This window comes from Lawsonibacter sp. JLR.KK007 (assembly GCF_036941135.1).
GTDB lineage: Bacteria > Bacillota > Clostridia > Oscillospirales > Oscillospiraceae > Lawsonibacter.
Map to the genome: position 1 here is coordinate 279,603 of NZ_JAYWSY010000003.1, position 113,449 is coordinate 393,051.

Genomic DNA, 113,449 nt, shown 5'->3' on the forward strand with positions numbered 1-113,449 from the left:
CTCTGGCCAGCAGCATGCCGAAGGCACGAGCGGCATTGCCGCAGAATTCCCCGCCGGCCATCTCCACCCGGCCTGCACCTCCGAAGAGGGGAGGACAGCGGAAGCCTACCTGCTCCGCCTCCATCCCTGGCAGGGCCATGAGGCGGACGGCGGCGGCGATCCGATCCGCCCTGGGGACCGGGTCCAGAACAAAGAGGGTGATGTTGCCCGCCGGGTCGGCGCGCAGAATACTCCGCCTCACGGTCTCACTGGAAGTCGGGGATGTATTCCTTGACGATGTCCAGCAGCTCGCCGCTGCGGATCATCTTCTCCACCTCCAGAATGTCGGGCCAGATCTCCCGGTCAATCTCGTAGAAATCCACCTTCTCTCGGACGTGCTTCAAAATGGCCTCGTGGACGGGGGCGATGCCCTGGCCGTGGGTGCCCAGGCGGCGGCGGACGTCAATGGCCTGGCAGGCGGTGAGCAGCTCGTCCGCCAGCACCGAGAAGGTGTTTTGGACGATCATGCCCGCCTTCCGGCCGGCGGTGGTGCCCATGGACACAATATCCTCCTGGTTGGCGGAGGAGGGGATGGAGTCCACGCTGGCGGGGTGGGCCAGCACCTTGTTCTCTGACACCATGGAGGCGGCGGAGTACTGGACGATCATAAAGCCGGAGTTGACCCCGGGCTTGGTGGTGAGGAAGGGGGTCAGGCCGTTGGACAGAGCGGCATTGACCATCCGCTCGGTGCGGCGCTCGGAGATGTTGGCGATCTCGGAACAGGCGATGCCCAGGGTGTCAAAGGGGATGGCCATGGGCTCGCCGTGGAAGTTGCCGCCGGAGATGACCGCCTCGTCCTCCAGGAAGATGAGGGGGTTGTCGGTGACGGCGTTCAGCTCGATCTCCACCTTGTCCCGGACATAGTCCAGCGCGTCCCGGACGGCGCCGTGGATCTGGGGGATACAGCGCAGGGCGTAGGCGTCCTGTACCCGGTCGGTCTGGCAGTTGTCCAAGATCTCGGAGCCCGCCAGCAGCTTGCGCATGTTCTCCGCCACCAGCATCTGCCCCCTCTGGCCCCGGACCTGATGGATGCGGGGGTCAAAGGCGTTGCGCAGGCCGGTAAGGCCCTCAAAGTCCATGGAGCCGATGACGTCGCCCAGCTGGGCGGCGCAGATGGTGTCGTACAGGGCCAGGGAGCCTACGCTGGTCATGGCGCAGGTACCGTTGGTCATGCCCAGGCCCTCCTTGCACACCAGGGTGTCCAGGGTCTGGATGCCCGCGCGGGACATGGCCTCGCCGCCATCCATCAGCTGGCCCTGGTAGTAGGCCTGGCCCTTGCCCAGCAGGGGGAGGGTCATGTGGGCCAGAGGGGCCAGGTCGCCGGAGGAACCCAGAGAGCCCTTCTGGGGCACCCAGGGGTGGACCCCCTTGTTGAGCATCTCGATCATCATCTCCACCAGCAGGGGGCGGACGCCGGACACGCCGACGCACAGGGCGTTGGCCCGCAGGAGGAGCATGCCTCGGACTACCTCCTCGGTGTAGGGGTCGCCCGCGCCGGTGCAGTGGCTGAGGATCAGGTTGGTGGACAGCTGGTTGCTCATCTCCTCGGGAACGGCCACCTTCTGGAAGTCGCCAAAGCCGGTGGTGATGCCGTAGGCCACCCGGCCCTCCCCGGCGATCTTCTCGGCCAGGGCGCGGGACTTTTGCATGGCCTCCAGGGCGGAGCCGGCCAGCTCCACGGTGGCGTTGTACCGGGCAACGGCGACAAAGCTCTCCAGATTCAGGCTGTGGCCGTCCAGAACAATGTGATGGATCGAAGAAGGATTCATGATCATAAGAGCTTACCTCACTTTATCTATCAGGTTCGGCATATGCCGGGAAATTCCATAGCAGCGGCGGCCCCCAAAAGGGAGGGGGTCCCTCTGGGGGCCGCGGACGTCAGATCCCCTTGCTCCCGCGGGAAAAACTGCCGGAGTTGGGGGGCGTGTTCAGTTGGCGTATCGGCACGCCGGGGTTCTTTTCGCGGGCCAGGATCAGGATATCCTGGGTGTCCTGGCGGGTGAAGAAAAATCGCTTGCTGGCATTGCCCCGTCCGAAGTGGAGGGCGATCAGTTCGGGATGGCTGCGGTCCTCAATCACAATCGCGTTGATCTCAGACCAGGGCCAGAAGTTGTAGTTGGTGGTGATTCTCATCTGGTAGAAGATCTCCAGGCCCCGCCGGGTTATGGCCACATCCTTTATGGTCAGCAGGGTGAGGGCGTAGAGTGCGCCGAACATCAGGGCGATCTTGAAGCGGGTGACGATGCCGCCCACCAGCAGAAGGACCACCATGGCCCAGCAGGTGTAGATGACATAGGGCTTCCGGGGCTTCAGCTCCCGGGGGGTGTAGATGGGGCCGTCCAGACCGGCCCAGGGGAGGGATGGCTTGCTCACAGGATAAGTCCTTTCTTGGCCGGGAGATCAGGCGCTGATCTTGGGGGCCTGGCCGGCGGCCCGGCGGGCCTCCAGAGCCTTCAGAGCCTTTTCGTGGGCCTCGGCGGGAGCCTTGGCAGGCTTGCCGGCCTTGGTCTTGCCCAGAATGTTGGTGTAGGAGCCGTCAGCCCAGAAGATGTTGCGGCCCATAAAGGCGGTGACGGCGGCGTAGATGGGGTTGAGCAGGTTCACAAAGGCGAAGGGGAAGTAGACAAAGGGGGACATACCCAGGGTAGTCTGCTGGTAAGCGCCGCAGCCCGTCCAGGGGAACATGACGGCCCACAGAGTGCCGCAGTCCTCCAGGGTGCGGGACATCATGTTCCGGCCCAGGCCCAGCTCGTCATATTTCTCCACATACAGGGGGGCGGGGACGCCGATGCCCAGGAACTGGTCGCACATGGTGGCATCACAGAACAGGGAGGTGAGCATGGTGGCCAGGACCAGGCTGCCCACCGAGTTCAGCTTCGCCTTCAGCTTGCCGAACAGGGCCTCGGTGCAGCCGCAGCGCTCCAGCGCGCCGCCGTAGGCTACGGCCAGCAGAATCAGGTTAATGGTCCACATGGTGTGGTCCATGCCGCCCCGGGTAAGCAGCGTCGCGGCCAGCTCGTTGCTGGACTCGAAGGTGTAGCCGTAGTGCAGCATGTCGAACAGGTCGCTCAGGCTGCCAACGCCCTGGAAGACGACGGCGAAGAGAACGCCGGTGCCCACCGAAATGGCGATGCCCACCAGACCGGGGAGACGCAGGACGCAGGCGCCGATGACCACCAGAATGGGCAGCAGGAGGATGGGGCTCATGTTGAAGCCCTCGGCCAGGGCGGTCTGAAGGTCGGTAGCGACCTTGGGGTCATAGCTGCCGCCGCCGGTAGTGAAGCCGATGATGGCGTACAGGACGATGGCGATGACGAAGGTGGGGGCGGTGGAGGACACCATGGCGGTGACGTGGTCGAACAGGCCGGTCTCAGAGACGGCGGCGGCCAGGTTGGTGGTGTCGGACAGGGGGGAGAACTTGTCGCCCACATAGGCGCCGGAGATGACCATACCGGCGGTGATGGCGGGGTTGATGCCAAGGCCAGCGCCGATGCCCAGCATAGCGATACCCATAGTGGCGGTAGCGGTCCAGGAGGAGCCGCAGGCCAGGCCCACGATGGCGCACAGGACACAGCCGATGGGCAGGAACAGCTGGGGCGTGAGCAGGTTCAGGCCGTAGTAGATCAGGGCGGGGATGGTGCCCGACATGATGAAGGAGGCGACCAGCAGGCCCACTGTACACAGGATCAGGATGGCCTCCATGGTGGCGTTCAGCCGGTCAATCATGCCGGCCAGCATGTCGGAGAAGCTGTGGCCGCACAGGCAGCCGATGATGCAGGCTACCACAATGGCAACGGCCAGGGGCATGTGGGCGTCCTCGTAGTCGGTCTTGCCAATGAAGTGATAGAGCATCAGCCCGATCATCACCACGATGGGGATGAGTGCCTCAACTACATTGGGCAGCCGCACGGCGCGGGTTTTGGATTCCTTTGTTGGCATAATGTACCCCTCTTTCTTAAATATGTTTCCTCTTCCAATTGCTGCGGTCCGGCCGAATCTCCTGTTCCGGGAGGATGGTTTTCCTGGAACGGGAGCCCCTCTCCGGCAGGACCCTGATACAACGGTATCATACCATAAATAACTGTTAAAATCAACAAAAAGGTTGACGAAAAATAAAATTTGGTTGTATACTATTACAGTCTAACGCTAGCGGGCTGATACAGCAGTGCGCTAATATAAAAATGGAACTGCGGGAGAGACGGTTTGGAGGGCGGCGGAGCCGCCCGGTTTGGAAAACGGGCGTAAAGGTGGGATTTTCTTTCCGAAATAAAGTGTTTCTCCTGGAACAGGAAAAAAATATGGTTTACTGGATTTGATTTGTACGCTATAATGGGGACAGTCAAAGCGCCGGGGGACAGCCCCGGGGAACATACAAAAATCTACTGAAAGCAGGAGGTCCACCAAGATGAGCATCAAATCCGACATTGAAATCGCCCAGGAGCATACGCCCCAGCGCATCACTGAGATCGCCGCTGCCGCCGGCATCGACGAGAAGTATCTGGAGCTGTACGGCAGCTACAAGGCCAAGATCGACTACAAGCTGCTCAGCGAGACCAGCGCCCCCGACGGCAAGCTGATCCTGGTTACCGCCATCACTCCCACTCCCGCCGGAGAGGGGAAGACCACCACCTCGGTGGGCCTGGCCGACGGCCTGCGCAAGATTGGTAAGAAGGCCGCTGTGGCCCTGCGGGAGCCCTCTCTGGGACCGGTGTTCGGCGTGAAGGGGGGCGCGGCCGGCGGCGGTTACGCTCAGGTCGTCCCCATGGAGGACATCAACCTCCACTTCACCGGCGACTTCCACGCCATCGGCGCGGCCAATAACCTGATGGCCGCCATGCTGGACAACCACATTCAGCAGGGTAACGCTCTGGGCATCGACGTGAAGCAGATTACCTGGAAGCGGGCGGTGGATATGAACGACCGCCAGCTGCGCCACATCATCAACGGCTTGGGCGGCAAGATGCAGGGCGTCCCCCGGGAGGACGGCTTTGAGATCACCGTGGCCAGCGAGATCATGGCGGTGCTGTGCCTTGCCTCCTCCATCACCGACCTGAAGGAGCGGCTGGGCAAAATGATCGTGGCCTACACCTATGATGGCAAGCCCGTCACTGCCCACGATCTGAAGGCGGAGGGGGCCATGGCCGCCCTGCTGAAGGACGCCATGAAGCCCAACCTGGTCCAGACCCTGGAGGGCACCCCCGCCTTTATCCACGGCGGTCCCTTCGCCAACATTGCCCACGGCTGCAACTCGCTGATGGCTACCCGCATGGCCCTGAAGATGGGAGACTACGCCGTGACCGAGGCCGGCTTCGCCGCCGACCTGGGGGCGGAGAAGTTCATCGACATCAAGTGCCGCAAGGCCGGGCTGAAGCCCTCCGCTGTGGTCATCGTGGCCACCGTCCGGGCGCTGAAGTACCACGGCGGCGTGCCCAAGCCCGAGCTGAACAACGAGAACCTGGAGGCCCTGGAGAAGGGGCTGCCCAACCTGCTCCAGCATGTGGACAACGTGAAGAACGTCTATGGCCTGCCCTGCGTAGTGGCCATCAACGCCTTCCCCACCGACACCAAGGCCGAGCTGGATCTGGTCGAGAAGAAGTGCAATGAGCTGGGGGTCAACGTGGCGCTGTCTGAGGTGTGGGCCAAGGGCGGCGAAGGCGGCAGAGCTCTGGCGGAAGAGGTGGTCCGCCTGTGCGAGGAGCCCAACCAGTTCTCCTTCGTCTACGACGAGCAGGCCGCTATCGAGGAAAAGCTGAACGCTATCGTCAAGCGGGTGTACCACGGTGACAAGGCGGTACTTACCGCCAACGCTAAAAAGCAGGCCCAGCAGCTCACCGAGCTTGGCTTCGGCAGTCTGCCCATCTGCATGGCCAAGACCCAGTACTCCTTCTCCGACAACGCCGCCCTGCTGGGCGCGCCCAAGGGCTTTGAGGTTACCGTCCGCAACCTGAAGGTGTGCGCCGGAGCTGGCTTCATCGTCGCCCTCACCGGCGATATCATGACCATGCCCGGCCTGCCCAAAGTGCCCGCCGCCGAGAAGATCGACGTGGACGAGGATGGGAAGATCACCGGACTGTTCTAAGCTTCCAGACATAAAAAACCTTCCCGGCCAGCTGGGCCGGGAAGGTTTTGCGTTATTTTGGCAGAGGTACGTCCTTCTGCTCAAAGTAGGCGCCCAGCTCCACCGAGGTCTGAGAGTCGCCATACTGCTTGATGGAGGCCAGGAGGGCGTCCAGCTCTCGGGTGTCCTTCACCGCGAAGCGGAGCAGGGCGTTGAGCTTGCCCACCAAATGGTGGTGGGCGGTGATGGAGATGGTGTGTTCGCAGAATTCACAGAATGCGCTGTATTTTTCCGGAAAGACCGCCACCAGGATGAAGCCGGTCAGGCTGCTGTCCAGCAGGGTGCGGTCGATGTGGATGGAGAACCGTTTGATGACCTCCTTGTCCTCCATGCGGCGGATGCGCTCGGAGACGGCGGGGGCGGTGAGGCCCACCTGGTCTCCGATGTGCTTCAGGGTGGTGCGGCTGTCTGTCTGCAGCAGATTCAGGATCTGATAGTCGGTACGGTCCATCAGCCTACCACCACTGCGCCTTTTTTGATGACCGTTTTGGCCAGATTGCTCCCCATGCGGTAGCAGATGTAGTCCAGGTCGGGGGCGTCCCAGATCACCAGGTCGCCCTGCTTGCCCGGCTCCACCGAGCCAACCTGGCTTGACCGGTCGATGGCGGCGGCGGCGTTGAGGGTGACGGCGGTGAGGACCTCCTCCGGGGTGAGCTTGTACTTGAGGCAGCCCAGGTTGATGACGAACTGCAGGTTCAGGCAGGGACAGGAGCCGGGATTGAAGTCGGTGGCCATGGCCACGGGGACTCCGGCGGTGACCATGTCCCGGGCGGGGGCGAAGACGGCGCCCAGGTAGAAGCTGGTGGCGGGGAGGAGGCAGGCGATCACGCCGCCCTTGGCCAGACTGGCGATGCCCTCGGGGGGGCAGACAATGAGGTGCTCAGCGGAGATGGCCCCAATCTCTCCGGCCAGCTGGGAGCCGCCGATGGCCTCGATCTCGTCGGCGTGGATCTTGGGCCGCAGGCCGTATTTCAGGCCGGCCTCCAGCACCTGCCGGGATTCCTCCGCCGTGAAGGTGTCCGCCTCACAGAAAACATCACAGTATTGGGCGATGCCCTGCTCCTTCACCTTGGGCATCATCTCCTCGCAGACCAGACGGATGTACTCTGCCCGGTTGGACTTGTACTCAGCGGGGACCAGATGGGCCCCCATGAAGGTGGCGACCAGGTCAATGGGGTGGCGGCTGTTCAGGTTTTGAATGACTTGCAGGGCCTTCAGCTCGTGCTCGGTGGTCAGGCCGTAGCCGCTCTTGGCCTCGCAGGTGGTTACGCCGAAGTGGAGCATCTCGTCCAGGGCCTGGGCGGCCTTTTGGGTCAGCTCTTCCTCGGTGGACTGGCGGGTGGCGTTGGTGGTGGACTGGATGCCGCCCCCGGCGTTCTGGATCTCCAGATAGGTCTTGCCGTGGAGCTTCAGGCCCAGCTCGTTCTGCCGCCAGCCGCCGAAGATCAAGTGGGTATGGGCATCCACCAGGCCGGGGGTGACCAGACGGCCCCCCGCGTCGATGACCTCGTCCGCCGCCGGGGCGGGGCCGGTCCCCACCTGGGCGATGATACCGTCCTCCATGAGGACCCAGGCGTCCGAAAGGATCTGGATATTCCCCTGCTCAGGGCCCTTTTTGGGGCTGCTTCCCTGGGGGGTGGCCAGCATGCCGATGTTGGTGACAATTACCTTGCTCATGTTGTCATTCCTTTCCAAAAGAGGGAGCGTCACGGGACGCCCCCTCTGGCCGGTTTTTGATTCAAATGTCAGCCCTGGATGCTCTTCAGGGCCTCGGCGACTACTGCGTCGTCGGCAATGTAGGGCATGGTGATGTGGTCCTGACCGGCGTACATCTCGTTGTACTCGGCCACGGTGGTCATGGAGTTGGGGTTGCCCGCCCAGTTGCGGCGGGAGACGCCCACCATGGTGTCCCAGGGCATGGACATGCGCAGGATGGTGTCCACCCGCTCGGAGCCGTCCAGCACCATGCCGAAGCCGCCGTTGATGGCCTTGCCGATGCCGGTGCCGCCGCCGTTGTGGAGGGCGATGAGGCTCATGCCCCGGGCCGCGTTGCCCGCATAGCACTGGGTGGCCATCTCGGCCATGATGTTGGAGCCGTCCTTGATGTTGGAGGTCTCACGGAAGGGGGAGTCGGTTCCGCCGGTGTCGTGGTGGTCGCGGCCCAGCATAACGGGGCCGATCTCGCCGCTGCGGACCATCTCGTTGAACTTCAGGGCGATGTTCATGCGGCCCATGGCGTCCTGATACAGGATGCGGCACTGGGTGCCCACCACCAGCTTGTTCTTCTTGGCGTCCCGGCACCAGACATAGTTGTCGTAGTCCTGGTAGCGGCGGTTGTGGGCCTTGATGTACTCGGCGGCGGCGGCATCCGTTTTGTCCAGGTCCTCGGGGCGGCGGCTCAGGCAGCACCAGCGGAAGGGACCGTAGCCGAAATCGAACAGGCAGGGTCCCAGGATGTCCTCCACGTAGGAGGGGAAGACAAAGCCGTCCAGGTCGTTCTCACCGTTCTTGCAGATGGAGGTCACGCCGGTGTCGTACACGGCCTTCAGGAAGCTGTTGCCGTAGTCGAAGAAGTAGGTGCCCTTGTCATGGAGCTTGCAGATCATCTCGTAGTGGTGCTGGAGGGTCTTGTCCACCAGCTTGGCGAAGCCGTCGGGGTCCTTGTCCAGCATCTCGGTGCGCTGCTGGAAGGTCAGGCCCTGGGGGCAGTAGCCGCCATCGTAGGGCACATGGCAGGAGGTCTGGTCGGACAGCAGATCCACATGGATGTTGTTGTTGTAGACGTACTCCAGCAGGTCCACGATGTTGCCGTGGTAGGCTACGGCGCAGGGCTCCCTGCTGGCTTGATGCTCCTGGGCGATCTTGACGGCCTCGGCCAGGTCGCCGGTGCGGTGGCTCACCCAGCCCTGGGTGTAGCGGGTCTCAATGCGGGAGTCGTCCACCTCAGCGATGATGGAAGCGGCTCCGGCGATCTCAGCAGCCTTGCCCTGAGCGCCCGACATGCCGCCCAGACCGGCGGAGATGAACAGCCGGCCGGCCAGGTTGCCGTCCTCGGGGATGCCCAGCTTCAGGCGGCCGGCATTCAGCAGGGTGTTGAAGGTGCCGTGGACGATGCCCTGGGGGCCGATGTACATCCAGCCGCCGGCGGTCATCTGGCCGTAGTTGGCCACGCCGATGGCGGCGGCCCGGTTGAAGTCCTTCTGGTTGTCGTACATGCCCACCATCAAGCCGTTGGAGATGATGCAGCGGGGAGCCATCTTGTGGCTGTGGAACAGGCCCAGAGGGTGGCCCGACATGACCACCAGGGTCTGCTCGTCGGTCATGACCTCCAGGTACTTCTTGATGAGGCGGTACTGCATCCAGTTCTGGCAGACCTGACCGGTCTCACCGTAGGTGACCAGCTCGTAGGGGTACAGGGCGATGTCAAAGTCCAGGTTGTTGTCGATCATCACCTGAAAAGCCTTGGCCTCGGTGCAGTTGCCCTTGTACTCGTCGATGGGCTTGCCGTAGAGCTTGCCGGCGGGGCGGAAGCGGTAGCCGTAGATGCGGCCGTGCTCCTCCAGCTCCTGGGCGAACTCCTTGGCCATCTGGGCGTGATGGTCGGGGTGAATGTACCGCAGGGCGTTCTTGATGGCCAGAGCCTTGTCGGCCTGGGACAGGTGGGACTCCCGGCGGGGGGCCCGGCGGCAGCCCTCCTCAAAGGCGGGGTACTCGGGCAGATCATAGTCCAGCTTGATGGTCATGGCGTCTGCGAGATTCATAGAAAGTCCTCCGTTTCTCAAAATTTTTGTGAAATGCTTCCGGATGGCACCCGGAATCAGCTCCTAATATATTGTATTTTAACGGAAATGTGCTAGAATGAAAAGCACTACTATTGTATATTTGCCATATAAAAAAAGTATGGAGGATTTGCCGTGAACTTTAAGCAGCTGGAATATTTTTCTGCAGTAGCCGAGGCGGGGAGCATCTCCGGGGCCTCCCGGGAACTCCATGTGGCTCAGCCCCCCATCAGCCGGCAGCTGGCCCTGCTGGAAGATGAGCTGGGGGTGACCCTCTTCCTGCGCAACAATAAGGGGATCGTGCTCACCGAGGCGGGCCGGTGCATCTACCAGCAGAGCCAGCAGATGTTTCAGAGCCTGCGGGCGATGGCGGACAGCGTCCGGGATATCAGCGCGGGGGTGCGGGGGTATTTAAAGGTGGGGATCATCTACTCCAACGTCCAGATCGCCACCAGTCTTTTAAAGGAGTACCACAAGCGGTTCCCCCAGGTGGAGCTGTACGTCCGCATGGGCTCCCCCGGCGACCTGCTGGAGGACCTGGAGCAGGGAGAGCTGCATGTGCTGTTCCTCCGCAGCCGGTCGGAGCGGACCTATGGCCTGCAGGAGCTGGTGCTGGGGGAGGACCCCCTGGAACTGGTAATGTGCCCTGAGAACGATCCGGCGCCGGGGCAGGGGCAGGTCCCCATTCAGGCCCTGCGGGACGTGCCCATGTGCCTGCTGCGCAGCGACGACCTGTGGGGCTACAGCCAGGACCTGCTGAAGGAGTGCCGCCGGGCGGGCTTTTCCCCCAACGTGGCCTGCCACTGCTACGACACGCCGATGGAGATGCAGATGGTTCAGGCGGGCTTTGGGGTGGGCTTTCTGCCCAAATCCATTGCGGCAGCCCATCCGGGATCGCCGGTGTATACCAAGCCGGTGCTGGAGTTTTCCGCCAAATCCTGCCCCATCCTGGTTTGGAAGGACAGTCCCTATCAGGAGGGATGCGTCAGCCGCTTTTTGGAGCTGGCGGAAACAGAACCGGACAAAGAGCGGGACAGAGCTTAATATTTTTAAGCAAACAATCAAAAACACCTTTGTCCAAATCTTGCATTGCCGGGCGGGATTCTATATAATGAATGTACCAAACGAAAAACAAGCCCCCAAACTCAAATCATTTTTTAGGAGGAAATCACCAATGGCCAGACTTGTCGAGTGTATCCCCAATTTCAGCTGCAGCAAGGAGAAGGACGAGGCCGCATACAACGCCCTGGTGGAGGTGGCTAAGAGCGTGCCCGGCTGCACCCTCTTCGACGCCCAGACCGATGGCAACCACAACCGCTGCGTGTTCACCATGATCGGCTCCCCCGAGGCCGTGGAGGAGGTGGCCTTCCGGCTGGCCCAAAAGGCCGCCGAGGTCATTGACATGACCAAGCACGTGGGCGAGCACTCCCGCATGGGAGCCACCGACGTGATCCCCTTCGTCCCCACCATGGGCGTGACCGTGGAAGAGTGCGTGGAGATTTCCAAGCGGCTGGGCCAGCGCATCTGGGATGAGCTGAAGATCCCCTCCTTCCTCTATGAGGATTCCGCCTCCGCCCCCCACCGCCGCAATCTGGCCGCCTGCCGCAAGGGCCAGTTTGAGGGGATGCCCGAAAAGCTGCTCCAGGAGGAGTGGGCTCCCGACTTTGGCGAGCGGAAGATCCACCCTACCGCCGGGATCACCGCCATCGGCGCCCGGATGCCCCTGGTGGCCTTCAACGTGAATCTGGCCACCTCTGACGTGGAGGTCGCCAAGAAGATCGCGAAGGTCATCCGCGGCTCCTCCGGCGGCTTCCGCAGCTGCAAGGCCATGGGCTTCATGCTGGAGGACCGGGGCATCGCTCAGGTGTCCATGAACATGGTCAACTACGAGGACACCTCCCTGTGTACCGTCTACGAGATGATCAAGGCCCTGGCCGAGCGGTACGGCACCTACATCGTGGGCAGCGAGGTGGTGGGCCTTACCCCCGCCAAGGCCCTGATCGACTGCGCCGAGCACTATCTTAAGCTGGAAAACTTTGACTGCCACAATCAGGTGATGGAGTATCATCTGGTGGGGATGGAATAAGGAGGAGGACCAATGAAGCTTGCTGAACTGACGACCGCCGGCTTTACCGATCTGCTGGCCTCCGACGCTCCCGCCCCCGGCGGCGGGTCCGCCGCCGCCCTGGAGGGCGCTCTGGGCGCCGCCCTCACCGCCATGGTGTGCTCCCTGACGGTGGGCAAGAAGAAGTACGCTGAGCACGAGGAGCTGGCCCGGTCCGTCCAGGCCAAGGCCAATGAGCTGAGGACCCGGTTTGTGGACGTGATGGACCGGGACACCGAGGCGTTCAACGTGGTCAGCGCCGCCTTCGGCATGCCCAAGGCCACCGACGAGGAGAAGGCCGCCCGCTCCGCAGCCATTCAGGAGGGGCTGAAGGGCTGCACCAAGACCCCCTTCGAGATGATGGAGCTGGCGGCGGAGACCCTGGAACTCACCGCCTCGGTGCTGGGCAAGTCGAACGACAGCGCCGCCAGCGACCTGGGGGTGTCCGCCCTGTCCCTGCGGGCCGCCATTCAGGGGGCCTGGCTCAATGTGCTCATCAATATCGGCAGCCTGAAGGATCAGGCGCTGGCGGAGGACTACCGCGCCAAGGGCGAGGCCCTGCTGGCCAAAGCCCTGCCCCTGGCCGATGAGATCTACAGCACGGTAGTCAAGGCAATGTAAAAAGCCTCCCTGCAAAAGGGAGGAGAACCGCTGCCGGTGACGGCGGCAGAGGAGGCGCTGCAAAGCCTCCCCAGTCAGCTTCGCTGACAGCCCCCTTGTGAAGGGGGCCTGTAGAAACCTGGTCAGAGTAGGTCCAGTGCGTCAAGTGCCGTCGGACGGGAAGTTGCCGGCGGACGAAGGGCTTTTTCAGTCCCGCGATGCTGTGCCGCATTCCGCTGCCATGGGGGAGTATGCTCCTTTCGTGGCAACACGCCATGAAAGGAGCATATTTATTATGACAATCAACAAAAACCGCTTTAGTATCTACAAGATCTGCATGCTCGCCCTGCTCACTGCTATGATGGTGCTGCTGAAACGGACCATCGCCATCGAGACGCCCTACTTCAAGTTTTCCTTCGCCTCCCTGCCCATCGTGCTGGGGGCGATGGTATTCGGTCCCATCGAGGGTGCGGTGGTCGGTTTGCTGGGAGAGTTTGTGGCCCAGATCACCGGACCCTACGGGCTGGCCCCCACCACGGTGCTCTATGTGGCTCCTGCCGCCATCCGGGGCCTGGTGGTGGGCTGCGGGGCGCTGGCCTGCCGCCGCTCGGGCAGACGGCTGGAGAGCCGACCGGTGCTGTGCTACGCGGTGTGCATCGCCGGGGCCATCCTGACCACGGTGGGGAATACCTTCAGCATCTGGCTGGAATGCCTGATGTACCGCACCTCCTTTGCGGTCAATCTGCCCTTTCTGCCCGGCCGCTTTTTGACCGGGATCGCTACCGCCGTGGGCATCACGACGGCCTGCATCCCCCTGGTGCACGCCCTGCGCCGCAGCGGTGTGCTGAAATATATGGATTGAGGGAGAGAACGGTATGATAACATGGGAACGGCTGACCCAGGCGGATTTTGTGACCACTGAATGGTCCGGCGGCACCACCACCCAGCTGGCGATCTCACCGGAGAGGGCGGCGTACGGGGACCGGGAGTTCCTCTGGCGGCTCAGCTCGGCCACCGTGGAGCTGGACCACTCCGACTTTACCCCTTTGCCCGATTATGACCGGCTTTTATCCGTGCTGAAGGGGAGCATTCAGCTGAAAATCGGCGGCGCTGAACCTATGGAACTGGAGCCTGGACGGGTGGCCGCCTTTGACGGCGGCGTGCCGGTGGAGAGCTGGGGGCGGTGCGTAGACTTCAACCTGATGGTGCGCAAGGGGACAGGCAGGGGCTTTCTGACGGAGCTGCGCTATGAGGAGCCCTGCGAGCAGACCATTCAGCCAGGGGTGAAGACCCGCGTCCATGGGCTGTACTGTGTGTCCGGACGGGTGCGGCTGCCGGAATTCGGCCTGGAGGCCGGGGCGGGCGAACTGCTGCTGTGCCGGGACGCTCAGGGCCAGGCGGTCCGGCTGGAGAGCGGGCCGGGCGTGGTGATCGCAGCGGCCATCCGGGAGGCGTGAGCGATGACGGATATGGAGGCGGTGGAGTTGATCCACCAGCGGGCCTGGGTGGGCCAGAAGCCAGGGCTGGAGCGTATCCGACGGCTGCTGGGCCGTCTGGGTAACCCCCAGGAGAAGCTGAAATTTGTCCACATCGCTGGGTCCAACGGGAAGGGGTCCACCGCCGCCATGCTGGCTTCGGTGTTGACGGCGGCGGGACTGAAAACCGGGCTGTACACCTCTCCCCACCTGTGGCGGTTCCACGAGCGCTTCCAGGTGGATGGGGTCCCCATCCCTGGGGAGGAGCTGGTGGAGATCGCCGTTCAGGTGCTGGCGGCGGCGGAGGATGAGACCGAGTTCGAGCTGATGACGGCCATCGGGATGGTCCACTTTCTGCGGTCCAAGTGTGATATTGTGGTACTGGAGACCGGGCTGGGGGGACGGCTGGACTCCACCAACATTATTCCCCCCCCAGAGGCGGCGGTTATCACCCACATCGGCCTGGAGCACACTGAGCTGCTGGGGGATACGCTGGACAAGATCGCTGCGGAAAAGGCGGGGATCATCAAGGAGGGCTGCAGTGTGGTCCTCTATGAGCAGGGCTTTGATCTCTACGGCCTGTTTGAGGAGATCTGTCAGTTCCGGTACAGCCGTCTGGCGCTGGCCGGTTCCCCGGTCGTGTTGTCTTCCGGACTGGAAGGCCAGACCTTTACTTATCGGGGCAGCGGGCCCTACCACATCGCCCTTCTGGGGGAGCATCAGATCAGCAACGCCGCCGTGGTGTTGGAGACGGTGAAGGTCCTCCGGCAGCGGGGCTGGGAGATTTCAGAGGCGGCTCTGGTCCGGGGGCTGGAAGAGGCGAGATGGCCTGGACGGCTGGAGCTGGCATGGAACTCCCCCAACGTGATCCTGGACGGAGGCCACAACCCCCAGTGCATGGAGGCGCTGGCCCGGTCCCTGCGGGGGCTGTATCCGGAAAAAAAGCTCCTGTTCCTCACCGGTGTGCTGGCGGACAAGGATTATCCTGCGATGATGGGGGAGCTGCTGCCGCTGGCCAAGGAGTTTTTTACCATTACGCCGGACAGCCCAAGGGCCATGTCCGCCCAGGAGTTGGCGGACTATCTGAGAGGCCGGGGCGGCAGGGCGGCGCCCTGCGGGACGGTCCGGGAGGCCCTGGACCAGGCACTGGCGGCGGCGGAGCCACAGGACGTGGTGTGCGTCACTGGGTCGCTGTACATGATCGGAGAGGTGCGGCACCTGCTGAGGCTGTGTTGAGAGAGAAAGGCGGGAAAATATGCTGAGTCCAGCGGAATTTGTACCCTTTTATGCCCAGCTTGGGGTGAAAAAATGTGCTGCTCCCTTGGTGAAACTGTTTTTGGCGGCGGTTCTGGCCGGATTTTTCATCGCCTCCGGAGCGGTGGCGGCCAGTACCGCCTCCTATGGGCTGGCGAATGCCTCCGTGGCCCGGGTGGTCAGCGGACTGCTGTTCCCCTTTGGGCTGATCATGGTCATTCTCACCGGGGCGGAGCTGTTTACCGGAAACTGCATGATCACCATTTCTCTGCTGGAGAAACAAGCTGGCCTGGCGGGGATGGTGCGGAATCTGGCTGTCGTCTATGGGGGCAACTTTGTGGGGGCGGCGCTGCTGGCAGCGGCAGTGGCCTATGGAGGCGCTTTCTCCAATACGGACTTGGCGGTGTACGCCCTTCGCACCGCCGCAAACAAGTGCGCCCTGCCCTTCGGACGGGCGGTGGTGCTGGGGATTTTGTGCAACGTTCTGGTGTGCGCTGGGGTAATGTGTTCCCTGTGCGGCAAGAGTCTGCCGGGCCGGGCCATCGGAGCCTTTGTGCCGGTGAGCTTCTTTGTCATTGGAGGCTTTGAGCACTGTGTGGCCAATATGTACTATATCCCCGCCGGACTGCTGGCGGCAGGGGTACCCCGCTGCGCTCAGCTGGCCCAGGAGGCGGGGGTGGATCTGTCCGCCTTGAGTTGGATGGGCTTTTTGCAGAATATGATCCCGGTGACTGTCGGAAATATCATCGGGGGCTGCGGATTCGGCGCGTTGATTTGGGCCACCCAGCGGACAACCAAATAAAAAATTCCCGGCCCCTTGATTGGGCCGGGAATTTTTTATGCTTACTTCCGGGTGGGCACGTGCCAGATGTCGCGGGCGTAGTCCTGGATGGAGCGGTCGGCGGCGAAGATGCCCGACCGGGCGATGTTGATGAGGGACATCTGGTTCCAGCGCTGGCGGTCGGCGTAGGCGGCCAGGGCGCGGCGGTGGGCGTCGCAGTAGCTGTCGAAGTCAGCCAGCAGCATATACTCATCGGCCTGGCTGCCGCCCGCACCGAAGAGCAGGCGGTTGGACAGGTCGGGGTAGGCGACCTTATCATCAAAACCGGCAGTGATCTGGTCGAGAATCCGCTTCAGATCCTGGTTGTGGAGATAGATCTCGTGGGGGCGGTAGCCGTCCCGCTTGCGCTGGTTCACCTGCTCGGTGGTCAGGCCGAAGAGGAAGATGTTTTCGTCACCCAGCTGCTGGTGCATCTCCACGTTAGCGCCGTCCAGGGTGCCGATGGTGAGAGCGCCGTTCATCATGAACTTCATGTTGCCGGTGCCGCTGGCCTCCTTGCCGGCGGTGGAGATCTGCTCGGAGATCTCAGAGGCGGGCATCAGCTTTTCCGCCAGAGAGACCCGGTAGTTCTCCAGGAACACCACCTGGAGCTTATCCTTGCAGACAGGGTCCTTGGCGATCTGGCCGGCCAGGGAGTTAATCAGCTGGATGATCTGCTTGGCCACATGGTAGCCAGGGGCCGCCTTGGCTCCGAAGAGGTAGGTCTGGGGAGTGAACTCCATATTGGGGTTGTCCCGCAGCTGGTTGTACAGGTGGATAATGTGCAGCACGTTGAGCAGCTGGCGCTTATACTCGTGAAGGCGCTTGACCTGGACGTCGAAGATGGCGTCGGTGTTCAGGGTGACGCCGGATTCCCGGGCGACCCAGGCGGCAAAGCGGCGCTTGTTCTCAATCTTGATGTCCTCCAGCTGTTTGAGCACGGTCTTGTCGTCCACCGACTTCTCAAAGTCTTTCAGAGCCTCGGGGTGGAGCAGGTACTGATCCCCGCCGGTGCAGTCCCGGATGAGGGCGTCCAGCTTGGGGTTGATCTGGGACAGCCAGCGGCGGTGGTCGATGCCGTTGGTCACGTTTTTGAACTTGCCGGGCTGGGCCTGATAGGCGTCCCGGAAGACGTCCCGCTTCAGAATGTCGGAGTGGAGGGCGGACACGCCGTTGATGCACTGGCAGGCGCAGACGCAGAGGTTGGCCATGCGGACCTCGCCGCCCCAGATGATGGCCATGTGGGCGATCTTGCCGGTGTCCCCACCGTAGCGGCGCTCCAGCTCCTGCTGGTAGCGGCTGGCGATCTCCTTCAGGATCTGCCAGATGCGGGGAAGCAGGGTCTCGATCAGAGACTGAGGCCAACGCTCCAGCGCCTCGGCCAGGACGGTGTGGTTGGTGTAGCACACCGCGTCGGTGACAATGTGCCAGGCCTCGTCCCAGCCATAGCCCTCCTGGTCCAGGAGGATGCGCATCAGCTCGGGGATGACCAGGGTGGGGTGGGTGTCGTTGATCTGGATGACATGCTTCCGGGCAAAGTTGCGCAGGGTGCCGTACTGGGCCTTGTGCTGGCGGACAATGGACTGGATGGTGGCGGAGACGAAGAAATACTGCTGCTTCAGTCGCAGGGATTTCCCTTCGTAGTGGTTGTCGTCGGGGTAGAGGACCTTGGCGATGACCTCGGCCATAGCCTGCTGCTCCACCGCCTTCAGATACTCGCCCCGGGAGTAGAGAGACATGTCTACGGGGACAGGACTCTTGGCATCCCACAGGCGCAGGGTGTTGGTGTGGTGTGTATTATAGCCGGCGATCTTCATGTCCCGGGGGATGGCCAGCACGGCGGTGTAGCCCACGTGCTCGGGGTGGTTGCCCCCGTTCTCGTCCCAGCGGTCTTCGATCCTGCCGCCAAAGCGGACCTCCTCGGCCTCCTCCATCTTGGGGAGCAGCCAGGCGTCGCCCAGGCCCAGCCAGTTGTCGGCCAGCTCCTCCTGCTTGCCGTCGATGATCTTCTGCTTGAAAATGCCCAGCTCGTAGCAGATGGAGTAGCCGGTGGCGGGGATCTCCAGGGTGGTCATGGAGTCCAGATAGCAGGCGGCCAGACGGCCCAGACCGCCGTTGCCCAGGCCGGCGTCCGGCTCAGACTCGAAAAGGTCGGCGGCGGAAAAGCCCATGCCCTCCAGAACGTCCTTCAGAGTGTCCAGAAGGCCCAGGTTGTAGGCGTTCTTCTCCAGAGAGCGGCCCATAAGAAACTCCAGGGACAGGTAGTGGACCTGGCGCTGCTGCTTTTCCCAGACCTGGTTGCTGGTTTCCATGCGGTGGCGGGACATGATGTCCCGCAGGACCAGGGCGCAGGCCTTGAACATGTGCGTGTTGTTGGCGGTCTCCACCGTGCAGCCAAAGTTGCGCTGGAGCTTGCCGGTGATCATTTCGGTCAGTTGTTCCTTGGTGTATTCAGATGCATATTGGTTCATAACAGTGCCTCCTGTTTGAATGTCGGGTTCAGTGGGAGGGAATGCCTCCCACAAATAGCCATTTTAACAGATTTTTAGGGGAGCGTCAACGGCGAGGCTGTGAAAACATCGTGGCCGCTTATTTTTTGTGCGCTCCCTTGCAAAGGCCGGCGGGGAGTGAGGCTGCTGCACGCTTCAAGGACTATCTGGACCAGCTGGCCCAGGGGATGGCCCCCATCTTACCGTTCGTGTTGATTATATCATCCGAATGAATTTCCCTGTTTTTATCCGCCACTTCTTCAACGATCTGGAAATACATAAATTCCTCGCAGCTGTTTGCCCACAAATCGACATCCCCGGTGTCATGTCCATCTTGAAATAACAAATTCCCGCCCACTAGGGCGGGAATTTGTTATTGTTTGGACGGTCAGCCGAGAATGCGCTCGTAGATGCTGACATACTGCTGAGCAGAATTTTTCCAGGAGAAGTCGGCGGCCATGCCCTCCTTCTGGAGGCCCTTCCAAGCCTTCTTGTCGTCGTTGTACAGATCTACCGCCTCGCGGAGGACCCACACCATGTCGCCCGCGCTGATGTTGGAGAAGGTGAAGCCCCGGCCGGTGCCCTCGTACTTGTTGTAGGGGGTGACGCTGTCCTTCAGGCCGCCGGTCTCCCGGACTACGGGGATGGTGCCGAAGCGCATGGCGATCATCTGGCTCAGACCGCAGGGTTCGGATACGGAGGGCATCAGGAAAATGTCCGCGCCAGCGTAGATCATGTTGGACAGGGGGGCGGAGTAGGTCAGCTGAGCGGCGAAGCGGCCAGGATACTGGTTCTGGGCGTTGCGGAACGCCTCCTCATACTGCCAGTCGCCGGTGCCCAGCACCACCATCTGAACGCCCTTGGTGCCCAGGCCCATGATCTCGTGGATGGCGTCGGTGACCATGGAGAAGCCCTTGTGGCCGACCAGACGGGAGACGCAGGCGATGAGGGGCACATTCGGGTCCTCCTGGAGGCCAACAGCCTGCTGCAGGGCGGCCTTGCAGGCGGCCTTGCCCTTGGCGATGTTCTTTAGGGTATAGTTGGCTGCCAGACCGGTCATGGCGGCGGGATCGTACAGCTCTGTGTCGATGCCGTTGAGGATGCCCTCCAGCTTGCTGCTCTGCTGGTTAATGACGCCGTCCAGCCCGTGGGCGTAGAAGGGGGTGCGCAGCTCCTGGGCGTAGGTGGGGGAGACGGTGGTGACGAAGTTGGATGCCATGATCGCGCCCTTCATCAGGTTCACGTCCCGGTGGTAGGCCAGCATGCCCTCGTTGAAGTAGCTGCGGTCCAGGCCGATGACATCCTGGAGCACCTGATCGCCGTAACGGCCCTGGTACTCGATGTTGTGGATGGTGTACACCGTCTTGGCACCGGCCAGCTCGGGGATGCGGTACTTCTCCTCCAGCAGGTAGACGGGGACCAGGGCGGTCTGCCAGTCGTTGCAGTGGATGATGTCGGGGGACCAGCCCAGCTGGCCGGGGGTCTCCACAACGGCGCGGGAAAAATAGGCGAAGCGCTCACAGTCGTCAAAGTGCCCGTAGAGCTGCCAGCGCTTGAAGTAATACTCGTTGTCCACAAACCAGAAGGTGACACCCTGGTATTCCGCCTCAAAAATGCCGCAGTACACCTGACGCCAGGCCAGGGTGACGTTAAAATACTTCAGGAAGGTCATCTTGGCGCGCCAATCCTCGTCGATCCCCTCGTACAGAGGGAGGATCACCTTGACCTCATGGCCCTCGGCCGCCAGAGCCTGGGGAAGAGAGCCGGCTACGTCGGCCAGACCGCCGGTTTTGATGAATGGGGCTGCCTCGGAGGTTGCGAAAAGAATTTTCATAACAAGTCCTCTTTTCAGATGATTCTTGGTAGGTGCGGACGCTTTCCGCCAAGGAAAGCGTCCGCACCTGTTTTATACAAGCTTATACCACCGAACCTTTGGCGATGGCCAGGGGGTACGTGAAATGGCCCATGAGCATGCGGCCCTCGTTTACCTTCACGTCCTTGTCCGCGATGACGTAGGACAGAGAGGCTCCAGCCTTGACCACCGTGCCCTGCATGAGCACGCTGTTGGAAACCTTGGCGCCCTTCTCCACCACCACGCCGCGGGCCAGAATGGAGTTCTCCACCTCGCCCTCGATCTGACAGCCGTCGGCTACCAGAGAGCAGACGGATTTGGACTCGGGGCCGTAGTAGGTGGACGGATTGGACTGGTCCTTGGTGCGGATGGGACGGGCGGGGTTGAACAGATCGGCCCGGACCGCAGGGACCAGCAGATCCTGGGAACGCTGGAAGTAGTCGCTTACCGACTGGAAGCGGCCTACATAGCCCTTGTGGATATAGGGCATCATCTTCAGAGACTTCATCCGGGGCTGAAGGACGCCGCGGCTGAAGTTGGTCACGTCGTGGGCGGCGCAGTAGTCCACCATGTCCATCAGCAGGCGCTTGGACAGAATGTAGATCTCCAGGGATTCCAGCGCCTTGTCGGCGGAGGTGGGGTGGACGGACAGGTCGGTGATCCGGCCCTCCTCGCTGACCTCTACGTACTCGGAGAACTGGGGCGCGCCCTTCAGAGTGGGGGTACAGACGATGGTGATATCCGCGCCGGAGTTCTTGTGCTGCTCAAAGACCTCGTTGACGGGCAGGTTGATGGCGATGTCGCCCCAGGCCAGCAGGACGTAGTCCTGGCGGATGTCCTCCAGGTAGTCGGCTACGCCGGCCAGAGCCTCCATGCTGCCGCGGTACTCGCCCTGGCCCTGCTCGGTGTAGCTGAAGGGGGGCAGGATGCGCAGGCCGCCGTGCTTGCGGCTCAGGTCCCAGTCCTTGCCGGAGCCCAGGTGGTCCAGCAGGGACTGGTAGCTTTGGTGGACCACCACGCCCACGTCGGTGATACCGGCGTTGACGCAGTTGGACAGCATGAAGTCGATCAGGCGGTACCGGCCGCCGAAGGGCAGAGAGCAGGTGTTGCGGGGACGGGTCAGCTCGCCCAGGTTGGCATCCGAGCGGTAAGCGAACAGAATGCTGTGCAGATCATTCATGCCTGCTCACCTCCTTTCACATCTTCGCGGATCATGGCTTTTGGCGGGACGGTGGCGTTCTTGCCCACAGTGATCCCGCCGGCCACTACGGCGATGCCCCAGTTTTCGCTGCCGTCCGGGGCGGCGCCCACGGTGGCGCCGGCCTCCACCGTGGCGTTCTCCGCAACGATGGAGTAGTACACCTTGGCACCCTCCTTGACGGTGGCGCCGGGCATGAGGATGGAATATTGGATATCGGCTCCCTTTTCTACGGTGACCGAGTTGAAGAGCACCGAGTTGGCCACGGCGCCGTCTACCGTGCTGCCGCCGGTGACCATGGAGTGGGTGATCATGGCGTCAGGGCCGGTGCAGTGGGGCGGCTTGATGGGGGTGCGGGCGTAGATGGGCCAGCTGTCGTCGTACATATCCAGGCCGCTGCTGCTGCCGGCCAGAAGGTCCATGTTGGCGTCCCACAGGGAGTCGATGGTGCCCACGTCCTTCCAGTAGCCCGCGAAGCGGTAGGCCATCAGCTTTTCGCCGGCGTTCAGCATATTGGGGATGATATTTTTGCCGAAGTCGTTGGAGGAGTTGGGGTCGGCCTCATCGTCGATGAGGTATTTTCTCAGCTTGGACCAGGTGAACACATAAATGCCCATGGAGGCCAGGTTGCTCTTGGGCTGGGGGGGCTTTTCCTCAAACTCGTATACCTTGTCGTCCGCCTCCACGTTCAGAATGCCGAAGCGCTTGGCCTCCTCCATGGTGACCTCCAGTACGGAGATGGTGCAGGCCGCCTCGGACTTCTTGTGGAAATCCACCATTTCGGAGTAGTCCATTTTATAGATGTGGTCGCCGGACAGGACTACCACATACTCCGGATCGTACAGGTCCAGGAAGCCGATGTTCTGATAGATCGCGTTGGCAGTGCCCTTGTACCAGCTGCCCTTCTCCCCTTCGCCCAGGTAGGGGGGGAGGATATGGACGCCGCCGTCAGACCGGTCCAGGTCCCAAGGCTGGCCGTTGCCCAGATAGCTGTTCAGCTCCAGGGGGCGGTATTGAGTGAGAACGCCTACCGTGTCGATGCCGGAGTTGACACAGTTGGACAGGGGAAAATCGATGATGCGGTACTTGCCGCCGAAGGGGACGGCGGGTTTTGCCACGTTGCTGGTCAGGGCGTAAAGACGGCTGCCCTGGCCGCCGGCCAGCAGCATGGCGACAACTTCTTTCTTCATGTTGTTCACCTCTTACTTTGTTTGGGGTCTAGCATATTCAAGTCGGGGCTTTTGGCCCTGAGAATGCCCGTCATTCACCGGCCTTTTTGGGCCGGGCCGTCTTTTTTGGTTTGTCCGAGGCGGGCTTCTCTGCCTTGGACTTAGAGGCGGTCTTTTTGGCGGGGGCCTTTTCCGCCTTTGGGGCGGGTTTGGCTGCCTTTTTGGCGGCGGACGCTTGTTCGGCTTTCTCCGCCTTGGGCTTGCGGACGGGGTTCTTGCGCACGCAGCGCAGAATCACGGCGGACATGGGAGGCAGGTCCACGATCAGGGACTGCTGCTGGTCGTGGCAGGGGATCTTCTCCGTCTTGATGGGGGCCTTGTCACCCAGACCCTCGCCGCCATAAGCCGGGTCATCGGTGTTGAAGGCGACGCCCCAGCTGCCGGCGAAGGGAGCGCCCACCCGGTAGCCGTCCCGGTGCTCGGGGGAGAAGTTGCACAGCACGATGAGGGGATTGCCCTTCCGGTCCCAGCGGAGGAAGGCCACGGTGTTGGCGTTGTTGTCGTCGGCGCACAGCCACTGGAAGCCCTGCCAGGAGTCGTCCTGGTCCCACAGAGGGGCGTTTTCCAGGTAGAAGGCGTTCATGGCCTTGAAGAAGTCCTGGGTCTGGCGGTGGGGGGCGTACTGGAGCAGGTGCCAGTCCAGAGAATACTCGTAGTGCCACTCGTTCCACTGGCCCAGCTCAGCCCCCATGAAGGTGAGCTTTTTGCCGGGGTGGGTCATCATATAGGTGTAGAAGGCCCGGACTCCGGCGAATTTCAGCGGGTTGTCCCCAGGCATTTTTCCAAAGAAGGAGCCCTTCATGTGGACCACCTCGTCGTGGGACAGAGGCAGAATATAGTTTTCGGAAAAAGCGTACATCAGGGAGAAGGTGATGTCCCGGTGGTTGAACTGGCGGAAGTAGGGGTCCAGCTTGATATAGTGGCAGATGTCGTTCATCCAGCCCATGTTCCACTTGAAGTTGAAGCCCAGGCCGCCGTCGTCCACCGGCTTGGTCACCTTGGGCCAGGCGGTGGACTCTTCGGCCACCATCAGCACGTCGGGGTGGGCGGCGAAGACGGCGGTGTTCAGATCCTGGAAGAACTTGATGGCCTCCAGATTCTCGTGGCCGCCGTTCACGTTAGGCAGCCACTCTCCGTCCTTCCGGTTGTAGTCCAGGTAGAGCATGGAGGAGACAGCATCCACCCGCAGGCCGTCCATGTGGTACTCCTCCAGCCAGAACATGGCCGAGGAGAACAGGAAGGAGCGCACCTCATTGCGGCCGAAGTCGAAGACGTCGGTGCCCCACTCCTTGTGCTCCCCCTTCCGGGGGTCGGCGTACTCGTAGGTGGGGGTGCTGTCGAAGTTGTACAGGCCGAAGGCGTCCCGGGGGAAGTGGGCGGGCACCCAGTCCATGATGACCCCGATGCCGGCCTGGTGGAGCTGGTCGATGAGGTACTTCAGATCGTCCGGGGTGCCGAAGCGGCTGGTGGCGGCGAAGTAGCCGGTGCACTGGTAGCCCCAGGAGGCGTCCAGGGGGTGCTCGGTGACGGGAAGCAGCTCTACGTGGGTGAAGCCCATCTCCTTCACGTAGGGGACCAGATAGGAGGTGATGTCCCGGTAGCTGAGGAACTCCCCCTCGCCGGTGCGCCGCCAGGAGCCCAGGTGGCACTCATAGATGTTCATGGGCCGGCGGTAGGGCGGGTTCTTGGAGCGGAAGGTCAGCCAGTCCTGATCCCCCCACTGGTAGCCGGTGTCCAGGTCGTAGAGCTTGCTGGATACGTCGGGCCGGGTGGCGGCGTGGAAGCCATAGGGGTCGGCTTTGCCTACAAAGCCGCTGCCGTCCGCCTTATGTATGGCGTACTGGTAGGTGTCGTAGCGGTTCAGGCCGGGGACGAAGGCCTCCCAGATGCCGCCCTCCACCCTGGTCATGGGGGTGGCTTCCAGATCCCAGCCGTTGAAGTCGCCAATGACGGTGACCTTGGGCGCGTTGGGCGCCCAGACCCGGAACAGGTAGCCCTCAGCGCCGGTTTCGTCCTTGGCGGGGTGGGCGCCAAAGCACTTCCAGGCGTGGGTGGAGCGGCCTTCGGAAAAGGCTTCAAGCTCCAGAAAAAGGTCGTTGGAAGAGAGTTTTTCTTGGTATTTGGACATATTTATCACCTCGTGGAATCTTTTGGAAGCCTCTTGTCGGCTAAAACCAACAAGGGAATGTGACGCGTGGTTGGGTATATTTATCAAAATTATACAACAATAGAAAAGGGCCGTCAAGTAAAATAGTGGAAAAGCAGGGGGAAATCAGAAAGAAAATTCCCAGGGTGAACATGCGGCCGGGTCATGTAGGGCAAGGGCTGCGCCCTTGCCGGAGACGGACAGTGCTCAGTCCGCCATGAGCAGCTTGCGAAGCATGCGGGAGAAAATGCCGGGAACGGACAGGCGGTCCACCTGCTGGGAGGACAGGATGGGGATGGCATCCCGCAGCTCGTCCCCCACATAGACCTCCAGCTGGCCCAGAGTTTGGCCCTTTTCCACCGGCGCTTCCACGTCCTGGGCCATGGACAGACGGGTGGTCACCTGGCCCTCCTCGCCCTTGCGGACCAGCAGCCGGCAGTCCCGCTCCAGCTGGGGCTGGACCTGGGCCTGGACGCCCAGCAATACGTCTACCGGGGCCAGAGGGACCTCCGGATAGACGGGGACCATGGCGTAGTTGGCAAAGCCGTAATCCAGAAGGGCCTTGGCGTCGTCAAAACGCTGGTTGCTGGTGGGAGACTTCATCACCACCGCGATCAGCTCCATGCCGTCCCGCTCGGCGGTGGCCGACATGCAGTAGTGGGCGGAGCTGGTATAGCCCGTCTTCAGGCCGGTGGCCCCCTCGTAGAAGCGGACCAGCCGGTTGGTGTTGGTCAGGCCGAATTCGCCGTTGCGGATGGAGTCCATCCAGATGGTGGTGTACTCCCGGATGGAGGGGTGGTTCCGGATCAGCTCGCGGGACATGAGAGCGATGTCGTGGGCGCTGGTTACGTGGCCCTGGGCGGGCAGGCCGGTGCAGTTCAAAAAGTTGGTGTCCGCCATGCCCAGCTCCTGGGCCCGCTGGTTCATCCGGGTGACGAAGGCCCCCTCGCTGCCCGCCAAGTGCTCGGCCAAGGCCACGGCGCAGTCGTTGCCCGAGACTACGGTAACGCATTTAATCATCTCGGACACGGGCATCTGTTCCCCCTCCTCCAGGTAGACCTGGGAGCCGCCCATGCCGGCGGCGTAGGCGGAGACGGTGACCGGGTCGTCTTTGGACAGCTGGCCGGAGTCCACCGCCTCCATCACCAGCAGAAGGGTCATGATCTTGGTGACGCTGGCTGGTTCCAGCTTTTCATGGGCGTTTTCCTCCAGGAGGAAAGCGCCCGTCTCCTTTTCCATCAGAACGGCGGAGGTGCAGGAGAGATTCAGGCCGGCCTCCGCCGCGGGCGCGGCTCCGGCCTGGGGAACGGCGGCGGAAAGCATGAGTACGGACAGCAATAACGACAGGGATTTTTTCATAAAGGATTCCTCCTGATCCATCAATTTGCGGGTATGGTCAGGATGTGGAGCGGGAGTTTTTTCTATACGCCGGGAGCAAAAGGTATTTTTTTCAATTGTGGGACAGTGTACCTTAGCGGAACGGCAAAAACAGGCGAATCGGGGAGAGAAAAAATTTTTTGTTGGATGCACCCAAACGTACAACTTTTCCCCGCGAAGGCCTATGGGTGTAAGGAGGGATGAGGTGGCTAAGACAAAGGGGCTCCCAAACCGGGAGCAGATCATTAAGCGCATGTGGAAGCTGGCCAACGCGGGGGCGGGGGACGCCGTCAAGCTGGCCTGCTTCCCGCCCGAGGAGTGGTGCGGGACCGACGGGCTGGACCTGGACGCCCTCACCGAGTTCAAGCGGGGGAGCAACGGCGTGGTAGAGCTGAAGTTTGTGGACCGGGGGCGGCTGCTGGAGCGGCTGCTGGACGCGGTGGACCACAGCGGCGAGGAGCAGGTGGACCGCTTCCTCCAGGCCATGGAGGAACAGGGGGGATAGCGCATGGGAGCAATGGTGTTTTCCCCAAAACAGCGGCAGGTGCTTACCTGGTGGCGGCCGGATTCTCCAGAGCGGGACCGGCAGGCCATCATCTGCGACGGCGCGGTGCGCAGCGGCAAGACCCTGTGCACCGGCCTGTCCTTCTTCTGCTGGGCGATGTGCTCCTTCCAGAATCGGAACTTTGCCCTGTGCGGGCGGACCATTCAGTCGGTGCGGAGAAATCTGCTGTCCGAGCTGATCCCGCTGCTGGAGGGGATGGGGTTCCGGTGTGTGCAGAAGGTGTCCAGAAATGTCATCCAGGTGAGGCTGGGCGGACGGCGGAATTCCTTCTACCTCTTTGGCGGGAAGGACGAGAGCTCCGCCGCCCTGATCCAGGGCATTACCCTGGCGGGAGCTCTGCTGGATGAGGCGGCGCTGATGCCCCGGTCCTTTGTGGAGCAGACCGCCGCCCGGTGTTCCGTCTCCGGGAGCAGGCTGTGGTTTTCCTGCAATCCGGAGTCCCCCGCCCACTGGTTTTATCAGGAGTGGGTGCTCAAGGCGGAGGAGAAAAACGCTCTGCGCCTCCAGTTCACCATGGAGGACAATCCAGGACTCTCGCCCCAGGTGCGGGAGCGGTACGCCAATACCTTTCAGGGGACCTTCTACCGCCGGTTTGTGCTGGGGGAGTGGGTGGCCGCCGAGGGGCTGGTGTATGACTTTTTTGACGAGAGCTTTGTTCAGAGTCCTCCGGAGGAGCCCTTGGAGGAGTGGTACATCTCCTGCGACTACGGGACCTCCAATCCCACGTCCATGGGGCTTTGGGGGCGGAAGAACGGGGTGTGGTACCGGGTGGCCGAGTATTTTTATGACGGCCGGGCCATGCGGCGGCAGAAGACCGACGAGGAGTACGCCGACGATCTGGCCAGGCTGGCGGGAGGAAGGAGCATCCGGGCGGTCATTGCCGACCCCTCGGCGGCCAGCTTCTGCGAGACCTTGCGGCGCCGGGGCTGGCGGGTGCGGAAGGCGGACAACCAGGTGCTGTCCGGTATCCGGCTCACCGCTCAGCTGCTGAAGAGCGGCAGGCTGGTCATCTGCAGAAACTGCAAGGACGCCATCCGGGAATTTTCCCTGTACCGCTGGGACGACCGGACCCAGGGACAGGATCAGGTGCGCAAGGAGCACGACCACGCGATGGACGAGATCCGGTACTTTGCCGCTACGGTGGCGGGGAAGGCCGGTCCAGGCGGCTGGTGTGCCGGGAGCGTGGAGCGAAAAGCCTTTTGAGAAAGGAGCAGACTACTATGAAATGGTGGAAGCAAAAGCGGCGCGAACCCCCCGCGCCGGTGGTTCAGGTGCGGCGGGAGGAGGGGCACCCCTTTGGGGCGCTGGACCGGTACGTCCCCCTGCACACCGGGGAGATCGCCCTGTACCGGGCCATTCGGGAGGCGGTGCCCATTGTGGACGCCGCCATCTGGAAGCTGGCCCGGCTGTGCGGCGGGGTGGGCGTCCGGTGCGGGGACAGGAAGGCCCAGGCGGGGCTGGAGGAGTTTTTCCGGACGGTGGATACTGGCTGGGGACAGCGGGGCGTGCAGTCCTTTCTGGACCGGTATCTGGACGACCTGTTTACCTGCGGCCGCGCCCTGGGGGAGATTGTGCTGACCGGGGACGGAAGGGAGATCGCCGCCCTGCTGTGCGCCAGTCCGGAGCAGGTGGAGGTGAAGATCGGGGACAGCCCCTTGGACTTCCGGCTGTGCCGGGCAGGGCTGGGGGAGCGCCAGGAGCTGCCCTGGCAGGAGCTGCTGCTGTTTACCCCCTTCCAGCCCACGGGGGACGCCCCCTGCGGGGTGTCGCTGCTGCGGTCTATGCCCTTTATGGCCGGGATCCTGCTGAAAATTTTTCAGGCCACTGGTCAGAATTGGGAGCGGGCGGGCAGCCTCCGCTTCGCCGTGGTGTGTAAGCCCGGGGAGGGCGAGGAGGCCTTTGCCCAGGAGCGGTGCGGGCAGATCGCTCAGGAATGGTCCGCCGCCATGCAGGCGGGACGGGAGGGTTCCGTCCGGGACTTTGTGGCAGTGGGCGACGTGGACATCAAGGTCATCGGGGCGGACAGCCCGGTTCTGGACAGCGAGGTCCCGGTGCGGCAGATTCTGGAGCAGCTGGTGGCCCGGACGGGTATCCCGCCGTTTATGCTGGGGCTGTCCTGGTCGTCCACCGAGCGGATGAGCGCCCAGCAGGCCGACCTGCTCACCAGTGAGGTGACCGCCATCCGGCGGACGGTGGAGCCGGCCCTGTGCCGGGTGGCCGAGCTGTGGCTGCGGCTCCACGGGTTTGGCGGGGAGGCGGAGATCCTCTGGGAGGACATCAACCTGCAGGACATCGTGGAGGAGGCCAAGGCGGAGCTCTATCGGGCTCAGGCGGAAAAATTGAGGAGGGAGATTCCGTGAAAATTATGAAAGAGACGGAGGGCGGCGAAGGCGCAGCCCTGGCGGCTGGCGATCTGGAGCTGATCGGGGCGCTGGCCCGGCGGCCCCTGGCGGCGGAGGAGGTGTATACCTTTTCAGTACGGCTGTGCGACAACGAGATCGACCGGGATTTTGAGCGGTTCGCGTCCCAGACCCTGGAGGAGCTGGCCCCCCTGTTTGTGGGGAAAAGCGGCATCTTTGACCACCAGTGGTCGGCAAAGGGCCAGGCGGCCCGGATCTACAAGACCGAGGTGATCCAGGAGCCGGAGCGGCTGACCAGGGCCGGAGACGGCTACTGCTGGCTGAAGGGATACGCCTATATGGTGCGTACCAGCAGCAACGGGGACCTGATTGCCGAAATCGAGGGCGGCATCAAAAAGGAGGTCAGCGTGGGCTGTTCGGTGGAGCGCTCCATCTGCTCCATCTGCGGCTGTGACCGGACCGTGACCGACTGCGGACACGAGAAGGGGCAGGAGTACGGCGGACAGCTGTGCTGGGCTACCCTGGAAGGGGCCGGAGACGCCTACGAGTTCTCCTTTGTGGCGGTGCCCGCTCAGCCCGGGGCCGGGGTGGTGAAGTCCGTCCGGCGGGACGGCGGTCCTGGGCTGGAGCGGCTGAAGGAGGAGGCCGCCCTGGGGCGGAAGTATCTGGAGCACCTCCGGGGAGAGGTGGTGCGGCTGGCCCTGCTGGCCGACCGGGAGCTGGACGGCCGGGCTATGAAGTCGCTGGCGGACAAGCTGTCCCACCGGGAGCTGGAGGAGCTGAAACAGTCCTTTGCCCGCCGGGCGGAGGAGCGGCTGCCGGTAAAGCCTCAGCTCGCCTATGGAGAGAGAGAGGCCGTCCTGGAGGAGCAGGACCGGGCATTTATGGTTTGATGGTAAAAAGGAGGTAAAACACATGGCTTATTACTACGACAATCTCAAGCTGGACAAGGGCATGTATCAGGAGGCGGGCCGATCCTTCAGCCAGGTGCTGGAGCGTCTGGACCCCAGCGAACGCTACAAGGGCACCGCCTTGGAGGGGCTGGATGCCTTTCAGCGGCAGCTCAAACGCTTCGATATTAAGGTGAGAGGCGCGGGCAGCGACGTGGTGGAGAAGTTCTTCCGCACGTCTGACGCTGCGGTGCTGTTCCCGGAGTACATCTCCCGCACCGTGCGCCAGGGCATGGAGGAGGGGGATATCCTTCCCCAGATCACAGCCGCCGTCACCACCATTGAGGGGCTGGACTACCGCTCCATCACCTCGGAGGCGGCGGGCGAGGAGAAGGAGCTGAAGGAGGTGGAGGAGGGAAACGCCATTCCCGAGACGACCATCAAGGTCCAGGCCAACCTGGTCAAGCTCCACAAGCGGGGGCGGATGCTGGTGGCCACCTATGAGGCGGTCCGCTTCCAGAAGCTGGACCTGTTCTCCGTCACCCTGCGGCAGATCGGCGCCCACATCGCCCGTACCCACCTGGAGGACGCGGTGAAGGTGCTCATCGACGGCGACGGCAACGACAACCCCGCAGAGAAGACCTCCCTGGGCGGGAGCACCTTCGACTACAACGTCCTGGTAGAGTTCTGGGCCAAGTTTGACCCCTATGTGATGAACACCCTGCTGGTGTCCGGCGACGTGATGCTCCAGCTGCTTAAGCTGCCCGAGTTCCAGAATCCCCTCACCGGGCTGAACTTCCAGGGCACCGGCCAGCTGGCTACCCCCCTGGGGGCGGCTCTGCTGCGCACCAGCGTTCTGCCGGAGAAGACCGCCGTGGGTCTGGACAAGCGGTTCGCGCTGGAGATGGTCCAGAGCGGCGGCGTGATGGTGGAGTATGACAAGCTCATCGACCGCCAGCTGGAGCGGGCGGCCATTACCACCGTCAGCGGCTTTGCCAAGGTGTTCCCCGAGGCCAGCCAGGTGCTGGAGCTGTGAGATGAACGAGGAGATCATGGCCCTGTGCAGGGCGATGGGCGCCTGTGAGGACCAGGAGGAGCTGCTGCTCCCCCTGGTCCAGGCGGTGCGGGGGCGGATGGCGGACCGGCTGAAGCAGGGGGTGATCCCCGAGGACTGCGGCACCGCCTTTCCGCTGGCGGTGGCGATGACCGTGATGGACCGGCTGTCCGGAATGACAGGCGGGGTGACCTCCTTCACCGCCGGTGAGCTGACCATCCGAAAGGAGACGGACAGAGGGACGGGCGGAAACCTGTCCGTCCAGGCCGAGAGCCTGCTGGCCCCCTGGCTGGAACAGACCGGCTTTGTTTTTCAGGGGGTGGAGGGATGATGGAGCGGGAGTGGGAGCGGCTCCTGCTCCGCTTCGGCCAGCCCGTCACGCTGCGCCAGAGGGGAGACTCCCGTTCCCTTCGAGCCTTTGTTCAGCCTGTCCTGGAGCGGGGAGGGCGCCAGGAGGTCCCCACCCCCTTGGGGCTGCGGCGGCAGGACCGGTTTCTCTATCTGGGTCCCGCCGGGCATCCCCTGGACCTGGACACCCTGGTGGAGTGGCAGGGCCAGGAGTATCAGGTGCAGTCCGCGCACCGGGTGGGGGAGGGCATCTGCCCCCACTGGCGGGCGGTGCTCTGCCCGAGAGATGAGGTGAGAGCATGAACACAGGACTGGAGCAGATCCGCCAGACGATGGCGGACTACCTCTGCCAACAGGGCGTCCCCGCGGTGACCGCCTGGCCCGCCGCGCCCAGGCAGGAGTGGACGGAGCCGGTGGTGGTGGTGTCCGTCCGGGGGTGCAGGGCGGGCTCAGCCAGCTTTCAGGACTACCTGGGGGAGCGGTACGATGAGAGGAGCGGCCGGTGGGAGGAGCGGTACGGGAAACGGGCGCAGCTGACCCTCGGGCTGGACATCTACGCACCCGAGCGGGAGGACGGAGAGGCGGTCCAGAGCGCCTTTGACGCGCTGGCCGGGGTCCTGGTCCTGGGCGGTCCGGAGGGGCTGGACCTGCAGGAGTTTTCCTGCGGGCAGACGGCCTGGGATGGGGAGAGCCGGCGGCTGAAGCGGCCGGTGGAGGCGGTTTGCACCGCCTGGCTGTGCGCCGTGACCGATGCGGGCGGCGTGTTTGTCGATTTTGAATTGCGAGGTGTAAGGAAAGAATGAGTATCAGTGTACATCAGCGTCCGGGGTCTACTCCTCCTACGACGCGTCTACCGTGGTCAGCGGCCGGGGTACGGGCCGGCTGGTGGGCCTTGCGGCGGTCAACACCCAGGCGGAGGCTGGAGTGGCCAAGACCATTACCAGCTATGACAGAGCGGTGGCTGCCTTCGGCTCCAGCGGGGCGGAGGATATGGCGGAGCTGATCCGGCTGGCCCTGAAGAACGGGGCCTCCGGCGTGGTGGCCGTGCCGGTAGACGGCGAGAGCGGCTACGAGGCGGCCTTTACCCAGCTGGCCAGGATGGAGGGCATCGCTCTGGTGCTGTGTGACAGCACGGACCGGGCGGTGCAGAAAAAGCTGCGGGACAGCGTGGCCGAGGCCGCCAGCCTGCGGCGGGAGCGCCTGTGCGTGCTGGCCGGGGACCGGGATGAGAGCGTGGACGGCCTCATTGAGCGGGCCAGGGAGCTGAACCACGAGCGGGTGGTGCTGGTGGCGCCCGGCGCTGTGGACGGCGGCGGGGCCTCTATCTCGGGCCTGCCCCTGGCCGCCGCTGTGGCCGGCGCCATCGCTGGGGAGAGCGACCCCGCCGTCCCGCTGGGCGGCGCAGAGCTGCTGGGCCTGAATGGGCTGTCGGTCCGGCTGGAGGATAACGACGTGGACCAGCTGATTTTGGGCGGAGTGACCCCGGTGGAGAGCTCGGGGGGCGTGATCAGCGTGATCCGGGGGGTGACCACCCGCACCACGACGGCAGGCGCGTCGGATTCCGCATGGCGGGACCTGTCCGCTATCCGGGTGGTGGACGATGTGATCCCCGGCCTGCGGGACGTTCTGCGCAGCAAGTTCCGCCGGGCCAAGAACACCGCTCAGAGCCGGGGGGCCATCCGGGCCCAGGTGGTGCTGGAGCTGGAGAACAAGCTGGCCCGGGAGATCATCACCGGGTATGAGGACGTGACGGTGACTGCCGACGCCGAGGACCCCACCCGGTGCCTGGTGGAGTTCGCCTTTACCGTGGCCCACGGGCTGAACCAGATCTGGCTGACAGCCCATATTACCGTTTGAGGAGGTTGAGGTATGAGCATTGCAGGATTTCCCACCAGCAGCGACATTTATCTGGAGGTGGACGGCGTACGGGTGGCGGTGGTGCAGAGCTATGCGGCCAAGACCACCAAGAGCAGTACGGCTGTGGAGGCCTTCGGGGAGGCGGAGCCAGTGGCCACCGTCCCCGGACAGGCCGCCCATGTGATCGAGCTGACCCGGCTGTACGCCACAGATGAGGCCATCCGAGACAACATCGATTTTTACTCCTTGGCCGGCTTTTCGCTGGTCATCTGCAAACCGGACAAGAAGATCATCTACTCCGACTGCCAGTGGAGCGCCATCCAGGAGAGCGCCAACATCGGCAGCATGGTGCTGGAGAAGGTTACCCTGGTGGCCTCCCGGCGTATCGAGACGGGGGCGTAAGCGATGGTCCTTTCGATGCTGGCCGGGCGGGACCGGATGCCGCTGGACAACGGCTTTGATCTGCGGCTGCTGTCGGCGCTGGAGGCGATTCAGGCCCGGCGGGAGGGGCTGGAGCTGGCGGCGGACGGACGGGAACGGGCGCTGTGCTCCAACGCCTGCCTGCTGGCCCGGGCGCTGGAGCGGACGGAGGATCAGATGCCGGTCTTTGCGGACGGCCGGGCGGTGCTGGCCGGACTGACGGCGGAGGAGATCGCCGCTCTGGCCGCCCGGTGGGCCGCCTTCAGCCGGGAGAACGATCCGGGGCTGGGCCTGCCGCAGGAGGAGCTGGAGCAGGTCAAGCAGGACCTGGCGGGCAACGCCGGAGAGCGGCTGCGCTGGCGGGTGCTGCGGCAGTTTGGCGCGCTGCCTACCGAGGAACGGGCCAGGGCCATGAAGGGGCGGGACTACCTCTGGTGTCTGGCCAATACCATTCTGGACCGGGAGGAGCAGCTGGGGCGCTTATGCCCCAGCTGCCGCGCCCGGGCGCTGGAGGAGCGGTGCTCCAGGTGCGGACGCCCTGCGGCGGAGTGGGAGGAGGGGACGGACAACCCCACCTTTGATCCGGCGCGCTTTGAGGAGCTGAGAGGAGGATGCGGCGTTGACTGATTACCTGGAGGAGCATCTGGAACGATCCGGTGCGCTCCTGGAGCAGGTGCGGAGGATGGAGCAAAGCCTGCCTGGACCGCCTGTTGAGGGGGAGCCGGAAGGGTCTGCCGGCGGCTCCGATCCCCTTGGGGCGGAGCGCGGCGCAGCTGAACTTGTATCCGAATCTGAGCGGGAGGTTGACGGCTTAAAAGAGAAGGTAGACCGGCTCGAAAAGGCGGTTGACAATGCGGGCCTGAACGAGGAGTTTCCAGAGGAACAGGCCGGGGCCACCGGAGACTGGCAGAACGGCGGTGAGACTGCGGCCCAAGGGTTCCAGGAGGGGCCGGGAGCGGACCATCCGGAGCATGCCGGGGCTGCCGCCGTTCAGACAAACCAGGAGAAGGCGGAGCCGGGCGGGGTCCCTCTGCTGGAGCAGCTGGAGGAGCTGGACCGCGCTGCCGCCTCCTGGGCTGTGATGACCGCTGGGGAGGGGCGGCTGGAGCGGTTCCGCTGGGGGGGCGGGGAGAGGCAGAGCGGGTATCCGGTCTCGCTCGCCGGTCCCCGCAGCGCCGCCGTACCGGAGGAGGTCTGGAGCGGCGGAGGTCTGAGCGGTTCCGCCGGCGCGGAGCAGGAGTGGGCGGAGCGGGCCGACCGGGCCTTCCGCCGGGACAGCCGCCGCTATGACGGCGGCTTTTCTCTGTATTAGGAGGTTGTAGATGAATCTGACACCGATGCGCTATAAGAGCTACACCTGGCCCCACAATCCGCGGGTCTACTCCATCGCGTTTCAGCGGCCGGTGGCGGTGCACAAGACGCCCTTTGGCCGCTACCAGCTCCAGGACCTGGGGATGGGGCACCGGGTCATGGAGGGCGAGGGGGAGTTTGTGGGGACGGGGGCCTATGTGGAATTTCAGCGGCTGGCCAGCGTCTTCTACGAGGACGGGCCCGGCCTGCTGGTCCACCCTCTGTGGCAGGTGGCCAACGCCTATTTTGTCTCGCTCAGGGTGGAGCAGGCGCCCAGGCCGGACTATGTGCGCTACTCCTTTACCTTCTGGGAGGAGTATGGGCTGTACAGCGGACTGGCGGTCCGCACCGGAGGGAGAGGCTCCCAGGCGGGGAGCGGGACGCAGTCCGGCAGTCAGGCGGTGTGTCACCGGGTGGTGCAGGGGGACACCCTGTGGGCGCTGGCCAGCCAGTACGGCGTGACGCTGGCGGAGCTGATCGCCCTCAATCCCCAGATCAAAAATCCCAACCTGATCCAAATCGGAGAGGAGGTACGGGTGCGGTGACAGCCTGTGTGATTGGCGCGGATCAGACGCGCTGGACGCTGCCCAAGCTGCTGGCCTGGCGGCTGGAGTACACCGCCGGGGTGCCCTGTGACAGCTTTTGGGTGCGGTGCGCCTGGGATGTGGACAACACCGCCAGGCCGGAGGACTGGGTGCGCTTTGAGGCTGAGTATGAGGGTGAGCGGGTGTTCACCGGCGTGGTGGATGAGTGTGAGGTGAGCATCACCGCCCAGGGACGGGTGCTGGAGGTGTCCGGACGGGGGATGGCGGCCCTCCTGCTGGACAACGAGGCCCTGGGGCAGGACTACCAGATTGCCACCCAGAAGGATATCGTCCGGGACCACGTGCGGCCCTACGGAATCTCGGTGGCTTCAGGGACCGAGCTCCGGGCGGTTTCTCAGTTTTCTGTCTCCACCGGGAGCAGCGAGTGGTCGGTGGTCTATGAGTTTGCCCGCTACTACGGAGGGGTCGCGCCCAGGTTTGACCGGGAGGGCCGGCTGGTGCTGGCCGGGTGGGACGACAGAACGGAGCGGCTGGTGGACGACAGCGCGCCTCTGATCTCACTGACGCGCCGGGACCGGCGGTACGGAGTGCTGTCTCAGGTGCTGGTGCGGGACCGGTGGAGCGGAATGGTGGAGACGCTGGACAACAAGGAGTTTACTGCCGCCGGAGGTCAGGCCCGGCGGATCATTACCATGCCGGAGCGGAGCACGTACAAGGACATGCGCTACAGCGGGGCGTTTCAGCTGGACAAATCCGCCTCGGAGTGGAAGCGCATGGAGGTGACCGTGGGACAGCCCTTCTGCGTCTGGCCGGGGGAGCTGGTGACGGTCCGTCGCAGCGGACTGGATTGGAACGGCCAGTACCGGGCGGTGGAGGTGACCGTGGGGATGGACATGGGCGGGCGCTGGAGCAGGATGGTGCTGGCGCCCCCTGATTTTACAGTTTGAGGTGAGAAGGATGTGGACATCAGAACGAACTCGAAACCTTCCGGTGCGGGAGGCGGCGGCTGAGGTGGGCACTGTCACCCTGGGGGGCGACCCTGCCGGGGTGAGCCTGGGCGGGGAGCGGCGCTGGATCAATGTGTACGGCCCCGGCGGCTACAGCTGGCGGCCCACCTCCGGGGACAAGGTGATGGTGCTCAAGGCCGGAGCGGAGGGGGAGTCCCCCTGTATCCTGGGCACCACCCAGGAGGCGGAGGACCTGAAGCCCGGCGAGGTCCGGCTGACTGGCGTGGACTGCGACCTCTTCCTGGGACAGGGGCAGGTGGCCATGACCAGCGGAAAGAGCTCCATGTCGCTGGGCAGAGACGGCGTGGAGATGACCGGCGGCGTGTCCGTCAACGGCCAGCGGCTGGAGGACATGGTGCGGGAGCTGGCCCGGGAGGCGGCCCTGGCGGCCGTCAGCCAGCTGCTGGGTTAGAGGAGGAACGCCATGGAGTGGAAGCTTATAGATGGGGACTATGTCCCCGACGGAACAGGGAGCCTCACCGCGCTGACGGGAGGGGAGGAGGTGCTGGCCCGGGTGCTTTACCGCCTCACCGCCCGGCGGGGGGCGTTTCCCTTTCTGCCCGAGCTGGGCAGCCGGCTGTATCAGCTGGGCCGGGAAAAGCCCTCCGCCCGCCAGGCGCTGGCCGCGCAGTATGTGACCGAGGCCCTGCGGGAGGAGGCGGATCTGGCTGTACAGCTGGTGGAGCTGACTCAGGTGGAGGAGCAGGGGGCGCTCACTGTCTGGCTGACCTGGCAGGGGGAGGAATTGACCGTCCAGCTGCCCCTTGCGGCGGCTGGACGGTCAGAAGGAGGGGGAAGGTATGAAGACCATTGACGAAATTTATCAGGAGATGCTGGTCTGCTTTGGGGAGCAGACCGGGCTGGAACCCCGGGAGGGGTGCGACCTGTCCGCCCGGCTGTACGCGCTGGCGGCCCAGGTCTACTCCCTGTATGTGCAGGCGGACTGGGTGGTGCGGCAGGCGTTTCCCCAGACTGCGGAGGGGGAGTATCTGGACGCCCACGCCCAGCTGCGGGGGCTGGAGCGCAAGCCGGCGGTGACTGCGGAGGGGACCGTCCGGTTTGCGGCGGGAGAGGTCTCGGACGCCCCCAGGGAGATCCCCCGGGGGACGGTCTGCATGACGGCGGGGCTTGTCCGGTTTGAGACCACGGAGCCCGCCGCGATCCCGGCGGGACAGCTGACGGCAGATGTGTCCGTCCAGGCGCTGGAGCCGGGAAAGCTGGGCAATGTGTCCGCCAGAGCCATTGTGTCCATGGCGGTGGCGCCCATCGGCGTTTCCGCCTGCACCAATCCGGAGCCCTGCGCCGGAGGGGCGGACGGCGAGACCGATGAGGAGCTGCGCGTCCGGGTGCTGGAGACCTTCAAGCGCCTGCCCAACGGCGCCAACAGCGCCTTCTACCAGCAGGGGGCGCTGTCCTTCGACCAGGTGGCGGCTGCGGCGGTGATCCCCCGGCCCAGGGGAGTAGGGTCGGTGGATATCGTCCCCGCCACCCTGGCCGGACTGCCCGGTCAGGAGCTGCTGAAGGAGCTGACGGATTACTTTGAGGCGCGGCGGGAGATCGCCGTGGACCTGCAGGTACGGGCTCCGGAGACGGTGACGGTGAATATCGCCGTGGCAGTGGAGGCGGAAGAGGGCCGAAACAGCGCGGAGGTGCTGGGCCGGGTGGAGGAGGCCGTCCGGGGCTGGTTTAACGGCAGGCTGCTGGGCCAGCGCATCCTCCGGGCCAGACTGGGGGAGATTATCTACCACTGTGAAGGTGTGGCCAACTATTCCATCACCACTCCGGCGGCGGATGTGGCAGTCAGGGAGGACCAGCTGCCCCTGCTGGGCACGCTGCGGGTGGAGGCGAAGGTATGAAGCACGCCCAATGCATGCGGGACCTGCTGCGTCCCCTGGGAATCTACAGACTGGATGCGCCCTTCAACGGCGGAGAGCTGGATGTACAGGGCGAAGAGCTGGACAAGGTGATGGCCTGGTTGGAGGAGGTCCAGCGAGAGAACTCTCTGACCACGGCGGAGGACTGGGGGCTGGAGAACATCGCCCGGCTGTTTGTCCGCCGTCCGGTGGCGGACCAGCCCAGAAAGCTGGCCGCCGCCCTGGCCGCCCTGCTGCGCATTGGCGGGGACAGCTTTACTCTGGAGGCCATCAACGACACCATCACCGGCTGCGGCGTCCCCGCGGTGGTGAAGGAGCGGGGGAAGGGAGAGGTGTCCGTCTCCTTCCCCGGTGTGGCCGGGGAGCCGGCCAACTTTGAGGAGCTGAAAAAGATCATTGAGGATATCCTGCCCACCCACCTGGGGATCGAGTATGACTTCTGGTACCTGACATGGGAGGAGCTGGAGGCCAACTTCCACAGCTGGCAGGAGATCGAGGACCTGGAGCTGTCCTGGACCAGGCTGGAGACCTTTGTGGAGTATCTGTAGCATCACCCGAAGCAGATCCGGACCGCCCAGGCGGCGGCGAGAAAGCCGGTGAGGTCGGCGCACAGAGCGGCGGGGACGGCGTAGCGGGTTTTGGTGATGCCCACCGCACCGAAGTAGACGGCGATGGTGTAGAAAGTGGTCTCGGTGGAGCCCAGCATGACGGCGGCGGTGCGGCCCAGGGTGGAGTCGGGGCCGTAGGTGGAGATGAGCTCCGCCCCTACCCCTAAAGCGGCGGAGCCGCTGATGGGCCGCACCAGCATCAGGGGCAGCAGCTCCGAGGGCAGGCCCAGCCGGTCCAGGAGGGGGGCCAGGGCCTGAGCCAGCAGCTCCAGCGCGCCCGAGGCCCGGAGCATATACACCGCCGTCATCAGCCCGATGAGAGCGGGGACGATGCGCAGCAAAGTGTCCAGCCCCGAGCCCGCCCCCTGGACCAGGGCGGAGTAGACGTCGACCCGGCGGCCGGCGGCGTAGACGGCGATGGCCCCGATGGTCAGGGGGACCAGCATGGTGAACAAGAGATCCATGGTTAATCCCTCCAGATTTTGGAAAACAGCTTGCAGGCGGCGATTCCAACCCCCACGGACAGAGCGGAGGCCAGCCAGACGGCGGGGAGGATGTCGAAGGGGGTCTGACAGCCCTCCGCCGCCCGGACGGAGGCCACCGTGGTGGGGATGAGCTGGATGGAGGCGGTGTTGCATACTACCAGCATGCACAGGCTGTCAGAGGCCGTGCCGGGGCTGGACCGGGCCAGACGGCGTGCGGCCTCCAGGCCCAGAGGGGTGGCGGCGCTGCCCAGCCCCAGCAGGTTGGCGGACACGTTGGCGGAGATGCTGTCCATGGCCTCCCGGTCCCGGGCCGCCTGGGGAAACAGCTGGCGCAGGATGGGGGACAGCAGCCGGGACAGCTGATCGGCCAGCCCAGACTGGCGCATCACCTCCATCACGCCGGTCCACAGGCACAGCATCCCCGCGATGGACAGCGCCAGCTGCACCGCCGCCGAGGTGCCCTCCACCGCCGCGGCCGCTACCTCGGGCCCGCGCCCGGTGGCCAATCCGCACAGAATGGAAAGCACCACCATCCCGGTCCAGATTACAGTCATTGTCAAGGCCGATCCCCTCCCTCTTGTCCCATCTATACGGAGGGAACTGGAAAATCATGTCTGCGGGAAAGGTGGAAATTTACAAAAAAATCCAGCCCATACCTTCTTTTCCACAAAAATTCTACATTTTTCACCCTATTTTGCCCGATAGAAACAGTTGACATTGCATTTTTTTGCCGCTACAATAGAAGAGAAAGATGTGCCGGAGCCAGGCCTTGGACTCCGGGTCCGTGTAACGATAACAAAGGAGGCAATTACATGAAATCCACTGGCATTGTCCGAAAGGTGGACGAACTGGGCCGCATCGTACTGCCCATCGAGCTGCGCCGTACTCTGGACATCGAGGAGAAGGATTCCTTGGAGATCTACATGGACGGTCCGTCCATCGTGCTGAAGAAATTTCAGCCAGCCTGCATCTTTTGCGATAACGAGAAGGATATCATTGAGTTCCGAGGGAAAAATATTTGTCCGAGATGCTTTCAGGAGATGAGCGCCTCCTTTCAAAAGTGAATTGAGGATACAGCAGGCCCCCCGGCGTCAGCCGGGGGGCCTGTTTTGTGTGTTTGATGATCAGCCGGTGAGGTTCATGCTGGTGACGACATATCCGAACATGGTGTCCCAAGGCTGGAGGGTGGCCTGGAACCGGGCCAGGACCCGGCCGTCCACCTGGTAAACCAGGGCGCCGGTGAGGGTATAGCCCCCGGCGGAGGGCCGCAGGCTGTCCACCCGGATCTGCGCCAGGTCATCCTCGCCGCAGACCACTACGTAGCAGCGGGAGACGTTGTCGTAATTCAGCCGGTCCCGGAGGGCGGCTGGGGGAGAATCCAGCTGCTTGGCGGTGAGCGACAGGGCGGCGGCGTAGTCCAGCAGGGTCTCCTCGGGGAAGAGCATCTCGCCCTTCTCAATCACACTGCGGCTGTCCAACTGCCCGTAGAGGGACAGCATGTTGTACAGCGCCTCCCAATTCAGGCTGCTGTCTGCGAAGGGGAACTGGTCCGCGTCGTGGTTCAGCATGGCCAGCACCAGAGCGTGGAAGGCGGGAGCCATGGACTCCGCCGCGTCCGTTTGGGCGGGAACGTCGCCGGGGAGGTAGTCTTGCGCCGGTCCGGCAGGCGGGGCCTCCGAAGAGACGGCCGGGCCGGTGCTGTTCACCGGTAACACGAGCATCGAGGTGATAAGAGCGGCCGCCAGCAGTTTTTTGTACATAGTGGGAGACCTCCTTTCCTGTTTGTGACCTTATTATAGCATGGACCGTCTGTTACCTTCTTATCGAACCCATTACGGCCTGGTGAAAAAAGGGTTACAAATTGGTTTCGCTTTAATCTATGCGGCGGGAAAGAGGGACATGCCTGGTTTTCTTTGGTTGACCGGAGGAGAAGTTTGGATTACAATAGGAGCATACCATACAAAGGATGTTTGATCTATGCTGAATCAGCAACAGGAGCTTCAATTCTGCAAGGCCCGCCGGGAGGCCATCGCCCGGGATTTTGCCCGGCTGAACCCGGAACAGCAGAAGGCGGTGCTGGCCACCGAGGGACCGCTCCTCCTTCTGGCGGGGGCGGGGAGCGGCAAGACTACCGTGCTCATCCACCGGGTCGCCAACCTGATGCGGTACGGTCGGGGGTCGGACTGCGGCGAGGCGCCGGAATCGGTCACCGAGGACGACCTGGCCTTTCTGGAGACGTACGCCCGGACAGGGGAGGGGGACAAGGCCCGTCAGGAGCGGCTGTGCCGTCTGGAACCCGCCGCCCCCTGGTCCATCCTGGCCATTACCTTCACCAACAAGGCCGCCGGGGAGCTGAAGGACCGGCTGGCCGCCCTGCTGGGCCCCTCCGCCAACGATATCTGGGCCAGTACCTTCCACTCCGCCTGTGTGCGCATCCTCCGCCGGGACATCGACAAGCTGGGCTTTGCCTCCTCCTTCACCATCTACGACACCGATGATTCCCTGCGGGTCATCAAGGACATCCTCAAGCAGCTGAACCTGGATGAAAAGCAGTTCGCCCCCCGGTCAATGCTGGGGTACATCTCCCGGGCCAAGGACGCCATGAAGCTGGCTCCGGACTACCTGGACGAGTGTGAAAAGTCCGGGGACTTCCGGCTGGCCAAGATCGCCAGCGTGTACATGGAGTACCAGCGGCGCCTGTGGGAGGCCAACGCCCTGGACTTTGACGACATCATCCTCCACACCGTCCGCCTGCTCATGGGCTTTGAGGAGGTGCGGGAATATTATCAGCGGAAATTCCGCTATGTGCTCATCGACGAGTATCAGGATACCAACAACCTCCAGTACCTGCTGGCCTCCACCCTGGCGGGGGGGTATGAGAACTTCTGCGTGGTGGGGGACGACGACCAGTCCATCTACCGCTTCCGAGGGGCCACCATCGAAAACATCCTCTCCTTTGAAAAGCAGTACAAGGGCTGCCGCACCATCCGCCTGGAGGAGAACTACCGCTCCACCGGCCACATCCTGGACGCGGCCAACGCGGTCATCCGCAACAACCAGGGCCGTAAGGGAAAGGAGCTGTGGACCAGGGCGGGGGCGGGGGACATGCTCCAGCTGTACACCGCCATGAACGAGAACGATGAGGCCCAGTATGTGGCGACCAAGGTCCTGGAACATTACGGCCAGGGGCGGCGCTGGAAGGACCATGCCGTCCTCTACCGGATGAACGTCCAGTCCAACCAGATCGAGCAGGCCTTCAAGCGCAGCGGGGTTCCCTACCGGATCATCGGGGGCACCCGGTTCTTCGACCGGGCGGAGGTGAAGGACGTGCTGGCCTATCTGGCCGTTCTGGACAACCCGGAGGACGACCTGCGCCTGACCCGCATCATCAACAATCCCCCACGGGGCATCGGCGCCCGGACGGTGGAGCTGGCCCAGGACATCGCCCGGCGGGAGGAGAGCTCGGTCTATGCCGTCATCGACAACGCGGACATGTATCCCGAGCTGCGGAAGGCGGCCCCCAGGCTGTCCGACTTTACCGGACTGATCCAGGGGCTGTACCAGCTGCTGGCGGAAAACCAGCTGTCCCTGCCGGACTTTTACGAGGAGCTGCTGGCCCGCACCGGCTACGCCGTGATGCTGGAGAGCAAAAACACAGTGGAGGACCAGGGCCGCCTGGAGAACGTGCGGGAGCTGCTCACCTCCATCAACAGCTATTTGGAGAACCGGGCCGATCCAGAGGAGTCCCTGCTGGATGCGCTCCACGGCTTTCTGGACGAGATTGCCCTGTACACCGACATCGACAGCCACGACCCCAACCAGGACTGTGTGGTGATGATGACCATGCACGCCGCCAAGGGACTGGAGTTTCCGGTGGTCTTTGTGGTGGGGGCGGAGGAGGGCATCTTCCCCGGCAGCCGGGCCATCGGTGAGACGGAGGAGATGGAGGAGGAACGCCGCCTGTGCTACGTGGCCATGACCCGGGCCAAGGAGCAGCTGCACCTCACCTGCGCCAACCAGCGGATGCTCTTCGGCCGCACCAGCGCCAACCGGCCCTCCCGGTTTGTGGGAGAGATCCCGGCGGAGCACCTGGAGCAGTCGGGCAAGACCTTTCTGTCCGATGCCGCAGAGGGATGGGGAGGTATGCCCAGCCGGGCCTCGGGCTACGGCGGCTACGGGGGGCTCCAGAGCGGGCGGGGGTCTTACGGCCAGCGGCCCGTCTACGGCGCGGGCCGGAGCCCGGCCGCGCGGCCTGCCGTCTCCTCCGGCGCGGCCCCGGCGGGGGGCGGCGGAGGGCCCGCCATGCAGCTGGCCAAGGGAGACATGGTGGACCACAAGGCATTCGGCCGGGGGATGGTGCTGTCCGTTCAGGCCATGGGGGGCGACGCCCTGGTGGAGATCGCCTTCGACAACGTGGGCACCAAGCGGCTGATGCTGAAGTCCGCCTCCGCCCATATGACAAAAGTTTGAAAAATCTTCCGGGAGACGGGAACTTTTTTCCGTCTCCTGCGTCTATATAGGGCCTGCTTCGTAACCTCAAACTGCTTAGAAGACAAGCAATATGGGATGAAATATGGTAGAATAGGTGCAAGGGAATTGGGAAAAAGCAAGGAAAAAGCGTGCACTTATAGGGGGCGGAGTGGATGTATAAGGACAACAGTCAGCTTCGGATGGAAGATTTCATCTTTCCATATGGGAAACTGGACCCAGAAAACGATTGGGTGAAACTGGCGGCGCTGGTTCCGTGGGAGATAGCGGAGGAACGGTATGCAGCGCGATTCGTGAACAATGGTCACCCGGCCCATCCGGCACGGATGGCATTAGGGGCGCTGCTGATTCAGCGGCGGCTGAAATGCAGCGACCAATGGCTGGTGAAGCACATTGGAGAAAACCCGTATCTGCAATATTTCATCGGCATGAAGGAGTACGGGCCGTGTCCGTTCGGAGCGTCCACGCTGGTAGCGTTCCGGAAACGGTTCAGCGAGGAGGACCTGGCAGCAATTCTGGAGGCGTCTGTCCCAAAAGCGGCGACAGGGAAACAGGATGACTCGGATGACGGGAACGATCCGCCTAACAGCGGGACATTGATTCTGGACGCCACATGCTGCCCCGCGGACATCGCCTATCCTCAGGACATCGATTTACTCAACCAAGTGCGGGAGAAAGCGGAGAAAACGGTGGACGAGCTGTGTAAAGCGGCAGGACAGAAGAAGCCCCGGATGTACCGCAAGCGCGCCCGGAAGGACTATCTCCGTCTGTCCAAAAGCAAGAAGCGCAGTGGGAACGCAATCCGTTCCGCGATACGCAAACAGCTGCAATACATCCGCCGGGATATCAGGTACATAGCTGAATTGGTTCAAAAAGGTGCAAAATTGTCTTCAAAGCAGGCGGACCGCCTGAATATCATGACTACTGTCTACGAGCAGCAGCGCCTCATGTTTGAATCCGGGACCCACAGCATTCCCCGGCGCATCGTCAGTCTGGCCCAGCCCTGGGTCCGGCCCATCGTTCGGGGAAAAGCCCACGCCAATACCGAGTTTGGCTCAAAACTGCATATCAGTCTGGTGGATGGCTATGCCAGGATCGAACGGCTGGACTTCGAGCCCTTCAACGAATCGGAAGACCTCTGGCGGGCGGTGGCTCGGTACCGGGAGCGCTATGGCTGTTACCCGGAACGTATCCTGGCGGACAAAATCTACCGCAGCCGCCAGACACTGGCTTTTTGCAAAGAGCTTGGTATTCGTCTGTCCGGTCCGGCCCTGGGAAAGCCGCCAAAAGCTCCCGGCCTGTCCCGTCAAGCAAAGAAACTGGAGTATCAGGACAACTGCGACCGCAATGCTGTGGAGGGTGTTTTTGGGACGGTCAAGACCGCTTACGGCCTGGACCGCGTCATGGCACGCCTACAGGAAACCGCTGTCTGTGTGATTGGCGTTGCACTGCTGCTCTCAAACCTTTCCTTATCCCTGAGGGCCGCTCTCGCTCTGTTTTGCCTTATGCTTCTGCTGTTTGTTTTGCTGACGTTGCGGAGCAGAGCCTATATAGAAGAATGCGATCCAGACAGGCCAGGTTCAGGAAATCTGAAATAAAACTGTAACCGTCTTGTAATTGATACCCCCGGAAAAGGGGCATATAATGAGAAAGCAAGTACAAGCAGGAGCCTGTCCGGTCCACTGTGGACAGACCGTTGAAATAGGAGGATGCCGCTATGCCAGATGTGAAAGAAATCCAGACCGCCCCCGTGCAGGAGGCGGCCGTCCCGGCAGAGACTGCCCCGTCCGCGCCCTCCAGGCCCCCGGTCAAGAAGCCGGCGGGGAAGGGGCGGCAGAAGATCGTCAAGCGGCTCATCGCCCTGGGCGTGGCCGCAGCCATCTTCGGCGGAGGGGGCTTTGCCCTGTACCGCTTCCTTACCGCCACCGACGACGAGGTGGGGGAGATCTTCCCCGCCACCGCATCCATCGGCACCATCCAGAGCAAGGTGTCCGGACAGGGCACCGCCCGGGCCAAGGAGCAGGCCGCCATCACCCTGACCCAGAGCGGCGTGGTCCAGGAGGTCTACGTCACCGGCGGCCAGACCGTGATGGCCGGCGACCCGCTGTACACCATCTACAGCGAGGCGGCGGAGAAGGCGCTGACCGAGGCCCAGACCGAGATGGATAAGCTGCTGGAGGAGGCCAACAACCTCACGGTCCAGGCCCCCTTCGCCGGCAAGCTGATGGATGTGTCGGAGTTCCAGATGGACCAGGAGGTGAGCAAGGGCACCAAAATCGCCACCCTGGTCAACGACAAAAAGCTGAAGCTGTCCCTCTACTTCAGCTACGCCTACGAGGGGGACGTCCATGTGGGCCAGAGCGTGGACGTGTCTATCCCAGCGGTGATGAAGACCTACACCGGCCGGGTGGAGAAGATCAACAAGGTGAGCTTTGTCTCCCCCGAGGGGGCGGTCCACTTTGAGGTGGTTATCGTCTTTGACAACCCGGGCACCCTCACCGAGAAGATGGACGCCTCCGCCATGCTCACCGATTCCGAGGGCGGGGAGATTTACCCCTACAGGAACGGCCAGACCCAGTTTTACGAGACCCGGGACGTGCTGGCCAAGGCCTCCGGCCCGGTGATCGGCCTGGGCAACCTGCTCAACTACGCCAACGTCTATGAGGGCGAGCCCCTGCTGTACTTAGGCTCCAACACCATCGACGAGCAGATCCGCAACCAGCAGACCAAACTGGACGAGGCCCAGAACGCCATGAACGACTTCAACGCCGTGGCCCCCATCGACGGCACGGTTACTTCCTGCAACCTGGTGGAGGGCCAGGAGGTGAAGAGCGGCGACACGGTGGTCATGATCTCCAACAACGTGACCATGCTGGTCACCATCACCGTGGACGACCGGAACATCGCGTTCATCAAGCCGGGCAGCTTTGTGGACCTGTCGGACTGGAACGGCAACGTATTCCAGGGCCAGGTCACCTCCATTGACATGGCCGGGGCGGAGAGCGGCCAGGGCATGACCAACTACCCGGTTACCCTGGAGGTGGACAACTTCGGCGGCGCGCTGATGGACGGCGCCTACCTGCAATACTCCTTCGTCACCAGCGAATCGGAGGCCTGCGTGATGGTGCCCACCGCCTGCGTGCAGTACTTCAGCGATACCGAGGGCAACCGGTGTTCGGTGGTCTTTGTCCAGATGGATCAGCCCCCCGAGGAACTGCCCGAGCTGGAGTATCCCACCTTTGAACCCGGCCAGAAGCGCACCTTCCCCAGTCAGGAGGAGGGCTACTACCCCGTGGTGGTGGAGACCGGCATTGCCGACACCCAGAACGTGGAGATCATCTCCGGCGTCAACGAGGGGGACACGGTGTTCTACAACTACACCGTCACCGATTACTCCGGTTGGTGAGGTGCGCCATGCTGATCGACATTCGAGACCTCTATAAGATATACAACGAGGGCAAGGAGAGCGAGGTAAGAGCTCTGGACGGCGTCTCCCTGCAGATCGACAAGGGGGAGTTCGTGGCCATCGTGGGCCAGTCGGGCTCGGGCAAGTCCACCATGATGAACGTGCTGGGCTGCCTGGACATCCCCACCTACGGGGAGTACTTCCTGGACGGCAACGACATCAACACCCTCACCGACAAGCAGCTGGCCCGCATCCGCAACCGGGAGATCGGCTTCATCTTCCAGGGCTACAACCTGATTCAGGAGCTGGACGCCCTGGAGAACGTGACCCTGCCCCTGATCTACCGGGGGGTGTCCGTTTTCGACCGGGAGGACATGGCCATGGAGGCCCTGGCCAAGGTGGGTATGGACGACCGGGCCCACCACCGGCCCTCGGAGATGTCCGGCGGCCAGCAGCAGCGGGTGGCCATCGCCCGGGCCATCGCCACCAGTCCCCCTATCATCATGGCTGACGAGCCCACCGGCGCCCTGGACTCCCGGACAGGCCGGCATGTGCTGGAAATTCTCCGGGAGCTGTACCGGGGCGGGACGACCATCCTGCTGATCACCCACGACGACGGCATCGCCGCCACCGCCAAGCGGGTGGTACGGCTGTCCGACGGGAAGATCATCTCAGACAAACCCCAGGAGGTGGATTGGGAATGAACCTTTGGCAAGCCTTTAAAATGGCCTTCAAGTCCATCGCCATGAAGAAGACCCGGTCCTTCCTCACCATGCTGGGCATCATCATCGGCGTGGCGTCGGTGGTCATCATGGTGTCTGTCATGCAGGGCCAGGCCAAGAAGAACATGGAGTATTTTGAGAAGATGGGCGACAACAAGATCACTCTGTACGCCTACTCCTACTACGATGTGGACAACGAGACGGGTCAGAAAATTTTTGACTACTGCCTGTCCCTCAGCGACCTGATTCTGGGCATTACCCCGAATGCGGAGATCAATGACAAGGGGACGGTGCAGTACGGCTCCAAGGTGCTCCCGGTGAACGACTGGGAGGCCCTGGCCACCCCCATGCCCGGAGGGGGCATGATGATGGACGGGGATACCTCCGAGAAAATGCTCCGCTTCAAGCTGGGGTCCGAGAGCTACGGGGTGTGCAACAACTACACCCTGGCCGGCGGGCGGGAGTTTACCTACCTGGAGGTGGAAAAGACCCTGCCGGTGTGCGTGCTGGGCTCCAGCGCCAAGGAGCAGATCTTCGGCTATACCGACCCGGTGGGGGAGACCATCAGCATCAACGGCGACCCCTTCCAGGTGGTGGGCTGGTACAACAGCATGGACCTGCAGTACAGCAACGGGATGGACAGCGCCATCGTAATCCCCTACACCTTTAACCGCAGTATGAACAAGAATAACTCCATGAACCAATATGTCATCAAGGCCAAGGACGGCCCCTCCACCATTGAGGCCACCACCCGGATCGACGCCTTCCTCAACGGCATGTTTCCCAAGAACGCCGACGGCTGGCGGGAGAACGGGGACTACAACGTGGGCAGCGACGACAGCTGGATGCAGGATGCCCAAAAGGCCAACCTGATGCAGTCCCTGGTGATGGGGGCCATCGCCGGCATCTCCCTGCTGGTGGGCGGCATCGGCATTATGAACATCATGCTGGTCACCGTCACCGAGCGCACCCGGGAGATCGGCATCCGCAAGGCCATCGGCGCGGAGCGGTCCAGCATCATCACCCAGTTCCTCATCGAGTCGGCGGTGATCTGCTCCCTGGGCGGGCTCATCGGCATCGGCATCGGCTATGTGGGCACCATGATCGCCGGCAAGCTGATGGAGGACGTGTTTGACGGCATGATCCTCATGCCCGAGCCCACCATCGCCATCGGGGCCTTCCTGTTCTCGGTGGTGCTGGGCATCATCTTCGGCATGTACCCCGCCATCAAGGCCTCCGGCCTGCAGCCGGTGGTGGCCCTGCGGGCGGACTGAAAGGAGAGATCGGTTATGAGAATATTCAAACGGCTGGAGGCGGCCGTCCTCGCCGCAGCGCTGGCCCTGTCCCTGGTGGTCCTGCCGGCGTCCGCGGCCCCTGGGTCCTTCACCGACGTGAGCGATCCCAATACCGCCCTCAACGCCGACATTCTGCGGCTGATGGGGGTGGTCAGCGGCACCGGTGAAAACCGCTTTAACCCCTCGGGGTCGCTGACCCGGGCCCAATTCTGCACCATGGTGGTCACCTTCCTCCAGCGGGGGGACGAGGCGCCCCGCTACTCCACCCGGACCATCTTCTCCGACGTGAAGAGCGGCCACTGGGCCAGGGCCTACGTCAATCTGGCGGCCAGCATCCCGGTGAGCGAGAGCGACGGGGAGAACAGCAGCTCCATCCCCCTGGTCTCCGGCGTGGGGGACGGCCGTTTCCTCCCCGATGACAACATTACGATGGCGGAGGCGGCTACCATCCTCCTTCGTGCGCTGGGGTACACCAGCAAGGAGGCGGGGGCTGTGTGGCCCCAGGGCTACATGGACCTGGCCGCGTCCACCGGCCTGACGGAGGGCCTGGACCTGCCCGCCGGCACTGCCATCAACCGGGCCCAGGCGGCCCAGCTGTTTGTCAACGCCCTGTCCTGCAAGACCAAGGAGGGCAAGGCGTACTACGAGACCATCGGGACCCTGTCCAACGGGCAGGAGAAGACCATCGTCCTGTCGGTCAACGTGGAGACGGACGACGGCAGCACCATCGGCGCCATCCGCACCACCGGCCAGAGCAAGGACTCCGAGGCCTACCTCCCTGCCCACGGCGACGGCAATGTGGCCGCCCTTCAGGGCAAGCGGGGCTATCTGGTGCTCAATGACAAGCAGGAGGTGGTGGCCTTTGTGCCCGACAAGAGCACCGTCACCACCATTGTCCTCAACGGCAGCGCCCAGGCCAATTCGGTGAAGGCCAGCAGCGGCCAGCAGTATACCATCTCCTCCGGGACTACGGTGTATACCTCCGCCTCGGACGCTGGAAAGGACTGGCTGGAGGCGTATGCCTCCCTCACCTCGGGTACCCAGCTCACCATGTACTCGGAGAAGGGCAAGATCGTGGCCGTCTACGCCACCGGCGGGGCCAACACCATCGACTCCGACGCCGTGGTGGTCATGGGTACCGCCACCGCCGCCACCTTCCACCACCTCACCGGCGGCGTGACCAACTTCAGTGTCATCAAGGACCGCCAGCCCATCCGCCTGAACCAGATCAAGCCCTACGACGTGGTCACCTACGACCCCGTCAGCAACACCTTAGTGGTGTCCGACCTGCGGATGACCGCTGTCTACTCCGACCCCAAGCCCAACCCCAAGACCCCCCAGACCATCAACGTGGTGGGCAAGGAGATGGAGGTGCTGGAGAGCGCCTGGGACACCATCGGTGACCTGAAGCCCGGCGACAGCGTGTCCCTCCTCCTCACCGCCGACGGCGTAGTGGCCGGCATCGTCCCCGCCAGCGCCCAGGTCCGCTCCACCGCCATCGGCACGGCCACGGAGGGCGGCGTGTCCATCTTCCTCCCCGGCGGCGGCACTCTGGACCTGTCCGGCAAGGTGACCAACGCCTCCAGTGTGACGGCGGACGAGCCGGTGGTGATCTCCTCGGTGAAGGACGGCTTCTCGGTGAGCAAGCTGCCCGTCAACCGGGCCCCCGGCGCCTTCGACGTGGCCGGACTGAAGCTGGGCGCCCTCACCGTCTCCCCCAGCGTCCGGATCTATGAGCAGCTGAAGAACAGCCCCCTGCAGTCCGTGGACCGGGGCAGCCTGACCATGGAGTCCATCCCCGCGGATAAGGTCAGCTACCACGCAAACAGCTCCGGCGTTGTGGACTACATTGTGCTGGAGGATGTCACCGGTGTGGCCTACATCTACGGCATGATGGTGGGCGGCTATGAGGAAATAGATGGAAAAGAGCGGTATGTCTGGTATCTGCGCAGCGGCAGCCAGGACATCCAGTTCAGCTCCGCCACCACCTACCGCGGCCAAAGCGGCGATATGGTCGGGGTGGTCCTGGGCACGAACCGGGACGACAGCAGCACCATTCGGGAGATCGTCAAGCTCCAGGAGATCCGGCAGGTGAAGGTCTCCGACTTCTTCGAGAGCCAGGGTGAGTACTACGTCCGGGTGGGCGCCCACACCTACCAGATTGCGGACAACGTGGAGTGCTACTACAACCGCACCGGCAACAAGGTGTCCAAGGACAACTGGCTGACCGGCGGCACCGGCACGGAGCGGTTCAACTCCATCAAGACCTACTCCGAGACCTTCTCCATTTACGTGGACCAGGTGGGCCAGCAGGTGCGTATCGTTGTGGCCAACTGATCCCAAGCATAGAGACAGCCCCCGGCGAAAGCCGGGGGCTGTTTTGTGTTATAAGGGCTGCTCCGCCGCCAGGTCGATGAACCGCCGGACCAGCTCCAGCTGGCCCGCGTTTAAGGTGCGCAGCTTCTCCGCCACCGACCGCCAGTCCTCCTCGGGCCAGAGACTGGCGCCCACCAGAAATTCGTCCGGCGTGGTTTCCAGAGCCAGGGCCAGCTTCATGATGACCTCGGTGGAGGGGATGGAGATTGCGCGTTCAATGCTGGAAAGGTATTTGTATCCGATATCGGCCCGTTCCTCCACTTGAAACTGCTTTAAGCCAAGCTGCTTTCGTCTGCGGGCAATGCGCTTACCAATCTCCTTATAATCCAATTCCATGCTGAGCCCTCCTATGATTTTAATCATATGGAGGTTTTTATGCCGATAAACCAGCAATTAGCCGAAATTCGGCTTGACATATTCTGAAATCGATTTTATAATCGGATTGCATATATAAAGTCGAATGCGAGGGATTGCTATGTACGAAAAAATGTACCACCTCCTGTTCCGTGCCGTTACGGACGCCATGGACTTGCTGGAGGAGCAAAAGTACCAGGAGGCGCTGTCGCTGCTGGAGCGGGCCAGCCGGGACGCGGAAGAGGTTTACATGTCCGAATGAAAAGCAGGGACCGTTATGGTCCCTGCTTTTGCGTTCCAATATAAAACCGCCAGAGGAAATCCACAGCCTCCTCCGCATAGTCAATGCCAATGCGTTTGCCGGTGCGCACCGCCTCGGGGGCGGGAGGCTGTCCCTCGCAGACGTACAGTCCGCCCTCCGGGGCGGTGAGATCCAGGCCGTTCTGGGTCCGGGTGAGGGCCAGCCCCCTGCACAGCTTGCCTGGGCCGTTGAGAAAATTCTTTCTCTGGTAGGCATTCAGCTCATTTTCCTTGCAATGGAAGCGGTTCTTTGCTATAATATCTCCGTTTTCGACCGGGACCGCCCCCCGGATCAGCACGGCGGCCGGTTCCCCCTCCGCCTCGGTGACAAAGTTGAGGCAGTGGTACATCCCGTAGATCAGGTAGATGTAGGCCGTCCCCGGCGGGGCGAACAGGGTCTCGGTCCGAGAGGTGCGTTTATAGCCGTAGGCGTGGCAGGCCTTGTCCGCCCGGCCGATGTAGGCCTCCGTCTCAGTGATACGGCAGCGCAGGGCGGTTCCGTCCTCCAGCACCCGGACAATGTCCCGGCCCAGCAGGTCCCGGGCCACGGCGAGCGTGTCCCGGCTGTAAAAATCTCGTGTGAGGATGTCCATGCTGTTCCCTCCTTTTCTCCTATCATAGCATAGTCCAAATCTCTTTTGCAATTGGAGTTGATACAAATGTCCCCCAAAACGATGCGTCTGCTTGCCAAGCCCATGCTCTTTGCCGCCGCCCTCATCTGGGGCACCTCCTTCTTCATCATGAAAAACGCCCTGGATGTGATTCCGGTGTTTTACCTGCTGGCCATCCGGTTTACCGCCGGGGCGCTGCTGCTGGCCCTGGCGGCCTGGAAGAGGTGGAAGGAGTTTTCCTTGGACTACCTGTGGCGGGGGGCCATTATCGGCGGCTTTCTGTTTCTGGCCTACTCAGTGCAGACCTTCGGCCTGGCTCTGACCACCCCCTCCAAAAACGCGTTTTTGACGGCGGTGTACTGCGTGCTGGTGCCCTTCCTCACATGGGCGGTGGTGAAGATCAAACCCGACCGGTATAACATCATCGCCGCTGTGCTTTGCGTGGCGGGGGTGGGACTGGTGTCCCTCACCGAGGACCTGGCTATCACCACCGGCGACCTGCTTACCTTGGTATGCGCCATTTTCTACGCCAGCCATATCGTGGCGGTGGCCAAGGTGTCCCCCGGAACGGACATCACCCTGCTCACCGTGTTCCAGTTTGCCTTCGCCGCCCTGTACGCTTGGATCGGCGGAGCCTGTACCGAGACCTTCCCCGCCGCCCAGCTGGCCAGCCCGGCCATGCTGCTGCCCATGCTCTACCTGTGCGTGATGGCCACCACCGTGGCCCTGCTGTTCCAGAACGTGGGCATGGTCTGGTCCGACCCCGCCTCCGCCGCGGTGATTTTGTCCCTGGAGTCGGTGTTCGGAGTGCTGTCCTCGGTGATCTTCTACGGCGACCCGGTCACCGCCCGGCTGCTGGCCGGCTTTGCCCTGATCTTTGTGGCGGTGGTGTGCTCCGAGACGAAATTTTCCTTCCTGCGGAAGAAGCAATGAATGGAGGCCGATCCTGTGCCCGATAAGACCATGAAGCTGCTGGCCAAGCCCATGCTGTTTGCGGCGGCCTTTTTCTGGGGGGCCTCCTTCATGCTGATGAAAGGGGCGCTGGACAGCGTGCCCACCGGCTATCTGATCGCCATCCGGTTTACGGTGGGCGCCATCCTGCTGGCCCTGTTCAGCTGGCGGCACTGGAAGAACGTTTCCCTGGATTACCTGTGGCGGGGCGGCTTTGCCGGCCTGCTGCTCTTTGGCGTCTACTGGGCCCAGACGGTGGGCCTGGAGACCACCACCCCCTCCAACAACGCCTTTCTGTCGGCGGTATACTGTGTGATTGTGCCGTTTCTGGCCTGGGCGCTGTTCCGGGAGCGGCCCGACCGGTACAACGTGGCCGCCGCCCTGCTGTGTCTGGCGGGAGTGGGCTTCGTCTCCCTCACCGAGGAGCTGACCATCTCCGCAGGGGACGGCTTTACCCTGGTGGGGGCAGTGTTCTGCGCCGCTAATATCATCGCCGTGGCCCGGCTGGGCCGGGGGAAGGACGTGATACTGTTCACGGTGGTCCAGCTGGCCGCAGTGGCCCTGTGCGCCTGGGTGCTGGCCCTGACCACCGAGACCTTTGACTTCACGAGCCTGGCCCGGCCCGAGGTGCTGGGCCCCATACTGTACCTGTGCGTCATGGCGACCCCCATCTGTCTGGCGCTGATGAACGTGGGGCTGGTCTGGTCGGAGCCGGCTCCAGCGGCAGTCATCCTGTCGCTGGAGGCGGTGTTCGGCGTGATCCTGGCCGTCATCTTCTACGGCGACCCCCTCACCCTCCGCCTGATCACCGGGTTTGGATTGATCTTTGTGGGCGTGCTGTGCTCGGAGACAAAATTTTCCTTTTTACGGAAGAAGACATAAGTACCCCCCGCCAGGAGGCGGGGTTTTATTTTTAATAAACTTTATGAAAAATAAAATTAAAGATTGACTTTATTAAAATTAAAGTATATACTAAGAATCACAGAAGGGAGGAAAAATTAAAGTATATACTAAGAATCACAGAAGGGAGGACCGCATATGGCAATTGAACTTCTGCCCGAGTGGATGGCCGGGCTGGAGGAGGAGGAGGTGGCTTTCATCAGAAAGTTCATCCTGGCGTCCGGGTCGCTGAAGGAGGTGGCCGGGCAGTACGGCGTGACCTACCCCACCGTGCGTCTGCGGCTGGACCGGCTCATCCAGAAAATCAAGCTGACGGAGAACACCGCCGCCGACCCCTACATCGCCACCATCAAGCGGCTGGCGATGAACGAAAAGCTGGACCTGGATACCGCCAAGGTCCTGATCACCGAGTATAAGAAGACGCGCAAGGAAAAGGAGGAATTGTAATGGATATGATGTTTGGAATGGGATTGGTAATGATACCAGTTGTGCTGTTCATGTTTATGCTCCCCATCGCTCTGCTGGTGGCCCTCCAGGTGTGGCTGTGCAGAAAGGGGAAGTGGCTGGGACTCATCCTGCCGGGCATCTCCCTGGCGCTGTCGCTGGTGATGGCGTTCAGTATGGCCGCGTTCAGCACCTTAACCGTTGGAGGCAATACTATGGTAAGCGGCGGGGCGGTTCAGGTTCCGGCCCAGGAGGAGGACTATGTTGAGTCCCCAGCCCAGGAGGGCGTGCCTGGGGGAGAACGGGAGAAAACAGAGTTCCACCCCGAAGGACTGATTACCGCAGGGGTACTCTTTCTGGTCATGAACATCCCCACGGTGGTTTTCGGCGGCATCTGGCTGCATTACAAGGGCCGCAGAGACACCCTGGAGGACCTGAAAAAGATGCGGATCGAGGACCTGGAGTAAAAAACTGCCGCCCCACTTGGGGCAGCTCCCGTAAGGAAGCTAATACCCGCTGAAAAACGCTTGTTTTTCAGCGGGTATTGTTTTATAATTGTTCAGACGGCAAAGGGAGGTTATTCCATATGGATTTTTTTAAGCATAGGCGGCGTCAGAAAACCGGCGTTCGTCCCCGCCAAATTATCTTTGAGAAAGAGAATCCTGAAAATACATACATCACCTGGGAAGACAAGATGAAGCCGCGCATTGATCTGGACGACGGTATTACCCGGGAGGAGTATCAGTCCCTGGCTTCCCGCTGGGATGAGATGATATCCCTGGCTGAGGAGATTATCTGGCGGAACTATCTGGACCCCAACAGTGATGACCTCATGTCCGAGGTAGACTCTTTCCCCGATATCCGATTCCTCACCGGGAATTACTACGTGGGGGATGTGTCCTATGGCTATATCTATCGGGATAAAAAGCATCGGGCCTACCACATCAAGGAGGGCCGGCTGCGCCATAAGCACCACAACGGAAAGGAATGGATATCGGAATGGCTCCCTCTGGACAGCCCGGAGATCACCCGGTATTACCAGATCCTTCTCTCACTCCACCTCACCGGCGATGAGGGCGGGAAGGAAGATGACTATATGGGCCTGGATCTGGAGGCGGAATTTTTAAAACTGGACGATCCCATAGAATTTGGGATACTCTCCCATGACGTAATTTAATTTGTCAGCCATATTTTATCATTCTCTTCCACGACACTTTCCCCGAAAGTGTCATAGTGGGTTATACAGTATGAAAAGGACAAGGCGAACCGTTTGTGGCTCACCTTGTCCTTAACTTCTTTATGAAGACTTACCCTTGGGGGCGGCAGTTTTTTTACCGGTTCAGGGTGATATAGTCGGCGGACACATAGCCAATGGCGGCCTGGCCCTCGGTGTTGCGGAACAGGATCTGGTACCAGCCGGGCTGCTGGCCCAGGATGACGATCTGGGAGCCGTTGCGCAGGCCGCCCACGGCGTTGTAGGTGGTGTCCGGGCCGGAGCGGATATTCAGGCCATACTCCGCGCCGGTGACTGTGCCGGTGTGCTGGGCCTGCTGGCAGGTGACCAAACAGGAGGCGGAGGCCCCGTTCCAGCTGGCGGTGATGGTGACCGCGGCGTCCCCGTTTCCGGCGTACAGGTTGGTGACCATGCCGGTGGAGGAGACGACGGCGGTATCCGGACTGCTGCTGGTCCAGGTGATGGCGGCGCCCTCCGCCACAGGCAGGATCACCGCGTTCAGGGTGACGCTGCTGCCCGAGGCCAGGGTGACCTGGCTCTGGTCCAGGGCGATGGCGTAGTTCCCAGGCTGCTCCGGGGTGGCGGGGTCAGTGGGCGTGTCCGGATTGGTGGGGGTGGTGGGCTGCGCCGGGATGGGGGTGTGTTCCAGCACGCGGGAGAGGAGAGAGGCCATCTGAGCCCGAGTCAGGGTGCCTCTGGGGTCCAGGTTTCCGGCGCTGCCCGAGGCCAGCCCCTGGGACACCAGAGTGGCCGCCGCAGTCTGGGCGTACTCAGAGATGTTCTGCTTGTCTGCGAACTGGTCCAGTACGGACAGCTCCCCGTCCGGGCAGGCTTTGCCGATGATGGGCAGATAGCGGTACAGCAGGGAGAAGGCCTGCTCCCGGGTGATGGGGTCCCGGGGAGAGAATCTACCCTCTCCGGTGCCCGAGGCCAGCCCCCTGGACTGGGCCCAGGAGATGGCGGTGTAGTAGTAGTCCGTCTCCGCCACGTCGGTGAAGGTGCTGGCGGCGGTCACGGCGGGCTTCCCGGCGGCGTTATACAGCATGAGCATGAAGTCGCCCCGGATCATGGAGTTGTCCGGCCCGAAGAGGGTGGAGCTGATACCGCTGCATACGCCGTGTTCGTAGCAGTATTCCACCGCGTCGTAGGCCCAGTGGCCGGGCTGGACGTCGTTGTGGACATAGACAGAGGCCACCTGTACCGTCTGGCTCATGCCGCCGGCGGAGAAGGTGATGGAGCCGCCGCTGCTCAGGTCCTCCCCGGCGGTGAACAGGCCGGTTTCATCCACCGTGCCCACGTTCCCCGTCACGCTGACGGCGACCGGGGCGAAGTTCCGCAGGGCGGTGCGGCCCCAGTAGGAGCCGGAGGCGGACAGCTGGACCTGCTGGCCCGGCTTGACCGACAGGCTGGTGAGGGCGGCGGAGCTGCCCGATTGGGTGATCTTGAATTCGGTGAGCTGGTCCACCACGTGGATCTGACCAAAGCCCTCCAGCGTTCCAGCGGTGAGGCGGAGGTTATCGGTGCCCGTCCTCCATCCGGCGGTGTAGACGCCATCCTCAATGGCGCCCAGCTGGTCCATTGAGGTGTAGGTCAGGCCGCCCAGGTTGGCGGAGACGGGGTTCAGCAGCTCGTCCATCGCCGCCGCCTGGGGCAGGGTGAGGGAGGAGCCGGTGAGCACCACCTGGCCGTTTTCCTTGGGGGCCAGGCGCTGGGGGAGGCGGCTGCCCTGATTGGGGGTAACCAGCAGCAGGAAGGTAGCGCAGGACCGGAGGCTGCCCTCAGAGGGCTTGTTCAGCACCCCGGGGCCGGCGGCGCCGGGCACCCAGAGGGACAGGGCGGTGGACCCGCCGCCGTCCAGGTTGACCACGGTGGTGCAGCCCTGACTGAGCAGCTCCTCCGCCAGATTCAGCTGGGACAGGCCGATGGAGTAGCCGGACTGCCGGCCGTCCACGGCGTAGAGGACCACGGCGCCGTCGGGCTTGATGCCCATAGCGGTGCGGGGCTGCCGGCCGTCCTTGGCGTAGACCCAGCTGGCGGAATCGGTGATCATGCCGTTCTGGACCATGATGTCCCCCACGCCTCCGGCCCACTGGGCGGCGGACAGGATGGGGTCGGAGCAGGCGGTGGACAGGGTCACTAGATCGCCCAGCTGGAAGGTGTCATAGAGCTCGATCCAGCCGGAGGCGTCCGCCGAGGTGAGGATGTACTCGTTCGGACCGATGGCGATGGGCTGGTCCGACTGGAGCAGCTCCGTGACCTCCAGGGTGAGGACGGAGTTGACGGTGAGGTCCGGGACCTGTTGGGTGTAGAGGTCCGGGACCACCTTCATCCGCACGTACCAGCCGCTGCCGGTGCTGCGGGTGGAGACGGTGGAGAAGTGCTCGTTGAGCAGATAGATGCCGCCGGTGGCGGCCCGGGCCTTGTTGAAGCTGTTGGGGACCACAGTGATGTCGGAGGCGGGGTTGTACAGCGACATGGCCACCTGGGGGACGGAGAGGATGGAGATGCTGCCATTGACAATGGCCATGGCGTTCTCCCCGTCGTTGCTGGACTTGTACACGCCGTCTTCAATGACAAGGCCGATGGGGACGCCGGTGGCCATGGAGAAGAAGTCGGTGTTGATGGCGCCCAGAACGTGCCAGCCCTCGGCCTGGGCGTTGGAGACCGCCTTGTTGATGCTAGCGGCGCCGTAAATGGTGCCCGCACTCTGGCGCAGGATGGGCTGGACCTGGCTGTAGGGGGACAGCTCCATGGAGAAGCTCTCCACCCGGCTGGCGCCGTTGACAGTGACCGTGTTGCGGTAGGTCAGCCCGTCCATGATCTGGGTGGTGGTCTGTAATTTTCGCTCGCCCGCGGTGGCGTAGACGGTGGGGAGCAGCAGAAGAAGGGCCAGGAAAAGGGCCGCCGCGCGGCGGGGAAGGGAGTTGGTATGTCTCATGGGTAGGCTCCTTTGTTGGTATGTGTCAAAACGTACGATTCCCATTATAGCAGAGGGGAAGGGGAGATTCAATGGGAAAAAGCAGGGAAGAAGTCCGGCCGGGGACCGATGTTCACAAAACATTCAGGAATCCCCAGTTGCAAAAAGATTCCGTATGATGTAAAATATACCGATTCTCTCTTGAGGGGGTGGGCGCACTGGAGGAGAAAAACAGCGCGGCGAAGACCGTCAGCCTGGTGATGGCGGTCACGTTCATTGGCAAGGTGCTGGGGCTGTACCGGGACCGGCTGCTGGCCATCCACTACAGCACCGGGGCCGCCGCCAATGCCTTTTTTACCGCCAGCCGCATCCCCCGGGTGTTTTTCGACGCGGTGTTCGCCTCTGCCATTGCCGCCTGCTTCATCCCGGTGTTCAGCGAGTATCTGGAGCAGAAGGGGAAGAAGGAGGCCTTCCGCTTTGCCGGTAGCTTTATTACCGTCATCGCCCTGCTCACCGGGGGCCTCACCCTGGCGGGGATGGCCTTCCCCCAGCCCCTGGTGGCCCTCTTTGCCGACTACTCGGACCCGGCCACCACCGCGCTGGCCGTCTCCCTCACCCGAGTGATGTTCCCCACCGTGCTCTTCTCCGGGGCGGCCTTTTCCCTGGTGGGGGTGCTTCAGGCCCAGGACCACTTTACCGCCCCCGCCCTCATGTCAGCGGTGTCCAATCTGGTGATCATCCTCTATTTCTTTACCCTGGACGCCCGGCTGGGCATCTTCGGCCTGGCCGGGGCCTACCTGCTGGGCTGGCTGCTCCAGGGGGTGATCCAGGTCCCGCCCCTGTACCGGCTGGGCTTCCGGTTCCGCCCCGGACTGGACCTCCGGTCGGAGGGCATGAGGAAGGTCTTTTTCCTGATGGGGCCGGTGATGGTGTCCACCTGGGTGCAGCCCATCAACCAGGCCATCAACGGCCGGTTCGGTTCCCGGCTCTACGATGGGGCGGGGATGTCCGCTCTGGAGTACGCCTCCAACCTGTATCTGGTCATCGCGGGGACCTTCATCCTGTCGGTGACCAACGTGATTTTCCCCAAGCTGTCCCGCCTCACCGCCGGGGGACGGGAGGGGGAGTTTCAGGATACCGTCCGCCAGACCCTGCGGGTGTGCCTGTTTCTGGTGCTGCCCATGTCGGCGGGGCTGATGGCGGTGGCCCGGCCCCTCATCTCCCTGATTTACGGCGGGGGAGAGTTTGACGCCTTCTCCACCGAGATCACCGCCGCCGCTTTGAGCTGGATGGCCCTGGGCATGGTGGGCTACGCCGTGCAGAACATCCTCAGCCGGGCCTACTTCGCCCGGCAGCAGGGGAGGGTGCCCCTCATTGCCGGAGGGGTGTCCATCGCGGCGAACCTGGCGCTGTGCCAGCTGCTCACCGGACGCTTTCAGGTGGCGGGGCTGGCCCTGTCCTCGGCAGCCTCGGCCACGGTGTACGCGCTGCTCCTTCTTCTGCCTCTGCAAAGGGGCGGGGAGAAGATTCTGGACCAGGCCGCCCTGGCGGATCTTGGAAAAATGCTGCTGGCCGCCGCCCTTATGGGGGGGTGCGTGTGGAAGGCGCTGGGGCTGCTCACTTCCAGCCTCCCGGCGGGCAAGCTGGGGGAGCTGATCTGCCTGGGGACCTGCGGGGCGCTGGGCGTGGCGCTGTATTTTGCCCTGGCCCTTCTCCTGCGGGTGGACGAGGCCAGATTGTGTGTCACTCTTGTGAAAAAGACGCTGAAACGAGGTTAAGCCATGGAACGAGCAAAGGATATTTTAAATGGAAGCTGGCTTTGGCGGGCGCTGATGGCCCTGTGCGCCTGGTGCGGCGGGCAGTGGGAGAACAGCACGGTGGTCCAGTGGTTCCTCCACCCCCGAGGGTGGAACCGGGGCGCGTCGGAGAGCAGCGTGTTCTACCGGCTGTGGAGTTGGGTCCGGTGGGCGCTGTGCCGGATCTATGAGGCTCTGCGGCTGGACAAGCTCTTTGCCGGGAGCGTGTTTACCAGAACCTGGTTCTGGTGCATGATGCCGGTGGTCTTGGCCCCCATCTTCCCCACCATGGCGGTGCTGGGCATGGCCGCTGTTGGCTACTGCTCCCTGCTGCTGGGGCTGGTGCGGGACAAAAACCGGCCGCTGGCCTGGGCTCCCATCAACCGCTATGTGATCCTCTACGCCGCTGTCTATTTGGCGGGCACGATGTTTTCCGTCAATCTGGACACCAGCCTGGAACCGGGTCTGCTCAGCGTGGCCTTCATTCTCTTCACCGTGGTGCTGTACAACGCCGTCACCAACCGCAGTCAGCTGGACACCCTGCTCGCCTTTATGGTGACGGCGGCGGCAGCGGTGTCGGTCTACGGCATTTTGCAGTATTTCTTCCGCTGGGGCTACCAGTCCGCCGCCTGGGTGGACAGCGATATGTTTTCCTCCATCAGCTTCCGGGTGGCCTCCACCCTGGGCAACCCCAATATGTTGGGGCAGTACCTGATCCTGATGATCCCCATCGGGGGGGCCAAGCTGCTGTCCGCCAAGGACTGGTTCAGCCGGGTGTTTTACTTCGGCTGCTGCGGGGTAATGTGCGCGTGCATGCTGCTCACCTTCTCCCGGGGGGCCTGGCTGGGCCTGCTCTTCGCCGGAGCGGCCTTCGTGGTCCTGCTCAACCCCCGGCTGATGCTGCTGATCCCGGTGGCCCTGACGGCGCTGTGGTTCGTCCTGCCGGACACCGTTATCAACCGCTTTGCCAGCATCGGCAACCTGTCCGATGCGTCTACCTCCTACCGTGTGTATATCTGGATGGGCACCCTAGCTATGCTGAAAAACTACTGGCTGTGCGGCATCGGCCCCGGGCCGGACGCCTTCAACATGGTCTATCCCGCCTACAGCTACAACGGCATCTCCGCCCCCCACTCCCACAACCTGTTTCTGCAGATCGTGTGCGACGCGGGCATCGCCGCTCTGGCCGTCTTTGTCATCCTGCTGTTTGTCTACTTCCGCATGATGTGCATCGCCATCGGCAAGGAGCACGACTGGTCCAGCCGGGTCCATCAGATCGCCTTTACCTCCGGGGTGTTCGGCTTCATGGTTCAGGCTATGACGGACTACTCCTTTTACAACTACCGGGTGCTCTTCCTCTTCTGGACCTACCTGGCCCTGGGGGCGCTGTGCACCCGGCGGCGGCGGCTCCCCGAAGGGAGGCTGCTGGCTTGATCCGAGTGTTGAACGTGATCAGCGACACCAACATTGGCGGGGCGGGCCGGGTGATCCTCAACTACCTGCGGTATTCCGACCGGGACCGCTTTGAGACCTGGGCGGCCCTGCCCAGAGGGAGCCTGCTCAAGCCGCCTCTGGAGGAGGCGGGGGCCCAGGTGATCGAGGTGGAGGGCATGGCGGACCGCTCCTACCACCGGGAGGACGTGAAGGGTCTCCAGGCGCTGATGGGGGAGCGGAGACCGGACCTGGTCCACACCCACGGCTGCCTGTCCGGGCGGATCGCCGCCAAACGGTGCGGGCTTCCGGCGGTGTACAGCCGCCACTCCGCATTTCCTGTTCCCGCCAAGCTGAAATATCCCCCGGGGCGGTGGGTGAACAAATTCGTCAACGAGCACTACGCCGACCGTATCATAGCCGTCAGCCCCGCCACCCGGGACAACCTGATCGAGGGGGGCATCTCCCCCCGAAAGATCACCGTGGTGATGAACGGCGCGGCCCCCGTCCCCCGGACTGGCCAGGAGGAGCAGGCGGCCCTGAAGCGGGAGCTGTCCATCCCGGAGGGGCACACCGTCTTCGGCATCCTGGCCCGGCTGGAGGACTACAAGGGCCACCTGGATCTGCTGGAGGCCGTCCTCCGGCTGAAGGAGCGGGGGCGGGAGGACTTCACCGTTCTGGCGGCGGGGACCGGTCCCTTCGAGGGGACGCTGGCCCAGGCGGTCCGGCAGGCCGGGGCGGAGGACCGGATGAAGCTGCTGGGCTTCCGCTCCGACGTGCCCGCCCTGCTGAACATCCTGGACGTGCAGCTCAACTGCTCCTACGGCACCGAGGCCACCTCAATGGCTCTGCTGGAGGGGATGAGCCTGGGGCTTCCCACCATCGCCAGCGACTACGGCGGCAACCCCTATGTTGTGGAGGACGGAGGGACCGGCCTGCTCTTCCCCAGCCGGAACGCCGCCGCCCTGGCGGAGGCTATGGAGCGGCTGATGGACCGTCCGGAGGAGCGGAAGGCCCTGGGCGCCCGCGCCCGGACGGTCTATGAGGAGCGGTTTACCGGACAGGTCTTTGCCCGAAATACCGAAAAAATCTACCTGGATATCCTGAAAGGAGCCAAATAATGGAACAAAATACACAAAAATTCCGCCTGAAGCTGAACCTCTTCGACGGCATCGTCCTGGTGCTGGCCGTCGCGGTGGCCGCGTTCCTGCTGTGGAGAGCCATGAAGCCGGCGGTCCAGGTCCCGATGGACCCCTCTGTCACCTCCACCGTCCGGTATACCGTCCGCTTCCAGCGGTGGACTCCGGGCACCAGCGCCCTCATCCAGGCGGGGGACCGGATCGCGGACAACATCAAGAACTATGAGATCGGACAGGTGGTGTCCGCCGAGGCGGAACCCGCCCGGATTCAGGTGCTGGACACCCAGAACCGGCGCTACGTCTGGGCGGAGATGGATGGCTTTGAGGACGTGCTGGTCACGATAGAGGCTCCGTGTACCGTCAGCGACGCGGCCATTACCGTAGGCGGCGGCTATGAGCTTCGGGTAGGCAGTACCGGCTACTTCCGGGGCGAGGGTTATATGGGCAGCGGCCCGATTGTGGCGATCGAGGAGGTGCAGGGATGAAGATCATAGACCGAAACGGACGGCTCTTTGGAGCAATCAGCGTGATTGACGTGCTGGTCATCCTGGTCGTGCTGGTGATGGCCGCCGCGCTGTACTTCAAGGGCCAGCAGGCCCACACCGGCACCGCGGTGACCGAGCAGACCGTCACCTTCCAGATCCGGGCCAGAGGGGTCAACAGCTGGGTGGCCGACGCCATCCTGGTGGGGGATGGCCTGTACGATCAGGACTACTCCAGCGGTGGACGGGCGCTGGGCGAGATCACGGACATCCAGGTGGAGCGCACCCCCGGCATGAAGCTGGCCGAGACCCTGGGGGACGGTACCTCTGGCCTGGTGGAGGCGGAGAACACGGTGGATCTGCTGATCACGGTGCGGGGCTTCGGCCTGGTCACCGGCCGGAGCGTCTCCCTGAACCGGGTGTATGACCTGGGAGTGAACTCCTCCCGGAGCTACTGTACCAAGCGGGCGGATTTTATTGGAACGGTTGCGGAAATTTTTGACTGACCGTCATAGGGGCGCACGCCGTGCGCCCCTATCGCCAGTTAAGGAGGGTAAGCCATGAAGATCCTGATGGCCACCATGGGGCTGGACATCGGCGGGGCGGAGACCCATATCGTGGAGCTGGCCAAGGAGCTGAAGCACCAGGGCCACGACATCCTCATCGTCTCCAACGGCGGCGTCTACGTGGAGGAGGTGGAGGCGGCGGGCATCCGCCACTTTCAGGCCCCCCTCAACCAGCGCAGCGTGACCGCCATGAACCGGGCCCGGCGGGTGCTGCGGGAACTCATCGACCGGGAGCGGCCAGACGTGGTCCACGCCCACGCCCGCATTCCGGCGTTTTTGTGCGGACTGCTGCGGCGCAGGCGGCGCTTTGCCTTTGTCACCTCCTGCCACGGGGTGTACGAGGTGAGCGGGGCATTGAAGCTGCTGTCCAATTGGGGGGAGCACACCCTGGCGGTGTCGGAGGACATCCGGGATTATCTGATGGAGCAGTACAGCCTCCCCGAGGGGCAGATCACCCTGACCATCAACGGCATCGACACGGAAAAATTTTCCCCGGCGGTGTCCGGGGAGGAGGTCCGGAGGGAGCTGGGCCTGGGGAACGCCCCGGTGGTGGGCCATGTCAGCCGCCTGGACCAGGCCGCCTCCCACACCGCCCGGCAGCTCATCGCCCTGGCCCCCCGGCTGTGCGAGCGGGCGCCGGGATTGCGCATCCTGATCATTGGCGGCGGCGGCGTCTATGAGGAGCTGGCCACCCAGGCGGAGCAGGTGAACCGTCAGGCGGGCCGGGAGTGCCTGATCCTCACCGGTCCCCGCACCGATGTCAACCGGCTGGTGGCCGCCTGCGACCTGTTTGTAGGGGTGTCCCGGGCGGCGCTGGAGGCCATGGCCGCGGGGAAGCCGGCGGTGCTGTCCGGGGCCCAGGGCCACACCGGCCTGTTCACTCCGGAGCTGCTGGACAAGGCGGTGGATACCAATTTCTGCTGCCGCACCGACCCGGTGTCCACCCAGGACCAGCTCTTTGACGCGGTCGCCGCCGCCCTGGCCCTGCCGCCGGAGCGGCGGAGGGAGCTGGGCCTCTACGGCCGTCAGGTGGTCCAGGAGCGGTACTCGGTCAGCCGCATGGCGGAGGACTGCCTGTCCGCCTACGAGCGGGTGCGGCGGAAGAAGTATCAGGTGGTGATGAGCGGCTACTACGGCTTCGGCAACGCCGGTGACGATGCCATCCTGGATTCCATCCAGCAGGCGATCCGGGCGGCCAGCGACGACGTGTCGGTCACCGTGCTGTCCAACGACCCGGAGCTGACAAAAAAGCAGTACGGCCTGGATGCCATCCCCCGCTTCCGGGTGCTGCGGGTGTTTCGCGCCCTGCGGCAGGGGGACGTGCTGCTGTCCGGCGGGGGGAGCCTGCTTCAGGACACCACCTCCACCCGGTCGCTGCTGTACTACCTGTCGGTCATCCGCTGCGCCCAGTGGCTGCGCAAGCCGGTGATGCTCTACGCCAACGGCATCGGCCCGGTGCGCAAGCCGGCTAACCGCCGCCGGGTGAAGCAGGTGGTGGAGCGGGCGGCGCTGGTCACCCTCCGGGACCACGCCTCCGCCATGGAGCTGAAGCAGATGGGCATCACCCGCCCCGCCCAGGTCACCGCCGACCCGGTGTTCCACCTGGAGCCCGCCGGGGAGGAGCGGTCCCGGGCGCTGTGTGCCGGGGCCGGACTGCCGGAGGGGGTCCCCTTCACGGCGGTGTCCGTCCGGGACTGGCACAACACGGGGGAGTTCTATGCCCAGCTGGCCGGGCTGTGCGACCACCTGCGCCGGGAGCACGGTCTGGAGGTGCTTTTTCTGCTGATGCAGCCCCAGCGGGACCGGCAGGCCACCGCCCAGGTGCGGGCGCGGATGGAGGAGCCCTCCTATGTGCTGGACGCGTCCACCACCCCTCGGGAGCTGATGGGGGTGCTGGGCCGGGCCCGGCTGTGTCTGGCCATGCGGCTGCACACCCTGATCTTCGCCGCCCGGATGGCGGTGCCCGCTATGGGGCTGGTCTACGACCCCAAGGTGGCCAGCTATCTGGAGGAGCTGGATCTGCCCGCCGCCGGGGATGTGGAAGCCTTCGACGGTCCGGAGGCCATCCGCCGGGCGGACGCCCTGCTGAAGGATTACGACGCCGTTCTGGCCCGCCTGCGGAAGAAGTCCGCCCAGCTCACTCAGGCCGCCGGAGAGAACGAGCGGCTGCTGCTGGAGCTGTTGGAGAGCTCAAAACGATGAAGAAAACACCAATTTTACTTTGTATCTTGGTTCTGCTCCTGTCCCTGCCCTCCTGCGCCCCGGCGCGGGAAGAGGCCCGGCTCACCGTGGTGTGCACCACCTACCCAATCTACCTCTTCGCCTCCTCCATCACCCAGGGGGTGGAGGGCGTGGCGGTGGAGCGGCTGGACACGGGCAGCACCAGCTGCCTCCATGACTACACCCTGTCCATGGCGGACATGAAGCGGTTGGAGCGGGCCAACATCATCGTCATCAACGGCGCGGACCTGGAGGAGTTTCTGGAGGACGCCCTGGCCGCCTCCGATGCGGCGGTCATCGACTGCTCGGAGGGGGTGGAGCTGCTGGAGAGCCTGTCCCACCACCACGACGAGGAGGACCGCAGCCACGACGGCCACGACCACGGCCACTGGGACCCCCACTACTGGATGGACCCGGCCAACGCCCGGATCATGGCGGGCAATGTTCTGGCGGGCCTGCGTGCGGCGGACCCGGATCACACGGAGGAGTACACGGCCAACGCCCGGCGCGCCGACGGGGTGCTGCTCTCCTGTGAGACGTCCCTTCAAAATCTGATGATGGAGTTCCGGCCCCGGATGGGGGAGCGCCCCGGCCTGATCACCTTCCACGACGGGTTCCAGTATTTTGCCCGGGCCTGCGGCGTGCCCCTGCTGGCCGCCATCGAGGAGGAGGCGGGCAGCGAGGCCAGCGCCCATGAGATTGTGGAGATCACAGAGCTGGTGAAGGAGTACAATATCCCGGTGATCTTCACCGAGGTCAACGGCTCCGACGCCACCGCCGCCGCCATCGCCCGGGAGACGGGGTGCCGGGTGGCCCAGCTGACCATGCTCATGGACGGCCCCATGAAGGCCGGCGGCGGGGAGGACGATTTGCTGGACAACTATTTCGCCCTGTATGAGAATGCGGTGACGATGATCAACGGCTTTGCCGGGGAAAGTGTGGTGCCAAAGGGATGAGAAAAATCAAACACGGCAAGCTGGCCGCCGGGTGCGCCGACTCCTGCTGCCTGAAGCTGGAGGGGCTGAACGTCCAGCTCCAGGGGGACAGCATTCTGGAGGATGTGTCCTTTCACCTTCACTGCGGAGAGATCGTGGCCCTCATCGGCCCAAACGGGGCGGGGAAATCCACCCTGTTCCGCAGCATTCTGGGCCAGCTGAGCTATAAGGGCTCCATCACCTTTTCCCCGGCCCGGGGGCCCGCCATCCGCCTGGATGACGGCCCCGCCAGCGGACTGCGGCCCCTGGTGGGCTACGTCCCCCAGGCCCCCAGCTTCGACCGGGGGGACCCGGTGTCGGTGCTGGACTTCTTCACTGCCGCCACCGCAAAATGGCCGGTGTGGCTGCCCATCCCCAAACAATACCGGGACCGGGCGGCCGCCTGCCTGGCCCGGGTCCACGGGGAGGACCTGCTGGACCGGCCTATGGGCGGACTGTCGGGGGGACAGCTCCAACGGGTGCTGCTGGCCCTGGCCCTGGAGCCGGTGCCCCACATCCTGATTCTGGACGAGCCTCTGTCCGGCGTGGACATCGAGGGGGAGCACCAGCTGCTGGAGATGCTGGATGAGCTGCGCACCCAGTATGACCTGTCCATCTTCCTGTCCACCCACGACTTCGCCACCCTGGGCCAGTTTGCCGACAAGGTGATTCTCCTCAACCGCCGGGTGCTGAAGTCCGGCCCGCCGGACGAGGTGCTGTCCTCCACGGAATTTTTTGAGACGTTCCATCTGAGGATGGGGGGAAAGGGGGGCGCGCAATGAGTGCCTGGTATGCACTGGTGGACCTGCTGCCCTTCGAGTGGGCCCAGCCGGGGTCTATGTTCTTTATGAAGAATGCCCTGCTGGCGGTGCTGGTCATCACCCCTCTGTTCGGACTCTTGTCCACCATGGTGGTCCACAGCCGCATGTCCTTCTTCTCCGACGCCCTGGGCCACTCCGCCTTCACCGGTATGGCCATCGGGGCCGTCTGCGGCTTCAACGAGCCCACCTGGGCGGCAGTGATCTTCGCCATCCTCTTCGCCCTGCTATTCAACCTGGTCAAGCGCCGCTCCGCCCTGGCCAGCGACACGGTGATCGGCGTGTTTTCTTCCACCGCCGTGGCGCTGGGCATCTTCCTGTCCACCCTGAACGGACGCTCCTTCACCCGGTTCAACGCCCTGCTGGTGGGGGATATCCTGTCGGTGGAGCCCGCCAAGGTGGGAGTGCTGGCGCTGATTTTGCTGCTGGTGGTGGGGCTGTGGCTGGCCTCCTTCAACCAGCTGATGCTGTCCGCCGTTCACCCCGCCCTGGCCGACAGCCGGGGAATTCGGGTATTCTGGCAGGAGACGGTGTTTTCCATCGCCATCGCCGTGGTGGTCACCCTGTCCATGACCTGGGTGGGCCTGCTGGTCATCAACTCCCTGCTGGTCCTCCCCGCCGCCGCCGCCCGGAACGCGGCCCGGAATATGGGCCAGTACCACCTGTTCTCCCTGCTGGGGGCGGTCCTGGCCGGGATCGCCGGGCTGATGACCTCCTACTATGCGGGCGGCTCCGCCGGCGCGGCCATCACGCTGTATCTGGCGGTGTGGTTTGCGCTGACCTTTTTGGTGCGGAACAAGTAAAGAGCGCCGCCTTGACAACATGCAAGACGGTGCTGCGCTGGGGAAACGGGAACGCCAAAGGGCGGTTTGGCCCGGTTAGGCAGTTGCGAAGATTATGAAACCGCCCCGCCAGTTCAAGCTGGCCTTCGTGCAGTTCGAGCCACAACACGCTGAGCCACAACTGTCAACGTCAAACGGACAAGGCCGGAGCAATGCTCCGGCCTTGGTTCAGTCCTCGATGTTCACCAAAATGTTGTCCGTTCCGTGCTCCTCAAACTCGGCGATGTAGGCGTCGATGCGGCTGGTGAGCTCGGCGTAGTTGCTTTCGTCGATGGGAGCGTCGTCCATATCCCGGCGGGCCAGGTCCTCGGCCAGGATGTCGAAGAACACGTTGTTCTCATACTCCACAATGGCCTCATGGATGCCCCCCTCCACAAAGGCTCGGGAGGGGATGATCTCCCCCTGATACAGCTCGGCCAGCTGGGGCATGCCCTCCAGGGCGGCCCGGCCAAAGAGCAGGCTCTCCACCTCGTCGTAGTCGGCGAAGCGCTGGTCGCCCCGGGTGGAGTTCAAGATCCAGTTTCCGATGTACACCAGGTCCAGCAACCGTCGAAACTGCTTTTTGTTCAGCTCCAAATTCATTGGGCTCCTCCTCTCCGGGCATAAGGTCGTTCATATAGCATTATAGCCTCCATTTCCAATTTGTCAAATGGAGAAAGCAGGTAAAATCCCTTGTTTTTTCAGTGAAAATGACATACAATAAAATAGCCGCTTTACATAGGGGGCCAAAGTGTGTATAATACCTCAGACTGACCCGGCGGATTTCCCGCCGGACCGGATCCTGACAGGCATTGGAGGTCCCCCCAGCATGGAAAAGGAAGTGGTCATCTCCATCAAGGGGATGCAGAAATACGAGGGCGCGCCCCCCGACGTCATCGAGCTGGTCACCGAGGGCCGCCTGGTCCGGGAGGGAGGGAGCTACACCCTGTCCTACCAGGAGAGCGAGCTCACCGGGCTGGAGGGCACCCTCACCACCATCCAGGTGGATGGAGAGCAGGTTACCCTGATGCGGATGGGGGAGTTCAACTCCCAGCTGGTGTTCCAGGAGGGCCGCCGGCATCTCTCCATGTACAATACACCATATGGCGCAATGACCATCGGGGTGAATACCCGTCATCTGCTGGCCGAGCTGACCGACCAGGGGGGCGATATCGAAGTGGACTACTCGGTGGAGGTGGACCACGCCATAGCCGGCCGCAATGTGTTCCGCATCAACGTGAAGGAGGCGGAGGGCGGCCTGGGCAGCTTGAAACAATAATGTGAGGTGCGAACGATGAGTAACATGATCCAGTCCGCCATGGACCAGGTGGCCGCCCTGACCTGGGCGGCCTATGAGAAGGCCTTCGCGGCGGGGGTTCTGCCCGCCGGGGGGGAGATGGTAACGGTCACCATTGAGATCCCCAGGGATACGTCCCATGGGGACTATGCCTCCAACTTTGCCATGGCAGGGGCGAGGGAACTGCATATGGCTCCCCGGGCCATCGCCCAGGCCATCGTGGATCACCTGGAGCTGGAGGGCAGCTACTTCCAAAAGGCAGAGATCGCCGGTCCCGGCTTTCTCAACTTCACCTTGGGCCCTAAGTGGTACGGCGAGGTGCTGCGCGCCATTGAGGAGGAGGGCCCTGACTACGGCTCCGGCGACAGGGGCGCGGGCAAAAGGGTGATGGTGGAGTTCGTCTCCGCCAACCCCACCGGCCCCATGCATATGGGCAACGCCCGCGGCGGCGTGCTGGGGGACACCTTGGCCAACGTCCTGGCCCGGAACGGCTGGAACGTGTGGCGGGAGTTCTACGTCAACGACGCGGGCAACCAGATCGACAAGTTCGCCCGGTCCATCTACGCCCGGTACATGCAGATCGTGCTGGGAGAGGACGCGGTCCCCTTCCCCGAGGATGGCTACCAGGGGGAGGACATTAAGGAGCTGGCCCAGGCCTTCTATGAGGCGAGCGGCTCCGACTATAAAAATGAGCCGGAGGAGGACGCGCTGTTCGCAATGGCTCAGTTTGGCCTGGAACGGAACATCCCCAAGATGAAGGAGGACCTGAACAAGTACGGCATCGAGTACGACCAGTGGTTCCTGGAGTCCTCCCTCCACAACAGCGGCGCAGTAGCCGGTACCGTTCAGCTGCTGACGGATAAGGGCTGGACCTATGAGAAGGACGGGGCCCTGTGGCTGAACACCACCGAGCTGCTCAAGAAAAAGTATCTGGCCGAGGGTAAGACCCAGGAGCAGGTGGACAAGCTGGATTTGAAGGACGACGTCCTCCGCCGGGCCAACGGCTTTTACACCTACTTCGCCGCCGACATCGCTTACCACCGCAACAAGCTGGAGGAGCGGAAATTCGATCTGGCCATCAATATCTGGGGGGCTGACCACCACGGCCATGTGGCCCGGCTCCAGGCCGCCCTGGACGGGCTGGGCCTGGACGGCTCCCACCGGCTGGTCATCGTGCTGATGCAGCTGGTCAACCTGCTTCAGGACGGCAAGCCGGTGCGCATGTCCAAGCGGACGGGCAAGGCCATCGCCCTCCACGACCTGCTGGACGAAATCAGCGTGGACGCAGCCCGGTACTACTTCAACAACCGGACCCCCTCCAGCCCCCTGGACTTCGACCTGGATCTGGCTGTCCGCCAGGACAGCGAGAACCCGGTCTACCTGGTCCAGTACGCTCATGGGCGCATCTGCTCGCTGATCACCCGTATGGCGGAGGACGAGGGGGCGGTGGTCCCCGCCGCCGCTGAGGTGGATATGACCCTGCTGACCCACGAGAAGGAGCTGGCGCTGCTCAAGGCCCTGGCCCAGTACCCCGAGGAGCTGTATCTGGCCGCCCGGGACTACGACCCCAGCCGGATCAACCGCTATCTGACCGCCCTGGCCGAGGCCTTCCACCGCTTCTACAACGAGGACGAGTGCCGCCTGATGGGGGCGGAGCCGGCGGTGCGGTCCGCCCGGCTGAAGCTGGCCGACAGCGTCCGGTCTGTGCTGGCCAACGGTCTGAACCTGCTGGGGGTCACCGCCCCCCGGTGGTCGGCCAACCCGAAGAAGGGAGACTGAGCCCATGGCGCGGCGGGAACGCTTCCAACGCTGGAAGGACGCCCTGGAGCGGAACCGGAACATGACGGTGTATATCCTGCTGGTCCTGGGGGGACTGTGCCTCCTGACAGGCTGGGGCCTGCTGCCCCAGATGGTCAGCATCGACCCGGACCTTGAGGGGGTCATCTTCCGCCCCAAGTGGCAGATGATCGCCATGCACGGGGGGATGATGGGGGTGTTCATCCTGCTGTTTTGGAGAAAGCCCCGGGAGCTGGTCTATCTGACCGGGTATATCATCAGTCTGGGGCTGACGCTAATGATGCTGTTCGCCAATCTGGGGGCGTTGTGACCGCTATGGAGCTGGAGCAACTGGAAGTTCTGCTGCGGGGCCGTGCCCCCGGCCTGATGGATTCCCGCCAGTCCTATGCGGTGCTGGTCCCCCTGGTGGAGCGGGAGGGGGAGCTGTGCCTGCTCTATGAGGTCCGGGCCAAGACCCTGCGCCGTCAGCCGGGGGAGGTCTGCTTTCCCGGCGGGCGGATGGAGCCGGGGGAGACGCCGGAGGCGTGCGCCCTGCGGGAGACCTGGGAGGAGCTGGCCATCCCCTCCGGGGCGGTGAAGCTGCTGGGACGGCTGGACTTCATCGCCCACCGGGCCAACTTCCTCATGTGGCCCGTGCTGGGGGTGGTGGACAGCGGGGCGCTGGCCCGGATGGTCCCCAGCCCCGCCGAGGTGGGAGAGGTGTTTTTTGTCCCCCTGTCCCACCTGCTGCAGACGGACCCCATCGAGTACACCTACGACCTGATCCCCACCCCGGCAGAGCAGTTTCCCTATGAGCTCATCGGCATCCCGCGGGACTACCAGTGGCAGAAGGGGAGCGAGAATGTCCCCGTCTACCCTTGGCAGGGGCGGGCCATCTGGGGCCTCACAGGACGGATCACACGAAATCTGGTGCGGATATGCAAGGCCCCCGGCTAAAGCCGGGGGCCTTGATTTATGTCGCCTCCTCCGCGGCTTCCTTCTCCTTGAGAGCCTTGATGGCGTAGTCCAGGGCGGGAATGGATTTGGCGGTGCAGTATTGCTTCATGTCCTGAAGCTGGCGGATGGCTTCCTTTGTGGTCATATCCTTCAAACGCATAGCACTCACACTCTTTTGTTGTTATTTTATCACAAGAGAGGCGGGAATGCAAGGGAGTTTTTTGGCATTTCTGTCCCTGGGAGGGGTCTCCGCTCCGGGGCTTGTGGGCCAGGAAGGCGGCCAGCGCCAGCAGCTTCCTCCAGAGGCTGGCCGTCCAGATCAGACGGCACAGCGCCCCGGCGATGGACCACAGACAGCCCGCGCCGAACAGGATGACGGCGGCGGTCATCTCAGTACTCCTTCCCCGCTGCGATGCGGCAGGAAATCAGGTAGGAGACGCCCAGCAGGGCCAGCCCGGCCACGGGCAACAGGGCAGAGCCACCCGCCAGGGCGGTGGGGGCGAGGAGGTCCATCCCCTTCAGCATGGACATATCCAGCACCCCGGCCTTAGCCAGCAGCACCACGGCGATGACAGGGATGAAAACAATGGCGTACAGATAGGGCCGGGCCCGCTCCGCCCCCAGCTTGTAGCTCAGGGGCAGGAGGATGGTGGGAATCAGCAGGCCGATGGCGGAGGACACCATCAGGATGACAAACATCTCAAGGAAGTCCGCCTGATGGGCCAGATACAGCAGGGCGGTGCCCGCCAGCCCGAACGCTACGGTGAACAGGGTGAGCAGCAGCACGAAGAGATACCGGGCCCCCACCACCCGGCTCCGCCCCAGGGGTAGGGACATGGCGTACCGGTCCCACTTGGACTGTTCATCGTAGGCGAAGGCGGAGATAGGCAGTACGGACAGGGCTACCTGAACAAAGGTGATGATAAAGCTGTAGTCAAAGAAGTCCAGGTAGGCGAGAATGATGTAAACGACAATCATAAGCAGATAAGATCGCAGCATCTTGCGCATCACAAGAAAGTCCTTCGTAATCAATCCGGTCATTTTGTTTCTCCTTTCCCCACAAAGAGCATGATGTCTTCCAGAGTGGTCCGCTCCACCAGGAGCATGGGGTACTTGCGGCTGAAGGCCACCCGGTCGGCCACCAGGGCCTCCGCGCCGAAGGCCCCCTTCCGGGTGTGCAGTACGTCCCGGGGGTCGATGTTCTCCAACTGGGCGGCAGTACAGCCCACCCGGCCGTAGGAGTCCAGGATGTTGTCCTTGGCGTCGGACAGTACCACCTGTCCCTGATGGATGTAGGCGATGTAGTCGGCCACCTTCTCCAGGTCGGAGGTGATGTGGCTGGACATGAGGATGGCGTGGTCCTCATCCTGGATGAAGCCCAGAAACTCGTCTAAAATCTCGTCCCGGACCACCGGGTCCAGGCCGGCGGTGGCCTCGTCCAGGATGAGCAGCTTGGGGCGGTGGGCCAGGGCGGCAGACAGGGACAGCTTCATCTTCATGCCCCGGGAGAACTCCTTAATGAGTTTCTTTTCCGGCAGACCGAATTTGCCCAGGTATTCCCGAAACAGCTTCCGGTCCCACTCCCGGTAGGCGGGGGCCAGGATTTTGTCCAGGTCCAGGGGGCGGAGGGCGTAAGAGAAAAAGCACTCATCCAGCACCAGCCCGATGTCCTGCTTGGCCAGCCGCTCCTCCCGGATGCTGTCATAGCCCAGCAGGGTGATCTCCCCAGCGTCCCGGTGAATCAGGTTCAGGATGCACTTGATGGTGGTGGTCTTGCCCGCGCCGTTCTCCCCAATCAGCCCCAGTATGGAGCCGCCAGGGAGAGTCAGGTTGATATTGTTCAGGGCGAAGTCCCCATAGGACTTGCATAGCCCTTTGATTTCAATACAATTTGTCATAATTCCTCACCTTTATACAAAATATCCAGCATTTCGTGGAGCTCCTCCAGGGGGAAAGCGCCCTTCCGGGCCTCCTCCACCGCCTGGAACAGTTTTTCCTCCACCCTCCGCAGCTGGGCCTCCCGCAGCAGCTCCCGGTTTTGGGGCGCCACAAAGCAGCCCTTTCCAGGGACGTTTTCCAAAAAGCCGTCCCGTTCCAGCTCCTCGTAGGCCCGCTTGGTGGTGATGACCGAAATGCGCAGCTCCTTGGCCAGCAGCCGCATGGAGGGCAGGGCGTCCCCCGCCGACAGGGTCCCGGCCATGATCTGCTCCTTCACCTGGTCGGTAATCTGCTCATAGATGGGTTTGCCGCTGGCGTTGCTCAATATGATATCCATTTTTCCTGCCTTTCAACAGACGGCGGAGGTCCTGACTGCCGGCCTGTGCACGGGTCCCGCGCTGGAGCCTCGCCGCTGTCATTTTGGGTTTAGTGTATATATACCATATGCACAGTATAACAGCTTTTTCACTCTTGTCAATAGGCGGATAACATTTTTTGTGCCGGAAAAATCACCCTTGACAATCGGTCCCGATTGTGGCATAATAAGTCAAACTAAATTTATATTGGAACGGACATGGATATGGCAAGAGCCATACCATGCCCTTTTTCGTTTTGAGAGGGGGACAAAAAAGGAGGAGTTCCAATATGAAGACAAAAAACAATACCCAGGAGTACCTGATCCACACTCTGCGCGAGCGGCTGCGCCAGTGCGCGGTTGGTCATGCGCTGACCCTCTCCCGTTCGGTCAGCCGCCTGACCTCCTGTGACGCCGTGCCCTGCCTGGAGTACCGGGAGGAGGTCCAGGCGGAGTATGGGGTGATCGACCGGCTGCTCTACGCCCAGCAGTGCCGCGCCGCCCTGGAACGGTGCCTGGGGGGCGGCCGTGCCCGTCTGCGCTACCACTGGCAGGACGGGCGGGTGACGGAGACCAGCTTCCGCAGGACGGCGCCCGGCCGGGTCAAGGTATCCGGCCTGGTCCTGGACGGCGGGAGCCCGGCCAGAGCCGCCTGAAACGGGAGAGGGGGAGGTGAAAGCCTCCCCCTCTCAGCGCGTCATGGGGCGAAGTGGGAAGGGCAATGGGAAAACCTTTTGCGCGGACAGCTTCCCCGCAGATTCGACAGGGGGCTTGTCCTATAATGGGCTGGAAAATAATGGGACATGATCCCAGAGGAAGGAGCGGGTCAGACATGCCGGTGACCTGTAGAGAGGACAAACGCCATCTGACGGCCCGGGTGGCCGGGGAGCTGGACCACCACGGAGCCAGAACAGTGATGGAGGAGCTGGACCGCCGCATCGACCAGGCCCAGCCCAGCCAGCTCACCCTGGACCTGAGCGGGCTGACCTTTACGGACAGCTCAGGCATCGCGGTGCTTCTCCGGGCTCACCGGCGGATGGGCCAGGTGCAGGGGTCCATGCGGGTGGTGAACACCCCGGACCAGGCGGGCAGAGTGTTCCAGGCCGCCGGGCTGGAGCGGATCATCCGGTTTGAATAAGGAGGCGCTACATATGAAAATCGAAAACCATGTCACGCTGGAGTTCCCCAGCCGTTCGGCCAACGAGGGCTTCGCCCGGACGGCGGCGGCCTGCTTCGCCGCCCAGCTGGACCCCACCCTGGAGGAGGTCAACGACATCAAGACTGCCGTCAGCGAGGCGGTAACCAACGCCATCGTCCACGCCTATCCGGACACTCTGGGCAAGGTGGTGGTCAAGCTGCGCATCAAGGAGGGCCACGCCCTGGAGATCGTGGTGAAGGACTGGGGGGTGGGCATCGCTGATGTGGAGCAGGCCAGGACACCTCTGTTCACCACCGGCAGCGAGGAACGCTCCGGCATGGGCTTCACCATCATGGAGAGCTTTATGGACACCCTGAAGGTCCGCTCCGCCCCCGGTAAGGGGACCACCGTCACCATGGCCCGGAAGATCGCCCGCCGGGCCGGGCGGTGAGCGGGCCTCTTGCCGGCTCCGCGCTGCTGGAGGCCGCCCGGGGCGGCGACCGCGCCGCCTGCGAGCAGGTGCTGCTGGAAAATAACGGTCTGATCTGGAGCGTGGTGCGCCGGTACTACGGCCGGGGAGTGGAGCCGGACGACCTGTATCAGCTGGGCTGCCTGGGCTTCCTCAAGGCCATTCAGGGCTTCGACCCCGAGTACGGTACCCAGTTTTCCACCTACGCTGTCCCCAAGATTGCCGGAGAGATCCGCCGCTTTCTCCGGGACGACGGTCCGGTGAAGGTGAGCCGGGGACTGAAGGAGCGGGGGACCGCCATCCGGACGGCCCGGACCCGGCTGTCCGCCCAGCTGGGCCGGGAGCCCACTCTGTCCGAGCTGGCAGAGGACACCGGCCTGGCGCCCGAGGACATCGCCGCCGCCGAGACGGCTATCGAACCGGTGGTGTCCCTCCAGGCGGAGACGGGGACCGACGGCCTCACCCTGGAGGGGATGCTCACCACTGGGAACGAGGAGGAAGGCATGGTGGAGCGGCTCACCCTCCGCTCCGCCATCGGGGAGCTGCCCGAGCGGGAGCAGCAGGTGCTCCTCCTGCGGTACTACAAGGGCCTGACCCAGATGAACACCGCCCGGGTACTGGGGGTGTCCCAGGTGCAGGTGTCCCGCCTGGAGCGTCGGGCGCTGGACAGGCTGCGGAAGGAGCTGGAGGGCTGACCGCTCTGACGGCTCCAGGCGGGGAAAACTTGGATTAGCACTCTTTGACTGTGAGTGCTAAAAGTTCACGATTTGTTCATGCAATTCCTTCGGGAGCGGCCTATACTAAGAGCATACCGCAGGCTGTTCCATGAAAGGAGTGTTTTTTATGAACATGAATCAGTTTACGCAAAAATCCCTGGCCGCCATTCAGGGGGCGCAGGATATTGCCCTGGAGCACGGCAACCAGCAGATCGAGCAGGCCCACCTGCTGCTGGCCCTGGCGGGGGACGCCGAGGGCTTCATCCCCCAGCTGCTCGCCGCCATGGGCATGACCGTCCCCAGCTTTGAGGCGGCGGTGAAGGCGGAGGTGGATAAGCTGCCCAAGGTCACCGGCTCGGGCCGGGAGAGCGGCAAGGTGTATGTCTCCCAGGACGTGGACCGGGCGCTCCAGGCCGCCGGGCAGGAGGCCCAGGCCATGAAGGACGAGTATATCTCGGTGGAGCACATCCTTCTGGGCCTGCTGGCCCACCCCAACAGCGCCTTGAAGGAGCTGTTCCGCACCTACGGCCTGACCAAAGAGGGGGTGCTTCAGGCGCTGGCCGCCGTCCGGGGGAACCAGCGGGTCACCTCCGACAACCCGGAAGAGACCTACAACGCCCTGAAGAAGTACGGCTCCGACCTGGTGGAGCGGGCCCGGCAGAACAAGCTGGACCCGGTCATCGGCCGGGACGACGAGATTCGGAACGTGATCCGCATTCTGAGCCGCAAGACGAAAAACAACCCCGTCCTCATCGGCGAGCCCGGCGTGGGCAAGACGGCCATCGCCGAGGGGCTGGCCCAGCGGATCGTCAAGGGAGATGTGCCCGCCTCCCTCCGGGACAAGACCATTTTCTCGCTGGACATGGGTGCGCTGATTGCAGGCGCCAAGTACCGGGGGGAGTTCGAGGAGCGGCTGAAGGCGGTCCTCAACGAGGTGAAGAAGTCGGAGGGTCGGATCATCCTCTTCATCGACGAGCTCCACACCATCGTGGGGGCGGGCAAGACCGAGGGCTCCATGGACGCGGGCAACCTGCTCAAGCCTCTGCTGGCCCGGGGGGAGCTGCACTGCATTGGGGCCACCACCCTCAACGAGTACCGGCAGTATATCGAAAAGGACGCCGCCCTGGAGCGGCGGTTCCAGCCCGTGATGGTGAGCGAACCCTCTGTGGAGGACGCCGTCGCCATCCTCCGGGGGCTGAAGGAGCGGTACGAGGTGTACCACGGTGTGAAGATCACCGACGGGGCCATCATTGCCGCCGCCTCTCTGTCCGACCGGTATATCTCCGACCGGTTCCTCCCGGACAAGGCCATCGACCTGGTGGACGAGGCCTGCGCCATGATCCGCACCGAGATGGACTCCATGCCCACCGAGCTGGACGTCATCCAGCGGAAGATCATCCAGCATGAGATCGAGGAGGCGGCGCTGAAAAAGGAGACCGACAAGCTGTCCCAGGAGCATCTGACCGAAATCCAGAGGGAGCTGTCCGACCTGCGGGACGAGTTCAACACGAAAAAGGCCCAGTGGGACAACGAGAAGGGGGCCATCGGCAAGGTGCAGAAGCTGCGGGAGGACCTGGAGGCGGCCAACGCCGCCCTGGAGAAGGCCCAGCGGGAGTACGACCTGGAGAAGGCCGCCGAGCTGCAGTACGGCCGCATCCCCGAGCTGCGCCGCGCCCTGGAGGCGGAGGAGTCCATCGCCAATGAGAGCAAAGCCCGCTCCCTCCTCCGGGACAAGGTGACCGAGGAGGAAATCGCCCGGATCATCGAGCGGTGGACGGGCATCCCTGTGGCCCGGCTGATGGAGGGGGAGCGGGAGAAGCTGCTCCACCTGGAGGACGTCCTCCACAAGCGGGTAGTGGGCCAGGAGGAGGCGGTGCGGCTGGTGTCCGAGGCCATCCTCCGCAGCCGCGCCGGCATCGCCGACCCGGATAAGCCCATCGGCTCCTTCCTGTTCCTGGGTCCCACCGGCGTGGGCAAGACCGAGCTGGCCAAAACCCTGGCCGAGGCCCTGTTCGACAGCGAGAAAAATCTGGTCCGCATTGATATGTCCGAGTACATGGAGAAATTCTCCGTCTCCCGGCTCATCGGAGCCCCTCCGGGGTACGTGGGCTACGAGGAGGGCGGCCAGCTCACCGAGGCGGTCCGGAGAAAACCCTACTCCGTGGTCCTTTTCGACGAGGTGGAGAAGGCCCACCCGGATGTGTTCAATGTATTACTCCAGGTATTGGATGACGGCCGGATCACCGACAGTCAAGGCCGGACGGTGGATTTCAAGAACACCATCCTGATCTTGACCTCCAACCTGGGCAGCCAGGCCCTGCTGGACGGCATCGGTCCCGACGGGGATATCAGCGAGACGGCCCGGGATCAGGTGAACGAGCTGCTCAAGCGGTCCTTCCGGCCCGAGTTCCTGAACCGGCTGGACGAGATCGTCTTCTACAAGCCGCTGACCAGGGAGAACATCACCCACATCATCGATCTGCTGGTGGACGGCCTGAACCGGCGGCTGGCGGACAAGCAGCTCACCGTGACCCTCACCCCCGCCGCCAAGAGCGCGGTGATTGAGGCCGCCTACGATCCCATCTACGGAGCCCGGCCCCTGCGCCGCTATCTCCAGCACACGGTGGAGACCCTCATCGGCCGGAAGATCGTCGCTGATCAGGTGGAGGCGGGCGCGGCCCTCACCGTGGACGTGCGGGATGGGGAGCTGGTTGTCTTCTAAAGAATGGCGCTTGACTTTTTTCCGGCCTGGTGATATGATGTCACCGTCAAATAGGCTTTGATGGAGAAGAGGCTGGAACAAGTGCTCAGAGAGGGACGCCACGGGCTGAGAGCGTCCTGCACAGAAGCTGGCCGGTACCACTCCGGAGCCGCCCGGGAGGACCGGGCCGGGGCCTCCCGTTACCGAGGACACGAGCGGCGGTCTGCGGACCGCAAGCAGGGTGGAACCATGGAGCTTTCCGCTTCACCCCTGAACTGAATCAGGGGTGGAGCGTTTTTATTGTCCGCCCAAATGACAAGGAGGAATTTTGATGTCTGAAGAAAACAACCAGTATACCTTTGAAAACCCCGAGTACCGCCAGACCTACTGGCACACCTGCTCCCACGTGATGGCCCAGGCGGTGAAGCGCCTGTGGCCCGAGGTCAAGCTGGCCATCGGCCCCTCCATCGACGAGGGCTGGTACTACGACATGGACGCGCCCTTCGCCTTCACCCCCGAGCATCTGGAGCAGATCGAAGCCGAGATGCGAAAGATCTGCAAGGAGAAGCTGAAACTGGAGCGGTTCGAGCTGCCCCGCCCCGAGGCCGTGAAGTTTATGGAGGAGCGGGACGAGAAGTACAAGGTGGAGCTCATCCATGACCTGCCCGAGGACGAGGTCATCTCCTTCTACAAGCAGGGGGAGTTTACCGATCTGTGCGCCGGTCCCCACCTGGACTCCACCGGCCGGATCAAGGGCAACGCCCTGAAGCTCACCGCCTGTAACGCCGCCTACTGGCGGGGGGACTCCAGCCGGGAGACCCTCCAGCGCATCTACGGCATCGCTTTCCCCAAAAAGGACGAGCTGGACGCCCATCTGGCCCGCATCGAGGAGGCCAAGAAGCGGGACCACCGCCGTCTGGGCAAGGAGCTGGGTCTGTTCATGCTCCGGGACGAGGGTCCCGGCTTCCCCTTCTTCCTGCCCAAGGGCATGGTGCTGAAAAATACCCTGCTGGACTACTGGCGCAAGGTCCACAAGAAGTACGGCTATGTGGAAATCTCCACCCCCATCATGCTCAACCGCCAGCTGTGGGAGCGGTCGGGCCACTGGGACCACTATAAGAACAACATGTATACCACCGTCATTGACGACGTGGACTTCGCCGTCAAGCCCATGAACTGCCCCGGCGGCATGCTGGTCTACGCCAGCGAGCCCCACTCCTACCGGGACCTGCCCCTGCGGGTGGGGGAGATCGGCCTGGTCCACCGCCACGAGCTGTCCGGAGCCCTCCACGGCCTGTTCCGGGTGCGCTGCTTCAACCAGGACGACGCCCACGTCTTCATGACCCGGGAGCAGATGCAGGACGTCATCCAGGAGACCGTCCGGCTCTTTGACGAGGTGTACTCCGTCTTCGGCCTGAGCTACACCATCGAGCTGTCCACCATGCCCGAGGACCATATCGGCACCGTGGAGGAGTGGGAGCGCAACCAGGACATCCTGAAACAGGCCATTACCGCCATGGGCAAGGAGTTTGTCATCAACGAGGGAGACGGCGCCTTCTATGGCCCCAAGCTGGACTTCCACCTGGCCGACTCCCTGGGCCGCACCTGGCAGTGCGGCACCATCCAGCTGGACAGCCAACTGCCTGAGCGGTTCGAGCTGGAGTACACCGGCGAGGACGGGGAGAAACACCGCCCCGTCATGATTCACCGGGTTGTTCTGGGCTCCATCGAGCGGTTCATCGGCGTGATTACCGAGCACTTCGCCGGGGCCTTCCCCACATGGCTGGCTCCCGTCCAGGTGAAGCTGCTCCCCGTCACCGACCGGGCCGCGGAGTACGCCGCCAAGATCTCCGCCCAGCTGGACGCCCAGGGCTTCCGGGTGGAGGTGGACGGCCGCAACGAAAAAATCGGCAAGAAGATCCGGGAGGCTACCCTGGAAAAGGTCCCCTTCATGCTGGTGGTGGGCGACCGGGATATGGAAAACGGCACCGTCTCGGTCCGCCGCCGCTCCGGCGAGGACCTGGGAGCCATGTCCCTGGAGGACTTTGCCGCCCTGCTGGACGGTGAGGTCAAATCCATGGCCATCCAGTAACAAACCCGAACAAGACAAAAGGACTGCCCCGGCCATCCGGCTGGGGCAGTCCTTTTCTGCGGTCAGATCTGCGTGATATCATAGGGCGTGGTCTGGTAGACGTAGTAATTGAGCCAGTTGGTGTAAAACAGCTGTCCGGCGGAGCGCCAGCGGACAACAGGGGCCTGAGCGGGGTCGCTGCCGGGAAAATAGTGCTTGGGTACGTCGATGGGCAGGCCCTTCTCCACATCCCGGAAGTACTCCCGGGAGAGGGTGTCCGGGTCATACTCCGGGTGCCCAGTGATAAAGAAACGCCGGTTGTCCTCGCTCTTGACGGCAAAAACGCCGGCTTCCTCCGAAACAGCTAGCAGCTCCAGCTCGGGAATCCTGCGAATATCCTCCTCTCGGTTCTCCGTGTGCCGGGAGTGAGGGACGTAGAACACGTCGTCAAACCCCCGGAACAGGGGAGACTGCTTTTTCAGCGCGGTGTGGGGGAACACACCAAAAAGCTTTTTGTCCAGCGAGTATTTGGGGATGCCGTAGTGATAAAACAGCCCCGCCTGCGCCCCCCAGCAGACGTGAAGGGTGGAATGGACATGGGTGGTCGTCCAATCCATGATCCGGCAGAGTTCCGGCCAGTAGTCGACATCCGTGAAGTCATAATTCTCCACCGGAGCTCCGGTAATGATCATACCGTCAAACTTTTGGTCCTTGATCTGGTCGAAGGTGGTATAGAAGGAGGAGAGATGGCTGGCGTCTGTATTATGCGAGGTGTGGCTGGCCATCTGAAGCAGCTCCACCTGCACCTGCAGCGGAGAGTTGGACAGCTTGCGCAGGAGCTGCGTTTCGGTGACGATCTTGGTCGGCATCAGATTCAGGAGCAACAGATTCAGCGGACGCATGTCCTGGTGGATGGCCCGGTATTCGGTCATGACAAAGATATTTTCCCCCTCCAGGGTGGCCCTGGCGGGCAGGGAGTCAGGAATTTTGATGGGCATAGGTATCCCTCCTGTGGAGTTGTTCTGATATTCTATATTGTAGAGGTTATCACAAGCCCTGTGGATGCGCAAGAGGAAATTCTGCGGCCAAATGTCCGTAATATGTGGACTTTACGGGTGAAACAGGGTAGGGTTCCCACCAAAAAAAGGGGAATGTGGAAAAAATTAAAAAAATTTGAAAAAACCTATTGACAAAGATGGAACGAGATGGTATTATGTCGAAGCTGTCCGCGAGGACAACCTGTCAAAAGCCGCAAGGCCCTGGTAAAGAACAAGATTTTGAAAAAAGTCGAAAAAAGTTCTTGACAAAGGCTGAGAGATGTGCTAAGATATGGAACCGTTGCGACAGCAACAAACCACTGAACCGACCGCGAATGTGAGAACAAAAAAGTTTAAAAAAACTTGAAAAAAGTTCTTGACAAGCGCCTGAAGCTGTGGTAAGATAAAAACCCGCTGCTAAACGAGAGCGGTGTGCACCTTGTAAATTAAACAACGAGACAAACACGAAGCACCAGAAGGATTGGTTGTTAAGTGAGCTTTGAAAAAAGCTTGTTTGGACAACGTCAATTAATTTCTAAGAAGCAAGGAATAGCTTCAATAAGAGTGGTTTATTCGGGCTAAAAGGCTCGTATAGATACCATTTTATTGAGAGTTTGATCCTGGCTCAGGATGAACGCTGGCGGCGTGCTTAACACATGCAAGTCGAACGGAACACCCTTGAAGGAGTTTTCGGACAACTGAGAGGACTGTTTAGTGGCGGACGGGTGAGTAACGCGTGAGTAACCTGCCTTGGAGTGGGGAATAACACAAAGAAATTTGTGCTAATACCGCATAATGCAGCTGAGTCGCATGGCTCTGGCTGCCAAAGATTTATCGCTCTGAGATGGACTCGCGTCTGATTAGCTAGTTGGCGGGGTAACGGCCCACCAAGGCGACGATCAGTAGCCGGACTGAGAGGTTGGCCGGCCACATTGGGACTGAGACACGGCCCAGACTCCTACGGGAGGCAGCAGTGGGGAATATTGGGCAATGGGCGCAAGCCTGACCCAGCAACGCCGCGTGAAGGAAGAAGGCTTTCGGGTTGTAAACTTCTTTTCTCAGGGACGAAGCAAGTGACGGTACCTGAGGAATAAGCCACGGCTAACTACGTGCCAGCAGCCGCGGTAATACGTAGGTGGCAAGCGTTATCCGGATTTACTGGGTGTAAAGGGCGTGTAGGCGGGAAAGCAAGTCAGATGTGAAAACCATGGGCTCAACCTGTGGCCTGCATTTGAAACTGTTTTTCTTGAGTACTGGAGAGGCAGACGGAATTCCTAGTGTAGCGGTGAAATGCGTAGATATTAGGAGGAACACCAGTGGCGAAGGCGGTCTGCTGGACAGCAACTGACGCTGAGGCGCGAAAGCGTGGGGAGCAAACAGGATTAGATACCCTGGTAGTCCACGCTGTAAACGATGGATACTAGGTGTGGGGGGACTGACCCCCTCCGTGCCGCAGTTAACACAATAAGTATCCCACCTGGGGAGTACGATCGCAAGGTTGAAACTCAAAGGAATTGACGGGGGCCCGCACAAGCGGTGGAGTATGTGGTTTAATTCGAAGCAACGCGAAGAACCTTACCAGGGCTTGACATCCCACGGACAGATGTAGAGATACATCCTTCCCTTCGGGGACTGTGGTGACAGGTGGTGCATGGTTGTCGTCAGCTCGTGTCGTGAGATGTTGGGTTAAGTCCCGCAACGAGCGCAACCCTTATTGTTAGTTGCTACGCAAGAGCACTCTAGCGAGACTGCCGTTGACAAAACGGAGGAAGGTGGGGACGACGTCAAATCATCATGCCCCTTATGTCCTGGGCCACACACGTACTACAATGGTGGTCAACAGAGGGAAGCAATGCCGCGAGGCGGAGCAAATCCCTAAAAGCCATCCCAGTTCGGATCGCAGGCTGCAACCCGCCTGCGTGAAGTTGGAATCGCTAGTAATCGCGGATCAGCATGCCGCGGTGAATACGTTCCCGGGCCTTGTACACACCGCCCGTCACACCATGAGAGTCGGGAACACCCGAAGTCCGTAGCCTAACCGCAAGGGGGGCGCGGCCGAAGGTGGGTTCGATAATTGGGGTGAAGTCGTAACAAGGTAGCCGTTCGAGAACGAGCGGCTGGATCACCTCCTTTCTAAGGAGACCTCGAGCAGCAAGCAGCTGTTCGTAAAAATCCTAGGTCAGCCTTCAGGAGCAGAGTGGATGTCACGTTGTTTAATTTAGAGGGCGCACGCCGCACAGGAGAGCGGTGTCCGACGGGCCCATAGCTCAGCTGGCTAGAGCGCACGACTGATAATCGTGAGGTCGGTGGTTCGAGTCCACTTGGGCCCACCACCCAACTTAAGCGGTACGGGGGTTTAGCTCAGCTGGTAGAGCACCTGCTTTGCAAGCAGGGGGTCACCGGTTCGAATCCGATAACCTCCACCATTGAGATTGGATCGAAGTGTTCGTCCAATAGGGTGAGCATTTCGATCTGACCTCGAAAGAGGTTGGAACCTGCACCTTGAAAACTGAACAGTGAAGCAAAGCAAGAAATTGCGAGCAAGCAACAGAGAGGTAACAAAGTTTTAAACGTGGAACTTTAAAAAAGGGTAACACAAAAACTACAATGAACCAAATCTGAGGCCTGCATAATTCTTGTGAGAACCAATATCTCTGAAAAGAGATGATAGGTCAAGCTATAAAGAGCGCAAGGGGAATGCCTTGGCATCAAGAGCCGAAGAAGGTCGTGACAAGCTGCGATAAGCCGTGGGGAGCTGCACATAAGCGTTATATCCACGGATCACCGAATGGGGAAACCCGGCAGAGCAATACTCTGTCAACCTGCGTTGAATCAAATAGGCGTAGGTGGGGAACCGCCTGAACTGAAACATCTAAGTAGGGCGAGGAAGAGAAATCAACAGAGATTCCGCTAGTAGTGGCGAGCGAACGCGGAAGAGGGCAAACCGGAGGATTTATCCTCTGGGGTTGTGGACTGATATAACGGTTTAATAGGTTAGACGAACGGTATGGGAAGGCCGGCCATAGCGGGTGAGAGCCCCGTAGTCGAAAACTGATTTAGACCAGTCAGGATCCAGAGTACCGCAGGACACGTGAAACCCTGTGGGAAACAGGGGGGACCACCCTCCAACCCTAAATACTACTTGATGACCGATAGAGGAGCAGTACCGTGAGGGAAAGGTGAAAAGGACCCCGGGAGGGGAGTGAAATAGAACCTGAAACCTTGTGCTTACAAGCACTCAGAGCACGTTAAGGTGTGATGAGGTACTTTTTGTAGAACGGTCCGGCGAGTTATTGTACGTGGCAAGCTTAAGGTGTTAAGCACTGAAGGCGAAGCGAGAGCGAGTCTGAATAGGGCGAAAAAGTCGTGTGCAATAGACCCGAAACCAGGTGACCTATCCATGGGCAGGTTGAAGTGGAGGTAAAACTCCATGGAGGACCGAACCGACCCCCGTTGCAATGGTGGCGGATGACCTGTGGATAGCGGAGAAATTCTAATCGAACTTGGAGATAGCTGGTTCTCCCCGAAATAGCTTTAGGGCTAGCGTTGATTTAGATTACCGGAGGTAAAGCACTGAATGGGCTAGGGGCTGATAAAGTTACTGAACCCTATCAAACTCTGAATGCCGGCTAATTGATGATCAGCAGTCAGACTACGTGAGATAAGTCTCGTGGTCAAAAGGGAAACAGCCCAGACCCACAGCTAAGGTCCCAAATACATGCTAAGTGGAAAACGATGTGGAGTTGCGAAAACAACCAGGATGTTGGCTTAGAAGCAGCCACTCATTAAAAGAGTGCGTAATAGCTCACTGGTCGAGTGACTCTGCGCGGAAAATGTAACGGGGCTAAGCATGTAACCGAAGCTTGGGATGCAGCAATGCGTGGTAGGGGAGCGTCGAATACGGGGTGAAGTCAGAGCGGAAGCACTGGTGGACTGTATTCGAGTGAGAATGCCGGAATGAGTAGCGAGAATTATGTGGGAATCATAATGGCCGAAAATCTAAGGTTTCTTGGGGAAGGTTCGTCCGCCCAAGGTAAGCCGGGAGCTAAGGCGAGGCCGAGAGGCGTAGTCGATGCACATACGGTTGAAATTCCGTAGCCACCGAAACTTAAACCAGAAGGACACTTGGAGCTATCCGGACCCGGGCGTTGGTTGACCCGGGCGAAAGGGACCGAAATTAAGTAGGGAAGCCGGAGAATGACGAGGCGAGAAAAGTTCTGGGGAATGCTAAGGTGCCCGTACCGCAAACCGACACAGGTAGATGAGGAGAGGATCCTAAGGCCAACGGGAGAAGGGTTGTTAAGGAACTCGGCAAAATTACCCCGTAACTTCGGGATAAGGGGAGCCCCTGTAATGGGGGCCGCAGAGAATAGGCCCAAGCGACTGTTTACCAAAAACACAGGTCTATGCTAAATCGAAAGATGACGTATATGGGCTGACGCCTGCCCGGTGCTGGAAGGTTAAGAGGAGGGCTTAGCGCAAGCGAAGGTCTGAATTGAAGCCCCAGTAAACGGCGGCCGTAACTATAACGGTCCTAAGGTAGCGAAATTCCTTGTCAGGTAAGTTCTGACCCGCACGAATGGCGTAACGATTTGGGCGCTGTCTCAACAGCCCACCCGGCGAAATTGTAGTACCGGTGAAGATGCCGGTTACCCGCAACTAGACGGAAAGACCCCATGGAGCTTTACTGTAGCTTAATACTGAGGATTGGTAAATGATGTACAGGATAGGTGGGAGACTTGGAAGCGAGGCCGTTAGGTCGCGTGGAGTCAACCTTGGGATACCACCCTTGATTTACTGGTTTTCTAACCTGCGGCCGTGAATCCGGTCGGGGGACACTGTTAGGTGGGCAGTTTGACTGGGGCGGTCGCCTCCTAAAAGGTAACGGAGGCGCTCAAAGGTTCGTTCAGCACGGACGGAAATCGTGCAGTGAGTGTAAACGCATAAACGAGCCTAACTGCGACACCGACGGGTGGAGCAGTAACGAAAGTTGGAGTTAGTGATCCGGCGGTATGCAAGTGGAAGTGCCGTCGCTCAACGGATAAAAGCTACCCTGGGGATAACAGGCTGATCTCCCCCAAGCGTCCACAGCGACGGGGAGGTTTGGCACCTCGATGTCGGCTCGTCACATCCTGGGGCTGAATTCGGTCCCAAGGGTTCGGCTGTTCGCCGATTAAAGTGGCACGCGAGCTGGGTTCAGAACGTCGTGAGACAGTTCGGTCCCTATCTGTTGCGGGCGTAAGAGATTTGAAGGGAGCTGTCCTTAGTACGAGAGGACCGGGATGGACAGACCTCTGGTGCATCAGTTGTCCTGCCAAGGGTACAGCTGGGTAGCTACGTCTGGACGAGATAAACGCTGAAAGCATCTAAGCGTGAAACTCCCCCTAAGATAAGATCTCTCATCCTTTAAGGAGTAAGGCTCGACGTAGACTATGTCGTTGATAGGTCGGAGGTGGAAGCACGGTAACGTGTGCAGCTGACCGATACTAATAAGCCGAGGGCTTGACCTACAATTGGTTATGAGCATGGAGAATGCAGGCGCTTGCAAGCGATGGAAGGTTGTTTCACTGTTCGGTTTTCAGGGCGCAGGAAGCGCAGATGCGCCTTTAGCTCAGTTGGTAGAGCAACTGACTCTTAATCAGTGGGTCCCGGGTTCGAATCCCTGAAGGCGCACCATATGGCCCGTTGGTCAAGCGGTTAAGACGGCGGCCTCTCACGCCGCAAACATGGGTTCGATTCCCGTACGGGTCACCAATGAAAACTTTATATCGGTTTTAGTCACTTCGGTGATTAAAATAGTAGGTGCTGATTAGGGCGAGGGTCCACCCGTTCCCATTCCGAACACGGAAGTTAAGCTCGCTTCTGCCGAAAATACTTGTCTGGAGACGGACCGGGAAAATAGGTAGTGCCTACACAAAGCGGAACAGTTCAATGAGCTGTTCCGCTTTTTTGTAAAGGAAGGATGCTATATGAACGGCCTTGAATCACTGCGGCGGTACAAGGAAGAGATCGACGCAGGGATACGGAAACGTCACGACTTGAAGATACCGGGCACCGACCAAGCTGCCCAGCCGGAGCAGGTGGGACGGACCCTCCATGTCTATCCGCTGGAGAGCGGCACGAAGCAGGCGATGTGCAAATATCTTGACCGGCACTACGATATGGAGGACCTGTCCTGGGAGCCGCCCTTTTTGGAGTGTGTCTACTCGAACCAGCTGGAGCTTGCCCGGAAGGAGCGCGAGAACGGGGAAAAGCGGAACGCGATCCCGCTGTCCCCGCTGCTGTCGGAGGCCATCCGGCTTACGACTGGGAAAATGCCGCAAATACCGGATGACTTATTTCAAATCAAGACATTAGTGGTAGACAGCCCAAACTATTACCATTCACCCTACCTTGGGACGCATATCCTATGGCGTGGGAAATATCTTCTGACGGATTTGGAAACGCTGCCCTTGCTGTCTTCCTATTTCTATTACAGTCCTGGGGACTGGACTGCGCTGGGGCGCATGAAGCGTCTTCGGTCTTTAACGATTCGTAATCTTTACATTGAGGATTACAATATGTTGTCTGGTTTGCCGAATTTGAAGAAGCTGATCCTGGCAGGCACAAATTTTACTGCCGAAATGCTGAATGGCCGGGGCTAAAACTTCCGGCAATACCGCAAATCGGTGAGCACCGTGTCTTGGGTCAGGGTGACCTCCAGGCTGTGGCCGTCCCAGGCGAAGCCGTGCTTCTCATAGAACCGCCGGGCTCGGTCATTCTCCTGGAGGACGTAGAGGAAGCAGCCGGGATAGCCTGTCTCCCGGAAGCGCCGGAGGATTTCCTCTGTGACGATGGAGGCGCAGCCCTCCCCCCAGTGGTCGGGGTGGCTGTAGAGGGAGACCAGTTCCCCCCAGGCGGCCAGGTCGGGGGAGCTGAAATCGCAGATGGTGTCCCCGGCGGACTGATCCACCCGAGCGGGGCCGTAGGTGGCACAGCACAGGGGCTGCTCCCCGTTATACAGCAGAAGGCCGTGATAGCGGCCCTCCCTGTAGTTTTGACGGAAAACCGAGACCCAGCGGTCGTCGGTGATCTCCCGGGCCATGTAATCGGCGGGGATGCTGTCCCGGTAGGCGGCCCGCCAGCCCAGGGCGTGGAGGAGGGACATGTCCCGAAAATGCTGTTCCCTACAGGCATCGACAATGTGTAATTGCTCCATAAAAATCACCTCATAAAACAGTGGACGGCCGATGGGCGTCCGCTTTTTTGCCGTCAATGACGGTTTGGTGTGTATTTCATGTGCGCCCCCGAAAAGCACGTTTACTTTTCAGGGATTCGCCGCACAGTTCTCCTCTTTTGTCAACCCTTTTTTACATCTTTTTTGACTTTATTCTCTTCCTATTCCCAACTTGATGACATTACTTGACAAAAGACGTTTTGTCTGAATTTCACACAAAATTCCGCGGAACATCAGGTCAGCAACCATAGCCACCCACACGCCGGCCAGCTCCATATGGGCGTAAAACAGCAGAACAGGCGTTAAGATGACCCGCACACCCCACATACCGCTCAGCACCACCAGGAAAGGCAGCCGGGTGTTGCCGGCGCCCCGCAGCACGCCGGACAGCACGATAGAGAGGCCGAACAGCGGCTCAGAGACAGCTACGATCCGCAGCATATCCGCCGCCAGCTCGATGACGTCAGGATCAGGAGAAAAGATGCCGGCAAGGGGGGTGGCGCATACAAACAGGATGATTCCCGCCGCTCCCCCAGACAGCAGGCCGATCCAACCGGAGATTTTTCCAAACTGCCGGGCCAGAGAATATTTTCCACCTCCGTAGGCCTGCCCCACCAGCGTGGTGGCGGCAAAGGAGACCCCTGTAGCGGGCAGATAGCTGATGGCCTCCGCCGTCACCGCCACATGGTTGGCGGCCAGGGCCACGTTTCCCAGGGAGGCCACCATCCGGGTGATCAGCAGCTGGCCGCTGCAAATAGCGCCCCGCTCCAGTGCTGCCGGGATTCCCAAATGGACAGCCTGCCGAATAATGGCGAAATCCGGGCGATAAGAGACCTTCAGCTCCAGATTCACTGGACCCGAGCGGCGGAACAGCAGCAAAATGCAGCAGAATCCCATCAGGCTGGCAGAAAAAGCGGTTGCCCCTGCCGCTCCTGCCGCACCCCACCCGGCGCCCCAGATCCGAAGGGTACGCTCCCCAATTTGGACCGTGCGGCTGGGAAAAATCAAGAAGAAGTTCAGGATCACATTGAGTACATTGGCGCCTGCGTTCAGCTGCAAAGGGGTTTTGGTATCTCCTGCGCACCGAAGTACCGCAGAAAAAACCGCCAAGGCCGTCTGGAATGGAATGCCCAGGGCATAGAAAAAAAGATATTTTTGTGCGTCGCCTAAAATAATCGAATCCGCACCCAGCCATTTGGGGACCCAGGGCGCCAGCATAAGGGTGACCAGCATAATAACGGTCCCGGACACCAACGAACCCAGCAGAGCCTGCCGGGTAATGCTGCGAGCCAGCTGTTCCTGCCGGGCCCCCAGGCTGTGGGCGATTTGAACGGAGTACCCCACCCCCACCGCGGTCAGCAGTCCCACAATAAAAAAGACCGGCGTGGAATTGATGGCTACAGCGGCGGTGGCGTCGGTGCTTAACGCACCGATCATAGCCGTATCCACATAGTTGGTCATGGTCAGCAGCAGCTGCTCCGCGATGGCGGGCCAAGCCAGCATCAGAAGCAGCCGTGTGTTGGATTGAAGAGTTTCGGAGGAGTGCTGCATAGTATCACCTGCATTATTTGGGACGCCCCGGAGCCTTGTCGGTTCCTGGAGCGCCCCATGTGAAGAAAGGTTGGCGGTAGGGTTACAGCTTTCCCTCCCGCATAAAGCGGGCATTGGTGCCGTCAATCTGGAAAAATTCCTCTGCGGCCCTGTGGCCGATTTCATCCGGATACTGGGGAATGGCAGAGAGGTATTCCTGCTGATCTACTTTTGTAAATATACCGTCACGCATAATGATCTCGCCGTCCACCGCAGCCAAAGCCACCTCCGGGCCCCTGGCGCTGTAGACCAGATTGGGGATCATGTTGCGCATGGGGTAGGTATACACCGGCAGCATGGAGGGGCAGTTCAGGTCGATAGCGATAAAGTCCGCCTGCTTGCCCGGTTCCAGCGAGCCCACGCTGTCCCCCAGGCCAATGGCCTGGGCGCCCTCGATGGTGGCCATCCGCAGGGCTCGCCAGGCGGGCATGACCTCTGGATTGCCGTACTTGATCTTGTTGAACAGGGCCACATTTTTCATCTCGTTGATGATATTATGGCAGTTGTTGCCGGGGGCCTGATCAGAGCCCAGAGCCACAGAGCCGCCCGCCTCCTGGAAAGCCACGCTGGGACAAACGATGCCGTCAATGATGCCGATGGAACCGGGATTGACGATCATGGAGGCGCCCTTTCCAGCGATGTGGGCGGCTTCCTCGTCGGTGCAGTCGGTGAGATGGACGGCAATCAGGGAGGAGTCCAAATAACCCAGCTCATCCAAAAAGGCGGTGGGCCGCTTGCCGTAACGCGTTTCAATCTGATAGGTCTCCCGGTCGCCCTGCTGAACGTGCATGTGGATCTTGGTTCCCCGCTCCTTGACAATCTTCTGAATCTTCAAGAGCATTTCGGGACTGACAAAATCCGCTCCCTGGGGCCCGAACAGAATCTTGATCCGGCCCCCCGCCTGGTTGTGCCACTTGTCGTAGAGCTGGATATTGCGCTGGAGACTCTCTTCACCCATCTCGTCGTCGAACTCATAGAGTTCGCCCGGCTGGTAGACCCGCCGTTTGGCGGCCCGGATGGTCTGGGCAATATTGCCCCTGGCCCCCACCTTTTCGATGAAGCTGCACACGTTGTCCATCTTTGACTCATAGTCGCCCAGGGTGGTGGTGCCCGCCCGGATGGCCTCCAGAATGGCCACCCGGCTGCCTGCGTCCCGCTCCTCGTCGGTTACGGCGTTGTCAAAGGGCTGCAGGCCAAACATCATCCAATTGTTGGTGTCCTGGGCCAGACCGCGCATGATGTTGCAGGCGGTGTGCATGTGCCCGTCGATCAAGCCGGGCAGGACCATGTGGTGGGGCAGATCGATGGTCTCCTGGGGGGCGTATTCTTTCAGCATGTACTCGACAGGACCGACCTCTAAAATCTTGCCGCAGTTGATCGCCATGGCAGAGGCGGCGCGGTAGCCGACTCCCTCCCCCTCCATGGTGTAAAAGTGGGGGGCAGTAACAAGTTTATCAATTTTTTTCATATCAATCTCCCACCTGTGTAAAATAAGTTCGTAACATCAGACTGCTTTCACGGCCCGGGCGCTGTCCACCTTTGTCATAACAAACATAGCCGCATAGAGGACTACAGCGGTCACAGCAATGGAAAGCATGTATTGGCCGGTCAGTCCTCCGAACAGGAAACCTACGAAAGCGGATGCGCCTACTGTAAGTCCGTAAGGCAGCTGCGTCATAACGTGGACGATGTGGTTGCAGGAGCCGCCGGTAGAGGAGAGGACGGTGGTATCAGAGATGGGGGAGCACTGGTCGCCGAACATACCGCCGGCGATGACGGAGCCCACCACATAGGCCATAGGCAGATTGAAGGCAACAGCCATGGGGAAAGCAATGGGCATCATGATGGACCACACGCCCCAGGAGGAACCGGTGGCGAAGGAGATAAAGGCGCCGAACAGGAACACCAGGGCAGGAACCAAGCCGGGAGTGAGGTACTGCTGCACAATACCCACCATGAAGTCACCGGTGCCCATGGATTTGACGATGGTGCCCAGAGACCAGGCAGCAATCAAAATGAAGGGGACATTGATCAGCTCAATCATGCCGTCAATGAAGGTATCAAAGGCCTTAAGGGGCTTGAACAATCCGGTAGCAATGCCCATGACGCCAGCGCCGATACCGCCGCCCAGGAAGGCTACGCAGATTGCCAGGGTGATGTTGGCGGAACGGAAGCAGCCCACCAGGCCGTTGTTGGCCAGATCGCCGCTCCAGAAGATGGTAGCAAACAGAGAGATGAACAGGGCAGCCATAGGGACGATGAAGTTCCAGATGGACAGCTCATAGCCCTCGGGCAGCACATTCTTTACCTCGGGGACCAAGGGGTCCACGCCATCGCCCAACAGCTTACCGGTCTTCAGAGCCCGCTCCTCCTCGGTGCGCATGGGACCGAAGTTCAGGCCGAATACGGCGACCACAACCACTGTGACCATGGCGAAGAGGCTGTACAAATTGAAGGGCAGCATGTTCAGCCAGATGCCCCACTCGCTGGCCTCTACCCCGGCGGCCAGAAGCTCTGCGGCGATCAGACCGGTGATAAAGGGACCGTAGCTGCTGATGGGAGAGAAGCAGGCCAAGTTGCAGCCCATGGAGTCCAGAATGTAGGACAGCTTGGCCCGGGACACCCGCACGGTGTCGGTGACGGGACGCATAATGGTGCCCAGCATCAGGCAGGGCTCGGTGTAGCAGAAGATAAATGCGCTCAGGCAGGTGACGATTTGGCCCTTCTTGGCTGTATTAATCACCTTGGTCACGCGGCTGGCAAATGCCTCAGCTGCACCGGTATTGCGCAGCATGGCGATCAGTCCGCCAGACAGGGTGACCAGTACCAGAAGGGACGCATTTCCGCTGATAGAGGGCATGACATAATCCGAGATAATTTTTACAAAGCCCACCAGAGGATTCCAGCCGTTAATGATAGTGGAACCCACCCAGGTGGCAATCAGCAGGGAGAGGATGGTCTGTTTGGTGATCAGGGCGAGGACAATAGCTAGAATGGGCGGTATCAAACATAATACTCCAAATGTGGTTTCCATGCAATAGTTCCTCCTTTACTTGATACACTTTTTGTAAGACTCTGGTGTTTCATAGTGCGGACAAGCTTCCGGTGCTTCCCTCCTCTGCCACATCAATTTGATCCACACTGCTGAAAGAGTCAATACGAACTGTATTAGGCTCTGTTTTCGTAGCAGGAGCCGTACATCTTCGCAGGAATAAATTGCCCCTGGCCATACTTTCCCACAAATTGGGCGTCCCGGACCACCACCCGGCCTCGGAGCAGCACCGTCTCCACCCGGCCCAGCTGTTCCCGGCCCTCGTAGATGTTGTAGTCCACCCCATTTGGGTTGTCCTCCAAACGAATCACCCCCCGGTAATCCGGGTCCAGGATGACCAGGTCAGCGTCACAGCCCACGGCGATGTGGCCCTTCCGGGGGTAGATGCCGTTGATTTTGGCGGGCTGGGCAGCGGTGATCTCCACAAACTTCTGCCGGGAGATACGCCCTTTGGCTACCCCCTCCGTCCAGATAACGTGCATCCGGTCCGCCGCGCCGGGGGCGCCGTTGGGGATCTGGGTGAAGTCGTTCCGTCCCACCTGCTTCAGGTTGGCCACGTCGATCCCGCAGTGGTCAGAGACCACGGCGTTAAGCAGTCCGCTGTTCAGCGCGGCCCAAAGCGCGTCACAGTCCTCCTGGTCCCGCAGGGCGGGGGAGCAGACAAACTTGGCCGCCTCGTTGAAGTCCGGGTTGTCCAGCGCCTCCTTGGTGGTGGTCAGATAGTGGGTACAGGTCTCCCCGTACACCCGCTGCCCCGTCCCCTTGGCCTGGAGCAGCGCCTCCAGCGCCGGACGGCAGGTCATATGGGCGATATACAGGGGGGTATCCGTCTGTCCTGCCAGATAGATGGCCCGGCGCACCGCCTCCGCCTCGGTAAAGGGCGGGCGGGAAACATAGTGGTAGTGAGGTGTGGTCTGCCCGTTCTTCACGCACTGGCGGCGCAGGAAATCCAAAATCTCGCCGTTCTCCGCATGAACGAACACGGTGACCCCCGCTTTGCGGCTGCACTCCAGAATACGGAAGAAGGTCCCGTCGTCCACATGGAGGGGGGAGCCGTTGTAGGCCATAAAAATCTTGATGCTGGAAATTCCCTTCTGGGGAAATTGGGCGATCTCGTCAAACATGCTGTCCATGATCTCCGTCACCATACCGTGAAGGGCAAAGTCCACACAGGCCTTGTCCTTAGCCCGGACATTGATGCGGTAGTCGATGGAGTCCAGCAGGCCCGTCTTGGGGTCCTGGGGGGCATAGTCCACAATGGTGGTGGTCCCCCCCACCACAACGGCGTCGGTGGTTTCATAGCCTGCGGTGTCCTGGTCGCCCACGTTGCACAGGGCGGAGAAGTGGGTGTGCTGGTCCACGCCGCCGGGCAGCACATACTTGCCCGCAGCATCAATGACCTGATCGGCAGGAAGGTCCAAGTGCTGGCCTACAGCCCGAATGGTCTCTCCCTCCACCAGAACATCACCCTGAAATTCTTCGCTGGCGGTTACAATGGTCCCGCCCTTAACTAAAATACGCACAGTTTAGTCCTCCTCAAACATTAAATCCGTCTCAGAAAAGAGGGGATATCCCAAAAACTGTTTCTTCTCCGGCCAGCCCCAGGTAGATGCCTTGCTGGTTCCCAGGCCCATATCCACCAGGGCTTCGGCCAACTTGACTGCGGGGGTGACTCCCTCCAGTACCGGCACGCCCAGCCGTCGCTCCAGGTCCTGGGCGAAGTCTACAAAGCCGGCACAACCCAGCAGGATACACTCCGCCCCGTCCTCCCGGACGGCCTTCTCCCCCTCCAGGGCCAGGGCCTCCAGGCCCCGCTCCGGGTCCTGGCCAAAATCCAGCACGCTCAGCCCGGTGGAGCGGATGGACCGGCAAAACTTCTCCGCGCCATAGGCGGACACAGCGTCCTCCGTGACCTTGCGGGCCCGGTCCAGCACAGAGACGATGGAGAAATAGGGCGCCAGAAACTTGGCGGTGGTGATGGCGCTCTCGCAGATGCCCAGCACCGGCTTGCGGGTCACCTCCCGGGCCGCCTGGAGCCCCGGGTCGCCAAAGCAGGCGATGACAAAGGCGTCCGCCCCCTCCTCCCGGTCCCCCTTGATGACCTCCTTGAGCACGCCGGGAACCGCCAAATACTCGTCCACATAGCACTCGATGCTCTCCGGCCCCCATTGAGGGCTGACAGAGTAGACCTGGGTACCTGGCCGGGCGGCCCGGAGTGCAGCCTCCTGGATGCTCTGGGTCATAGACAGGGTGGTGTTGGGGTTAATCAGCTTGATTTTCATGGTCCGCATCCCCTCCTAATTCATTTGATCTGTTTTTTTGATCAGCTCCATGAGTACGCAGCTTCCACGCTCCAGGTCTTCGGGCGCGCTGTACTCGTCGATCCGGTGGCTGATGCCATTCTTGCTGGGGATAAACACCAGAAGGGATGGGGCCAGCAGGGCCATATTGATCAGGTCGTGTCCCGCGCCGCTGAACATATCCCTCCGGGTATAGCCCAGGCCGTCGCAGCAGTCCCGGGCCAGCTGCATAAGGACGGGGTCGCACAGGGTGGGGGGCTGACGGATCATCTCCTCCATAGTCAGCCCCTCCGAGCCGAACCTCTCCAGCAAAAGAACCGCGATCTGCTCCATCTCCTCCATGGAGCGGTTTCTCAGCTCAATAACGAACTCCGTCTCGCCTGGAATCACATTCACCGCGCCGGGAGACACCTTCAAGGTCCCCACGGTACACACCATTTCGGGATAAGCGGTGCGCACCTGCTCCATCAGCCAGGCAATGAGGCGGCTGGTCTTCTCCAAAGCGTCGTCCCGCAGGGACATGGGGGTACTGCCCGCGTGGTTGGCCGCTCCCCGCATCACTGCCCGGTAGCGCAGAATACCTACAATCCCGCCAACCACGCCAATCTGCTTTTGCTCCGCCTCTAAAATACCGCCTTGCTCAATGTGCAGCTCCAGATAACAGAGGTAATCCTCCGGACTTTGCCGACAGGCGGCAGCATCCGTCAAACTCAGGCCGTATTGGGGCAGCTTGGCCTCTATGGCCGAATCTATGGAGGCGCCCGCAAAGGCTTTGCTCCCAAAGGTCCCTCCAATCACGTTGCCCTCCTCCTCTGTGAAGGCCACGATCTCCAGAGGATGCCGGTTGACCCAGCCCGCCCCCCTGAGCCGCCGGACACAGTCGACGGCGGCCAGCACTCCGTAGGCGCCGTCGTAAATCCCGCCGCCGGGGACGGTATCAATGTGGGAGCCGATGCACAGCCGTTTTCCCTCGCCGGGCAGCAGGCCCCGCAGGTTGCCCACCGGATCAATGCTGGTCTTTAGACCGGCCTGTTCCATCAGAGAGCGGACATATTCCCGGCCTCGGCCATATTCCGGGGAGTATGGCAGGCGAGTGGTCCCCACCCCCGCCTGAAAGCCGATCTGGCCCAGCTCATGGAGCCACTGCTCTAACCGCTTACCCATGGCAGCGCTCCATAAAGGCCGCAATCCGGTCGAAGCCCTGCTCCAGACTCTCCATGGACGCGGCGTAAGATAGCCGCACATACCCCTCGCCAAACTCGCCAAAGGCGGTTCCGGGCACCAGGACTACCTGTTCCTCCTCCAGCAGCCGCATGGCAAAGGTCTCGCTGTCCAGCCCTGATTGGCGGATATCCAGAAAGGCGTAGAAGGTCCCCTGGGGCTTGGAGCAGGACAGGCCGGGGATGGACGCGATCCGCTCCAGCACATAATCCCGGCGAATGCGGTACTGCTCCCGCATGTGCTCCAGGTGGGTCTGGGGTCCGTTCAGCGCCTCGATTGCGGCGCACTGGCAGGGGGTAGAAGCGCAGGCGCTGGTATTCTCCTGGAGCTTGGTCATCTGACTGATAACCTCAGCGGGCCCGGCGGCAAAGCCCACCCGCCAGCCGGTCATGGCGTAGGTTTTGGACAGGCTGTCGATGACCAGGGTACGCTCCGCCATGCCGGGCAGGGAGGCCAGGCTGGTGTACTCCGCGCCGTCAAAGAGGATGTGCTTGTAGACCTCGTCGGCCAGCACGGCCAGGTCAAATTCCTTGGCCACCTGAGCCAGCGCGTCCAGAGCCTCCCGGCTGGCCACCGCCCCGGTGGGGTTACAGGGAGAGTTCAGGATAATGGCCCGGGTACGGTCCGTTACGGCAGAGCGGATGGCCTCCACGTCCAGGTCAAAGCCTCGCTTGGGGTCAGTCTGGACTGAAACCGCTGTGCCGCCGCACATCTGAATCTGCTGTATGTAGTTGGTCCAGCAGGGCTCGCTGACAATCACCTCGTCGCCGGGGTTCAGGATCGTTTTCAGAGCCAGGTAGAGCGCCCCCATTGCTCCAGGAGTCACTACAATTTGGGAAACAGGGTCGTACTCCTGTCCCTCAGTCCGTTTCAGGTAGCCGGAGATGGCCTCCCGCAGGGGCAGCAGCCCCGCGTTGGCGGAGTATTTGGTCTGTCCCTCACGAATGGCCCGGCATCCGGCTTCCACCACATTTTCTGAGGCGGTGAAATCCGGCTCGCCCAAGGTAAAACTGAGTACCTGGTCATACTCCAATGCCTTGTTGAACATCTTACGAATTTTGGAGGGTTGAATCAACGTTGTGTTTTCTGAAATCTGGATCAAGGTAAAGACTCCTTTCTGGATTTTGCCTGATTTTTACGCTCACGCAGCTTTAAAATAGTCATTAAAACCCCAAACACCAGGGACAGCATGGCGGCAAAAACGATCCGATAGTCTACCGGCAGCAAAAAGCCCACGGTGTTGATGGGAATCCAAAACAAGGGGATGGTTTTAAACAATGTAAAATCTACCAGTTCTCCCCAGTCCACCGAGTTTACCGCTTCCCGGACAGTGATCTGCCTGTTTTGAAGAAAGCGCAAGTCGGCGTAGTTGCCGCAGACCCGCATCAGTGCGGAGTGGAGCGGGGCAAAAAACAGGTTGTTGGTGCAGCTGGTAAAGAACGCGGCGGCCAATGCACTGCCGTAGAAGGGCAGCAGGCCCACCTCCATAGCCCGGACCGTTCCCTCGCTGAACACCCGGAACGCCAAGGTCACCCACAGCCCTCCAAATCCCCAGCTTGCCGCCTTAAACCAAGTAGCGCGGTTTACCGCCCATACTCCTTCCAGTATCCGGGCAGAGAGCAGTTCCCCCGCAGTGGCGTATATTGCAAATTGCACAAAACCGGCTATATAGGGAAACATCTGGTTAAACCGAGAAAATCCTCCTGTTATCGTTAAAAAAGCGGATGCTATTCCTAGAAAAGCATAAAATACCATCCAAAATTTGTCATTCTGCTTCATAGAAGTGTTCCCTCCGTATGTGGCTATTATAACAAAATAGGACCCGCACTGATATTCAGCGCGGGTCCTATTTTGCTTCAACCTTTTGCTACAAAAAAACTTCTCCCGGAGAACTGCATACTTCTTTTGTATCTAAAAATAATACTTTTATATAATGGATAAGCAACAAAAAAGCGGAGTTTAAATTTTTATTTTTACTGCAATTCGTCAAAATTGACTTTGCTGGTAGAGATGGGCAGACATTGAAGCATCTGTACCCGATTACGGACATGCATCTTGGCGTAGATACTTTGAAAGTGCTTTTTCACCGTGTGGATGCTGATACTCAGCTGCTTAGAGATGTCGTCGTTAGACCAGCCCTGCACGGCCAAATCCAGCATTTCGCCTTCCCGAGCAGTTAATCCATATTGGCGGCACAATTTTTCCTGATAGCCTTTCGCAAAGAAATAACGGGAATCTCCCTTTTTTGCCTCATAAGCCAGACGGTACGCAAAGTGCATACGCAGCTGCTCCAGGACAAAGAGATCCCTGGGGGTAAATGGCGTCCCGCCTTCTTTGCGGTAAAGCCTCAGAAATCCCATAGGCTCCTCGCGGAATGCGATGCATAGCCCCGCAGAACAGCTCAAACGGTTGGGTTCCCAAAAGGTGCGGTATATTTCACTATCCTGGAGGCGGCTGCCCGGCTGGGAAATATCTTCCGCAAAGGCGCAGCGGTTCGTACTGTAAATCATCCAACGGAATGCGTCGTCCTTCCGCGTTTGATCCTCCCACATCTGTATCGACTGGAGAGAGAGATTGTACCCCTCGGTATCCAAAAACTTGAAGTCTCCGTCCTCTGTTACAGACAAGCGCGAAAAAACAGCTGCATCGTAGGAAATCAAAAAGGGAAGCCAGCGGTTGAGAATCGCTTTCTGCATCTCCTCAACGGTATAGATAAAGCTGATATTGTAGGCCACTTCATTGAGTAAAATCCACTCATTTTCCTCTAAAAATGCCATTGCGCACCTCCTCACCAAAAAATTGATGATGAAGCAGTATATCATATGAACAAATATTTATCAAGTCGCTGCGCAGAAAAGCAAAAGATTCGCGTCTCACGGTGAGTAATGTCATTAAGTTGGGAATAGGGAGAGAATAAAGTCAAAAAAGATGTAAAAAGGGGTTGACAAAAGAGAAAAAATGTGCGGCGAAGCCCTGAAAAGGGAAAATGGGGGAGTACCCAGAACAATACGTCAGGCAGCCGGGGCGGGATTTTACCTGTCCCCGGACGCTGGCCTTTGAAACGGTCATATCCCTGCTGCTGACCATGAGCGAAAACAGCATTGGAAAACTACTGATTGGACGGTTTCACAACAGCGAACAAACACCGTCGGCTTCGGCCTTGAGAACATCCCAAAGTTTGTGTAAACCTCCTATAGTGTATATCGCTCTTGGAGTCAACCTGGACAGAAGGAAAGATGTCCTGGGCATGTGGGTTAGTGAAAATGAGAGTGCTAAATTCTGGGCGACTGTACTCAACAGCGCCGGTACAGACAATTTGACAGGATTTGATGCGGCCATCCACGCCACCTTTCCTCAAACCGAAATCCAGAACTGCATCATCCACCAGCTGCGTAATTCCAGCAAGTATGTGTCCTACAAGGACCGGAAGGCCCTTATGGCCGATCGGAAGGCGGTCTATGCAGCCGTAGATGAGCAGGCCGCCTTGGATGCCCTGGTCGCTTTTGAGGAGCGCTGGGACAAGAAATACCCGCAAATCTCCCAATTCTGGCGGGCCAACTGGGCCAAGCTCAGCACCTGCTTCAAGTATCCCCAGGAGGTGCGCAGGCTGATCTACACCACCAATACCATTGAGGGCTTTCACCGCCAGCTGCGGAACGTGACCAAGGCCAAATTGGTGTTTCCTACCGATGACAGCCTGCTGAAAATGCTGTACCTGGCCATGACGGAGATTACCAAGAAATGGACGGGCAGACGCCAGGATGGGAGCATGATTCATGCGCAGTTGGCCATTTTCGTCCACGGTGTAGTAGATGCAGACGCACCCCTGTTCAGCGTAAAAAAAGCACGATCTTGCAATCATGCTTTTTTGGGTATTGATTTTTGTCACAGAGTCTTGCTTTTCTCAGTAATTGCGCAACTTTTTTGTGGGTTTATAAGGTTCTTTATCAGTATCCCCCAGAGGCCATCCATTATTTTATCCCAATCGGACGATTTGTTCAATGGGCAGGGAGCACAGCGCTGCCTGGGCCTCGCTGCGCAGGCCGTGCTCGGTGTTGATGGCCTCCATGATGGGGGCGCGCAGACCGGTGGGGACAACGATAGCCACGATCTCCCGTTCTTCGGCCAGGTCGATCTCGTAAGCCTGCTCCAGCTCTTTGCGGCCGGAGAGACGTCCCCGGATGACGGTCCCGCCCCGGGCGCCGTGGGCCTTGGCAGTGGACATAACGTCGTCGGTGCAGCCCCGGGCGCACACGACCAGAATCAAGCTGTTTTCGGTCCGTTCCATGGGTTCTTCCTCCTTTTCCCGTAACCCTTCAGCGTAATAGGCGGCCAGGTTGGCCACCAGACTGTTCAGCCCTGACACCGGGACTGAGACTACGATCCCCGCGCCGCCGGTGTGCCCCCGCAGCTCATTGTCCAGGTCGTGGAGCAGCTTCTTCGCCGCAGACGCGGCGGCAAAGCTGATCAGCACGTCTTTTTCACTGGAGTCCAGCCCCAGGATATCCATGATCTCGGAGGTGGCGGTGCCCTTGCCAGCGCATTGAAGATGGATGGGCACATGGCGTTTGCGGTACAGACGCAGCATGGCAGCGCCCTGGCCCCGTTCCACAATGGAGAGAATCAGCTTCATCGCTTCCATAGTTCCCTCTCCTCTCAGTCAAAGTAGAGGACGGCGTCCTCCACGCGCTCCATGCGGGAGCGCAGGCGGCGGCGGGCCAGCTTGTGGTGGATTATGCTGGACAGACCCATCACCTGGATGGTAACCAGGGGCGTCATGGCCACCATAGCCACGATGCCAAAGGCATCGGTCATCATATTGCCGCCCAGAGACTGGCAGGCCCCCTGGGCGAAGGGGAGCAGGAAGGTGGCGGTCATGGGTCCGCTGGCGACGCCGCCGGAGTCGAAGGCGATGCCGGTGAAGATGCTGGGCACCAGAAAGGTGAGTCCCAGAGAGACGGCATAGCCGGGGATGAGCAGCCAGAAGATGTTCAGCCCGGTGAGCACCCGGACCATGGCCAGCCCCACCGAGACGCATACGCCGATAGACATGGCCAGCCCCATGGCCCGCTGGGAGATGGAGCCGTTGGATACCTCCTCCACCTGCTTGGTGAGGACGGTGACGGCGGGCTCCGCCTTGACGATGTAGTAGCCAATCAGCATACCGATGGGCACCAGCAGCCACTTGGCGCCGCCCTCCGCAATGGCGGCGCCGATCAGCTGGCCGGCGGGCATAAAGCCCACGTTCACGCCGCAGAGAAACAGGACCAGCCCCAGATATGTATACAGCAGGCCGGCTCCAATACGCAGCATCTGTCCGCGCTTGAAGTGGCGGGTCAGAAGCTGGAAGATCAGAAACAGCCCCGCAACGGGGAGGAGGGCGGTTGCAACCTCCTCCAGGTAGGTGGGAAAGGATTCCACGAAATACCGGGCGGCCCGGGCGGTGGTGGATACGTCAGGGACGACTCCGACAGAGGGCGCCGCCTCCGTAGGCTTGTAGATAATGCCCAGCAGCAGCACGCACAGGATCGGCCCGATGGAGCACAGAGAGATCAGGCCGAAGCTGTCGCTGGCAGAATTTTTGTCGCTGCGGGTGGAGGCGATGCCCAGGCCCAGGGACATGATGAAGGGGACGGTGACGGGACCGGTGGTGACCCCTCCGGAGTCGAAGGAGACAGGGATGAAATTCCCCGGAGCCAGAAAGGCCAGGGCGAACACGGCGAAGTAGAGGACCAGCAGCAGCCGGCGCAGGGGGATGCCCCACCGGACCCGCAGCGTAGCCGCCACCAGAAAGAGTCCCACGCCCACCGCCACCGTAATAATGAGCACGGCGCTGTTGATGGAGGACACCTGCTTGGAGAGCACCTGAAGGTCAGGCTCCGCCATGGTGGTGAGGACGCCCAGCAGGAAGTAGACCGCGATGGGGACGATGAGCCGCGTGTGCTTGCTGATGGTAGAGCCCACCCCCTCGCCCATGGGGATCATGGACATGTCCACCCCCAGGGTGAACAGTCCCATGCCGCCCACCAGCAGGATGGCCCCGAAGAGAAACAGGACCAGCGTGCCGGGGTCCAGCGGAGCAATGGTAATGGACAGCAGGAGGACGATGGCCGTGATGGGAAGCACAGAGGCCATGGATTCCTGGGTCTTTTCGACCAGCTTTTTATTGAGACGCAATGGCCGCCACCCCTTTTCATGCGATACTACCATTATAACGGAGGCCGCGGAGACTTCATAGGGCTTTTACAAAATCTTTACACACGTTCTAAGTTTTTTAATATACCGGTTCAAGGAAATTAAGGATTGTAATTTCGACTGGAAGGAAATATAATAAAGGGGAAACCAGGCCATAAACAGAAGGAGGATACGGAGATGGCGATCGAATATAAGAACCTGATGGAGGACATTGTCCTGCAAAACCTGGATACCGTGATGACGGCGGAGGGCGGCTGCACCTGCGACGCCTGCAAGTCGGACGTGGTGGCCTACACCCTGAACAACCTGGCGCCCCACTACGTAGCCACCCGGCAAGGCCGGCTGCTGGTCAAGCTGAAGAGCTATGAGCTGCAGTCCCGGGCCGATGTAGTAGCGGCCATCAGTGAGGCAGCTGTCATGGTCTCCAAAAACCCCCGGCACGGACGGGAGTAACATAAAAGGCCGTCCCGCTTGTTCGGCGGGACGGCCTTTTTCAGCGCAGAAACAGCCGCAGCAGCCTGGCTTTGGTCCGGGTATAGGGCGGGTACCGGACGGGCAGGTCCACCAGGGTGGATTTTTTGACGATGCTCTTCCGGTGGGAGAAGGCGTCGAAGCTGGCTTTGCCGTGGTAGCTGCCCATGCCGCTGTCCCCCACGCCGCCGAAGCCCATGCGGCTGGTGGCCAGATGGATGATGGTGTCGTTGATGCACCCGCCGCCGGAGGAGGCCCGGCGCAGGAACTGCTCCTGGACCTCCCGGTCCTGGGAGAACAGGTAAAGGGCCAGGGGACGGGGGCGGGCATTGACAAAGTCCAGCGCCTCCTGGACCGCGTCAAAGGTGAGGACCGGGAGCACCGGCCCGAAAATCTCCTCCTGCATGACGGCGTCCTCCGGCGAGACCGGGTCCAGGATCGTGGGCTGGATTGCCAGCGCGGCCGGGTCCCCCTGGCCGCCGAAGACTACCTGAGCCGGATTGATGAGGCCCATCACCCGGTCAAAATGCTTCCGGTTGACCATGCGCACATAGCCCTTGTTGTCCAGCGGGTCGGAGCCGTACAGAACGGTGATCCACCGCTTTACATACGCCAGGAAGCGGTCCTTCACCCGGCGGTCGATGAGCAGGTAGTCCGGGGCCACGCAGGTCTGGCCGCAGTTGAGCAGCTTGCCGAAGACCAGCCGCTTGGCGGCCAGCTCCAGCCGGGCGGTTTTGTCCACAATGCAGGGGCTTTTCCCGCCCAGCTCCAGAGTGACGGGGGTGAGGTGGACCGCCGCCTTCGCCATCACCTCCCGGCCCACCGCCGCCCCGCCGGTGAAGAAGATGTAGTCGAACCGCTGATCCAGGAGGGCCTGATTCTCCGCCCGGCCCCCCTCCACCACCGCCACCAGCTCAGGGGGGAAGCACTCCGCCAAAATGGTCCGGATGACCGCCGAAACGGCGGGAGAGTCGGCGGAGGGCTTGACCACGCAGCAGTTGCCTGCGGCAACGGCCCCGATCAGCGGCTCCATGGTGAGCAGGAAGGGGTAGTTCCAGGGGGACATGATGAGCACCACCCCATAGGGCTCCGAGACGGTGAAGCTCCGGGCGGGGAATTGGGCCAGGGGGGTGAGGTGGGGCCGGTCTCTCATCCAGCGGGCCAGCCGCCGTTCCACGAAGGTCAGCTCCGACAGGGTGAGTCCTACCTCGCACATGTAGCTCTCGGCGGGGGACTTGTTCAGGTCGGCTTTGAGGGCGGCAGTAATGTCCGTCTCATGGGCTTTCATGGCCGCTCTCAGCCTCTGTAAGGCTCCCCGGCGGGCGGACAGGGGCAGGGTGGCCCCGGTCTTGAAATAGGCCCTCTGAGCTGTGACCAGCGCTTGGATATCCATGGAGCATCCCTCCTTTTTTTCAGCATACCATAAAAATTCCCCACCGTCAAAAATTTCTCTTGACAAAGTTCGTACAGCCGAGTATTGTATTTTTAACAGTACTATATTTTTAACATTAGCGAACGGAGGAATGATGTATGAAGCATCCCAAGTCCCTGACCCGTGAACAGTATTTGAAACAATTCAGCCGGGCGGTGCGGTGGCGTCTGCCGCCCCAGGAGTCGGAGGACGCCATTGCCGACTACCGGGAACTGATTTTCCAGGAGGAGCGGGACGAATCCAAACTGGTGGAGGAGCTGGGGGAACCCGTCCAGGCGGCCCACCTGCTCACCGATGTGACGACCTATCGCCGGTGGCTGAAAGTATTCGCGATACTGGCCTTTGGGCTGTTTTTGCTGGCAAAATGGGCGTGGACGGCGCATACCCGCCTGTACATACACGGGATAGAAGCGTGGTGGTACCCGGTATGGACGATGGCGGTAGGGCTGCCTCTGTCCCTGTACTGGTTCCGGCGGCACGGGCAGAAGAGCGGCCTGTTGCCTAAAAAGCTGATTTTTGCCCTGGCAGTCGTGCTCCTTCTGGGGATCGTGACATTGGTATGGACCTACTATCTGTTTGACCCGCAAGTGATGGCGCATCTGGTCGAGACAGCTGCGGGAAATCCCACGCCGTGGCAGATTATTGTGCAGCGTGAACTGCTGATTGAAGGCGGGACCGCCTGCGCCCTGCTTGCTCTGGCCGGGCTGGTGCTTGCCAAATGCTACGACCGCCGGTGGTTAGCCCTATATATCCTGTGCGTCACTGCAGCGGCAATCTTTGGGTTTGCGGAGTTTCATCTGACTAGCATGGATGTTTCCGCTCGAGGTGTTTTTGAACTGCAAGGTTACCTGTTCGCTCGGATTATCCCCATCGGCGCGGTGGGCCTCATCGGAACGGGGGTGGCCCTGTGCTGAAGAAGGACCTGCTGGAGCTGTGTCTGCTCCAGTTGCTGGCGGGGGGCGACAAGTACGGCTACGAGGTGCTCACCCCCCTGCGGGCAGCCTTCCCGGACACCCAGGAGAGCGCCATCTACGCCCTGCTCCGGGGGCTGGGGAAAGAGGGGTATACCGAATGGTACATGGCCCCTGGCGGCGGCGGGCCGGACCGGAAGTATTATCGGATCACCTCCGCGGGGCAGACCCGGCTGGAGGAAATGCGGGACCAGTGGCGCAATATGCGGGACGCCATCGCCTCCTTTGGGGTAGAATAGCCGCTTTGCCGCGTTAATCAGGAAAATTATATTTACAACCGGCCGAAATCGTGTTATCATACTATGTTGTGGAACGTAGTTCCACGCAAATGAAATCAAAACAAGGAGTGTTCCTTTATGAGCCGTATGGTCGGTACTGTATCCCGGGGCATCCGCACCCCCATCATCCGCAGCGGAGACGACCTGGTGGAGATCGTCACCAGCTCTCTGCTGGAGGCGGCAGAGGAGGACGGCTTTGCTATCCGGGACCGGGACATCGTGGCCATGACCGAGGCCATTGTGGCCCGCGCCCAGGGCAACTACGCCACGGTGGACCAGATCGCCGCCGATGTTCGAAGCGAGCTGGGCGGGGAGACGGTGGGAGTGATCTTCCCCATCCTCAGCCGCAACCGGTTTGCAATCTGCCTGCGGGGCATCGCCAAGGGGTGCAGCAAGATCGTCCTCATGCTCAGCTACCCCTCGGACGAGGTGGGCAACCACCTTGTCAGCATCGACGCCCTGGACGCGAAGGGGGTGGACCCCTACAAGGACGTCCTCACCCTGGAGAAGTACCGGGAGCTGTTCGGCTATGAGAAGCACCCCTTCACCGGGGTGGACTACGTGGCCTACTACCAGGAGCTGATTCAGGACTGCGGAGCCGAGGTGGAGATCATCTTTGCCAACGATCCCAGGGCCATCCTGCCCTACACCAAGCACGTCCTGTGCTGCGACATCCACACCCGTCAGCGCACCAAGCGGCTGCTCCGGGAGGCCGGAGCGGTGTCGGTCTACGGCCTGGACGATATCCTGATCCATTCGGTCAACGGCAGCGGGTACAACGAGAAGTACGGCCTGCTGGGCTCCAACAAGGCCACCGAGGAGCAGGTGAAGCTCTTCCCCCGGGACTGCCAGGGGCTGGTAGAGGCCATCCAGAAGCGGCTGCTGGAGAAGACCGGCAAGCATGTGGAGGTCATGGTTTACGGCGACGGCGCCTTCAAGGACCCGGTGGGGAAAATCTGGGAGCTGGCCGACCCGGTGGTCTCCCCCGCCTACACCGCCGGCCTGGAGGGCACCCCCAACGAGCTGAAGCTGAAATATCTGGCCGACAACGATTTCGCTGACCTGTCCGGCGAGGCGCTGAAGGAGGCCATCAAGGACCGCATCCACAAGAAGGACGGGGACCTGGTGGGCCAGATGGTGTCCGAGGGCACCACCCCCCGCCGCCTTACCGACCTGATCGGCTCCCTGTGCGACCTGACCTCCGGCTCCGGCGACAAGGGCACCCCGGTGGTCTTTATCCAGGGATATTTTGACAATTACACCACGGAATAAGAAAATGTGCCGCCCTATGGGCGGCACATTTTCACACCAATGTACCCTTATTTGATGAAAATCCGGCTCTCGACGGCGCGGATGTTGCAGTTTTCCTCCATCGTCGTAATTTTTTCTGCCAGCCGGCCAATCTGAATCTCCAGGACGGGGTGCAGATTTTCGCACTGGATTCTCCCGTTGCTTTTTTTGGACAGCATTTCGTCTAAAACGTTCAGCTCGACGGTCAGAGACTCCCGCCTTTCGTCATAAAGGTCCCGCTGCACGACCAGCTGCTCCAGCACCGACTTCTCCATATCCGAGATCCGGCTCCCCCGTTTCCGCAGGTCGGAGATGGTGGCCCAAAGCTTGTTCAAAGTGGACTGCACCTCCGCCAGCTCGGCTTTAAGCCGGTTCCAGGTCTCTGGACAGTGGGGAGGATAGCCCACCGAAAAGCGGCTCAGGTCACCGGCCAGATTGCCGATCCGCTGGCACAGGACGCTGCCGCCCGCCTGGATTCGGGTGCCCGCGATCATGCCGCGCCCGGTTATGGCGCAGACCGTTCCGGTGCAGCAAATGGTGCAGTTGGAAATCATCTCCGCAATCACGCTGCCTCCGGCGTCGATGTCCGCCCACTCCATCACCGGGGCCTGCACCTGACAGGCCGCGCTCAGAAAGGTTTTTTCGCTGCTCCCGTAGATGCCCTGCTGGACCCGGATGGTCCCGCCCTTGGAGGTCACCCGGGCCTGCCCCAGCTTGCCGTTGATGACAATGTCGCCGGAGGCTTCGATCTCGGCCCCGCCGTCCACATTTCCGCCGATATAGAGGTTCCCTGAGATCTGGAGGAGCCCTTGAAACTGGTCCAGATCGCCGTCAATGATGTTCTGCTCATGGATGCAGAACCGGTCCTGCTCCATGTACAGGAGCCCGTCTACGCTGGCGGTGAGCGCCTGTCCGCCCCTGCCGATGGCGGTGTTCGTCCCCTGAGGGACCAGGGCGCTGACGGTCTGCGGACAGGGAAGGGCCTGCCCTGTCACATCCATGCCGTCGGTTCCCGGCTTGGCGGGCCGGATCAGACAGATCACGGCCCCCTTTCGAATGGGCTGCAGCTGGATGTCCTGCTGGAAGTTCACCTGCCTTTCGTCCTGCACCTCCAGGCGCTGGTTCCCCCGCCGCTGGAACAGCTCGGTCACCTTGCCGTCCTCCCCCTCCCGGGGGGGCGTACCCTGGGCGGCCAGGAAGATGCGCAGATATCCGCGGTCAAATTCCTGCTGGAGGCTCTCCTGGGAGATGCCGTACGTAATGCCCTCGTAGTGCATGTCGTCCAGAAACTCCTCCAGGGTGAGTTCGGCTCCGTTGTTTTCCGGGGGAAGCAGGCAGGCATACGCCCGCATCCGGTTGGCTGACAGGATGAACTGCGCCTCCGCCTTGACTGGCTCCGATGTCTTTTTGCGCCGGGCCTTGCAGACCTCCTTCAAGCGGGCGACAAAATCATTGACCGTTTGGGTGTCATCGGGGTATTCCTCCCTGGCGTCCTCGCCAGCCGTGTCCAGCTCAGAAAGCAACCGCCTGTAGGGAGTGGGAGGGAATGCATTTTTTTCCTGTTCGTTCGTCCCATTCGTCACGGTGGAAACAAAACGGTCAAAAATGGACACCTTTATCCCCCACTTCTTTCTGAACTCCGTATTTGTGTGGACGACCGCCTCCCATGAACTGTAACGCCCCACTCTACAGGTAAACATTTACATTGTACCATTTTTGGATCAAATTATCAAGTATGATGACCTTTATCCGGCGTAAAAAAAGCGTGCGCCGCCCAGCCGACCGGCTTGGCGGCGCACGCTCTGTTTCGACGGGCTGCCAGTCTGACGGCTGGCCCTGCCGGAACGCTTCAGCAGCTGGCTCAGAACATCCGGGCGGGCCCCTGCATCTCTTTCGCCGAGCAGTGATCCTTCATCTCGTTCAGCAGCACCTCAGCCGCCGGAGAAAATACCGCATACTTTTTCCAGACAAAAAACAGCTTAGAGCGAAGTGTGGGCATCAGGGGCCGGAAGCACAGGGGACTGTCCGGACTGGTGTCCGTCAGCTTATCAAAGGAAAGCAGACAGCCCAGTCCCTCTTGGGTGAGAACACCGCCGTTGTAGGCCAGATTGCAGGTTGCCACAATGTTGAGCCTGTCTACTTTCTCCTGGAACCAGTCTGAAAGCTCCTTTTGCAGACCTTGCCGCGGACAGATCAACGGAACATCCAGCAGGTCCTCCGGCGCAAACGCCTCCCGTTCCGCCAGCGGGTGGTCCTTCCGCAGAATGATGCCCCAGGTGTCCGCACCGGGCAGGGGGAGGTAATTGTATTTGGACAGGTCGTTGGATTCCACCAGCACAGCAAAGTCCAGCAGGCCCTGCTCCAAACGTTCCGCCAGATCGCTCCGGTCGCCGCTGTATAGATGCACACGGATACGGGGGTACTGTGCCTGTACGGCCTTGATTCGCTGGGCAAGGTGCCTGATGCCCTCCGATTCCGCACAGCCAATACGAATATCGCCTCCGGTGATTTCGCCCAGGGCCTTAAATTCTTCCTCCGTTTTGTCTACCATCTCTAAAATATCCTCTGCCCGCTTCCGCAAAAGCATCCCTTCATCCGTAAGGCGGACATTGTAATTCCCCCGGATAAACAGCTTTTTCCCGAGCTCACCTTCCAACTCCTTCAGCTGCTTCGACAACGTGGGCTGAGATATATGGAGCCGTTCCGCCGCGTGTGTAATATTTCCTTCGCGGGCGGCCTCCAGAAAGTAGCGCAATACGCGCAGTTCCATCGTAACACCTCCCTGCCCAGTATAGCAAGCCTTGTCATTCCCTGCAAGAATAACTTGAAATAGAAAACGGGTATTTGCCATTTCAAGGCTTTGGCATTATACTCCAAATATAGGAGGTGA

104 protein-coding genes, 4 tRNA genes, 3 rRNA genes, 1 pseudogene and 1 riboswitch (1 of these 113 running past the window's edge) are annotated in these 113,449 nt (G+C 61.6%); of the genes and pseudogenes, 72 read left to right on the forward strand and 40 right to left on the reverse strand.

Annotated elements, in window-relative coordinates; all coding sequences use genetic code 11:
- From VV088_RS19595 to nhaC, 4 genes are all read right to left on the reverse strand, one after another.
- Positions 1-241: the 5' end (the start) of a hypothetical protein gene (locus VV088_RS19595; protein WP_334602342.1), read on the reverse strand. 542 nt of this gene lie to the left of the window's left edge; 241 of the gene's 783 nt are visible here — the first part of the coding sequence; it begins with the start codon at positions 239-241; the stop codon falls past the left edge of the window.
- Positions 242-245: 4 nt separating this feature from the next.
- A complete protein-coding gene (gene hutH, locus VV088_RS19600) occupies positions 246-1,814 on the reverse strand; it encodes a histidine ammonia-lyase (protein WP_334602343.1) in 1,569 nt (522 codons plus the stop codon).
- 103 nt (positions 1,815-1,917) lie between these two features.
- A complete protein-coding gene (locus VV088_RS19605) occupies positions 1,918-2,412 on the reverse strand; it encodes a hypothetical protein (RefSeq protein ID WP_334602344.1) in 495 nt (164 codons plus the stop codon).
- Between the two features lie 27 nt (positions 2,413-2,439).
- Entirely contained in the window at positions 2,440-3,978 is a 1,539-nt protein-coding gene (gene nhaC, locus VV088_RS19610; RefSeq protein ID WP_334602345.1) for a Na+/H+ antiporter NhaC, read from the reverse strand.
- Between the two features lie 466 nt (positions 3,979-4,444).
- On the opposite strand from nhaC, the gene VV088_RS19615 reads away from it, so the two are divergent.
- Positions 4,445-6,118: a formate--tetrahydrofolate ligase gene (locus VV088_RS19615; protein WP_334602346.1), complete on the forward strand. Its 1,674-nt coding sequence runs from the start codon at positions 4,445-4,447 to the stop codon at positions 6,116-6,118.
- Positions 6,119-6,170: 52 nt separating this feature from the next.
- Here the strand turns inward: VV088_RS19615 and VV088_RS19620 are convergent, their stop codons facing one another.
- The 3 genes from VV088_RS19620 to VV088_RS19630 form a co-directional block, all read right to left on the reverse strand.
- The gene (locus tag VV088_RS19620; RefSeq protein WP_334602347.1) at positions 6,171-6,608 is read right to left on the reverse strand and encodes an Lrp/AsnC family transcriptional regulator; all 438 of its coding nucleotides are present in this window, start codon (positions 6,606-6,608) and stop codon (positions 6,171-6,173) included.
- The gene (gene hutI / locus VV088_RS19625) at positions 6,608-7,834 is read right to left on the reverse strand and encodes an imidazolonepropionase (protein ID WP_334602348.1); all 1,227 of its coding nucleotides are present in this window, start codon (positions 7,832-7,834) and stop codon (positions 6,608-6,610) included. The genes VV088_RS19620 and hutI overlap by 1 nt, the downstream gene beginning before the upstream one ends.
- A 68-nt stretch (positions 7,835-7,902) precedes the next feature.
- Entirely contained in the window at positions 7,903-9,918 is a 2,016-nt protein-coding gene (locus VV088_RS19630; protein ID WP_334602349.1) for a urocanate hydratase, read from the reverse strand.
- A gap of 153 nt (positions 9,919-10,071) precedes the next feature.
- Between VV088_RS19630 and VV088_RS19635 the strand changes: the two genes are divergently transcribed.
- From VV088_RS19635 to VV088_RS19665, 7 genes are all read left to right on the forward strand, one after another.
- Positions 10,072-10,980, forward strand: a complete 909-nt coding sequence (locus VV088_RS19635) for a LysR family transcriptional regulator (RefSeq protein ID WP_334602350.1) — start codon at positions 10,072-10,074, stop codon at positions 10,978-10,980.
- Between the two features lie 130 nt (positions 10,981-11,110).
- The gene (gene ftcD / locus VV088_RS19640) at positions 11,111-12,022 is read left to right on the forward strand and encodes a glutamate formimidoyltransferase (protein ID WP_334602351.1); all 912 of its coding nucleotides are present in this window, start codon (positions 11,111-11,113) and stop codon (positions 12,020-12,022) included.
- A 12-nt stretch (positions 12,023-12,034) separates the two neighbouring features.
- Positions 12,035-12,661 carry a cyclodeaminase/cyclohydrolase family protein gene (locus VV088_RS19645; RefSeq protein ID WP_334602352.1) on the forward strand — a complete coding sequence of 209 codons (627 nt, stop codon included), beginning with the start codon at positions 12,035-12,037 and terminating at the stop codon, positions 12,659-12,661.
- A gap of 121 nt (positions 12,662-12,782) precedes the next feature.
- Positions 12,783-12,881, forward strand: a riboswitch (THF riboswitch).
- Between the two features lie 54 nt (positions 12,882-12,935).
- The gene (locus tag VV088_RS19650) at positions 12,936-13,502 is read left to right on the forward strand and encodes a folate family ECF transporter S component (RefSeq protein ID WP_334602353.1); all 567 of its coding nucleotides are present in this window, start codon (positions 12,936-12,938) and stop codon (positions 13,500-13,502) included.
- A 13-nt stretch (positions 13,503-13,515) separates the two neighbouring features.
- Positions 13,516-14,097 (forward strand): HutD/Ves family protein, encoded by a 582-nt coding sequence (locus VV088_RS19655; RefSeq protein WP_334602354.1) that lies wholly within the window; start codon positions 13,516-13,518, stop codon positions 14,095-14,097.
- A gap of 3 nt (positions 14,098-14,100) precedes the next feature.
- Positions 14,101-15,351: a bifunctional folylpolyglutamate synthase/dihydrofolate synthase gene (locus tag VV088_RS19660; RefSeq protein ID WP_334602355.1), complete on the forward strand. Its 1,251-nt coding sequence runs from the start codon at positions 14,101-14,103 to the stop codon at positions 15,349-15,351.
- Positions 15,352-15,370: 19 nt separating this feature from the next.
- Positions 15,371-16,171, forward strand: a complete 801-nt coding sequence (locus VV088_RS19665) for a formate/nitrite transporter family protein (RefSeq protein ID WP_334602356.1) — start codon at positions 15,371-15,373, stop codon at positions 16,169-16,171.
- A 41-nt stretch (positions 16,172-16,212) separates the two neighbouring features.
- On the opposite strand, the gene VV088_RS19670 is transcribed toward VV088_RS19665, so the two are convergent.
- From VV088_RS19670 to VV088_RS19695, 6 genes are all read right to left on the reverse strand, one after another.
- Positions 16,213-18,660: a glycogen/starch/alpha-glucan phosphorylase gene (locus tag VV088_RS19670; RefSeq protein ID WP_334602357.1), complete on the reverse strand. Its 2,448-nt coding sequence runs from the start codon at positions 18,658-18,660 to the stop codon at positions 16,213-16,215.
- Between the two features lie 406 nt (positions 18,661-19,066).
- The gene (gene glgA / locus VV088_RS19675) at positions 19,067-20,512 is read right to left on the reverse strand and encodes a glycogen synthase GlgA (protein WP_334602358.1); all 1,446 of its coding nucleotides are present in this window, start codon (positions 20,510-20,512) and stop codon (positions 19,067-19,069) included.
- Between the two features lie 82 nt (positions 20,513-20,594).
- Positions 20,595-21,710 (reverse strand): glucose-1-phosphate adenylyltransferase subunit GlgD, encoded by a 1,116-nt coding sequence (glgD, locus tag VV088_RS19680; protein WP_334602359.1) that lies wholly within the window; start codon positions 21,708-21,710, stop codon positions 20,595-20,597.
- Entirely contained in the window at positions 21,707-22,918 is a 1,212-nt protein-coding gene (locus tag VV088_RS19685) for a glucose-1-phosphate adenylyltransferase (protein WP_334602360.1), read from the reverse strand. Before VV088_RS19685 ends, glgD begins: the two co-directional genes overlap by 4 nt.
- 70 nt (positions 22,919-22,988) lie before the next feature.
- Positions 22,989-25,085: a 1,4-alpha-glucan branching protein GlgB gene (gene glgB / locus VV088_RS19690; protein ID WP_334602361.1), complete on the reverse strand. Its 2,097-nt coding sequence runs from the start codon at positions 25,083-25,085 to the stop codon at positions 22,989-22,991.
- Between the two features lie 225 nt (positions 25,086-25,310).
- The gene (locus VV088_RS19695; protein WP_334602362.1) at positions 25,311-26,462 is read right to left on the reverse strand and encodes a D-alanyl-D-alanine carboxypeptidase family protein; all 1,152 of its coding nucleotides are present in this window, start codon (positions 26,460-26,462) and stop codon (positions 25,311-25,313) included.
- Between the two features lie 223 nt (positions 26,463-26,685).
- Here VV088_RS19695 and VV088_RS19700 point away from each other — a divergent pair, with 223 nt between their 5' ends.
- Genes VV088_RS19700 through VV088_RS19785 form a run of 18 tightly spaced genes read left to right on the forward strand, consistent with a single transcriptional unit; the run spans position 26,686 to position 39,298 of the window.
- A complete protein-coding gene (locus VV088_RS19700; RefSeq protein ID WP_334602363.1) occupies positions 26,686-26,985 on the forward strand; it encodes an XRE family transcriptional regulator in 300 nt (99 codons plus the stop codon).
- 3 nt (positions 26,986-26,988) lie between these two features.
- Positions 26,989-28,248: a PBSX family phage terminase large subunit gene (locus tag VV088_RS19705; RefSeq protein WP_334602364.1), complete on the forward strand. Its 1,260-nt coding sequence runs from the start codon at positions 26,989-26,991 to the stop codon at positions 28,246-28,248.
- Positions 28,249-28,265: 17 nt separating this feature from the next.
- Entirely contained in the window at positions 28,266-29,405 is a 1,140-nt protein-coding gene (locus VV088_RS19710) for a serine/threonine protein phosphatase (protein WP_334602365.1), read from the forward strand.
- 5 nt (positions 29,406-29,410) lie between these two features.
- A complete protein-coding gene (locus VV088_RS19715; RefSeq protein ID WP_334602863.1) occupies positions 29,411-30,298 on the forward strand; it encodes a hypothetical protein in 888 nt (295 codons plus the stop codon).
- A 22-nt stretch (positions 30,299-30,320) separates the two neighbouring features.
- Positions 30,321-31,331 carry a phage major capsid protein gene (locus VV088_RS19720; RefSeq protein WP_334602366.1) on the forward strand — a complete coding sequence of 337 codons (1,011 nt, stop codon included), beginning with the start codon at positions 30,321-30,323 and terminating at the stop codon, positions 31,329-31,331.
- Position 31,332: 1 nt separating this feature from the next.
- Positions 31,333-31,680, forward strand: a complete 348-nt coding sequence (locus VV088_RS19725) for a hypothetical protein (RefSeq protein ID WP_334602367.1) — start codon at positions 31,333-31,335, stop codon at positions 31,678-31,680.
- Positions 31,677-32,000 carry a hypothetical protein gene (locus VV088_RS19730; protein ID WP_334602368.1) on the forward strand — a complete coding sequence of 108 codons (324 nt, stop codon included), beginning with the start codon at positions 31,677-31,679 and terminating at the stop codon, positions 31,998-32,000. The genes VV088_RS19725 and VV088_RS19730 overlap by 4 nt, the downstream gene beginning before the upstream one ends.
- Entirely contained in the window at positions 31,997-32,500 is a 504-nt protein-coding gene (locus VV088_RS19735) for a hypothetical protein (protein WP_334602369.1), read from the forward strand. The genes VV088_RS19730 and VV088_RS19735 overlap by 4 nt, the downstream gene beginning before the upstream one ends.
- 52 nt (positions 32,501-32,552) lie before the next feature.
- Positions 32,553-33,554, forward strand: a complete 1,002-nt coding sequence (locus VV088_RS19740; RefSeq protein ID WP_334602370.1) for a phage tail sheath C-terminal domain-containing protein — start codon at positions 32,553-32,555, stop codon at positions 33,552-33,554.
- A gap of 12 nt (positions 33,555-33,566) precedes the next feature.
- Entirely contained in the window at positions 33,567-33,956 is a 390-nt protein-coding gene (locus VV088_RS19745; RefSeq protein ID WP_334602371.1) for a hypothetical protein, read from the forward strand.
- A gap of 3 nt (positions 33,957-33,959) precedes the next feature.
- Entirely contained in the window at positions 33,960-34,601 is a 642-nt protein-coding gene (locus tag VV088_RS19750) for a hypothetical protein (RefSeq protein ID WP_334602372.1), read from the forward strand.
- On the forward strand, positions 34,594-35,286 hold the full coding sequence (locus VV088_RS19755; RefSeq protein WP_334602373.1) for a hypothetical protein: 693 nt from the start codon (positions 34,594-34,596) through the stop codon (positions 35,284-35,286). The genes VV088_RS19750 and VV088_RS19755 overlap by 8 nt, the downstream gene beginning before the upstream one ends.
- A gap of 10 nt (positions 35,287-35,296) precedes the next feature.
- Positions 35,297-35,869 carry a LysM peptidoglycan-binding domain-containing protein gene (locus VV088_RS19760; protein WP_334602374.1) on the forward strand — a complete coding sequence of 191 codons (573 nt, stop codon included), beginning with the start codon at positions 35,297-35,299 and terminating at the stop codon, positions 35,867-35,869.
- Positions 35,866-36,816 carry a hypothetical protein gene (locus tag VV088_RS19765; RefSeq protein ID WP_334602375.1) on the forward strand — a complete coding sequence of 317 codons (951 nt, stop codon included), beginning with the start codon at positions 35,866-35,868 and terminating at the stop codon, positions 36,814-36,816. The genes VV088_RS19760 and VV088_RS19765 overlap by 4 nt, the downstream gene beginning before the upstream one ends.
- A gap of 10 nt (positions 36,817-36,826) precedes the next feature.
- Complete coding sequence (locus tag VV088_RS19770) at positions 36,827-37,288, forward strand: hypothetical protein (protein WP_334602376.1); 462 nt, start codon at positions 36,827-36,829, stop codon at positions 37,286-37,288.
- A gap of 12 nt (positions 37,289-37,300) precedes the next feature.
- On the forward strand, positions 37,301-37,690 hold the full coding sequence (locus VV088_RS19775) for a hypothetical protein (protein WP_334602377.1): 390 nt from the start codon (positions 37,301-37,303) through the stop codon (positions 37,688-37,690).
- Positions 37,677-38,732, forward strand: a complete 1,056-nt coding sequence (locus VV088_RS19780; protein WP_334602378.1) for a baseplate J/gp47 family protein — start codon at positions 37,677-37,679, stop codon at positions 38,730-38,732. Before VV088_RS19775 ends, VV088_RS19780 begins: the two co-directional genes overlap by 14 nt.
- Complete coding sequence (locus VV088_RS19785; protein WP_334602379.1) at positions 38,729-39,298, forward strand: DUF2313 domain-containing protein; 570 nt, start codon at positions 38,729-38,731, stop codon at positions 39,296-39,298. The genes VV088_RS19780 and VV088_RS19785 overlap by 4 nt, the downstream gene beginning before the upstream one ends.
- Positions 39,299-39,300: 2 nt before the next feature.
- On the opposite strand, the gene VV088_RS19790 is transcribed toward VV088_RS19785, so the two are convergent.
- Together VV088_RS19790 and VV088_RS19795 are read right to left on the reverse strand one after the other, a co-directional pair.
- Positions 39,301-39,822, reverse strand: coding sequence for a spore maturation protein (locus tag VV088_RS19790; protein ID WP_334602380.1), 522 nt, complete (start codon positions 39,820-39,822; stop codon positions 39,301-39,303).
- A 2-nt stretch (positions 39,823-39,824) separates the two neighbouring features.
- Positions 39,825-40,397: a nucleoside recognition domain-containing protein gene (locus VV088_RS19795; RefSeq protein WP_334602864.1), complete on the reverse strand. Its 573-nt coding sequence runs from the start codon at positions 40,395-40,397 to the stop codon at positions 39,825-39,827.
- Positions 40,398-40,655: 258 nt separating this feature from the next.
- Between VV088_RS19795 and VV088_RS19800 the strand changes: the two genes are divergently transcribed.
- Positions 40,656-40,907, forward strand: coding sequence for an AbrB/MazE/SpoVT family DNA-binding domain-containing protein (locus VV088_RS19800; RefSeq protein WP_334602381.1), 252 nt, complete (start codon positions 40,656-40,658; stop codon positions 40,905-40,907).
- Between the two features lie 60 nt (positions 40,908-40,967).
- Here VV088_RS19800 and VV088_RS19805 read toward each other — a convergent pair whose 3' ends face one another.
- Positions 40,968-41,603, reverse strand: a complete 636-nt coding sequence (locus VV088_RS19805) for a hypothetical protein (protein ID WP_334602382.1) — start codon at positions 41,601-41,603, stop codon at positions 40,968-40,970.
- A gap of 217 nt (positions 41,604-41,820) precedes the next feature.
- Here VV088_RS19805 and VV088_RS19810 point away from each other — a divergent pair, with 217 nt between their 5' ends.
- From VV088_RS19810 to VV088_RS19835, 6 genes are all read left to right on the forward strand, one after another.
- The gene (locus VV088_RS19810) at positions 41,821-44,313 is read left to right on the forward strand and encodes an ATP-dependent helicase (protein ID WP_334602383.1); all 2,493 of its coding nucleotides are present in this window, start codon (positions 41,821-41,823) and stop codon (positions 44,311-44,313) included.
- Between the two features lie 173 nt (positions 44,314-44,486).
- Entirely contained in the window at positions 44,487-45,929 is a 1,443-nt protein-coding gene (locus VV088_RS19815) for an IS5 family transposase (RefSeq protein ID WP_334602384.1), read from the forward strand.
- Between the two features lie 119 nt (positions 45,930-46,048).
- A complete protein-coding gene (locus VV088_RS19820; protein WP_334602385.1) occupies positions 46,049-47,737 on the forward strand; it encodes an HlyD family efflux transporter periplasmic adaptor subunit in 1,689 nt (562 codons plus the stop codon).
- 8 nt (positions 47,738-47,745) lie between these two features.
- The gene (locus VV088_RS19825) at positions 47,746-48,441 is read left to right on the forward strand and encodes an ABC transporter ATP-binding protein (RefSeq protein ID WP_334602386.1); all 696 of its coding nucleotides are present in this window, start codon (positions 47,746-47,748) and stop codon (positions 48,439-48,441) included.
- Positions 48,438-49,733, forward strand: coding sequence for an ABC transporter permease (locus VV088_RS19830; RefSeq protein ID WP_334602387.1), 1,296 nt, complete (start codon positions 48,438-48,440; stop codon positions 49,731-49,733). Before VV088_RS19825 ends, VV088_RS19830 begins: the two co-directional genes overlap by 4 nt.
- Before the next feature lie 15 nt (positions 49,734-49,748).
- Positions 49,749-52,091, forward strand: coding sequence for an S-layer homology domain-containing protein (locus VV088_RS19835; RefSeq protein WP_334602388.1), 2,343 nt, complete (start codon positions 49,749-49,751; stop codon positions 52,089-52,091).
- Positions 52,092-52,139: 48 nt separating this feature from the next.
- On the opposite strand, the gene VV088_RS19840 is transcribed toward VV088_RS19835, so the two are convergent.
- Positions 52,140-52,466, reverse strand: coding sequence for a helix-turn-helix domain-containing protein (locus tag VV088_RS19840; RefSeq protein WP_334602389.1), 327 nt, complete (start codon positions 52,464-52,466; stop codon positions 52,140-52,142).
- A 139-nt stretch (positions 52,467-52,605) separates the two neighbouring features.
- Between VV088_RS19840 and VV088_RS19845 the strand changes: the two genes are divergently transcribed.
- Entirely contained in the window at positions 52,606-52,746 is a 141-nt protein-coding gene (locus tag VV088_RS19845) for a hypothetical protein (protein ID WP_334602390.1), read from the forward strand.
- Between the two features lie 13 nt (positions 52,747-52,759).
- Here VV088_RS19845 and VV088_RS19850 read toward each other — a convergent pair whose 3' ends face one another.
- The gene (locus tag VV088_RS19850; RefSeq protein WP_334602391.1) at positions 52,760-53,377 is read right to left on the reverse strand and encodes a DNA-3-methyladenine glycosylase; all 618 of its coding nucleotides are present in this window, start codon (positions 53,375-53,377) and stop codon (positions 52,760-52,762) included.
- A gap of 66 nt (positions 53,378-53,443) precedes the next feature.
- Between VV088_RS19850 and VV088_RS19855 the strand changes: the two genes are divergently transcribed.
- From VV088_RS19855 to VV088_RS19875, 5 genes are all read left to right on the forward strand, one after another.
- Positions 53,444-54,328 carry a DMT family transporter gene (locus VV088_RS19855; protein WP_334602392.1) on the forward strand — a complete coding sequence of 295 codons (885 nt, stop codon included), beginning with the start codon at positions 53,444-53,446 and terminating at the stop codon, positions 54,326-54,328.
- Between the two features lie 15 nt (positions 54,329-54,343).
- Positions 54,344-55,228 carry a DMT family transporter gene (locus VV088_RS19860; protein WP_334602393.1) on the forward strand — a complete coding sequence of 295 codons (885 nt, stop codon included), beginning with the start codon at positions 54,344-54,346 and terminating at the stop codon, positions 55,226-55,228.
- 156 nt (positions 55,229-55,384) lie between these two features.
- Positions 55,385-55,693 carry a DUF2089 family protein gene (locus VV088_RS19865; RefSeq protein WP_334602394.1) on the forward strand — a complete coding sequence of 103 codons (309 nt, stop codon included), beginning with the start codon at positions 55,385-55,387 and terminating at the stop codon, positions 55,691-55,693.
- Positions 55,693-56,157, forward strand: a complete 465-nt coding sequence (locus VV088_RS19870; RefSeq protein WP_334602395.1) for a hypothetical protein — start codon at positions 55,693-55,695, stop codon at positions 56,155-56,157. The genes VV088_RS19865 and VV088_RS19870 overlap by 1 nt, the downstream gene beginning before the upstream one ends.
- Before the next feature lie 119 nt (positions 56,158-56,276).
- The gene (locus tag VV088_RS19875) at positions 56,277-56,867 is read left to right on the forward strand and encodes a hypothetical protein (protein ID WP_334602396.1); all 591 of its coding nucleotides are present in this window, start codon (positions 56,277-56,279) and stop codon (positions 56,865-56,867) included.
- Between the two features lie 154 nt (positions 56,868-57,021).
- Here VV088_RS19875 and VV088_RS19880 read toward each other — a convergent pair whose 3' ends face one another.
- Positions 57,022-59,862, reverse strand: a complete 2,841-nt coding sequence (locus tag VV088_RS19880) for an S-layer homology domain-containing protein (protein ID WP_334602397.1) — start codon at positions 59,860-59,862, stop codon at positions 57,022-57,024.
- A 188-nt stretch (positions 59,863-60,050) separates the two neighbouring features.
- Between VV088_RS19880 and murJ the strand changes: the two genes are divergently transcribed.
- From murJ to VV088_RS19925, 9 genes are read left to right on the forward strand one after another with little or no spacing between them, the layout of a single operon-like run.
- Positions 60,051-61,619, forward strand: coding sequence for a murein biosynthesis integral membrane protein MurJ (gene murJ / locus VV088_RS19885; RefSeq protein WP_334602398.1), 1,569 nt, complete (start codon positions 60,051-60,053; stop codon positions 61,617-61,619).
- 3 nt (positions 61,620-61,622) lie between these two features.
- The gene (locus VV088_RS19890; RefSeq protein ID WP_334602399.1) at positions 61,623-63,071 is read left to right on the forward strand and encodes an O-antigen ligase family protein; all 1,449 of its coding nucleotides are present in this window, start codon (positions 61,623-61,625) and stop codon (positions 63,069-63,071) included.
- A 5-nt stretch (positions 63,072-63,076) separates the two neighbouring features.
- Positions 63,077-64,189 (forward strand): glycosyltransferase family 4 protein, encoded by a 1,113-nt coding sequence (locus VV088_RS19895; protein WP_334602865.1) that lies wholly within the window; start codon positions 63,077-63,079, stop codon positions 64,187-64,189.
- A complete protein-coding gene (locus VV088_RS19900; RefSeq protein WP_334602400.1) occupies positions 64,189-64,692 on the forward strand; it encodes a DUF4330 family protein in 504 nt (167 codons plus the stop codon). The genes VV088_RS19895 and VV088_RS19900 overlap by 1 nt, the downstream gene beginning before the upstream one ends.
- Positions 64,689-65,195, forward strand: coding sequence for a DUF4330 domain-containing protein (locus VV088_RS19905; RefSeq protein WP_334602401.1), 507 nt, complete (start codon positions 64,689-64,691; stop codon positions 65,193-65,195). The genes VV088_RS19900 and VV088_RS19905 overlap by 4 nt, the downstream gene beginning before the upstream one ends.
- 54 nt (positions 65,196-65,249) lie before the next feature.
- Positions 65,250-67,457, forward strand: a complete 2,208-nt coding sequence (csaB, locus tag VV088_RS19910) for a polysaccharide pyruvyl transferase CsaB (protein WP_334602402.1) — start codon at positions 65,250-65,252, stop codon at positions 67,455-67,457.
- Positions 67,454-68,431 carry a metal ABC transporter substrate-binding protein gene (locus VV088_RS19915; RefSeq protein WP_334602403.1) on the forward strand — a complete coding sequence of 326 codons (978 nt, stop codon included), beginning with the start codon at positions 67,454-67,456 and terminating at the stop codon, positions 68,429-68,431. Before csaB ends, VV088_RS19915 begins: the two co-directional genes overlap by 4 nt.
- On the forward strand, positions 68,428-69,231 hold the full coding sequence (locus VV088_RS19920; RefSeq protein ID WP_334602404.1) for a metal ABC transporter ATP-binding protein: 804 nt from the start codon (positions 68,428-68,430) through the stop codon (positions 69,229-69,231). The genes VV088_RS19915 and VV088_RS19920 overlap by 4 nt, the downstream gene beginning before the upstream one ends.
- The gene (locus VV088_RS19925) at positions 69,228-70,070 is read left to right on the forward strand and encodes a metal ABC transporter permease (protein WP_334602405.1); all 843 of its coding nucleotides are present in this window, start codon (positions 69,228-69,230) and stop codon (positions 70,068-70,070) included. Before VV088_RS19920 ends, VV088_RS19925 begins: the two co-directional genes overlap by 4 nt.
- A gap of 207 nt (positions 70,071-70,277) precedes the next feature.
- Here VV088_RS19925 and VV088_RS19930 read toward each other — a convergent pair whose 3' ends face one another.
- Positions 70,278-70,691: a hypothetical protein gene (locus VV088_RS19930; RefSeq protein ID WP_334602406.1), complete on the reverse strand. Its 414-nt coding sequence runs from the start codon at positions 70,689-70,691 to the stop codon at positions 70,278-70,280.
- A gap of 226 nt (positions 70,692-70,917) precedes the next feature.
- On the opposite strand from VV088_RS19930, the gene VV088_RS19935 reads away from it, so the two are divergent.
- The 4 genes from VV088_RS19935 to VV088_RS19950 are packed head-to-tail and all read left to right on the forward strand — an operon-like array spanning position 70,918 to position 74,118.
- On the forward strand, positions 70,918-71,367 hold the full coding sequence (locus tag VV088_RS19935; protein ID WP_334602407.1) for a DUF1934 domain-containing protein: 450 nt from the start codon (positions 70,918-70,920) through the stop codon (positions 71,365-71,367).
- Positions 71,368-71,382: 15 nt separating this feature from the next.
- Positions 71,383-73,164, forward strand: a complete 1,782-nt coding sequence (gene argS / locus VV088_RS19940; RefSeq protein ID WP_334602408.1) for an arginine--tRNA ligase — start codon at positions 71,383-71,385, stop codon at positions 73,162-73,164.
- A gap of 4 nt (positions 73,165-73,168) precedes the next feature.
- A complete protein-coding gene (locus VV088_RS19945) occupies positions 73,169-73,492 on the forward strand; it encodes a hypothetical protein (protein WP_334602409.1) in 324 nt (107 codons plus the stop codon).
- A 5-nt stretch (positions 73,493-73,497) separates the two neighbouring features.
- Positions 73,498-74,118 carry an NUDIX hydrolase gene (locus VV088_RS19950; RefSeq protein ID WP_334602410.1) on the forward strand — a complete coding sequence of 207 codons (621 nt, stop codon included), beginning with the start codon at positions 73,498-73,500 and terminating at the stop codon, positions 74,116-74,118.
- A 16-nt stretch (positions 74,119-74,134) separates the two neighbouring features.
- Here VV088_RS19950 and VV088_RS19955 read toward each other — a convergent pair whose 3' ends face one another.
- The 4 genes from VV088_RS19955 to VV088_RS19970 all read right to left on the reverse strand — a co-directional run bounded on the left by VV088_RS19955 (position 74,135) and on the right by VV088_RS19970 (position 76,393).
- Complete coding sequence (locus VV088_RS19955; protein ID WP_334602411.1) at positions 74,135-74,278, reverse strand: hypothetical protein; 144 nt, start codon at positions 74,276-74,278, stop codon at positions 74,135-74,137.
- A gap of 230 nt (positions 74,279-74,508) precedes the next feature.
- Positions 74,509-75,159, reverse strand: a complete 651-nt coding sequence (locus VV088_RS19960; RefSeq protein WP_334602412.1) for an ABC-2 transporter permease — start codon at positions 75,157-75,159, stop codon at positions 74,509-74,511.
- The gene (locus VV088_RS19965) at positions 75,156-76,016 is read right to left on the reverse strand and encodes an ABC transporter ATP-binding protein (RefSeq protein WP_334602413.1); all 861 of its coding nucleotides are present in this window, start codon (positions 76,014-76,016) and stop codon (positions 75,156-75,158) included. The genes VV088_RS19960 and VV088_RS19965 overlap by 4 nt, the downstream gene beginning before the upstream one ends.
- A complete protein-coding gene (locus VV088_RS19970; RefSeq protein ID WP_334602414.1) occupies positions 76,013-76,393 on the reverse strand; it encodes a GntR family transcriptional regulator in 381 nt (126 codons plus the stop codon). Before VV088_RS19970 ends, VV088_RS19965 begins: the two co-directional genes overlap by 4 nt.
- 308 nt (positions 76,394-76,701) lie before the next feature.
- Here VV088_RS19970 and VV088_RS19975 point away from each other — a divergent pair, with 308 nt between their 5' ends.
- The 7 genes from VV088_RS19975 (at position 76,702) to thrS (ending at position 83,527) form a co-directional block, all read left to right on the forward strand.
- A complete protein-coding gene (locus VV088_RS19975; RefSeq protein ID WP_334602415.1) occupies positions 76,702-77,067 on the forward strand; it encodes a hypothetical protein in 366 nt (121 codons plus the stop codon).
- A gap of 176 nt (positions 77,068-77,243) precedes the next feature.
- Entirely contained in the window at positions 77,244-77,549 is a 306-nt protein-coding gene (locus VV088_RS19980) for an STAS domain-containing protein (RefSeq protein ID WP_334602416.1), read from the forward strand.
- 13 nt (positions 77,550-77,562) lie between these two features.
- Positions 77,563-78,000, forward strand: coding sequence for an anti-sigma F factor (spoIIAB, locus tag VV088_RS19985; RefSeq protein ID WP_334602417.1), 438 nt, complete (start codon positions 77,563-77,565; stop codon positions 77,998-78,000).
- The gene (locus VV088_RS19990) at positions 77,997-78,713 is read left to right on the forward strand and encodes a sigma-70 family RNA polymerase sigma factor (RefSeq protein WP_334602418.1); all 717 of its coding nucleotides are present in this window, start codon (positions 77,997-77,999) and stop codon (positions 78,711-78,713) included. Before spoIIAB ends, VV088_RS19990 begins: the two co-directional genes overlap by 4 nt.
- Positions 78,714-78,861: 148 nt before the next feature.
- Positions 78,862-81,456, forward strand: coding sequence for an ATP-dependent chaperone ClpB (gene clpB, locus VV088_RS19995; protein WP_334602419.1), 2,595 nt, complete (start codon positions 78,862-78,864; stop codon positions 81,454-81,456).
- A gap of 81 nt (positions 81,457-81,537) precedes the next feature.
- A complete protein-coding gene (locus tag VV088_RS20000) occupies positions 81,538-81,714 on the forward strand; it encodes a hypothetical protein (RefSeq protein ID WP_334602420.1) in 177 nt (58 codons plus the stop codon).
- A gap of 52 nt (positions 81,715-81,766) precedes the next feature.
- Positions 81,767-83,527, forward strand: coding sequence for a threonine--tRNA ligase (gene thrS, locus VV088_RS20005; RefSeq protein ID WP_334602421.1), 1,761 nt, complete (start codon positions 81,767-81,769; stop codon positions 83,525-83,527).
- Positions 83,528-83,589: 62 nt separating this feature from the next.
- On the opposite strand, the gene metA is transcribed toward thrS, so the two are convergent.
- Positions 83,590-84,504 (reverse strand): homoserine O-acetyltransferase MetA, encoded by a 915-nt coding sequence (gene metA, locus VV088_RS20010; protein ID WP_334602422.1) that lies wholly within the window; start codon positions 84,502-84,504, stop codon positions 83,590-83,592.
- A gap of 641 nt (positions 84,505-85,145) precedes the next feature.
- On the opposite strand from metA, the gene VV088_RS20015 reads away from it, so the two are divergent.
- From VV088_RS20015 to VV088_RS20050, 8 genes are all read left to right on the forward strand, one after another.
- Positions 85,146-86,676: ribosomal RNA gene (locus VV088_RS20015) — 16S ribosomal RNA — on the forward strand.
- Positions 86,677-86,799: 123 nt separating this feature from the next.
- Positions 86,800-86,876: transfer RNA gene (locus VV088_RS20020), tRNA-Ile, on the forward strand.
- 17 nt (positions 86,877-86,893) lie between these two features.
- Positions 86,894-86,969, forward strand: a tRNA-Ala gene (locus VV088_RS20025).
- Between the two features lie 244 nt (positions 86,970-87,213).
- A 23S ribosomal RNA gene (locus tag VV088_RS20030) occupies positions 87,214-90,053 on the forward strand.
- Between the two features lie 90 nt (positions 90,054-90,143).
- Positions 90,144-90,219, forward strand: a tRNA-Lys gene (locus VV088_RS20035).
- A gap of 3 nt (positions 90,220-90,222) precedes the next feature.
- Positions 90,223-90,297, forward strand: a tRNA-Glu gene (locus VV088_RS20040).
- Between the two features lie 44 nt (positions 90,298-90,341).
- Positions 90,342-90,457, forward strand: a 5S ribosomal RNA gene (gene rrf / locus VV088_RS20045).
- The 16S, 23S and 5S rRNA genes sit together here with 4 tRNA genes alongside, the layout of an rRNA operon.
- A 55-nt stretch (positions 90,458-90,512) precedes the next feature.
- Positions 90,513-91,187, forward strand: coding sequence for a hypothetical protein (locus VV088_RS20050; RefSeq protein WP_334602423.1), 675 nt, complete (start codon positions 90,513-90,515; stop codon positions 91,185-91,187).
- Here the strand turns inward: VV088_RS20050 and VV088_RS20055 are convergent.
- From VV088_RS20055 to VV088_RS20100, 10 genes are all read right to left on the reverse strand, one after another.
- Positions 91,184-91,741 carry a GNAT family N-acetyltransferase gene (locus tag VV088_RS20055; RefSeq protein ID WP_334602424.1) on the reverse strand — a complete coding sequence of 186 codons (558 nt, stop codon included), beginning with the start codon at positions 91,739-91,741 and terminating at the stop codon, positions 91,184-91,186. The genes VV088_RS20050 and VV088_RS20055 overlap by 4 nt on opposite strands.
- A 168-nt stretch (positions 91,742-91,909) precedes the next feature.
- Positions 91,910-93,310 (reverse strand): MATE family efflux transporter, encoded by a 1,401-nt coding sequence (locus VV088_RS20060; protein WP_334602425.1) that lies wholly within the window; start codon positions 93,308-93,310, stop codon positions 91,910-91,912.
- Positions 93,311-93,392: 82 nt separating this feature from the next.
- On the reverse strand, positions 93,393-94,817 hold the full coding sequence (locus VV088_RS20065; protein ID WP_334602426.1) for an amidohydrolase family protein: 1,425 nt from the start codon (positions 94,815-94,817) through the stop codon (positions 93,393-93,395).
- Positions 94,818-94,853: 36 nt separating this feature from the next.
- Entirely contained in the window at positions 94,854-96,383 is a 1,530-nt protein-coding gene (locus VV088_RS20070) for a Na+/H+ antiporter NhaC family protein (RefSeq protein ID WP_334602427.1), read from the reverse strand.
- Between the two features lie 134 nt (positions 96,384-96,517).
- Positions 96,518-97,924, reverse strand: a complete 1,407-nt coding sequence (gene hydA, locus VV088_RS20075) for a dihydropyrimidinase (protein ID WP_334602428.1) — start codon at positions 97,922-97,924, stop codon at positions 96,518-96,520.
- A 3-nt stretch (positions 97,925-97,927) separates the two neighbouring features.
- Positions 97,928-98,683 carry an aspartate/glutamate racemase family protein gene (locus VV088_RS20080; RefSeq protein WP_334602429.1) on the reverse strand — a complete coding sequence of 252 codons (756 nt, stop codon included), beginning with the start codon at positions 98,681-98,683 and terminating at the stop codon, positions 97,928-97,930.
- Positions 98,684-98,698: 15 nt separating this feature from the next.
- Entirely contained in the window at positions 98,699-99,865 is a 1,167-nt protein-coding gene (locus tag VV088_RS20085) for a Zn-dependent hydrolase (RefSeq protein ID WP_334602430.1), read from the reverse strand.
- Positions 99,858-101,024 carry a pyridoxal phosphate-dependent aminotransferase gene (locus VV088_RS20090; RefSeq protein WP_334602431.1) on the reverse strand — a complete coding sequence of 389 codons (1,167 nt, stop codon included), beginning with the start codon at positions 101,022-101,024 and terminating at the stop codon, positions 99,858-99,860. The genes VV088_RS20085 and VV088_RS20090 overlap by 8 nt, the downstream gene beginning before the upstream one ends.
- Entirely contained in the window at positions 101,021-101,701 is a 681-nt protein-coding gene (locus VV088_RS20095; protein ID WP_334602432.1) for a hypothetical protein, read from the reverse strand. The genes VV088_RS20090 and VV088_RS20095 overlap by 4 nt, the downstream gene beginning before the upstream one ends.
- A gap of 194 nt (positions 101,702-101,895) precedes the next feature.
- Complete coding sequence (locus VV088_RS20100) at positions 101,896-102,699, reverse strand: helix-turn-helix transcriptional regulator (protein ID WP_334602433.1); 804 nt, start codon at positions 102,697-102,699, stop codon at positions 101,896-101,898.
- Positions 102,700-103,118: 419 nt separating this feature from the next.
- Between VV088_RS20100 and VV088_RS20105 the strand changes: the two are divergent.
- Positions 103,119-103,718: pseudogene (locus tag VV088_RS20105) on the forward strand (IS256 family transposase); the annotation flags it as partial.
- A 180-nt stretch (positions 103,719-103,898) separates the two neighbouring features.
- Here the strand turns inward: VV088_RS20105 and VV088_RS20110 are convergent.
- Positions 103,899-104,564, reverse strand: a complete 666-nt coding sequence (locus tag VV088_RS20110; protein WP_334602434.1) for a hypothetical protein — start codon at positions 104,562-104,564, stop codon at positions 103,899-103,901.
- A gap of 14 nt (positions 104,565-104,578) precedes the next feature.
- Positions 104,579-106,057, reverse strand: coding sequence for a DUF1538 domain-containing protein (locus VV088_RS20115; RefSeq protein WP_442913194.1), 1,479 nt, complete (start codon positions 106,055-106,057; stop codon positions 104,579-104,581).
- A 237-nt stretch (positions 106,058-106,294) separates the two neighbouring features.
- Between VV088_RS20115 and VV088_RS20120 the strand changes: the two genes are divergently transcribed.
- Positions 106,295-106,570 carry a late competence development ComFB family protein gene (locus VV088_RS20120; RefSeq protein WP_334602436.1) on the forward strand — a complete coding sequence of 92 codons (276 nt, stop codon included), beginning with the start codon at positions 106,295-106,297 and terminating at the stop codon, positions 106,568-106,570.
- 40 nt (positions 106,571-106,610) lie between these two features.
- On the opposite strand, the gene VV088_RS20125 is transcribed toward VV088_RS20120, so the two are convergent.
- Positions 106,611-107,981, reverse strand: coding sequence for an aldehyde dehydrogenase (locus tag VV088_RS20125; protein WP_334602437.1), 1,371 nt, complete (start codon positions 107,979-107,981; stop codon positions 106,611-106,613).
- Positions 107,982-108,118: 137 nt separating this feature from the next.
- Between VV088_RS20125 and VV088_RS20130 the strand changes: the two genes are divergently transcribed.
- The 3 genes from VV088_RS20130 (at position 108,119) to VV088_RS20140 (ending at position 110,541) form a co-directional block, all read left to right on the forward strand.
- The gene (locus VV088_RS20130; protein ID WP_334602438.1) at positions 108,119-108,934 is read left to right on the forward strand and encodes a hypothetical protein; all 816 of its coding nucleotides are present in this window, start codon (positions 108,119-108,121) and stop codon (positions 108,932-108,934) included.
- The gene (locus tag VV088_RS20135; RefSeq protein ID WP_334602439.1) at positions 108,928-109,230 is read left to right on the forward strand and encodes a PadR family transcriptional regulator; all 303 of its coding nucleotides are present in this window, start codon (positions 108,928-108,930) and stop codon (positions 109,228-109,230) included. Before VV088_RS20130 ends, VV088_RS20135 begins: the two co-directional genes overlap by 7 nt.
- A gap of 117 nt (positions 109,231-109,347) precedes the next feature.
- A complete protein-coding gene (locus VV088_RS20140) occupies positions 109,348-110,541 on the forward strand; it encodes a coenzyme F420-0:L-glutamate ligase (protein ID WP_334602440.1) in 1,194 nt (397 codons plus the stop codon).
- A 47-nt stretch (positions 110,542-110,588) separates the two neighbouring features.
- On the opposite strand, the gene VV088_RS20145 is transcribed toward VV088_RS20140, so the two are convergent.
- On the reverse strand, positions 110,589-112,082 hold the full coding sequence (locus VV088_RS20145; RefSeq protein WP_334602441.1) for a DUF342 domain-containing protein: 1,494 nt from the start codon (positions 112,080-112,082) through the stop codon (positions 110,589-110,591).
- 338 nt (positions 112,083-112,420) lie between these two features.
- On the reverse strand, positions 112,421-113,329 hold the full coding sequence (locus VV088_RS20150) for a LysR family transcriptional regulator (RefSeq protein WP_334602442.1): 909 nt from the start codon (positions 113,327-113,329) through the stop codon (positions 112,421-112,423).
- Positions 113,330-113,449 lie beyond the last annotated feature (120 nt).

What these genes read in the sequence shown, in the direction of transcription:
- VV088_RS19835 (WP_334602388.1), top strand. Translation starts at nt 49,749, where the DNA reads ATGAGAATATTCAAACGGCTGGAGGCGGCCGTCCTCGCCGCAGCGCTG.
- VV088_RS19725 (WP_334602367.1), top strand. Translation starts at nt 31,333, where the DNA reads ATGAACGAGGAGATCATGGCCCTGTGCAGGGCGATGGGCGCCTGTGAG.
- VV088_RS19830 (WP_334602387.1), top strand. Translation starts at nt 48,438, where the DNA reads ATGAACCTTTGGCAAGCCTTTAAAATGGCCTTCAAGTCCATCGCCATG.
- VV088_RS19815 (WP_334602384.1), top strand. Translation starts at nt 44,487, where the DNA reads ATGTATAAGGACAACAGTCAGCTTCGGATGGAAGATTTCATCTTTCCA.
- VV088_RS19920 (WP_334602404.1), top strand. Translation starts at nt 68,428, where the DNA reads ATGAGAAAAATCAAACACGGCAAGCTGGCCGCCGGGTGCGCCGACTCC.
- VV088_RS19735 (WP_334602369.1), top strand. Translation starts at nt 31,997, where the DNA reads ATGAACACAGGACTGGAGCAGATCCGCCAGACGATGGCGGACTACCTC.
- VV088_RS20100 (WP_334602433.1), bottom strand. Translation starts at nt 102,699, where the DNA reads ATGGCATTTTTAGAGGAAAATGAGTGGATTTTACTCAATGAAGTGGCC.
- VV088_RS19965 (WP_334602413.1), bottom strand. Translation starts at nt 76,016, where the DNA reads ATGACAAATTGTATTGAAATCAAAGGGCTATGCAAGTCCTATGGGGAC.
- VV088_RS19670 (WP_334602357.1), bottom strand. Translation starts at nt 18,660, where the DNA reads ATGAACCAATATGCATCTGAATACACCAAGGAACAACTGACCGAAATG.
- VV088_RS19865 (WP_334602394.1), top strand. Translation starts at nt 55,385, where the DNA reads ATGGCAATTGAACTTCTGCCCGAGTGGATGGCCGGGCTGGAGGAGGAG.
- VV088_RS19645 (WP_334602352.1), top strand. Translation starts at nt 12,035, where the DNA reads ATGAAGCTTGCTGAACTGACGACCGCCGGCTTTACCGATCTGCTGGCC.
- VV088_RS20065 (WP_334602426.1), bottom strand. Translation starts at nt 94,817, where the DNA reads ATGAAAAAAATTGATAAACTTGTTACTGCCCCCCACTTTTACACCATG.
- VV088_RS19880 (WP_334602397.1), bottom strand. Translation starts at nt 59,862, where the DNA reads ATGAGACATACCAACTCCCTTCCCCGCCGCGCGGCGGCCCTTTTCCTG.
- VV088_RS20085 (WP_334602430.1), bottom strand. Translation starts at nt 99,865, where the DNA reads ATGGGTAAGCGGTTAGAGCAGTGGCTCCATGAGCTGGGCCAGATCGGC.
- VV088_RS19750 (WP_334602372.1), top strand. Translation starts at nt 33,960, where the DNA reads ATGGTCCTTTCGATGCTGGCCGGGCGGGACCGGATGCCGCTGGACAAC.
- VV088_RS19945 (WP_334602409.1), top strand. Translation starts at nt 73,169, where the DNA reads ATGGCGCGGCGGGAACGCTTCCAACGCTGGAAGGACGCCCTGGAGCGG.
- VV088_RS20130 (WP_334602438.1), top strand. Translation starts at nt 108,119, where the DNA reads ATGAAGCATCCCAAGTCCCTGACCCGTGAACAGTATTTGAAACAATTC.
- nhaC (WP_334602345.1), bottom strand. Translation starts at nt 3,978, where the DNA reads ATGCCAACAAAGGAATCCAAAACCCGCGCCGTGCGGCTGCCCAATGTA.
- VV088_RS19975 (WP_334602415.1), top strand. Translation starts at nt 76,702, where the DNA reads ATGAAGACAAAAAACAATACCCAGGAGTACCTGATCCACACTCTGCGC.
- VV088_RS19615 (WP_334602346.1), top strand. Translation starts at nt 4,445, where the DNA reads ATGAGCATCAAATCCGACATTGAAATCGCCCAGGAGCATACGCCCCAG.
- VV088_RS19775 (WP_334602377.1), top strand. Translation starts at nt 37,301, where the DNA reads ATGGAGTGGAAGCTTATAGATGGGGACTATGTCCCCGACGGAACAGGG.
- glgA (WP_334602358.1), bottom strand. Translation starts at nt 20,512, where the DNA reads ATGAAAATTCTTTTCGCAACCTCCGAGGCAGCCCCATTCATCAAAACC.
- VV088_RS19810 (WP_334602383.1), top strand. Translation starts at nt 41,821, where the DNA reads ATGCTGAATCAGCAACAGGAGCTTCAATTCTGCAAGGCCCGCCGGGAG.
- clpB (WP_334602419.1), top strand. Translation starts at nt 78,862, where the DNA reads ATGAACATGAATCAGTTTACGCAAAAATCCCTGGCCGCCATTCAGGGG.
- VV088_RS19805 (WP_334602382.1), bottom strand. Translation starts at nt 41,603, where the DNA reads ATGTACAAAAAACTGCTGGCGGCCGCTCTTATCACCTCGATGCTCGTG.
- VV088_RS19695 (WP_334602362.1), bottom strand. Translation starts at nt 26,462, where the DNA reads ATGAAAAAATCCCTGTCGTTATTGCTGTCCGTACTCATGCTTTCCGCC.
- glgB (WP_334602361.1), bottom strand. Translation starts at nt 25,085, where the DNA reads ATGTCCAAATACCAAGAAAAACTCTCTTCCAACGACCTTTTTCTGGAG.
- VV088_RS20060 (WP_334602425.1), bottom strand. Translation starts at nt 93,310, where the DNA reads ATGCAGCACTCCTCCGAAACTCTTCAATCCAACACACGGCTGCTTCTG.
- VV088_RS19800 (WP_334602381.1), top strand. Translation starts at nt 40,656, where the DNA reads ATGAAATCCACTGGCATTGTCCGAAAGGTGGACGAACTGGGCCGCATC.
- VV088_RS19770 (WP_334602376.1), top strand. Translation starts at nt 36,827, where the DNA reads ATGTGGACATCAGAACGAACTCGAAACCTTCCGGTGCGGGAGGCGGCG.
- VV088_RS19970 (WP_334602414.1), bottom strand. Translation starts at nt 76,393, where the DNA reads ATGGATATCATATTGAGCAACGCCAGCGGCAAACCCATCTATGAGCAG.
- VV088_RS19960 (WP_334602412.1), bottom strand. Translation starts at nt 75,159, where the DNA reads ATGACCGGATTGATTACGAAGGACTTTCTTGTGATGCGCAAGATGCTG.
- VV088_RS19665 (WP_334602356.1), top strand. Translation starts at nt 15,371, where the DNA reads ATGCTGAGTCCAGCGGAATTTGTACCCTTTTATGCCCAGCTTGGGGTG.
- VV088_RS19890 (WP_334602399.1), top strand. Translation starts at nt 61,623, where the DNA reads ATGGAACGAGCAAAGGATATTTTAAATGGAAGCTGGCTTTGGCGGGCG.
- glgD (WP_334602359.1), bottom strand. Translation starts at nt 21,710, where the DNA reads ATGAATGATCTGCACAGCATTCTGTTCGCTTACCGCTCGGATGCCAAC.
- VV088_RS19915 (WP_334602403.1), top strand. Translation starts at nt 67,454, where the DNA reads ATGAAGAAAACACCAATTTTACTTTGTATCTTGGTTCTGCTCCTGTCC.
- VV088_RS19875 (WP_334602396.1), top strand. Translation starts at nt 56,277, where the DNA reads ATGGATTTTTTTAAGCATAGGCGGCGTCAGAAAACCGGCGTTCGTCCC.
- VV088_RS20115 (WP_442913194.1), bottom strand. Translation starts at nt 106,057, where the DNA reads ATGGCCTCTGTGCTTCCCATCACGGCCATCGTCCTCCTGCTGTCCATT.
- VV088_RS19620 (WP_334602347.1), bottom strand. Translation starts at nt 6,608, where the DNA reads ATGGACCGTACCGACTATCAGATCCTGAATCTGCTGCAGACAGACAGC.
- VV088_RS19955 (WP_334602411.1), bottom strand. Translation starts at nt 74,278, where the DNA reads ATGCGTTTGAAGGATATGACCACAAAGGAAGCCATCCGCCAGCTTCAG.
- VV088_RS20055 (WP_334602424.1), bottom strand. Translation starts at nt 91,741, where the DNA reads ATGGAGCAATTACACATTGTCGATGCCTGTAGGGAACAGCATTTTCGG.
- VV088_RS19905 (WP_334602401.1), top strand. Translation starts at nt 64,689, where the DNA reads ATGAAGATCATAGACCGAAACGGACGGCTCTTTGGAGCAATCAGCGTG.
- VV088_RS20120 (WP_334602436.1), top strand. Translation starts at nt 106,295, where the DNA reads ATGGCGATCGAATATAAGAACCTGATGGAGGACATTGTCCTGCAAAAC.
- VV088_RS20150 (WP_334602442.1), bottom strand. Translation starts at nt 113,329, where the DNA reads ATGGAACTGCGCGTATTGCGCTACTTTCTGGAGGCCGCCCGCGAAGGA.
- VV088_RS20080 (WP_334602429.1), bottom strand. Translation starts at nt 98,683, where the DNA reads ATGAAAATCAAGCTGATTAACCCCAACACCACCCTGTCTATGACCCAG.
- VV088_RS19705 (WP_334602364.1), top strand. Translation starts at nt 26,989, where the DNA reads ATGGGAGCAATGGTGTTTTCCCCAAAACAGCGGCAGGTGCTTACCTGG.
- VV088_RS19630 (WP_334602349.1), bottom strand. Translation starts at nt 9,918, where the DNA reads ATGAATCTCGCAGACGCCATGACCATCAAGCTGGACTATGATCTGCCC.
- VV088_RS20095 (WP_334602432.1), bottom strand. Translation starts at nt 101,701, where the DNA reads ATGAAGCAGAATGACAAATTTTGGATGGTATTTTATGCTTTTCTAGGA.
- VV088_RS20110 (WP_334602434.1), bottom strand. Translation starts at nt 104,564, where the DNA reads ATGGAAGCGATGAAGCTGATTCTCTCCATTGTGGAACGGGGCCAGGGC.
- VV088_RS19855 (WP_334602392.1), top strand. Translation starts at nt 53,444, where the DNA reads ATGTCCCCCAAAACGATGCGTCTGCTTGCCAAGCCCATGCTCTTTGCC.
- VV088_RS19825 (WP_334602386.1), top strand. Translation starts at nt 47,746, where the DNA reads ATGCTGATCGACATTCGAGACCTCTATAAGATATACAACGAGGGCAAG.
- VV088_RS19930 (WP_334602406.1), bottom strand. Translation starts at nt 70,691, where the DNA reads ATGAATTTGGAGCTGAACAAAAAGCAGTTTCGACGGTTGCTGGACCTG.
- VV088_RS19785 (WP_334602379.1), top strand. Translation starts at nt 38,729, where the DNA reads ATGAAGCACGCCCAATGCATGCGGGACCTGCTGCGTCCCCTGGGAATC.
- VV088_RS19935 (WP_334602407.1), top strand. Translation starts at nt 70,918, where the DNA reads ATGGAAAAGGAAGTGGTCATCTCCATCAAGGGGATGCAGAAATACGAG.
- VV088_RS20125 (WP_334602437.1), bottom strand. Translation starts at nt 107,981, where the DNA reads ATGGATATCCAAGCGCTGGTCACAGCTCAGAGGGCCTATTTCAAGACC.
- VV088_RS19950 (WP_334602410.1), top strand. Translation starts at nt 73,498, where the DNA reads ATGGAGCTGGAGCAACTGGAAGTTCTGCTGCGGGGCCGTGCCCCCGGC.
- argS (WP_334602408.1), top strand. Translation starts at nt 71,383, where the DNA reads ATGAGTAACATGATCCAGTCCGCCATGGACCAGGTGGCCGCCCTGACC.
- VV088_RS19650 (WP_334602353.1), top strand. Translation starts at nt 12,936, where the DNA reads ATGACAATCAACAAAAACCGCTTTAGTATCTACAAGATCTGCATGCTC.
- VV088_RS19980 (WP_334602416.1), top strand. Translation starts at nt 77,244, where the DNA reads ATGCCGGTGACCTGTAGAGAGGACAAACGCCATCTGACGGCCCGGGTG.
- ftcD (WP_334602351.1), top strand. Translation starts at nt 11,111, where the DNA reads ATGGCCAGACTTGTCGAGTGTATCCCCAATTTCAGCTGCAGCAAGGAG.
- VV088_RS20070 (WP_334602427.1), bottom strand. Translation starts at nt 96,383, where the DNA reads ATGGAAACCACATTTGGAGTATTATGTTTGATACCGCCCATTCTAGCT.
- VV088_RS19715 (WP_334602863.1), top strand. Translation starts at nt 29,411, where the DNA reads ATGAAAGAGACGGAGGGCGGCGAAGGCGCAGCCCTGGCGGCTGGCGAT.
- VV088_RS19660 (WP_334602355.1), top strand. Translation starts at nt 14,101, where the DNA reads ATGACGGATATGGAGGCGGTGGAGTTGATCCACCAGCGGGCCTGGGTG.
- VV088_RS19900 (WP_334602400.1), top strand. Translation starts at nt 64,189, where the DNA reads ATGGAACAAAATACACAAAAATTCCGCCTGAAGCTGAACCTCTTCGAC.
- VV088_RS19840 (WP_334602389.1), bottom strand. Translation starts at nt 52,466, where the DNA reads ATGGAATTGGATTATAAGGAGATTGGTAAGCGCATTGCCCGCAGACGA.
- metA (WP_334602422.1), bottom strand. Translation starts at nt 84,504, where the DNA reads ATGCCCATCAAAATTCCTGACTCCCTGCCCGCCAGGGCCACCCTGGAG.
- VV088_RS19780 (WP_334602378.1), top strand. Translation starts at nt 37,677, where the DNA reads ATGAAGACCATTGACGAAATTTATCAGGAGATGCTGGTCTGCTTTGGG.
- VV088_RS19720 (WP_334602366.1), top strand. Translation starts at nt 30,321, where the DNA reads ATGGCTTATTACTACGACAATCTCAAGCTGGACAAGGGCATGTATCAG.
- VV088_RS19710 (WP_334602365.1), top strand. Translation starts at nt 28,266, where the DNA reads ATGAAATGGTGGAAGCAAAAGCGGCGCGAACCCCCCGCGCCGGTGGTT.
- VV088_RS19850 (WP_334602391.1), bottom strand. Translation starts at nt 53,377, where the DNA reads ATGGACATCCTCACACGAGATTTTTACAGCCGGGACACGCTCGCCGTG.
- VV088_RS19845 (WP_334602390.1), top strand. Translation starts at nt 52,606, where the DNA reads ATGTACGAAAAAATGTACCACCTCCTGTTCCGTGCCGTTACGGACGCC.
- hutH (WP_334602343.1), bottom strand. Translation starts at nt 1,814, where the DNA reads ATGATCATGAATCCTTCTTCGATCCATCACATTGTTCTGGACGGCCAC.
- VV088_RS19745 (WP_334602371.1), top strand. Translation starts at nt 33,567, where the DNA reads ATGAGCATTGCAGGATTTCCCACCAGCAGCGACATTTATCTGGAGGTG.
- VV088_RS19730 (WP_334602368.1), top strand. Translation starts at nt 31,677, where the DNA reads ATGATGGAGCGGGAGTGGGAGCGGCTCCTGCTCCGCTTCGGCCAGCCC.
- VV088_RS20050 (WP_334602423.1), top strand. Translation starts at nt 90,513, where the DNA reads ATGAACGGCCTTGAATCACTGCGGCGGTACAAGGAAGAGATCGACGCA.
- spoIIAB (WP_334602417.1), top strand. Translation starts at nt 77,563, where the DNA reads ATGAAAATCGAAAACCATGTCACGCTGGAGTTCCCCAGCCGTTCGGCC.
- VV088_RS20140 (WP_334602440.1), top strand. Translation starts at nt 109,348, where the DNA reads ATGAGCCGTATGGTCGGTACTGTATCCCGGGGCATCCGCACCCCCATC.
- csaB (WP_334602402.1), top strand. Translation starts at nt 65,250, where the DNA reads ATGAAGATCCTGATGGCCACCATGGGGCTGGACATCGGCGGGGCGGAG.
- VV088_RS19795 (WP_334602864.1), bottom strand. Translation starts at nt 40,397, where the DNA reads ATGACTGTAATCTGGACCGGGATGGTGGTGCTTTCCATTCTGTGCGGA.
- VV088_RS19870 (WP_334602395.1), top strand. Translation starts at nt 55,693, where the DNA reads ATGGATATGATGTTTGGAATGGGATTGGTAATGATACCAGTTGTGCTG.
- VV088_RS19790 (WP_334602380.1), bottom strand. Translation starts at nt 39,822, where the DNA reads ATGGATCTCTTGTTCACCATGCTGGTCCCCCTGACCATCGGGGCCATC.
- VV088_RS19820 (WP_334602385.1), top strand. Translation starts at nt 46,049, where the DNA reads ATGCCAGATGTGAAAGAAATCCAGACCGCCCCCGTGCAGGAGGCGGCC.
- thrS (WP_334602421.1), top strand. Translation starts at nt 81,767, where the DNA reads ATGTCTGAAGAAAACAACCAGTATACCTTTGAAAACCCCGAGTACCGC.
- VV088_RS19685 (WP_334602360.1), bottom strand. Translation starts at nt 22,918, where the DNA reads ATGAAGAAAGAAGTTGTCGCCATGCTGCTGGCCGGCGGCCAGGGCAGC.
- VV088_RS19760 (WP_334602374.1), top strand. Translation starts at nt 35,297, where the DNA reads ATGAATCTGACACCGATGCGCTATAAGAGCTACACCTGGCCCCACAAT.
- VV088_RS19655 (WP_334602354.1), top strand. Translation starts at nt 13,516, where the DNA reads ATGATAACATGGGAACGGCTGACCCAGGCGGATTTTGTGACCACTGAA.
- VV088_RS19925 (WP_334602405.1), top strand. Translation starts at nt 69,228, where the DNA reads ATGAGTGCCTGGTATGCACTGGTGGACCTGCTGCCCTTCGAGTGGGCC.
- hutI (WP_334602348.1), bottom strand. Translation starts at nt 7,834, where the DNA reads ATGAGCAAGGTAATTGTCACCAACATCGGCATGCTGGCCACCCCCCAG.